Raw genomic sequence first — 115,343 nt, 5'->3', positions numbered from 1 at the left:
GCGTACTGCCAAAACTCACCGCGTTTTTAGAACGTGGCGACCGCAAAATCATTCTGCTCTACAAAGAGTGCAACACCAGTTACGTTGACTTTAGCGACTCACCAAACTGTTTCGTCAACTTGAACACTCCGGAAGAACTGGCGCAATTTGGACAATTAGAATCATGAAACACACGCTAAACATTCCTATTCTTGGTTTTGCAGCTTATTCAGGCACAGGCAAAACCACGCTACTTGAAGCCCTATTGCCAAAGCTGACCGAAGCAGGTTTACGCATTGGCATGCTAAAACATGCGCACCACAACTTCGATGTCGATAAGCCGGGTAAAGACAGCTACCGTTTACGCAAAGCTGGCGCATCTCAAATGCTGATTGCTTCTCGCAACCGTTTTGCGTTAATGACAGAAACGCCAGAAGCCGAAGCGGAGTTTGAATTCCTATTAACACGTTTTGATGAAGACATGCTTGATGTGGTTTTGGTCGAAGGCTGCAAAAACATCGCGTTTCCTAAAATCGAATTGCACCGTGAAGAAGTCGGCAAGCCTTGGCTTTATCCAAACGATGAAAACATCATCGCTATCGCTTCAGACGGCGGCGAGTTGGACTCTGAACTGCCACAAATGAACATCAATGATCTTGAAGCGATTGCTCAGTTCGTTATTCAGTATGTTCAAGAAGCGAAAGCACCAAAAAACAAAGAGAAAGAAGCCGCATGTTGCGACACACTTTCTCCTGCTTTCCTTTCTGTGGTTCAAGGCCAAGAGAAAATCCTTTCTTTGGTGAACACGGTTTCGGAAATAGAAGCATGCAAGATTGAAAACGCCTATGGCCGCGTTCTTGCGGAACATATCGTTTCACCAGTAAATGTGCCGCAATACACCAACTCCGCGATGGACGGTTATGCCATCCGCAGTGATGATGTTGACCGTGATAGCTACCAAGTGGTTGTTGAAGTGATGGCGGGTCATGCTTACGATCAACCTCTGGACGTTGGTCAAGCGGTGAAGATCATGACTGGCGCACCAACACCACGTAACGGCGACACAGTGGTCATGCGTGAGCAAGCCTCTCAAGAAGGTGACAAGGTCACCTTTAACGGTGCGAATATCAAAGCAGGCCAAAACGTTCGTCAAGCAGGTGAAGATCTCGCTATCGGCAGTGACGTCTTTACCGCAGGCACTCGCCTAGCCTCTCCAGAAATGGGCATGATCGCTTCGCTTGGTTTTGGTGAAGCGAATGTGTTCCGCAAAGTGAAAGTTGCCGTGTTCTCCACCGGTGACGAAGTACAAGCGCCGGGAACAGAGCAAAAAGCGAATTCTATCTACGATTCCAACCGTTTTACCATCATGGGCATGCTTGAAAAGCTCGGCTGCGAGATCTTGGACTTCGGTATTCTGGAAGACAACGAAAAGTTAATGATTGAAGCGTTGGAAAACGCATCGGCGCAAGCGGACGTGGTTATGACTTCTGGTGGCGTATCTGTTGGTGATGCGGATTACATCAAACTTGCCTTGGATAAACTTGGTCAAATAGATTTTTGGCGAATCAACATGCGTCCGGGACGTCCATTAGCGTTTGGTCAAATCAACAACAAGCCGTTCTTTGGTCTGCCGGGCAACCCTGTTGCCGTGATGGTTTCATTCATCAACTTTGTCGAGCCTGCACTGCGTAAGATGCAAGGCGAACAAGGCTGGAAGCCTCTGAAAGTGAATGCCATCGCGACTGAAAACCTTCGCTCTCGACAAGGTCGTACCGAGTTTAGCCGTGGCGTCTATGAACTGGATGCAACTGGCCGTTTAACCGTTCGTACAACAGGCAAGCAAGGCTCTGGTATTTTGCGCTCAATGAGTGAGGCAAACTGTTTGATCGAAATCTCCCCAGCTATTGATACAGTAAAAGCGGGAGAAAGCGTGACAATTATCCCACTTCAAGGCAGAATCTAGCTCAAACTAGAAATTCAAAGGTCAGCGAGTCTGGCCTTTTTGTTTAATACAGAAACCTTTTCAGAGAGACAGCTATGGCTCGCACCATTCTTTACACTTACAAAGACCAAGACAAAGAACTGACATTCTCATACCAGCAACACCGCAACATTCAAGAAGCAGTTGCCGAGGCAGAAGGTATCGATATCACTGAGTTCCTAAAGATGGAGCAACAAATCGAAGCAGTGTCTGACACTAAAGCAGTGCGCAACTACCGCGACAACTACTTCAGAAAATTAGGCTTTAGTAAAATCACCCTAGCTCAAAAAGAAAACCTAGGCGTAGGCAAAAAGAACAAATAAGCTTATCTGCAAACAGAAAACTCGCGATTCGTCGCGAGTTTTTTATGCATGCTATTTTTTTTTCGTGCTCTATACCCAAGCATATAGAAGTTACTTGGGTATATAAGTTACTTCGATATACAAGTAAAAGCCCCGTTTTACCTTGATGGTCTAAACGGGGCTTTAAATTTCTTCTTACTTTGTATCGAGTAAGGTTTCAGTCACTACTTGATGTTTAAGAACGCAGCGCCGCGTACACCACCTGAATCACCGTGTTTTGCTTTGATGATCTTAGGACACTTAGCTACAGACAATAAGTGTTTAGGGATGCGTTTTGGCATCTCTTCGTAAATCAATTCGAAGTTAGATAAGCCTCCACCAAGTACAACGGTGTGTGGGTCTGTTGCAGTAAACAGGTTTGCAAAGCAGATTGCTAGCAGCTCCATAAAGCGCTCGACGTGCTCTACTGCTTTCTCTTCACCCTCTGCGTGCGCTTTAATAATGTCGATCGCTTTCTTCTCTTCGCCGTAGTAATGCGCGTAAAGAAGCTCGAAACCACGACCAGATAGGTAACTATCTAAACAGCCTTTGTTGCCACAGCCACAGCCAAGTAATGGTGCGTTTTCACCCAGGTGGAACCATGCGTCGATAGGAAGACGTGTGTGACCCACCTCACCCGCTACGTGGTTGCGGCCAGAGAATACTTTACCTTCGTAGATAAAGCCACCGCCAAAACCAGTACCAAGGATCAAACCTAGTACAGATGGTTCATCTTGAAGATCTTCGTCCCACGCTTCAGAAAGCGCGAAACAGTTTGCATCGTTTTCAATTTTTACGCTGCGACCGATTTTAGCTTCCAGATCAGCACGAAGTGGTTTGCCTTTTGCCGCAGGAACGTTAACTGTTAGTACCGTTGCATCATCGGCGTCTTCCATACCTGGCAAGCCAAGACCAATCGTACCTTCGCAGCCAAACTCTGTATCGTATTTGTTCACCAATTCCGCAATGGTATCAACCAGCAGCTCGTAGTTGTCTGTTGGTGTAGGTACACGTTCCGTCGCTACACGCTCAAGCTTCTCGTTAAATGCACCAAATTCAATTTTAGTGCCACCGACATCAAAGCCGTAATACATGTATTTCTCTCCTAAAAAATGCTTCAAACGACTCTCAAAAATGGCTAGAGTCAAAAGTATAAACTGATGGCATTATCCATATCTGTACGCCTGCAAACCGTGACCGAATGCAGATTTATCCCCTCACCGAAGCCAGTTGAACAACATACCATCAACAAAAGCTCATTCCTTAGAGTCAGCTCTCGGTTTTCATCCACTCTTTGAAACGTTTCAAGTGTGGCTGGTTAGGGTCGTTTTTGACTCGAGTCTTGCTCAGCATGTAAGTTTCTCTGAAGGCTTCAAACCACAATTGAAGGCATTCCGCAGCTTTAGGCTCACCAGCTTGTTTTAAAACTAATGTCGCGACTTCGGCGGTTGAAAGATGCTGCTCATTCTCGGAGCGGCGCATGATGTATTCAGACAGAGATTCCGGCTCAATGGAAAGCACAGGCAAAGATTTAAGAAAATCAGAACGACGGAATATCTTTCGGGCCTCACGCCAGCTACCATCAATAAAGATCAGCAACCATTTTTTGTTCTCGACATCTTCTTTTACCAATCGCGCTGGCTCTAGATCTTCAATTAAACGAGAGGGATCATCCACATAGTCTGCAGGAAATACAATCACCGGTTGGTAGCTGTCATCCTGTAGTAGCGCGAGCATCTCTTCAGACGGTTCTGTTCGGTTCCATTGATACACGTAAGTCTCTTGAATCGTATCAGCGATTAGACGACCGGTATTACTTGGCTTAAACACTTCGTTTTCAGAAACAATCAACATACATGCAATATTGGCCTTGATGTTTGGCTGAAGGTCGCACAAACAGTGTTGCTCAGAAACCTGGCAATATTGGCAACGAACCACTTTACATCCACGCGCGTTGAAAGGCTTGGTTGAGATAGATTGTCGGTACTGATATAAACGGTGGAAAGCGTGAATTCTCATGGTAAGTAATGCCAAGTAAAAAGTAGAGCGCGATTCTACTGATATTATGGTTTCGCCTCAAGATAAGCCCATCAGCAGTGTGTTGAAATAATTTCACTCTTATCTCGGTCATAGATAAAGAAATAAATAAGGGAATGACAGTGACAGAAACGACATTTCAAGAACCCTCATGGCTCAGATTAGGCTTTTTCCTTGGCGTATTATTGCTTTGTGCCATTTGGGAGAACAAATTGCCTAGAAAAACACTGACCGCTTCGCGCAGGTTTCGCTGGGTCAATAACTTGTCATTGGTTGCTTTTAACAGCCTAGTTATTGCTTTAATCATGCCTATCGCCGCCTTTCAAGCTGCGGTCATAGCTCAGGAGCAACAATGGGGGCTGCTGAATATTCTGTCCCTCCCCGCTTGGTTAAATATTTTTCTAACCGTCATTTTGCTTGATTTCGTCATTTACGCTCAGCATGTTGTCTTTCATCATGTAAAACCGCTGTGGAAGATTCACCGAATGCATCACGCCGATCTCGACATAGACGTCACCACAGGCGCACGCTTTCATCCCTTCGAAATAATCATTTCAATGGGAGTAAAAATTGCAGCCGTGTTTATCTTAGGTGTTTCACCTATCGGAATTGTGGTATTTGAAATTGTGCTTAATGCGAGCGCGATGTTTAATCACAGTAATGCAAAACTGGCTTTATCTATGGACCAAAAACTGCGAAACGTCATCGTTACACCAGACATGCATCGCGTGCACCATTCAGTGATAGTAAAAGAGACCCACTCAAACTTTGGTTTTTTCCTTTCAGTTTGGGACCGCTTTTTTGGGACATACCGAGCTCAGCCTAAGTTGGGTCATGAAGATGTTGTTATTGGTGTGCCGGAAATTAGAGACGAAGAAGAGCAAAGATTAGATAAGCTGTTAACGCAGCCCTTTCGCTACAATAAAGAGAAGAAGTAATGGTTGAAAAAATATTGTTGGATGAAGTATGTCAACAAAACGAATAGACCAAGCCTAAACCCCTGTTAAACACTACTTCATCCTCATGATGTGTAAGAACAGATTAGTTTTCTGCTAGCTGACGCTTTTTGTTTAACTGAGTAATACCAACAAATAAACCAACAACACCAAGCACTGCACATGCCAAAGCATTGGTGTTCATTACTTGCTGTGCCTCCATTGAGCTGTATAGAAAAGCAAGGCTGAAGAAAGTGGTGGCAAAGCTCAAACCTGTCAGTACGCTGAAACCAGCAAAACTGGCCAAGTCTTTAAAATCGTTCATAACGAGTCCCTGTTTACAATCCTTAATCGAGTGTTGTGAAAATAATAATTAACGAAATATTTGGCGCGATTGACTATGTTTTCGCGCATTCCATAACCAGATAGATACCCCAAATGAGAACCCTAAAAACAGTGTCTTCATTTGTAGGGCGACGTTGTTATCTAATATTTCTAATGTATAGTGAGCGTGGGAACTAAAGATAACATTGGTTATAAGAATCAATAACATAACGACTAGGCCAGAGCGGCGATGCTTGACCAATAGATACGCTGCTAATAAGTCCAATAGTCCCAAAGCGCTCCAATACATATTCAACCAGCGTGGCGCAAAATCGTAAGGTAAAAAGCCACCAACAATGTTGTCATAAAGATGAACCACTCCGCCAACTGTCATAAAAAGGCATAAGAGAAACACGACGAATTTATCCATTACCGTTTCCTTATCTGAATGAATGAGCAAAGCATATAGAAGTCACTTAAACATTTGTAATCCCATCGCCATTTTTGAGATCGACAGTGCCATTATCAACACGATGAGAACAGAAACGGCTGCTCTACCTTCTTTATTTAGCATAGTGTTTGCTTTGTCATTGTCCCAAATCCGCCAATGCAACGACAGAATCCTCCTTTAAATCACGCCTTGGTTTATCAACTCTCGTACCTTTTCCAGCCCGCGCTGAAACACAGTATGTGCATTCGCGGGAAGGCCGCTCTCGACATCGTGCCAGAAGAACGCGAAATCATGTCCACCATCGTCTTGCGTATGAAACAGCCATGAATTAGCGAGGTCAGCACACTCACACAAAACAAAATGCCATACTTGATTTTGAAAGCCACTGTCCCATGAGCATAAATATCGTGCGGAACGAACATGTGTGATACCAGACTCCTCAGCGAGCTCCCGCTTGGCCGCTATGATGTAACTTTCATCAAACACTTCAACAGTGCCCTTGACGAGCTGAACACCCGCCAACGGATGTTTAAAAAGTAGGATCTCTTGATTTTGATTACGTAGAACGACGGGGCAAACTTTATCGATCACAAAACCACTCCTTATGGTTCAAGCAAAAGGCTTTAGCTTTCTCTGGATATAAAGAAATCGAGTGAAGTTGCTCTACACGCACCCACTTCAAATGGTACTGATTAACATCTGATTTTCTGATTTGCTCTGGCCCACTCCCTAGTTTCACTTTTAAGTTCCCTACATAAGAAAGAAAATAGGTTTCTAAGCGACCTTGATTTTCGAGTTCCAAAACTTTCTTAACCGAACCAAGTTCTATTGAGGTTTCTTCCCGCGCTTCTCTTTTAGCAGCTTCAACAGGTTCCTCACCTGCTTCAACACTGCCTCCAGGGAAAACCCAATACTGTCTGTCGTTTCGAACGCGATGGATAAGCAAAAGTTCTTGGTGATGATTAACTAGTATGAGGCTGGCTCTTTGTGATAACTGCATGATTCATTCCTTTGAATTCTGGCGACATTCTAGTCAACGAGTCCCTCGAACAAAGCATTAACATCACGTTGTGATAACTAAACCCTTTAGAAATGAACGAGATGAGATGTAACTCACTTTTGCAATGCAAATAGGAGCCATTAAATGAGTAGCCGTAACAAAAAAGCAGAACCGAGGTTCTGCTTTTAGTCGGTGGAAACATCTCATTTACTTAGTCTGATGAAGCTCATACTTGTGCAGCATTGCTTGCTGGTGCCCAGCAATTTCCGCCACTTGCTCAGAACTCTCAACCATAGACTCAAGCTGCAGCTTTGTGCGTTCGCCAAGATCAGAAATATGTGTGATGGATTGAGATACATCTGCCGTCGCTCGTTCTTGTTCTTCTGTAGCAACTGAGATTTGCTCAACACGTTCTTGAATGTACTTAACCGCGAGGTTGATATCAGAGAATGTCGATTTCACTTCATTGCCGGACTTTAGCGCGTGGGTCATTTCTTCTCTTGAATCATTAACTGCTTGGCGCGAACGCTCTGCGGCAGTAATAAGCTCGCTCATCATTTCTCGGATGTTCGTAGTTTGTTGAGAGGTATCACTTGCAAGTTTGCGAACTTCATCAGCGACAACCGCAAATCCACGCCCTTGCTCACCAGCACGGGCAGCCTCTATTGCTGCGTTGAGAGCAAGTAAGTTGGTGTTGTCCGCGATCCCACTGATCATATCGACCATTTCACGAATCTGTTTTACACGCTGGTCTAGCTCTAACATTGACTGTTCATTTACATCCAAAGAGCTTTCTAATGACTCCAAACGTTCGCGGTTTTGTTCCACGACTTGAACCCCTTTTTCAGTGTGCTGGGTTGCAAGGAGCGAGTCCTGTGAAGATGCATTTGTCACCATTGCTATTTCACGAATAGAGGCTTCAAGCTGCGTTATGGTCGTGATCATACTAGACAACGCTTCATTTTGTGTTGCCAACCCATCACTTGTTTGTTCGGCTGCACTGTGACTTACTTCTGCCGTCTGATAAAGCGTTTCACAATTGCGCGTCACCGTTTGAATGGAGTCGTGTGTGGAATCGATTACTTGATTCAACTTTCGTGCTACTTCTTTCAGCTCATAAGGGCCGACTTCTTCTGCCTTGTCACGAAAATCATGTTCGGTAAGTGCTGAAAGACGCGTTAGTACATTCCTTAACCCTCGGTTTGTCCATGACTTGAGACTAAACCAAGTAACCAGAATAATAAAAGAAATCACACACGCCGCAAACACGAGCACAACGCTCACCGATTCAATGGTCTCGTTGACCACCCGCTCTTTTTCATCGATCAACTGACCAGCGGTTTGGGAGATTTGATCAAGTAACCGCATGGTTTCATCCGCAAGCATCGAAGCCTGTTTAAACTCTGAACGTTGCAATTCCCCTTGTTCTAGTTTGGCGAGGATCAAACGCAGCACGCCCTTTTCACTAAAGCCTTGTTTCACCATCTCATATGGTGCGGTTAAGCTTGCATATTCACTTACTTCAGGATGAAAAGATTGGAAGTCTTCATAGGCGAGTTTAATACCTGCTATGCGATTTCGCATTTCTCGGTATTCTTTTTCGGCTTTGTTTAATTCTGAGTGCATCATCATGACTAAGAACGTACTTTCCATTGAGCTTGCAGAAGCAATGAAACGGTTAGCGGCATCGCTCGACTCAGGATTATCAGCACTAAGGAACGAACTGATTCGATTCATTTCCGGGCCGATAGAGCTAAGCCCATAGCGAAAACCACCAACAGCGGCATCAATATCCATTTGAATTTGTATCACCGAAGATTGCTTCAACAAAATGGACTGCGTGATGTTATGTAAACGCGCTAGTTTGGTGTCTAACTCCTCCGAGAGTTGCTGAGCTACACCAGACGCTTTCACAACCAAAGTTGTGCTTTGAGTTGCAAGAGAGTCGATTTGCTCTTTTATGAGAGGCAACTCTTTCGGCTCAGTAATCTGCATACCATGGTTGAGTAGCTTAACCATCTCCAATACATTCCTGGTTAACTTTGCGTTTGCCATCGCGATTGGTAATGCTTTTTGCGACAAGTCTTCAAATTGTTCCCCTACCTGTTCCATTCCTTTGAAACTTGAGACAGAAAGGGCTATAACAAGAGCAATGATAGTTAAAAATGTTGCACTGACAGCCTGAATCAGTGAAAGTGATGTGCGTGAGCGTTTTCGCTTTGCCATAATCAATTTTTATTCTTTCTTAAGGTTGAATCGGTTCTGCAGTGATTCCGTCACATTTGTGAGACAAAACCGTGATTTGCAGCCCATACTATGGATTGGTTATGACACTAATATTTCAGTTGTGAGTCATAGAGATGACAGGTGGTGATTTGCGTCGAGTATATTTTCCTTTGATAATCAGTGTGCTACTAAGCGCCTGCTCTTCTGGGCCTGAGCCTAGTGAGCAAGCACAGGTGACAGCACCTACAAATCAGCTATTGTCGGACAACCCTGACTTGTTCGACTTTTACACAGAGTGGCACGGCACGCCTTATCGCTTAGGCGGGACACAGAAATCTGGAATTGATTGCTCAGCATTTGTACAAAAAGCGTTTATTGAGGCTTATCAGCTCTCGTTACCAAGGACAACGAGGCAGCAATCAAAGCAAGGTGTGGAGTTAAGTTGGACGGATGCCAAGCAAGGGGATCTAGTGTTTTTTAAAACAAGACGTACAACTTATCATGTCGGAATTTACTTGGGTAACAAGCAGTTCATGCATGCATCGACGTCTAGAGGTGTGATTATTTCAAGAATCGACAACCCATACTGGGCATCTAAGTTTTGGCAAATAAGAAGAGTTACAATGTAACTCCTCTCACTCTTTAACCGGACATTGCTGTAAGTTAAAACAATATCAGTCGTAAGTCGCAACAGCATTATCGAACAGATTTTTGACCAGAGCGATGTATTCATCAAGGAACGTGATCTGTTCATTGGTCGCTTTTTTATGCCATACCCCAGCCAATATCTCACCAAGATCTTCAACAACTGCATCAGCCTCTTTCAACAATTTGAAGCGTACGCTCGAGTGAAGTTCTGGATTTTGCTCAAAAATCGCCATGATGTTTGAAGCCACCATATCGGTGACAACATCTTCGATGCTTTCGGATCCAGTGTCGCCAATTTCGGTCGTAAAAATATCTAGATTTAGAGACAAGTGCTCGATAAGAGCGAGATATCCATCGGTTTCTAAAACCACTGTTTTTCTCCGTTTATTGCAAGCCTTCGAAGCTGAAAGCAGAATAGTTTCAATAGTAAGACATGCCGAGAAAATTTCATTAACTTATTTCATATTAACAAACATTCACGAACCAACTGGATGATTTTCAAACAATTGAGCTTTGCTTCACTGAATTCGGATACAGGGTTTCTTCAAACCTTTTTATATTTCAGTCATTTTCATGCAAACAGGTTTGGTTACGACCATTTTCTTTTGCACGATACAGCGCAGCATCGGCACTCTTTAACCATTGAGTGTGAGTTTCAAAATAAGGCTTATACTCGCAAACACCAATACTTATCGTGTAATTAATCAAAAAATCTTCCACTTTCACGATCTCTTGCTCAATTCTTTTGCGCAAACGCTCTGCGAAATAGCAAGCTTGCTCCTGGTTTGTGTGAGGAAGTAGTACCGTAAACTCTTCACCACCAAAACGACCGCAGATGTCACTGCTTCTTGCTGTTTTTCTCAACAAGGCAGAGGTTCGACGAATGACTTCGTCCCCTGTCGGGTGACCATAAGTATCATTCACCTTCTTAAAGTGGTCGATATCGAATATTACTAATGAGCATGGTCCGTCGATAACTTTTAAGTGAGCAAACTCATCTTTCAATGATTGCTCCCAATAAGCGCGATTAAATAAACCTGTTAAACCATCTTTGCGACTGATTTCCGACAAATGTTGATTTGTTTCTTTCAAATGAATGCGATTTCTCGCAGTTTCAGAAACATCATTGACTTGAATCGCTATGTGGCTGACCTCTCCTGAAAGCCCAATTAACGGCGTGATCACGATATCTTGATACATAAAATCACTGCTGTTTGAAACCGGAGAAAAATTGTTGAACTTAAAAAGGTACGGTCGGTTTTCCCAGCTAGAAAAAGAACGAGTTTCCAGATCGGCGGCAGCTTTTATCTTGGTTTCTAGCCAAGTTCTTGGCAGCTCTTCAAAATGCTCAAATAAACATTCACCAAGAATTTCTTGTGATAGAACGCCACTGTATGACTGCATAAAACTGTTCCACACACACACTTTATACTCTTGATCCAAAACAATAAGCCCTGAATCCATCGTATCGAGAATTTGTGTGACCCAATGAAAGTCTGCTATGTCCAGCGTGATATCGGACATTAGATTAGCTCCATGATTTCATAGATAATTTCTACGGATGGCTTATCAATTAAAAACAGTACCTCGCACTCGAAATCGAGCGCTTCTGCCATGTAGGTGTATTCGATAGTAAAGAGCTCACCCAACTCGCCTTGCTCTTCACAATAAGGTGTTAAGGTATCCACAATGCCTGGCTGACGAAGTGAGAACTGCTTGTCGAGTTGATCGCCTAACGACGTGAGAAATGACGAAACCAGTAGGTTAGAGATATTCAAGATGATTTCATTATGAGGCGTAAACTCAAGGAGGTAACCTAATTTTTCCCCAATCTGATTGATATCCCTACCACGTAAGCACACCAGTGCCTCCCCGTGAATACCGCCACCGACAAACCTCTGCGCTACCGCAACGGAACTGTCACGCCCAACCACATCAACCAGTGTCATATGAAGCTCGCCGTAGGACAAAGGTCCAACATGAGGAACAGGAAGTTGGATGAACTCATGTAAATGGTCAGCCATAATCGCAGCCCCTTTACCAAGGGCAATGTTCGCAATTTCACGGAATTTGGCTAGTAAGGAAAGCTCTTCGCAACCCTGGTTTTTAGAATCAACCGAATGACTAGGTTTGAACGCATAATGCAGCCCTAATTGTTCGTATAGTGGGAGCACCTGCTCTTCTGTCAGAGGCTTAGCGATAAAAGCTTGAGCACCAAGATCGAGACAGCGCTGTTTTGCCTCTTGTTGAACATCTCCAGAAATAATGACGATTTTGGTCGGGTACTGACTAACAGGTAATGATTCGAGGACCTCAAAACCATCCATTATGGGCATCGTTAAATCGAGAAACAAAATATCGATATTTTGCTCAGCAAGAATATTAAGCGCCTCATAACCATCTTGCGCTTCAATAAGATGCAATGATGTATCTTGTACGATAGAACGCGCAATAAGCTTTCTTGCAACAGCTGAGTCATCACATATCAGTATTTTCATGCCACCAATGGAACTAACGTCAAAAAAATCATAATACCTGTTGTAAACGTTCATCTCCATATGCTAAGCCAACAAATCAGAGGCTTATAAGCGATTTGATTCACATTTATACAAATTGACTGCACTAAGAGGAAGGTTTCTTCACTAAGTATGCTCAACATAGCGCCAACTCCCTGCTATTTATCCTAAACTATTGGTGGTCAAATAGATTCGCGAGGTTTTGTATGTGGCAAGCAATATCGCAACAGCTTTCTGATACTTTATTGTTCGATTACCAGATCACGGAAAAAGTAAGGCTGTCTGGTGGGGATATCAGTGAAAGCTACATGATCAATGATGGCGAGCAACGTTATTTTGTGAAAATTAACGATCGCGAGTTTTTGTCTAAATTTGAGGTAGAAGCTGAAAGCCTGCATCTTTTGCGTGAAACATCCACCCTATTTGTACCTGAGGTGGTATTGGTTGGTAAAACCAAAAATGCCTCATTCCTAATTCTTAACTACCTTCCAACGAAACCATTAGAAGATGGTCCCAACAGCTTTAAATTTGGGCAGCAATTAGCTCACCTACACCAGTGGGGCGAGCAAAAAGAGTTTGGTTTTGATACCGACAACTATCTCGGTTCGACTCTACAGCCCAATAAATGGCACAAGAAATGGTGTGTATTCTTTGCTGAGCAACGCATAGGTTGGCAATTACAGCTCCTTAAAGAAAAAGGCGTCACCTTGGTTGATATCGATGACTTTATCGATGTCGTAAAACAGCGGCTAGCAAACCATGCTCCGGAACCTTCTTTGTTGCATGGCGATTTATGGAATGGAAATGCGGCACTCACTGCATTCGGTCCTATCTGTTACGATCCTGCGTGCTATTGGGGGGACAGGGAGTGTGATATTGCGATGACAGAGCTTTTTGGTGGATTTCAACCAGAATTTTATCAAGGCTACGAATCGGTTATGCCACTTTCTTCAAGCTATGAGGAACGTAAAGATATCTATAACCTTTACCATGTTCTCAACCATTGTAATTTGTTTGGCGGCCATTACTTGGAACAGGCTCAACTGGTTATTAATAAAATCATTTCTTATTAATTTGGAAGCCACTGCATATTTCAAGATGTAAAATCTCGAGGCACATCACTACAGAAGATCACCCTAAGCTCAAGGTTGAGTTTGGGGTCAAGTTTTGTACTTATTTCGACTCAATTAGCAACAACTCGACCTAATATCAAAGGAGACTTAACTTTGGATTGTGCCTATTTTCCTTGTAGGCAAAGTAAGTAAAGGGCTGTACTTCCTTGATGAATAGTGTGTTTAAAAGCCCTGCGAGATTAGGAGTTGTTGTATGAAAAATTATACCGAAAGGTATGTAAAGTGCCCGCATTGCGGACACTCTATCGGCATTACATTGGATGCAAGTAATGGTGACCAAGAGTTTTATGATGATTGCCCAGCTTGTTGCCACGCTATCCACCTAAATATGCGAGTGGATGAGTTACAAGATAAGGTCGAACTATTTATCGATGACAATTACGAATAACAGCTCGAGCATGTGAACATCAGAAATATAAAAACGCTTAAATGAAAAAGGAGCACTAGGCTCCTTTTTCTCATTCTAAAGCTGTTTTGCTGCAAGAACGCGCTCAACAGTATCAACAATTGCTTGAGTCTGAGGATCAAACTCAATATTAACACGCTCCCCTACTTGTCTCACTCCGAAAAGCGTTCGCTGCAAGGTTTCTGGAATTAGGTGTACTGAAAAACGACACGCTTCAACTTCACCAATAGTTAGCGAGCAGCCATCTAAACCAATGTAACCTTTCGCTAATACATATTTCATTGATTCTTGCGGCAGTTGGAACCAAATCGTGCGGTTATTGGGCGTATCGATGATATCGACAATATCTGCCGTTAAACTAATATGACCAGACATGCTATGCCCGCCTATTTCGTCACCAAACTTAGCCGCGCGCTCAATGTTTACGCTATCCCCTTCCACCAGCCGACCTAAATTAGTAAGAGCCAATGTCGCTTGCATTAAATCAAAACTGGTAAGGTTGCCTTCGATCTTAGTCACAGTTAGACAACATCCGTTGTGTGCAACGGATGCACCAATTTCTAACCCTTTACAAAGTTCATCGCTTAACTCGACAACGTGCGTTTGAAAGCGTTCTTTTTTATCAATTTTAACGACCTTCGCCGTACCCTGAACTATTCCTGTAAACATTTCTTTTTACCTATTGATTTAATACCAACTGTAGTCGAAGACTAAGCCCTAAACACTGCGCTACAGGTCGGAAATAAAGACCTCAGGCGATAAAGCCATGGCTTAATGAACACTGGTTTGTTCTCATGCATGCTTCAACATTACCATGATTCGCTGCTGTTCTCAGTAAAAGCGTATCCTTAGCGTGGAGAGCGTCCAGTCAGTGTTATCGACTATTCACTACCTAGCTATGGAATATAAACATACAATTGTTTATCATTTGCGCGGAGTTTCTCCGAGGCATTTTTTCACCTTATCGTGACTAAAATCAACCATCAGATCCGTTCACCACATCTTTTGCCCTCGAGTACTCTCATTCTTTCAACTTATTGTTCCGCTCTGGAGTATTTTTCGTGCATCGCTATAAAGAAGAAGCATCAAGTCTTATCAAATTGGCGACCCCGGTATTGATCGCATCTGTCGCTCAAACTGGTATGGGGTTTGTTGATACCGTAATGGCTGGCGGCGTTAGCGCCACCGACATGGCTGCGGTTTCTGTCGCTTCAAGTATTTGGCTACCATCCATTTTGTTTGGGGTGGGTTTATTAATGGCATTGGTCCCTGTTGTCGCACAGTTAAATGGCTCTGGTCGTCGAGTGAAAATCCCGTTTGAAATTCAGCAAGGCGTCGTTTTGGCATTGCTGATCAGTGTGCCGATAATTGCAGTCCTGCTTCAAACCCAGTTTATTCTCGGGCTGATGGATGTTGAAGCACTGATGGCTGAAAAAACGGTGGGATACATTCATGCCGTTATACTAGCAGTACCCGCTTTTTTACTTTTCCAAACGCTTAGAAGCTTTACGGATGGTATGTCATTGACGAAACCGGCAATGGTTATTGGCTTTATCGGTTTGCTGCTCAACATTCCTCTAAACTGGATTTTCGTGTACGGCAAGTTTGGTGCACCTGAATTAGGCGGTGTTGGATGTGGTGTCGCAACCACGATTGTTTACTGGGTCATGTTTGCCATGCTATTGCTGTATGTGATGACATCAGAGCGGTTGAAAAGCATCAACCTATTTGGAGAATGGCATCGCCCACAATGGAAAGCGCAAGTTCGTCTATTCAAGCTCGGCTTTCCTGTTGCAGCAGCGCTGTTTTTTGAAGTGACACTGTTTGCTGTTGTTGCACTGCTCGTTTCACCACTGGGTCCTATCATTGTGGCAGCGCATCAAGTCGCGATTAACTTCTCCTCGTTGGTATTTATGCTACCAATGAGTATTGGTGCAGCAGTAAGCATTCGTGTCGGCCATCGACTTGGTGAAGAAAACGTCGATGGCGCGCGCGTAGCGTCACGAGTCGGCATTATGGTTGGTCTAGCATTGTCCGTTCTCACAGCGATTTTAACCGTCTTGTCTCGTGAGTGGATCGCCGAGCTTTATACTAGCAACCCAGAGGTAATCACTCTAGCGATGCACCTGCTCGTGTTTGCCGCTGTTTATCAATGTACGGATGCGGTTCAAGTGATCGCAGCTGGTGCATTACGCGGCTATAAAGACATGCGAGCCATCTTCAACCGTACTTTTATTGCTTATTGGATTCTTGGCTTGCCAATTGGTTACGTCCTTGGCCGTACAGACTGGATTGTTGAGCCAATGGGAGCACAAGGCTTCTGGCTTGGTTTTATCATCGGCCTATCTTCTGCGGCCTTTATGTTAGGCGTCAGAATGCGTTGGATGCATCGCCAAGAGCCAGAAGTGCAATTGAACTTTTCAGTTCAATAAAAAGTAAAAAAAGCCAGCATCCGCTGGCTTTTTTGATCGAATAATCACACGGTTGAGTATACTTATAACAAGATTACGAAGCGGTTGATTTTGCTCTCTAGACAACGGATACGAAGTTATAAAAAAGGATATTTGTGCGGTCTATTTTATTGTTCTTAATCTTGATTCTTAATGGTTGTGATAACTGGTTCAATCCAGAGAACGCCATGTTTGATAAGTATCATCAACGTGTAGCCAATGTATTGGACGTTCCTGCTATTCCAATAGAATTACAGTCTACGGTAACGATTCCTGCGAAACGCGTTTTGTTCGAGCCATTGCCAAGGCTATCTATTGGCCTGCTAGAGAGCTATCAATTACGACAGTGCGGACTCTTCAATTTACTTGCTGAGAAAAACTCGCAACTTGGAAAGGTGCAGGATGCCTTTCATGATTTTGATTATCAAACTGCCCTTTTAAGAGTCATGCATCGATGTTTATCCGAATTTCCACTTAGCGATGAAGAACGCGCGACATTGACAGAGCTTTACTCAACCAAGTGGCAACATTTAGACATTCATCTCGACAACTTACTACTCGTAAGTGATGCCATGCAGAAGCAACTAACTGCCTCTGATTGGCTATCTCAAGACACGACGAATGATATTGCACGCATTAACGATGTCTATCGTATTTTCAGCGAAATGTATGATTTACCCCACCGCGCGGTCTCACGTCTACCCGATGTGGAAGTTACGCAATATCAAGAAGAGTTAGAGAAATCTCGTTTACTCGGACGACTTTACTATTCAATGGTAAACACATCCCTTTGGTTAAAAGCGACAACTCAGCTACTTGAGCAGAACCAGAGCAATGTATTGTGCGGGCCGAACAGAGACACCACCCAGTTCCGCTACTTAAGAAATGTCTTTCAATCCATTTACGTTGAAGAAGTGCAACCTTATTTGGCTTATTTAGACAGTACCTATCAACAACTTAATGATGGTGCCACTTTGGTGGAGAACCGTATGCAACTCCATGGTCACCAGTATGGCATAATTGAGGCACATAGGACATTTAGGCAAGAAACCCTAAACCACGTTCAGTTTTGGCAGGGTCTCTTCAAACGATGTGGCGTAACCGTTGGCAACTAGTAAGTGCAGAGCGTTCTATTCCTTCAGCCTTTCACGCAAGAATCGAGCAAAACGTGGTTTACCAGTATGTGTAAAACCGTTATATCTAAATGTAATGGTTGAACCAATTTTCGGAGGCTGGCGACGCACTTCATCGGTAAATCCGCTACCGATGTAAAACTCAATGCCATTTGGTAAGCGAACTAACATTGCTCCCATCATACCTAATAAGCGCCCTGTTCCTGGCTTATAACCCACAACTAACGCTTCATCATCTGCGTATCGTTTTAGTTTAAGCAAATCACTACCGCGTCCAGCCTGATAGCGGCTTGATACCTTCCGCAACATCACCCCTTCACCGTCGGATATTGAAATTTTATCCAACTGTGTAAACAGATGAGCTTCATTTTGAATCGCTCGATGCTCGACATATTTGATATGAGGCTGGTCGACTTCAAGCACTAAATCTTTGATGTTGTAATAACGCTTCCGATAATCACCAGCGGAATATGGCATATCAAAGATCATAAAGTCGATATGTCGCCAAGCAGACTCTACAGGAGTTTTATCTAATACCGTTTGCTGAACAAGATGGAAGTTACCTCTCCCAGCCCAAAGTTCACCGTCCAACGGATAATCAGGCAAAGGTCCTGTAAACCAATCTGGGGCGTAGATTCGATTACCATTTCTCGTCACGAGATGTTGCCCAGTCCAATAAGCGCGAACACCATCAAGTTTTTCGCTATACCAATATTCAGACACATCAATGCCATCCTGATAGCTTTGTGCAAGAGAAGCTGGTGGTGCGAGAGAAGTATCCGCTTGAAGCTGTGAAGACGCTGCCATAACAGCCAGCGCAATTAATGTCATTTTTAATGGCATAAGAAGACCTTGTACAAAAAATCGTCTTTATTGAAACGTAAGTCCTCTCGATGACCTATTTATTACTAGTTGTTCTTCGACTCATAACAATCAACATTAGTAATAATTTGCAAAGATAATCATAAACTTTAGACAGGTTTTGCATTTAGTCGTTACACGTTATTCACTTAAGGCGGATGGTTCGTCAATCGAGTTGGAATCTAATCATGACGAGATCCCCCGCTCTAATGACTTCTTTAGGTTCAACACCTCTTATAAGCAAACCATTTCTCTGTGCATTTTTGATTCTCAATTTGAGAATCAGTCCTTTCTCAAATTGAACAATATCATTAACAATATTTAACTGTTTGATTTTTCATTAATTTCAAATTGGCACGTTACCTGCTCTATATCCAATTAGAAAAACAAACGGAGACAGAGTCATGGAATTACGCAAACTAGAAATCAATCAAGACAAGTTAGCCATTGAGTTTTTTGGTGACTTAGACGCAAGTGGCTGTCGACAAGCACAACATCACATTGATGAAGTAATTCACAACAATCATCACAAAGAAGTCGAAATTAACCTACAGCACGTCCAATTTCTTGATTCTTCAGGGATTGGTGCCATTGTTTACTTATATAAGCGTCTAGTTGAACGTGAAAGAAGCATGAGTATTGAAAACGTATCAGGCCAACCTTTAGAAATCATGAGCTTGCTTCGTATCAACCATGCCATTCCCGTTAACTCAAAAGGACACTAAAAATACCGGTTTAAACGGAGGTTGGCATGGTAAATCTTATACGACGATATGCAGTAAGCGGTCTTGTTGTCGGCATGTTTGGTTGTTCGTCGTTTGACTACCCAGAACACGGGAAAGGTGGCTTGGCGGAAAGCTATCAAGATATCTCGATCGAGAATTATCAGTTTTCCCCAGTGATGCCTGACGAGCCTTTAGGTCCAGAACATGGGTTAAGGTTTGATTGGCAATTGACCAAGTTACATCTAGACGCACTAATCCAAGAGGGAGCGCGCTGGTGTTTTCCTGCGGCAGTTGTTCAGGCCCTTGAAAAACAAAATAGAATTGCGCGCGAGTTGGAAGGTGGGCTTTTACTCGACGCTGCCAACGACCTTGTGATTCAGCGTCGACGCTTAAACCAGCTCGAACAACAACTCGACTACGTACTGAGCCAAACCACTTGCACACCGCCCGATGATATTGAAGCGCTGCGTAGCGACCTAAACATAGTCTCGGATATCTATGCACTTCTTAATATCGACAACCAGTTTGCTGTCGATTCAGCTGAAATCAACCCGAAGTACATGGGACATTTGGCAGAAGCAGCCTACATTTTACGTGACCACCCTAACCTATCTCTTGTAGTAACGGGGCATGCGGATGCAACTGGAACACCCGATTACAACCAGAAACTTGCTCAAGCGCGTGCGGAACAAGTAAAGCGTTACCTAACCGTATTTGGTATCACTTCAGAGAGAGTCACTACCAAATCTGTCGGAGATAACCTGCCACTCTATGAAGGTGAAACATCCGCCGTGCGTTTAACTAATCGTCGAGTAAGCATCGAGGTTATTAGCCCTAATTCAGATAGCGATACCTCAATAAACCGCAACCCAACGGCAGGAGGCGCGCTATGAACACGATGAAACCATTTATCCTCTTAATGTTGTTGTGTCTGGTCGCGTGGGTACCTTCTTCCATAGCGGATGAGAGCAATACTGTTAAGGTCGGTGATTTAATACAGATTAACTTACCTGGAGAGGCGTCGTTAAACCAAGGGTTTCAGGTTGATCGTCGTGGACGAATTAATTTACCAGAAGTCGGCCCTGTATTAGTGGCCGGCTACAATGAACAACAACTCCAAGACGTGATTATCGACAGGCTAAAGACCGTGTATCGTGACGTTAACAACGCTCGAGTTTTTATTAAACAGCAACAGTTGTTAGTGTCCGTTCAAGGCTACGTGGTCAAACCCGGTGAATATACCTTACCTTCTGGGTCCAACATTCAAATGTTTGTGTACGAAGCTGGCGGCCTGCGCGCTGGGGCTCAGCTTGATAAAATGATCGTGAAACGTGGAAATAAAAACATTGAATTTGACTACAAACGCTTCCTTGATACGGGTGACAATAGCCAACTGCCAAAACTAGAATCACTGGATGTCTTATTTGTCCCCGCTTCCCCACTCGTAGGGAATATTGAGCAAGAGTTTGATGCAGCAAAACTCGCGAATTCAGGTGACAGCGCAGATTCCGCTCGTGCAATCAAAGTCTTTGGTGAAGTCAACGCACCTGGCTCGTTCTCATACAAGCCAAACACCACGCTAGTTGATGTCGTAATGCGAGCTGGCGGCGTGACACGATATGCCAGTGTTGAGCAAATTCGCGTGATAACAAACAATAACCCAACCATGTTTAACCTGAAAAAGTACCTTGATACTGGAGACCAAAGCCTATTGCCGGAGATCCTGCCAGGTGCCACCATCTTTGTCCCAAAACAGGAAGAAGAAATCAAAGCAGGTGCAAATGTGGTTTACGTGATGGGTGAAGTCGCCCATCCTGGGGCATACGAAGGCAAGCAAGGCGCTAGCTTCATGGATATCCTCGCCAACGCTGGCGGGCCCACTCGCTACGCAGAATCTCGCCAAATTCGCGTTATAAAAGCCGATGGCAAAGTAATCAAATTCGATCTTACCGCGCATACAGAAGGACTATCTTCAGCCAGACCACCAAATGTTGGACCGGGAGACGCGATTTTCGTACCGGAGAAAACCGATTTCAATGAGAAGTCTTGGTTAAAAGTAGCACCTAGTCGAGCGGTCGCAGTGATGGGAGAAGTTGTTCGCCCTGGACGCATCGAGTGGTCAGACGAAATGGATTTGATTGACCTGCTTGCACACGTTGGAGGCCCAACTCGACGAGCTGATACCACCAAAATTGAAGTCGCCAATAACGGTCAAATGACACAATTTGACTTAGACCAATACATTCTGGATGGCTCACCAACATCAAGCCTACCTCAAGTTTCCGCTGGTACAGTCGTAAGGGTACATGCATTGCCTGACGACCCATCCGATAATAAGTCGCAATGGGTAAGCCAAAGCTCTGACGCATCGATATACGTTTTCGGGCAAATCAATGCACCTGGGCGCTATCGTTTCACCGAAGATATGCATTTTCTGGATATTTTGTCTGCCGCCGATGGACCGACAATGGATGCAGATATTCACAACATCCGTGTCACACACCGAGGCCTAGGTTATGCCAAAGTGAGTAAATTGAATTTATCGATGTACTTTGAAACAGGCGATGAGTCAATTCTGCCCCACGTTCGTCCCGGTGATACCATTTACATTCCAGAAAAAAACAAAAACTGGTTAGATCGTTCAAAAGAGTCCACGGTACGCGTATTAGGTGAAGTAAGAGACCCAGGGCGGTACGTATTCAATGACAACATGACTGTGCTTGATCTCTTAGCGGAAGCAGGAGGACCAACTGATAATGCCTACCTTGAAAAGATCAGTGTGGTCAATATGTCTTGCTGCCAAGGCCAAGCCCGAACATTTGATTTGGTGAACTTTAGTAAAACAGCCAACATTTATGAGCTGCCAGTCATTCGCGCAGGCGACACAATTTACATTCCCCATAAAGACGAAAGCTTTGTTGAAAAAGCGAGGGCCGGACTAAGAGATATTTTACAAATCACCACAACCATCGTGTTAATAGGAGCGTTGTAATGACTATTCCTGCAACTCACGCTGAGATTGAGCAAATTTATCTTCAGAGTGAACAGAAAGGCCACAAAACGATTTGTGTTGTGGGTTGTAAATCTGAAGATGGTGTCACTTCCGTGGCTTCATCTCTTGCAGAGCGCTTGGTTTTAGCAGGCCACAATACTTTGTATGTAGACCTTAACTTATTCAAACCCGCTTATCACACTGTTCACGAATTTGATGATGACGAGAAGGTTGGCCATTTGATCACACGAGAGAATACACACCAAACTTTAGTCGGCCTCCCTGCTCCATCTCTCGCCAGTACTCAGTTAGCGTACCGAGACCCAACAACGCTGAAACAAAACATTGCACAATGGTTAACGCAGTACGAGCGCGTCGTGATAGATACATCACCACTTCTCAGTGTCAACCGAAGCAATATTGCGCCTCAAGTGATTGCTGGCGTATGTGATGCTACTTTGTTAGTAGCGCATTATGGCTCTACGACTGCAACCCAGCTCGAGCAAGCCAAAAAGCTACTCGATGCTAGCGATGCGAACTTGATTGGTTCTGTACTGAACATGAAGCACACTCCAAGCCTGAAAGATGAGTTAATCCGCCAAGTTTCCAAGCTGCGTTTCTTACCAAAAAAGTGGAAAGAAAAACTGTCTCAGCAAATTAAAAAAAGCGAACTGTTTATGTTATAGGGAGCGCTATTATGACGATAAATAACACATTGACTATCGAGCAAGAATTAGTGGATGAGCATATTCTTCAGCAAATGATCAAAGATACGTGCGCCGAAATCATCCCTACCTTGATTGATCACTATGTCGAAGAGTCACGCGATCGCATGGAGAAAATAGAGCAAGCATTAAGCACAAAAGACCTTCAAACATTAGAGTTCGAGGTTCACACACTGGGCAGTTCTGCTCTCGCTCTAGGCAATCGAACGCTTTCAAGACAAGCAAGAATGATTGAGAAGTACTGTGTCGAAGGAAAAATACCAAAAGCATTGGAGCTTTGTGAAACACTTCCTCAACTCGCCAATGAATCGTTTGATGCGTTAGAAAAGCGAAAAGCTCAAGGGTTTGAGTAGTATCAGTGTCTTACTCCCTAGCGAAGCATCGCGTTTGATAAAGCGCGATGCCGACATCATCTCAGAAATTTAGGCTCCAAATTCAGTCATCCTCGCCAAGCCACACACCTTGAAATTATTTGGGCATAACTTAATCAATTAAAAAGTATGGATTTTTCGCAAATTTCCTACCTTGTGCTAATACTTAAATAACGCTTTTCTCAAATTGAGAATTTTCAGCACTAGAGAGCTATAAACCACTCATAATGCCAAATAGTAGTGCTGACAAAAATCATAAAAAATGAAACAAACTACGTTGGGATGGGACTATGAGACCAAGGGTATTACTGGTAGAGGACTCTACTTCACTAGCCATACTTTATAAGCAGTATGTGAAAGACGAACCTTATGACATTTTTCATGTCGAGACAGGTCGCGAAGCGATTCAATTTATTGAAAGAAGCAAACCTCAGCTCATCATTCTCGATTTGAAACTGCCCGACATGTCTGGCGAAGACGTGCTGGATTGGATCAACCAGAATGACATTCCTACGTCCGTTATTATTGCTACGGCACACGGCAGCGTCGACTTAGCCGTTAATCTAATTCAAAAAGGTGCGGAAGATTTCTTAGAAAAGCCCATAAACGCTGATCGCCTAAAAACGTCAGTTGCATTGCACCTTAAACGCGCCAAATTGGAAGATTTGGTGGAAAATATTCAGTCCAAGTTTGATCGCCACAACTATCACGGATTCATCGGTTCAAGCCTCCCGATGCAGGCGGTATACAAGACCATTGATGCTGTTGCGCCAACTTCTGCCAGTGTGTTTATTGTGGGAGAAAGCGGCACAGGTAAAGAAGTTTGTGCTGAAGCTGTCCACCGCCAGAGTGACCGTAAAGACAAGCCTTTTATTGCAATTAACTGTGGGGCTATTCCACGAGATTTGATGGAAAGTGAGATTTTTGGTCACGTTAAAGGGGCCTTTACTGGAGCAACAACAGATCGAAAAGGTGCGGCGACGCTGGCACATGGTGGCACGCTTTTTCTTGATGAGCTGTGTGAAATGGAACTTGAGATGCAAAAGAAGTTGCTCCGCTTTCTACAAACGGGCACTTACACCCCTCTTGGTGGCACTCGAGAAATGAAAGTGGATGTGAGAATCATTTGTGCCACTAACCGAGATCCATTAACAGAAGTAGAAGAAGGTCGTTTTCGTGAAGACTTATACTACCGTGTGCACGTTATACCTATCGATATGCCCCCATTACGTGAACGAGGAAGTGACATCGTCACGCTTGCCAAGCACTTCTTGACCACTTACGCCAAACAGGACAAAAAGAAATTCTCAACAATCGACAGTGAAGCTCAACATATCATCAAGCATTACGAATGGCCGGGTAATGTAAGGCAACTACAAAACATCATACGTAACATTGTGGTGCTTAATAACGACGAAAAAGTCACGGTGAGCCACCTACCCGCTCAACTCACTAAAAAGTCAAAAGTTACGAAAACAACGACACCTGCGCATGTTGCTCAAGAGTCAGCAAACATTGCACCAATCACACCACCACCTGTTTATACTGAGGAACCTTCACCTTCTGCGGTCGAACCGTCGATTACCGCAGCGGAGCTGCCTGGTACACCGTCCTCTGCTGCTACCTCACCGTACTTTAACTCTGATGGAACCATTCGCCCTATGTGGCAAGTAGAGCGTGAAGCAATTCAAAACGCAATTGCGTACTGTGATGGCAACGTCCTCAACGCCGCTGTCATGCTGGAGTTAAGCCCATCTACGGTTTACCGAAAAAAACAAGCGTGGGAAGCGGATGAAATTAATCTCGAACAATCTTGATAAACCTGCCATTGGTGAAATTTGGATCTTGCTTGATAGCCGTCTATTCGGTGGCATTGAAAGTCACGTTATCGAGCTAGCTCGGGGATTAATAGCCTTTGGACACAAAGCTCGAGTTGTGCTAACCACTGAGTATTCACCAGCTGCTCAGATTGTACAGAAGGCAAAAGAAGCCGCGATCCCTGTGAGTTACTTAAACTATTTGTCTGGCGAGCCCAATAAAGCTTTAAAAATTAAACACCTAACAAGCGCCGTCGCCAATCACCAACCCTCAGTGGTTCACTCCCATGGTTATAAAGCGTCGATTTTGTCGCGCTGCGCCAAACTGCTCACCCGTACGTTTCCTCGTTTGATTTCAACTTATCATGCTGGTGAATCGTCCTCAGGGAAGCTATGGCTATACGATTGGCTTGATAGAAGCTCAGGCAGCCTATCTGACTATTGCTTTGCTGTCAGTCCAAGTATTCAGCGCAAAGTTTTTTGTTCTTCAGAACTGCTGAATAACTTTGTTTCGATTCCCAACAGTCAACTCAACTATCAGGAGATCGCTTTTGTCGGCCGATTGAGTCAGGAAAAAGGCGCCGATCAATTTATTGAGGTAGCGAGGCTCTGTCCAACATTACAGTTTAGTGTGTACGGTGATGGCCCAGAAAAAGAATCGCTTAATCAAACTGCCCCTCCAAATGTGACTTTCTTCGGCCATCAAACCGATATGGAAGGTGTTTGGGAAAATATCAGCGTACTTATCATCTCTTCTCGTTATGAGGGTCTTCCAATGGCGGCGCTTGAAGCCATGTCGAGAGGCATTGCCGTGATGAGCTTACGTGTAGGTCGTCTTCCAGATATTATCCAAACGGGTAAAAATGGTTTTATCGTCGAAGACATTCCCTCTCTTGCTAAATGTCTTCATGACTGGATGTCGATTGGTGAAGCGCTACAATCACTCATTCGCCAGAATGCTCGACAAACCATCATTGATGATTTCTCAGCGCAAAGTGTGATTCCCGTATTGCTACAAAAATATCAAATTGAAACGGATCACTAATCCATATTGGTTCTCAATATGAGAATGATGAGTTCCAAACATAAATATCATATAAGATTCAATCACATAAACTAATGGCATATTTTGGCATCTCTATTGCAGCTCAGCAGTTAACGCAGATTAATGATGAGACAGAGGTGACTTATGACTACGCCAAAACGCATTCTATATGTTCATTATGGTGATAATTGGATTCGCGGCAGTGAAGTGGTGCTTCTGGATCTCATTTCAGGAATCGACCGCGATAAGTTTGAGCCATTCGTATGGTCCAACTGCCAACCATTAATCGATAAGTGCCAATCGCTCGGAATTGAAGCGGAACATTCAGCCTTCAATTTGGTGGGTGGTTGGAGCGCTCCGCGCTGGGATATTAGCGGTTGGAATAGCCTTATCAAACAAGGCTCAGATTTGATCGAAAAGCACAACATCGACTTGGTACACGTCAATAGCGGCGGCCCTTGTCAATGGATGTGTTTGGCTGCTCGCATGAATCATATACCACTTGTCACGCAACTTCATTGCCATTATACATTGCGCGATCGCTTCTCTCTCGGACTTCACCTCTCTCCAAAATTGATTTGCGTTAGCAAAGATGTTGGACGCGAAATTCTTCAGGACGGCTACCCACAAAACCAACTTCATGTCGTACACAACGGCGTGTCACTTCAAGGCGTGGATACACCCATAGACATTAAAGATCGCCTCGGAATCCCATCACAGGCCTTTACCTTTCTGTCGGTGGGTTCGCTGATTAAGCGCAAAGGGTTTGACCGCCTTATTCGGGCAATGCGCATGCACAACTACCACCACCACAACCCTCACCTTGTTATTGTTGGTGACGGCGAAGAAAGAGAAGCACTGCAACAGCTTGCCGCAGATCTTGGTATCCAAGAACGAGTGCACTTTGTCGGAGAGCAACACAATGCCGGAGCGTGGATGTGTGGTAATGCAGACGCTTTTATTAGCGGCGCCTATGAAGAGGCTTTTGGTCTCGTGCTCGGGGAAGCGGCTTTAGCTCAACTGCCTATCGTGGCTCCTAAAACGGGAGGCATTCCTGAGTTGTTCGAGCATAATCACTCTGCATTGCTGTACCAGAACAGTGGAATGGCGAGCCTGTTAAACGCGATTCAACAAGTCATGCAAGACGCGGCATTAAGAAACAAGCTGGCGGAAAACGCTTACCTACATGCTAGCCAGCACTTAACGACGACTGCATCTATCAACGCTATTGAACGTATTTACGAAGGTGAACTTAATAACAACGCCATTACACCAATGCCAATGACTCACTGCATGAAGCCTCTTTCACGCTGGTTGAGCATCAATTGAGGAGCCCGGTCATGAAACGTGTATTGATGTTCGACGCCATCCCAATGCAAGGTGGATCCAAAATCGCGAATGCAGAGCTCCTTAAGCAGTGCGATAAGCTGAGCGTGATTGGTTACCTACTCACTACAAATCCAGAGCATTGGGCGTCACTGCTTAGTGATACACCGCGTGTGCAAGTTATAAAAATAAAACCGTCACCATTTAACTCGACTCATGGCCTGACCTACTGGTTGATGAACGCTTACTACTTTCTCCAACTTCTCTACGCGTGCATGAAGCTTCCAAAGATAGATAGCTTTTTGGGCCTATCTTGCCCAAGTAATGATATGCCTTTGTACTTACTACGATTAATTAGCAAAAAGCCTGTGGTACAGATGGTTCATGGCCCTATTGGACGATCGAGATCTGCTGGCTACTGCTTAGTAAAAGCATCGGCAATTTACTACTTGGCAAACACCCGCGAATCAATGGTAGAAGCATTACAGGCCTACCTCAAAACAGAGAAGCCAGCCACCGAACGCTATTGGTGTGGTTTGAATACATCTACGTTTGTTAATGGATTATCGAAAGATCGCTGGCCAAAACAAGCGAATCCGATTTCAAGCCGCGTTTTCTGGGCAGCTAGCTTACTAAAATGGAAGAACATCGATCTTTTGCTTGATGCTTTAACACTTGATGAGTCGAAAAAGATCAAATCCACCGTGTGTTACATCAAACCTAACGTGGCAGGTGTGGAATATTCAACACCGGACTTCAACACACAAGGTGTTGAATGGCATGAATGCCCAAACAACTTAGATGAATTGCGTTCACAGTGTGGTGTGTTTGTTTCCACCAGTCTCAACGAACCTTTTGGGTTATCTATTTTGGAGGCTCTCGCTGCAGGTATGTGTGTCGTCATTCCACATGATGATAGTTATTGGGACCGCGTGTTAACTCACGGCCGAAATTGTATTAAATACACGCCTAACAATGTGGCTTCGCTACACAACGCAATTCGCCTTTTGAATGAATCGCCGTGGATGAAAGTAACGATGGGTATCGAAGCACTCAATGTTTCTCAACTATACACAGCCGAACGTTGTTATTTGCCAATCGCCCAGCACCTTGCTGCCGAAATTGCTACCAACAATGATTGCACACTCAAGACACCGCGAGACATCAAAGGATATGATCATGTCTAAAGCAATGACCAACATGACGCTATTTGCTATCGCCTTAGTGATCAATAAAAGCATCAGCCTAATCATGCTGCCTGTATTGCCCCACTTTCTCTCACCAGAACAAATGGGCAAGCTTGAGCTTCTAACAACCTTTGGTGTTGTTACGACCTTGTTTGTCAGTTTCGCTTTGCATGAAGCGCTTTATCGATTCGTCGGCGTTGAAAAGGATCAAAATACGCGCACAAGCCTACTAAACCAGCTGTACTCACTTGCTTTACTCATCGCTGGCGTCGTCGCTCTTAGCTTGCTCACTATCATTTTAATCGCCCCCATTCCCGCGCCTTTTACGCGAGTCGAATTTGCTATTGTTATGTTTGCCATCGTTCTAGAAGGCAGTATTGCAATCGGCACTGCCTGGTTAAGAACACAAGACGACAAAGCAAGAACACTGCTTAACGTCATGGTCACTACCACCATTTTTCAGGTCATTTTTATCGTCGCGGCGCTGTCTGTTCATCCCCATGTTATTTCTGTTTTGTGGGGGGGCTTGTTGGCTGCTATTACTCAATTTGTTTGGCTGCACATCGTTAACCGTTACAATGTCACCCTTCCTAAGCTGACATTGGCAAAACAATACCTAAACTACTGCCTACCAATGATGATGGCCGGTTTAGTAGCATTTTGTCTCAATGGCGCTGAACGCTGGTTCATTGGTGCCAACACTTCTCTTGCGACGTTAGGGATTTACGCGATAGCGGTAAAATTTGCAGTGGGCATGTGTATTTTAGTGCAGCCGTTTGGCATGTGGTGGATGCCACGTCGATTTAACTACTTAGAAGGGCGCAAGAGCACTGAAGCAGTGCGCATCACACACTTAGGTATGATTTACATTACAGGTTTGAGTGTAGTGGTCGGCACATTAGCAATGGTGATGATCACCTACTTACTGCCAGAAACCTATCATGAGGCGGTACTATTCAGCTTATTCTTGCTACCTATCGCCATGTTAAAAGAATGGAGTGAGTTGATTAACATCTCCATTTTGTACAAGCGTCGTACTCGCTGGCTACTGGGTATAAATGTCGTCTCTGCGTGCGTTGCGATTGCTTTGCTGTTTGGCTTATCTTCTCTGGGTATTTATGGGGTGTTCATTGCGCTTTATTACGCACAACTGTGTAAGTTGGGCCTGACTTATGTAGTAGGCCAACAATGTATGACGTTGCCTTTTCACCTCAGTCTGATGGTTTTATTACAGATTATATCCGGTGTGGCACTGTTCCTGCTTCACTCTTCACAATCAATAGGAATCGCCATCGCAATTTGCATTTTGACATGCAGTTTGCTGGCAGGGATAGCCACTCGCTACATGAGTAAAGAGACGCTCAATGCTCTCACTCGATACATAGTGAAACGGCGTGGACAGGTGAAGAGATACTCGTTATGAATGAAACCAAGGTGAGAACAAAACAGTCCATCGCAGCACTGACGATTACAGTCTGTATCGGCCTGCTTTGGATTGTTATGCCTCATCCCATTTTGATTGTTGCGTTGTGTTTCGCACCACTCGCGTTACTGTTTGTTCTCAATCAAACGTTTTGGCTTGTCACACTGTTCGTTATTTTTTCATTCTTTCGTATTCACGAAGCCTTTCCTGTTATCTATAACTTCAAGATCCCATTACTCTTATCACTGGGGGCACTCGCCGCACTCTCTTTTCACCTTCTTATAAGCCGCCAGATTACAGCTTTTTGGCACCCTTCATTAAAGTGGCTGTGTATATTTTGGGGTCTGGTGATCATCGGAATCATATTCGCTTCCAGTCGTGATATCGCAATAACGGTGTTCAAAAACACCTATTGGAAAATCATCATTATGACGTTGGCCATCACCTGGCTTATTACTAAACCTTCACAGCTCGCTCAGATGTCAAAAGCAATTATTTTCGCCGGATTATTGATTGGTCTAGTGGCATTACAAAACGCAGCGAATGGCATTGATTTAGTCGAAGGAACGCGCGTGTCGATAGGACGATCCATAGGTTCCGTACTTGGCGATCCTAACGATTTGGCACTAGTGCTGATGTTTCCCCTTGCCTTTACCGTTAGTCAATTGATGGAGAAGCATTCCCCCAAGCATCTCAGGCTCTTTGCCCTTATCACCTGTTTGGTTTTGTTCTTTGCGATCATTGAGACGCAGAGCCGCGGTGGGTTACTAGGTTCACTGTCTGTATTTGCCTACTTTGCTTTTAAACACATCAAAAGCAAAACATTAGTCTTGGTACTAGGCGCCATCGCAGCGATCGTACTCTACGCATTCGCTGGTATTTCAGGACGAGAATCGGGGGGAGCCGCTGAGGATGGTATAGATGCCTCTGCGATGGGGCGACTTTATGCGTGGGAAGCGGCATTTAAAATGGCACTGCATCACCCGTTGACTGGCGTAGGTCTAGATAACTTCTACTTTAATTACTATTTCTACAGCCCACACTGGGATGGTATCAACCACGCCGTCCATAGTACTTGGTTTGGCGTGTTAGCAGAAACGGGTTTTGTCGGGCTCGCGGTGTTCATTACTTTAATTGTGTCATTGATCCGCACCTCTTTGCATTCCATCTCATTGCTGACACCAAAATCAGATTACACCCTCTCTGTAGGAGCAAACGCCGTGTTAAGTGGGCTTATCGGTACCATCGTATCAGGCACGTTTCTGACTCAAGGTTTCACTTGGCCAATTTACATTCTAGCGGCATTAACAGTTGTCGTTAGCCGAATTGTTCAAAGTGACTGTCAAAATGAGAAATCCTAGTTTCAAACATAAACAAAACCCATAAATCACTGTTTTAAAATGGCTAATTCCTTGGCACGCATTGTGATTACTCACTTAATTAGTAATCAAATAACCAAGACTCAAGGAGAGCCACATGACGGACATCGTAGTATTTGGAGAAGATTTTGGTGGGTTACCCTCTTCCACTCAGCATATTGTCAAGCGACTAGCAGCGAACCATCGAATCCTTTGGGTTAACTCCATTGGCCTTCGTCAACCTAAGCTGGATTCTAAAGACATACAGCGTGCGTTAAACAAACTCACTCGTGTATTTCATAACGTAGGCTCACACAAGCCAACATTGGACTCTGAAACAAACCCAAACATTCACATCATCAACTTGCTCACCATTCCTGCCCCTAATTCTGCATTAGCAAGAAAAGTGGCCGCTAAGATGATGAAACACCAACTCAACAAACAATTACAAGCTCTTGGTTTTGATAAGCCTGTATTTTGGACGTCGCTCCCGACTGCTGCCGATGTTTGTGCAGAAATGAACCCACGTGGACTGATTTACTATTGTGGCGATGACTTTAGCGCTTTAGCTGGTGTTGACCACGACACGGTAACAAAGCACGAACGTACTCTTGTTAATGCGGCCAACGTTATCTTTACGGCAAGCGAAACACTCTCCACCAAGTTTCCATCACATAAAACCGTCACTTTGCCTCATGGTGTCAACGTTAGTCTGTTTTCTGAGCCAGCACCGAAGGCCAAAGACTTGCCTGACAACGGCCGCAAAGTGCTGGGCTTTTATGGTAGTTTGTCTGAATGGTTAGATTACGACTTAATTGCCCAAGTCGCAGACCAAGCGCCTGACTGGGATCTCGTGTTCATCGGCCCCAACGAGTTCAGTGACAATCCACTTCCACAAAGAAGCAACATATACTACCTGGGCCCGAGAGCGCATCACACTCTGCCACGTTACTCTCAACACTGGGATGCCAGTTGGTTGCCCTTTGTTGATAACGCTCAAATCAAAGCGTGTAATCCGCTTAAACTTCTTGAGTACTTGGCAACAGGAACCCCCGTTATTAGCACGTCGTTTCCTGCATTAATGCCGTACAAGCATATGCTCCACATAGTTCAAAATGTCGAAGATGTATGCGCCAGTCTCGATCACCTGATCCCACCCCCGGCAAACTCAAAGCAATATGTTCAACAGCAAAGCTGGGAAGCAAGAGCCAACCAAGTTGATAAATTAGTGAGGGCGCTATGAACGATTTAAGAGAAAACCTCAGCGTACTGTTACATGGAGCTTGGAGACGTCGCTACATGATCGTTATTCCTATGCTTGTCTTGCCGGTGCTGGGTTTCATCGTAAGTAAACTGGTTCCGACGACTTATGTTGCTCATACCAGCATGCTTATTCAAGAGACAGCGAAAATGAACCCGTTCCTTCAAGACCTTGCCGTCTCAACAATGCTGAAAGACCGATTGAGCGCACTCAGTACTCTGCTAAAAAGCCGACACGTTTTGTATTCAGTCGCAAAAGAACAATCGTTGATCAATGACGAGATGAGTGCAAAAGAGCAAGAGTTCATCATAAAAGATCTCGCGTCGCGCCTGTCTGTTCAGCCACTCGGTAAAGACTTCATTCAAATTCAATTGCAAAGTGGTAAATCAGAAGGAATGGAGTCGATGCTGCTGTCTGTCAGAGAGCATTTTGTCGAACAGCTTTTGGCTCCTGAGCGTTCTTCGATTAAAGATTCGAGCCATTTTTTGACTATCCATATCAACAAACGCAGGGAAGAACTAGACAAGGCTGAACAAGCCTTTGCAGAATATAAAAATACTTACTCAGACGCGACGCCCGAAATGCAAGCTCAAAGCCTTACTCGCCTTGCTAGCCTCAAACAAACGTTAGCCGAAAAGGAGGCGGAGCTTGCTGGTGTTTCACGAAGTCTAGGCAGTTTGGATCAACAACTATCCAAAACGAACCCGGTTATCGGTAAACTGGAAGAGCAAATCATCGACATTCGTAGTGAACTTACCCTGCTTCGCGCTAAATACACAGAGGCGCATAGTTTGGTGCAAGGTAAGTTGCGAGAATTAAACCGGTTGGAGCAGGAACGCTCGGTACTCTTGAACTCTAAACAACCAGAACTAAACAGTGCTCAACTATGGGATATCGCGAGCAATACCACAGTAAACAGTCTTGGCGAAGCACAGCCTCTACTTGTCTCCCAACTACATCAATTACAAATGATGCGCGGACGTTTTGAAGCACTTACGGAAGAAACCAACAGCTTGCGAGACATGATCCAAGAATTAGAGCGAAATGCGCACCAATTTGGGAGCACAGCAACAGAAATCAACCGCTTAGCTCGTGACGTCGCAGTGAAGAGAGAAATGTATGATGAACTCGTCGAACGCTATGAGATGGCCCAACTAACGGGTTCTTTGGGAGAGTTTGAAGAGAATAAGCGCGTAAAAATCATTGATGAACCGTTCACGCCAACGATTCCAACTAACTTACCTAGTTTTGTATTTGTCATTTTAGGATTTATTGGTGGCGCTGGTTTAGGCATTGGATTAGCGACGATACTAGAGTTAGCCGATAACTCTATCCGCTCTAAAAGAGCATTAGAAAAACACCTTGGTGTTCCTGTCATCACCACTTTACCTAACGTAGTGTACGGAAACTAACCGCCATAAGAACTCATTTACAAGCACTCGGTCGGCGAGTGCTTTTCTTTTACTACTGCCTTATACAGCCTCATAGCATGTCCACTAATATGAATCTCAAATTGAGAATAAACATAAAGCCTCACAAACATCAATATTAACTTATTGTTTTTAAATGATTAATTTTTTGGCACGCAGTCTGCAATTCCTAAATAAACAAAGAACTCAACGAGGGTTTGAAAATGGAATTCAGACAAAAACACAATAACACTAAGCACAGCAAAAAAGTGATATTACACGTCGTGCAACACTTAGCTCCTGGTGGTTTAGAAACGCTCGTACTAGAAATGCTTCGTTTTGCGCAGCCCAACCATTCCGTTTTTGTCGTGAGCTTAGAAGGAAGCAAAGAACATGCACTACAAGGCTGGCAAAAACTATTGCCCTACCAAGGCCAACTGCACTTTCTTAATAAGAAACCTGGATTCAGCGGAAAAACCATCAGTACGCTGACTTCCATGCTCAAAGGACTTAAGCCTGACGTGGTCCACACCCATCATATCGGCCCACTTCTGTATGGTGGTATTGCTGCACGTTTAGCGCACGTACCTGTAGTGATTCATACCGAGCACGACGCATGGCACCTTAATAACAAAAAATCAGCTCGACTACAGTCCCTTTTGCTAACGATGATTCGCCCGCAAGTAGTTGCGGATGCTAACTTTGTCGCCCATCAAATACAGACTAAGTTAAAGTATCGCAAAATTTGTACTATCCATAACGGGATTGACTGTCAGAAGTTTAAAAGCGGTGACCAAACGGCAACAAGACACTTGTTTGAACTTCCAACCGACAAAATCGTGATTGGCGTTGCCGGGCGTCTAGAAGCAGTTAAAGGCCATAAAGTGCTTATCGAAGCATTCTCTCATCTTACGCCAAACACACACCTAGCCATTGCTGGAGATGGTTCTCAGCGAGTTCAATTGGAAGCACAAGTTAGAACGTTAAAACTTGAAGATCGAGTAACCTTTTTAGGCTTGGTCGACGATATGCCCAGCTTTTACCAAAGCCTAGACTTGTTTTGCTTACCATCACTTCAAGAGGGATTTCCTCTCTCAACCCTCGAGGCTCAAGCATGTGACATTCCTTGCGTCGCGACGGATGTTGGCGGCGTGAAAGAGACGCTCTGTCCGAACAACAGCACACTGGTTGAAGCAAATCGCGTGTTTTCGTTGGCCGAAGCGTTATCACAGCAACTGGAATCATCACACCATTCTCCTCGAACTTTTATTCTCAAACACTTTGATATCAGAGACATGGTGAGTCGCTACTCACGTTTGGCCAAGGAGGCTAGTTATGAATGATTTACTTTGGATTATAGGGTTTGGTTTATCCGCGTTTTTGATTGTCTATCATCACGTTGGGTACCCACTGCTCCTTAAGTGGCTTCCTTTAAAACAGCAAGACGAAGCCAAAGCACCATTTGTAGAGCGAGCTTACAAAGCCTCCAAAACAGACAGCCAGCTACCCTCTATTACTGTCATCGTGCCCGCCTACAATGAAGAACAATGGATAGCAGAGAAGATCCGTAACCTTGCGAGCCTAGACTACCCGAGGGATAAATTAAGAGTAGTGATCGCATGTGATGGCTGCACAGATAACACAGCCGAGATTGCTCAAGCGACAATTCAAGAAGCAATCTGCTCTGATACTCTGTTCATTATTAATGATCACCAAGTCAATCGTGGTAAAGTTGCCCTACTCAACGAAGAAATGCGTCATGTTAGCTCGGACATTACCGCACTGAGTGACACGTCGGCATTGATTTCTTGCGATTCTCTATTGCTAGCTAGTCAGCATTATCAAAATGAGAACGTTGGAGTGGTTAACGCAACATATCAAATAATGAGCACTGATAACCAAGGTGAAGCGGCGTATTGGCAATACCAGTCTCGAGTAAAGCACCAAGAATCTTTGTTAGGTTCAACGATTGGTTCCCACGGTGCGTTTTACACTTTCAGAACTCACTTATTTGAACCACTGGAAGTTAGCACCATTAATGACGACTTTATTCTCCCTATGAGAATCGTTTTGCGAGGCTATAGCGCTATTTACGAGCCAAACATGCTGGCTCTTGAACTAGAACAGAGCTCAGACAACGCAGATTTCAAGCGGCGCCTAAGAATTTCAGCGGGTAACATGCAGCAGCTCATGCAATTAAAGAAATTACTGCTACCTCGTTATCGTGGCACTGCCTTTGCATTTCTATCGGGAAAGGTTCTGCGCTTAGCAACACCCTATTTGATGATTGTTTGCTTTATTTGCTCACTACTACTGGCACACAATCCGCTGTTTCAAGTAATGCTGTCCGCACAAGTTGGTATTTATAGCATCGCGCTTATCACTTACTTGATGCCAGCACTTAACACAATTAAACCTTTTAAGCTGATTAGCTACATCGTCATTGGTCATCTCGCCAACTTTATCGGCGGTATGAAGTATTTACTCGGAATGGAAAATGGACGTTGGAAACGCGTCAACCAATAAGGAAAGCATCATGAAAAACTCACGCTACGATTCAAATGTATGCCACGCGAAAAGAACGTTTGATGTACTGGTTGCAATGCTTATTTTGGTCGTCACTGCACCGCTATTCCCATTTATCGCGCTAGCTATAAAAATCACATCGAAAGGCCCAGTGATCTATCGTCAACTGCGTGTTGGGCGCTGTACACCAGAAAAAATGGATCTTTTTCAAATCATGAAGTTTCGCACCATGTATATTGATGCAGAGCAACGCTCTGGCGCAGTATGGGCAACTGAAAATGATCCCCGCATCACGCCAGTAGGACGCTTTTTACGCAAAACGCGTTTAGATGAACTACCTCAACTGTTTAATGTGTTGAGAGGTGAAATGTCGATGATTGGGCCGCGCCCAGAACGCCCAGCTTTCTACCAGAAATTGGAAGATGAAATCCCCTATTTTGTAGAGCGCACATATGGCGTGTTACCAGGTATCACAGGCTTAGCTCAGGTTAACCAAGGCTATGATGCATGCATTGAAGATGTAAGACGCAAAGTTGGGTTTGACCACAGTTACGCACTAAGCTTAGGTTCGTTTTACTCTTGGATTTCAATGGACCTTTCAATCATGAGCAAAACATTCGTTGTGATGATTGACGGACGAGGTCAATAACTTCCGGTTCTGGTAACGGTCATTCTTGCCACTGGCGTCGCATCTTTTCTATCGTCGCTGGTGGTACATCATGAATGCTTTGATACGCTCCGTGGCACACTTTAATTTCCACCTCGATGCGCTTCTTCATGCAGTAGTCCATGTAACGCTTCATCTCCCAATGTCGAACAAACGTATTGCTCACAATCACGACTCTCCCTTTGTTCAACCACTTTCTAGTTTGCTGAAAACACCACTCATGCGCTTGAGGTAATTGAACTGGTTCAAAGTGATAATCACCTTCATCATTTTCAAAATACATGTCAGCTTCAAAATGCTTAGCACCAAGCTCTATCGCTAGTTGTTTTGCTAAGGTTGTTTTACCTGAACCCGGAAGTCCACGAATAAGAATGAGTTTAGCCAGTGACATAATGCAGTTTAATGAGGTGGGAATAAGCCTAAACTGTAACGAAATTATTGGAAAAGAAAAGTAGAAATAAAAAATGCCGAGCACATTAGGCTCGGCATTTAAACTCAATCATGGATCGTGTTGTATTTATTTGTAAGCTGGCAGTTCTGTTCTTAACCCTTTCACCAAACTTACGCACATCAACAGCAGAACAAAAGTAAACGGTAATCCTGTTGCAACAACACCTGATTGCAATGCTTGCAGGGCTTCTTTACCACCAACCCAAAGCATTACGGCTGCAATTGCACCTTCAATACACGCCCAGAAAATGCGTTGCGGTACTGGTGCATCAATCTTACCACCGGCGGTAATACTATCGATAACCAGTGAGCCAGAGTCTGACGATGTAATAAAGAATACCAGAATCAGCACGATAGAAAGCATTGAAATCACTGAGCTATACGGAAGCGCATCGTAAACATGGAACAGAGTCAATGAAATATCAGTTAGGCCATTTGCACCTAGCTCACCAACTTTATTCACCACTTGGTCAAGCGCGATACCACCAAACACAGACATCCAAATCAAAGTAACAACTGTAGGAATAACGATGACTGCGAATAAGAATTCTCGAACCGTACGACCTTTAGACACACGCGCGATAAACATACCAACAAACGGTGACCAAGATACCCACCAAGCCCAGTAGAATACCGTCCAGCCGTGCATCCAAGTTTCATCTTCACGACCGTGAGGGTTACTCAATGGAATAATATTTTCAATGTAAGCCATTGTTGTGTCGCGTAGCGAGCTCCACGCCGTATCAAACGTGATGAAGGTAATGAAAATAAGCAGCGCAAACGCAACCACCATATTGACGTTACTCAGTAGCTTAACACCACCATCAATACCACGAATCACTGATAGCACCGCGATAAAGGTAACGAAGGTGATCACAATCATTTGTGTACCAATGCCGCCTTCTAGACCAAAGACATGGTTAATACCACTGGTCGCCTGCTGAGCACCCAGACCTAGCGACGTTGCAAGACCAAATAGCGTCGACAAAACGGCAAGGATATCAATAACGTGACCTAACCAGCCCCATGCACGGTCACCAAAAATTGGATAGAACGCCGCGCGCAATGAAAGTGGTAAACCTTTGTTAAATGCAAAAAACGCTAATGCTAGTGCAACGAGTGCGTAAATACTCCAACCATGCACACCCCAGTGGAACATAGTGGCACCCATCGCGAGGGATTTTGCTTCTTCGGTGTATGGTACTGCGTTCAGTGGCATTCCCCACCAATCAGTGAAATACGCGGTCGGCTCAGCCACACTCCAGAACAGAAGACCAATACCCATACCCGCGGCGAAAAGCATCGACAACCAAGAAACGGTTGAGTGATCCGGCGTTGCTTCTTTGCCACCTAAGCGGATTTTACCTAGCGGAGAAAAAAGAAGAGCAACGGCGAACAATAAGAAGAAGTTTGTCGACCACATAAAAAACGCATCAAACTGTTCGATAATTCCGTTTTTTAGACCGTTTAATACGTCTCGAGCAGTGGTTGGCTCAACAAGAAGAAGTGAAATCAGACAGAAAACAACGAGCCCCGCACTAATGCCAAAAACCGGGTTATGTATATCGAATCCCCACTTTTGAACGTTATCCTGTCCAACCTGATAATCGGTTGTATCAATACTATATTTTTTAAATGCATTATCCATAAATACAAATTTAACGTGAATTTGAAACGCCCCTCAGGTGAGAAGAACTCCAATACCGCCCTCCATTAATTTGAACTCTAAAGTTTTAAAGCGGGAAGAATTTTAGCAGCAATCACATATTTTTGCAAAAAGTCGTGATTTATTGCATTTTAAGCTCAATTCGAGACAGATGAAGGGGAAATAATATCAACACAAAAATTATGAGGTCTAACGATTGATTTTGTCGTAGGTTGTAGACTAGAAAAGACACAAGAAATACTTAAGTTCATAGCCAGTCACTGCGCAAATAGAGAAGACCTGCGCTGATTTGGTTTCACAATTAACGACGAAACCAAATCAGCAAACCTTTCATCCAGCGAGCGTTATAAGAAATGGAAGGTGATGTTCCCTGTTACGCTGCTAACGGTATCGCTATCGCCTTCAATATCCACGCCAAACGCTTGATAACTCGCGCCCACAGACACATTGTCAAGCAAGAAGTATTCGGCACCAACACCATACATATAAGAGACGCCATCATCTTTGTCTAAGTTTCTCAGTCCACCGTCATAATCAACGTTGAATGCATTGATGCCGCCTTTTGCGTAAACGTGTAACGGGCCGAAGTCGATACTAGGTTTCGCCGCTAAATAGAATGAATCAAAATCAGCGCTACCCCTGCTGCCACTCAAAGATAAATCCACTTTGCCGTGGTTAAAGTAGCCTGCCTCAATGCCAATGAATGGCAAAATACCAGTACCGACATGAATACCATAAGTTGTATCATTTTCGCTGTCGATATCGGACTGACCAATTTGGCCACCAGCGTAAATCCAAGAGTCAGCCATTGCTGACGTTGAGCACAACGTTAGAGCGAATAACGAGAGTGTTTTTTTCATACTATCCCTTCCTGATCGATTCCTAAGCGAAACATTACGCAAATATGCGCATTTAATCGCCACTATATATTGGAAAGCATAGGCATTTTAAGACTCTAAAAGTGAATAATTTATGTTCAACTTTTGTTTTGTGACTTCCAGACAAAAAAACACCGACATAAAGCCGGTGTGTTTCATATGGTGTTAGAAAGCTTGACGCTTATAGGAAATGTAGTGTTGCGTTAACAGAGAACGTGCTGATATCGTCTTTACCAGCAGTGTAGTTCATGTAGCTAGCACCAACAGACATTGGGCCAAAAATGAAGTACTCAGCACCCACACCGTACATTAGGTCCAAATCGTCATCGTCTTTGCCACCTTTCACTTTTTTGTCCCACTGATGGAAACCACCTTTTGCGTACACGTGTAGCGGACCGAAGTCGATACTTGGCTTAAGTGCTGCGTAGTAAGAAGTTAGCTTAGTGTCTTGACCATTTACGTTGAACTCACCGTGCTGTGTTACACCAGCTTCAACACCAATGATAGGTAGAATGCCTGTACCAACGTGAACAGAGTATGATGTGTCCGTATCACCTTTGTAGTCAGACTGACCTACTGTTGCACCACCGTAAATCCAAGAATCCGCCATTGCCGCAGAAGATGCGCCAAGTAGCGCCACTGCTAATAGAGTTTTTTTCATCATCTACCTTTACTCTTTATTATTCCCACGTCTGCATAACTCAGTCGTTGGTACTACAAATAAAGGGAGGCGAACTATTGCCTCCCAGAACTAAAAAATAATGCTTATTGAGTTACTAGCAATTAGTGTACCAGCAACTTCTTAAGCGATAATTACAAATCTGACACTATTTTACTGGTTGATTAGCAAGCATCAATCGCGTTTTTGACTCGTTTATCAGAAACAGGATAAGGAGTGCCTAATTGTTGAGCAAAGTAACTCACGCGAAGTTCTTCAATCATCCAACGCACTTCTTTTACATTTTCAGGAATGGCCACACCTTTCGGGATCTTGTTCAGCAACTCTTTATAGTCTTGAGTCACAGATTCAATCTTCAGCATATGTAAACGATCTTTGTTTGGATCGATTGGCAACTTCTCCATACGGCGCTCTATCGCGCGCATGTAGCGAAGAATATCCGGCAAGCGCTTCCAGCCACATTCCGTTGCAAAGCCTTTGAAGATCAAGCCTTCAATTTGTGCTTTGATATCGGACAGAGCAAACGCCATTGTGAAGTCGATCTTGCCTTTTAGCTTCTTATTGATGCTAAACGCCGTGGTCAGAATAGTCTCAACCTGTTGAGCAATCTCTACAACGGTGTCACCCAATTCAGCACGAACGTGTTCTTTCAACGCTTCGAACTTCTCTGGCTCCCAAACTAAACCACCCTGCTCTTCAATAAGCTTATCGACACCACAGGCAATGCAGTCATCTATCAGATCAAGCACTTTGCCGTATGGATTAAAGTACAGACCCAGCTTCGATTTGTTCGGTAAGTTGGCGTGCAAATATTTAATTGGCGACGGCACATTCAATAAAATTAGGCGACGCTGACCAGCACGCATTGCCGTTATCTGCTCGTACTCTGTTTCGTAGAGTTTGATTTCAACGCTGTCTTTGCTATCAACAAGTGCCGGATACGCTTTTACATCGTAGCCGCCACGTTTTTGTTGATACACTTTCGGCAATTCGCCAAAACTCCACGTATGCAGACCTTGCTGTTCGATATCGTCATCCGCAACTTTGGAAAGCGTTTCTTGAACTTTGTCTTTCAAACTTTCTTTCAGTTCATGAAGGTCTTTATGTTCCTTCAGTTTACGATTTCGATGATCAACCGCGCGGAACGTGACTTTCAAGTGCTCAGGTACTTGTTCCAAGTTCCAGTCTTCACGCAGTACCTCTACGCCCGTCATGCGTCGCAACTCTTTCTCTAATGAATCTAGCAGCGGCGCTTCCATTGGCGTGACACGTGCTAAGAATGCATCGGCATAGTTTGGCGCAGGCACAAAGTTCTTACGAATTGTCTTTGGCAACGATTTAATCAAGCTAACCACAAGCTCATGGCGTAAACCTGGGATCTGCCAATCAAAACCCGCTGGTTCAACTTGGTTTAAAATCGGCAACGGCAAATGTACTGTGACACCGTCACTATCATCGCCTGGTTCAAATTGGTAACTCAATTTGAGCTTCAAACCATTTTGATGCCAGAAGTTCGGGTAATCCAAATCGGTCACATGGCTAGCATCACCCTTGAACAGCATCTCTTTTTCAAAGTTCAGCAGTTCCGGATTTTCTTTAGATGCCTTTTTCCACCACGTATCGAAGTGTTTGCCAGAAACGACTTCAGTACCAACACGTTGGTCATAGAAATCAAACAGCTCATCATCATCCACTAAGATGTCTCGACGACGAGATTTATGCTCAAGCTCTTCCACTTCTTGCAGAAGCTTACGGTTTTGCTTAAAGAACGCGTGTTTGGTTTCCCATTCACCCTCAACCAATGCACTACGAATGAAGATTTCGCGACTTACGGTCGAATCGATACTGCCGTAGTTGACCAAGCGTTTCGGTACGATTGGTACGCCGTAAAGCATCACTTTTTCGTGCGCCATCACCGCAGCGCGTTTCTTCGACCAATGTGGTTCGCTGTAACTACGTTTAATAAGGTGTTTAGCTAACGGTTCAATCCATTCTGGCTGAATCTTTGCGATGATACGACCCCAAAGTTTTGAGGTTTCCACCAACTCAGCAGACATGATCCACTTAGGCTGTTTCTTGAATAGACCTGATGCAGGGAAGATATGGAAACGAGCATTACGCGCGCCTTGATATTCATTCTTTTCTTGGTCTTTCATGCCGATGTGCGACAGCAAACCAACCAAAATGGCACTGTGTACGCCATGGTAAGAAGCGGGCTCGTCGTTAAGCTTGAATTCCATCTCACGCATCGACTGATGAATTTGTAAGTACACATCTTGCCACTCGCGAACGCGCAAGTAGTTCAAATAGTCTTGCTTACACTGTTTGCGGAACTGATTGCTAGACAAGGCTTTTTGCTGCTTTTGGATGTATTCCCACAAATTCACAAATGTCAGGAAGTCCGACTCTTCATGGAAGAAGCGACGATGTTTATCGTCTGACGATTGTTGTTTGTCTGAAGGACGTTCGCGTGGATCTTGAATCGACAAGGCAGCTGCGATGATCATCACTTCTTTAAGCGCACCATATTTTGGCGCTTCCAATACCATACGCGCCAAGCGCGGATCGATTGGCAAACGCGCTAATTGGCGACCAATGGAAGTCAGGCGTTTTTTCGGATCTTTTACCTCAGAGTTAATCGCACCAAGCTCTTCCAGCAAACGCACGCCGTCTTGGATGTTACGTTTATCCGGTGCTTCCACAAACGGAAACGCTTGAATATCACCCAAACCAAGTGCCGTCATTTGCAAGATAACCGACGCTAGATTGGTACGCAGGATTTCAGGATCAGTAAACTCTGGGCGTGACTCAAAATCTTCCTCTGAGTACAGACGAATGCAAATACCCTCTTCCACACGACCACAACGACCTTTACGCTGGTTCGCACTCGCCTGAGAAACTGGCTCAATTGGAAGACGCTGAACCTTAGTACGGTAACTGTATCGACTGATACGCGCCGTACCCGGGTCGATAACGTACTTAATACCCGGAACAGTTAGCGAGGTTTCTGCCACGTTGGTTGCCAGTACAATTCGGCGACCAGTATGAGGTTGGAAAATCTTATTCTGCTCACCTGCCGACAAACGCGCGTAAAGCGGCACAATTTCCGTGCTCTTCAGATTACGTTTGGACAATGCATCTGCGGTATCACGGATTTCACGTTCACCATTCATGAAAATCAGGATGTCACCTAAACCTTCATCGCACAGTTCATCTACCGCTTCGAAGATGCCTTCAAGCTGGTCACGATCATTGTCGTCATCACCGCTTAGTGGGCGGTAACGTGTTTCTACCGGGTAAGTACGACCCGATACTTCAATGATTGGTGCATTGTTGAAGTGTTTTGAGAAGCGTTCTGGGTCGATGGTTGCCGACGTGATGATCACTTTCAAATCAGGACGACGTGGCAGCAACTCTTTCAAGTAACCCAAGATGAAATCGATGTTGAGGCTGCGCTCGTGCGCTTCATCGATAATGATGGTGTCGTATTGATTCAAGAAACGGTCATGCTGAATTTCAGCCAACAAGATACCGTCCGTCATCAATTTGATTTGGGTATTTTCAGAGATCTGATCGTTGAATCGAACCTTGTAACCAACAAACTCACCAAGCTTGGTTTCCATCTCTTCGGCAATACGGTTAGCAACCGAACGCGCTGCAAGACGACGAGGCTGAGTATGACCAATCAGACCAAATTTACCGCGACCAAGCTCAGCACAGATTTTTGGTAGCTGAGTGGTTTTACCAGAACCGGTTTCACCCGCGACGATAACCACTTGGTTTTCTTCGATCGCTTTCGCAATATCGTCACGTTTTTGGCTTACAGGCAGGATTTCTGGGTACTCAATCGTTGGTTTGTAGTTGCTGCGCTGCTCTGCAACCATCATGGATTTTGCGATGTCTAATGCGATTTCGTCGAACACAGCATTACGCGCTGCGTCCTTCTTAATTTTGCTTGCACCAGAAATACGTTTACTCAAGCGGAAACGGTCGCGCATCATGCACTGATTCAGCGCTTTACGCAGAGATGCAGCACTATTCACTTGAGCCTGAGGTGTTTGAGCTTGTTTCGCTGTCGCTTTTTGCGCACCATTTGACGGTGTCGCTTGCTCTTCAGCTAGATTCTTTTTTGGGGGCTGTGACGAAGTCAAAGCGTTTCCTATTCTTTTCATTACAAAAACTGCGCGGATTGTATCACACAAGATCTGTAACAAGATAACCGAAAGCTCATTCAATTTTTTCGAACATGTTCAGCGAATCGCTAGGCTTTTGAACTCACTTACGTTGCTTATAATGGCTCCCATAGTCGAAAGCACTTATTTAAGGAATAACCATTATGTCTCGTGTACTAGCTCTAAAATCAAGCATCCTTGGCGATTACTCTCAATCAAACAAATTGGTTGAAGACTTCATCAAAAATGTAGACCAAGACAAGCTTACTGTTCGTGATTTGGCTGCAAACCCGCTACCTGTTTTGGACTTCGCCGTTGCGACTGCACTGCGCGCTACGGAAGATCTTTCACAAGAACAGCAAGCGGTAGTCGACTTGTCTGACACCCTTATTGAAGAAGTAAAGGCCGCAGACACTTTGGTTATTGCCGCTCCAATGTACAACTTCACCATCCCGACTCAGCTTAAAAACTGGATTGATTTGATTGCTCGTGCAGGCGTGACATTCAAATACACAGAAAACGGTGTTCAAGGTTTGATTGAAGGTAAAAAGGCGATTGTAGTAACGACTCGTGGTGGTATTCATAAAGATTCACCAACTGACAACGTTACGCCGTACCTACGCACTGTACTGGGTTTTGTAGGAATCACTGATGTGGAATTTGTTTACGCAGAAGCGCTAAACATGGGTGAAGATGCAGCTGCAAAAGGCATTTCAGAAGCGCAAAGCCAACTTGCAACAATGGCGTAAGTTAGAATAAACCAGAATACAAAAGGGATTGGTTCGCGCCAATCCCTTTTTGGATCCTGATGCCTTGATCGTATTTATAGGGTCTCTTACATCGTCAAAAACGATTCACTTTCTCCAAGTTGCGTATTGCATCGAGGTAGACTTTTTCTAAAGACCGCTCAGCTTCGCTTATCATATTCTCGATCATCGCATTAAACGCGACATCGCTACGGATTTCTATATTGTCTCCCGCCTTAACGTCAAGAGAGTTGACGTACAACACCAACCATTCATCGCCCTCCAAGTGCCCTTCTCCGTGAATGGCAAAAAAGCGTTTGGCAAATTCAGCGTTGGTACAATTTATCGCTTCAATTTGAAGATTGAATGAGGAGTCGATACTCATGGTGCTCATCCCATCCGATTCATCAGATGCATCACAAACAGCCTTAACTCTGGCACGATATACGAAATTTCTCGTTGAAAGCAGCATAGTATTATTCATCATTACTCATAATGGGCGATAAATAAGTCAGTTGCAAATCCGACTTATATGCATCTCGCGATGCGCTAAAACTCGAACTGGAAATAAATAGTATTGTAGTTACTCCCACCTTTAATTCGCCCAAACTGGGAAGCGCTTTCAAAAATCGCCGAGCGGTGATGCAATGAATAGCCCACCCACATATTGTTCCAGCTCTTTTGGTTGAAGAGATCGCCTACATTGACATCAAACGAGAAATCTAAGTAGTTGAGCAACTTGCTTGGTGTATAACCCTTGTCTTCCATTTCTGTGCCTTCAATATAGGTAATGCTATCAATGTATGACACACCTTCCGCTACACCAAATCGCCAAGTCGTAGGCCAATTAACCGTACAATAAGCCTTAATCGCCATGACGTATTCTGTGCTCGCAGACTGAACACTGGACGACCAGTGATGAACCAACCCTGGCGTTAAATAAATATCAAGAGGAAAACCAAACAGCTCATCCGTTAATGGATGCCCATAAAACAATGAAGTAAGTTGATTGTCGTATGGGTCTTTTTCTCTCTCAAAGCTAAATATTTCACCGATGTTCGAAGGCGTCGCCCAACCATGCGCAATACGTAGATATGCTTTATTGCTCAGTGTCGGTTTCGGAGCTTTGCTTTTATCGTTGAAAAAGCCAAAACCGACAAACACTTCTCCCTGATATCGATCTTCTACAAGCTGACTGTTGTAGGCGTTATCATCTAAGCGAGTAACACTCGTCTCACCCAATAAATACAAATTTGAAGTTACATGGTAACGAGCTTTAATACCAAGATTGGTGTCAAGTCCAGCTCCAATTCTCTCGCCAGTAATATCCTTAAAGGAATAGTATTCACTATTGAAATCAGCGTCTTTGTATCGAATCGTAATCGATGGCTCTAATTCCCAATCACCAAATACATAATTGGCAGCAAGGCGGTAATTAGAGTGAAACTGGAGTTCGTCGTCCGTCATCAACTCTACTTCTGCGCGCCAATTGTCGTTAATGCTATAACGCACTTGCCCACCGAAATCGACTCTGTCCCCTTCATTAGCATTTTGTAGCGACATGGGAATATCGACAAATCTCAATCGCATGAGTGCGCTCGCGCGCCAGTCGGAATCACTCTCGTTATACAAAAAAGCGCCACCTTCAATGCCATTGATATACACATGTTGGTTTTCAAAGAACATCATTGGTACAAATGTACTCACCGTAGAGTCATTATCGGCGGTATAAAACGGAATCGATGCTGTGCGATACATCGCAGCAATCCCCCACGTTTGTTCTTCTGAACCATGCGCAGAAGAAACTGCCGCAGCTAAAGGTAAAGCGAGTGTTGTTAGAATTAATCTCTTCATGAGTTCGAAAAATGTTGGTTGAGAAGCAGGCAAACATCAATGATTTGCCATTAAAAGCTTATGTTCTGCTGATGATAGCCGTTACAATGGCAAATGTTGTCATCCTCGTGACAGTTTGAGTCCCAAGATCATATTAATATTGCACGACTAGGTGAGCTTGTTTGCGAATATTTTACCATCACAACAAGCGCTTAAACTCTAGCTTAGTTCTAAATCAAACATAATGAAGTAAAAAGTGAAAGCATCAGAACTCATCTCTACCTTGAATCATTTACCCGCAGATACAGACCCAGACATTGTGATGGGAGAAGCATGGCTGCCAGAGAGGTTGATAGGGACTCAACTCGATGGTGACATGTTGTTTTTGCACTTTGATAATGCACCAGAAGATGGTCAAGGTGACGAAGAAGGGCGTGGCTTCGTCGAACACGAAATCGACCTAATTAGAACTCGGCTTCAGCAAATTTTGGATGAAGACAGTGATAACGCGTCAAAAGCCGATGCGATGCTTGGTTTGTTCCTTATGGGACATGAACTTAGTAGCTCGCAAGTTATCGAAATATTAGAAGAAGAAGCTGACACATAAGGAGCCGTTTTGCCAGCATTGATGAACACGACTGAAATTTCTTCACTTCCTCTTGTCGTTGCAGGTCCGATCCTACGTAAAGTGACCGCAACTGAAATCAATATTTGGCTAGTCACCACCCAACGCTTGGAGGGTATGGTGCAAATTACGGATGAAAATGCCTCCATCCTTTATCAAGCCCCTTTAAGTGAACAAAAAGAACAGCTTCAAATCGGCCTCAATGCGTGGTGTTGCTTACTTAAATTAGAAGGCGAGTTTCCAACCCATCAAGCGTTACGCTATCAAATAAAAACGCAATATGGCTTAGTGACGGAACTGCTCCCTCACCTAACTTATGAGCGAGATAATACGCCAAACTTGGGTATTGAGTTCCTCGTTAGTGAAAAAGCGGATTATCTCTTACATGGCTCTTGCCGTAATCCCCATCACTTCAGTGATGATACATTGGTCGCTGCGGATCATAAAATCGCGTCTCAATCCATTGAAGAAAGACCAGATATGCTCATCATGAGTGGTGATCAAATCTATGCAGACCATGTTGCAGGCCCCACTCTCGATGCCATTGAGCAAGTCATAGCTTTATTGGGTTTGCCAGGCGAAGAATTCGATCAAGCTCCGATAAAAAATACCAATGACCTCTACCAACACCCTGCTTGCTATTATGGTCGAGATAAATTGTTGCCTCATTATGTGAGTGATGACAGTTTACTAAGTAAGTTTTTTCCACACCGAGGGACACCAATATTCAGCGCCAAAGAGTGTGAGAATCACCTAATAAGCTTTGCTGAGTGCTTTGCAATGTACTTATTGGTTTGGTCTCCGACCTTGTGGAAGCTTGTTCGAACGGATCGTTTATTAGAAAACGAATTTACTGTCGGCGGAGAAGTTCTTGAACCGAAATGGCAGCAGCAATGGCGCGAAGAAAAAAAACAAATTGATAAATTCGTCGCAGGTCTGGACAAGGTTCAACGCTTACTCGCTCACATTCCAACCTATATGATCTTTGATGATCACGATGTCACCGACGATTGGAATCTCACCATAGGCTGGGAACAAGCCGCATACAGCAACACGTTTGCAAAACGCATTATCGGTAATAGCTTGATTGCTTACTGGCTTTGCCAAGGTTGGGGAAATGCGCCAGAAAAATTCAATGATGAATTTATGAGCCTCGCTCAACGCTTTATCGATGAGCGAACCTCGCAAACCCAAGATGCATTTATTCAATATTTATATCGCTTTGAGAATTGGCACTACACCATTCCTACGACACCAAAAGTTGTCGTGCTAGATACACGAACCAGACGCTGGCGTTCTGAGTCTAAAATGAACAAACCTTCTGGCTTAATGGACTGGGAAGCGATGATTGAGTTCCACCAAGAACTCGTGCACCAAGACAAAGTTGTTATTGTTTCTGCCGCGCCAATGTTTGGTGTGAAATTTATCGAAGCACTACAACGTGTGGTGACCATGCTTGGTAAACCATTGATGGTTGATGCTGAAAACTGGATGGCTCACCCCGGAAGTGCGAATACTCTTATTAGTATTTTCACACACACAAAGACACCAACTAACTTTGTTATTCTCTCTGGCGACGTACACTACTCTTTTGCATACGATATTAAGCTCCGCTATCGAAAAAACAGTCCGAATATCTATCAAATCACCTGTAGTGGAATTAAAAATCAGTTCCCTACACAACTGCTCAATATTTGTGATGGCCTAGATAGACTGCTATACAGCCCTCGCTCACCTTTAAACTGGTTCACAAAACGTAAACGACTCAAGATTTACAAACGCGCACCAAGTACGCACAACTTTTATCGCTTGGTTAACCATAGTGCCATTGGTGAGCTACGCCTTGATGATGAAGGCAAACCAAGTCAAATTAGTATTCTGACGAGTGATGGTGACGAAGTTCATTTTCCACCGACACGTGCTGAAAGCTGAGTATCAATCCCCAAATGACTTGCCCTTTGTAAGAGGCAAGTCACCTTGAACTAACTCAGGAGTTTAGGTTTTTTGGGGAGAAAGTGGCCGTTCTTAAATGTCAACGGCGTGCTAAATTTGGTATCGCACCTTGAGATCTTCCGTATTTATTACCATGTTAACCAAATAAACAATAGCTCGGTGTTCATTATGTTTAATTCTCTCACATCATTATTTAAACAACTCATTGATGGCTCTGATTTAAGCCAAACCAACACACTTTCCCCTAACATGGCTATCGCGTGTTTGCTTTGTGAAGTTTCTGGCGCAGACCATAGTGTCGATGATAGAGAACAAGAAACAAAGCGCTCTTTATTGATGAAACTGCTTTCGTTAAATGAAGAAGAATCATATACTTTGTTAGAGCAAGCGCAACAGAAAATAAAAGATTCCGCTTCGCTGTACGACTTTACCTCTCAACTAAGAGAACTGACTCAAGAAACTCGTTACAACTTAATCAAAAGCATGTGGGAAGTCGCTTACGCAGACGGCGAAATTGACCCGCTAGAAGACGCGGTGATCCGTAAAACAGCAGAGCTACTCTATGTTGATCACAGCGAGTTCATTCGAGCGAAGTTACAGTCTCAGTAAAGTGACGAGATGAGTATATAAGTCGCTGGCTAACTCTAAGCTACCCCTAGAATGACAACAGATATCGCTTCTGTAGCCATAAAAAAACGCGCACTCTGCGCGTTTTTCAATAAGCCAACGACATTGTTATTAAAATACTGGTCAAGGTATGTGTTTAGCTCTTTCCACACTAAACAGACTGCATGACAAAACAACAATGGTTGGATGATTATTTAATTACAAGCTAGCTAGGTTCGAATAACTAAAACATGGTCAAAGCAAGCTTAGCTAAGTTGTATGCATCTACATAGCCAGAGTGTTGACGCCCTTCCCAGTCTATTCCTTTTGCTTCTTGAGCGGCTCGATGGCCTATACGTTTATCTTTAAGACGATTTTGAATACGGTAGAGTGTCGCTAAGTTGATGAACTCTGTGAACGGTGCTTCAATACCTTTTTGCTTACACTCTTCTAGAAGAATGAGGTCATCTCGCCCCCAAGATGCAAAGATTTTGTTGCGACCACCGAAGTTCTTAACCATGGATTTAAGCACTTCTTCTAGTGGGCGTCCTTGTTTTTCAATCTTACGTGGTGTGATGCCCGTTAACTCAGCGCAAAACAGAGACACTTCATCGTGTTCTGGTTTCACGTAGTATTGAGCACGCTTGACTATCTCACCTTTAGACAAATCTATTTCAGCTAACCCCACTTCGATAATTTCACCCGTGCTGCCGACGCCATTTTCGTTCCAGCAACACATTTCTAAATCGAAGCATACAATACGGTTATGGTTCATAGTTTGCCTTGGTTCCTAACATAAAAATTTAAAGCGTGCGATTCTATCGTAACACGGCGTAAAACTCGAATTTGTGCGCCCATTTAATCGCCGATCGACACATTATTACGGCCGTTTTTTTTACTCAAATAGAGTTGACTGTCCATTTTGTGATACAAGCTCTCAGGATCTTCTTCTTTATGGATAACCGCACCGATACTCAACGTACAGATGATTGACGCATCACCATAATCAAAAGCCGTACTTGCCACAACACTCCGTAACTTTTCTAGGTAAGCTTCTAGCACTGCTCTATCAATGACTTTAGAAATAATACAAAACTCGTCACCACCAGCGCGGTAAAACTTATCTCCCGGTTTTAAATTAGCACTGACCAGCTTAGTGACATGTTGCAACGCTTCATCTCCACCTAAATGGCCGTGTTTGTCATTAATCACTTTGAAGTGGTCGATATCAAAACCAACCAAGGCGAAGTTAACACCTTTGTTTATCTGATTAAGCAAGTGATCGTTGAATGCTCGGCGATTCAGTAGTTGAGTTAGAGGGTCTCGCTCTGCCATTCTTTTTAATTCAACGGTTTTGAGCTCCAACATGACCGCTAAGCGCTCTTTTTCTCGAGACTGTAAATTCACAATCCAACTGATCAAAAAGGCGATTACCAATCCGGCTAGCGTCGTGCCCGCTAAAATAGAACGCTCCCAAGCTGAGACTGCGTCAGAAAGTTTAAAGTCAATACGCCATTCACGGTTAGGCAGTTGAATGGTTCGGCTTATAACGGTTCCTCGAATGTTATCCCAGCTAGCACTTTGAAAGAGAACAGGGTCATCTGCTGCGTCGAATCCCAAATCTTCTACGCGCACCGACATATCGAGCTCCGTCGCGGTTTTCGTAATCAAATCCTCAAAGTAAACCGTACTTCGGATAACACCGGTCACTACTCCTAATAAATATTTGTTCTCGAAGTCGAACACTGGATGGAACACCAGCAACCCAGTCTTAGGTATGGACTTGTCATAACCATCTTGCAGTAAGCGAACTTTATCCGAGACATTCGCTCGCCCATTTTCGGAAATATCATCCAAGATTAAATCGAAGCGTTTGCGCGAAAAATAGAAACCCAATAGAGAAAGGTTTTCCGGTGTTCTTGGGTAGATATCCGACGCGATAAAAATTGGCTCATTGTGTTCAAAAATGTACCCGTAGGTTTTGGGACCATCTTTAGGAACGGTAAACGGTTGGAAGTTTGGAAATTTTTGACGGGTCTTTAAAATATGTTCATCAAGATCTTCGAATTCGACCTTTTGCATCCATTGAAGTCCAATGAGACTTCGCGAGCTGTTAATCACTTGTTCCGCATACATGGGAAACGATGGCCAATAGCTTCGCTCAATCGAATGGAAAAAGTTTGCGCCCGCACCAATGAACTTTAGATCATTCTCGACGTTTGCTTTAAGTGATTCTGCTTGTCGGTCGGCTAAAGTATCAAACGTCGTCTGTGTATACCGTTGCTGCATTGTATAAGCAGCACCAACTACACCAGCAGTGACACATAAAGTCGCCAAAAAAGCTAAGATAGAGTCTGAATGTCGTTTTATAAAGCTCTTATGAGCGGTGCTTTGTGTCATATCGTAATTTTTGATACTTCCGTAAGTTAAACTTCGGGATCTATTGAAATACTGCGTTAGCAATGCACAAACATCAAGCAACAACCTATATTGGGGAGTCTGATCGTCGATTTTTCACGCTGTTCGTACGGTATAGTCACGAATTATTACAGCCTTAAGCCTTGAATATGCTACCATCCGTCATCATTTTAATGTCTAAACTTGGTGCAAGATCGCAAAGACGATCGTTTTAGTGAACAAATATGAGCCAATACTGAGCACCAATAAATCAATAGAAAGAGAAAAAACGTCATGAACATTGATTTGAACCTAATTCCTCAAACGTTCGATATGCTTCACGCTGGCCTAACCGCATCGAGCGTTTTGCTTCTTCTAGTTGCAGTGTCGCGCAAATCAAAAGTGGTCGAGAAAGTGGTAGAAAAACCAGTCGAGAAAATCGTCGAGGTTGAGAAACCAGTTGAGAAGATCGTTGAAGTAGAAAAAGTAGTGGAAGTAGAGAAAGTCGTAGAGCGTGTTGTAGAAGTTGAATCAAAACTTGCAACCGCATCAACGGACTCTGCAATGCAGCTGCTTTCTATCATGCAACAAGAAGCTCGTCTGATTGACTTCCTAAAAGAAGACCTAACGTCATTCTCTGATGAAGAAGTAGGCGCAGCTGCTCGCGTAATCCACACTGGCGGTCAGAAAGTACTGAACGACTACGTGACGCTAGCGCACGTTCGTAACGAAGACGAAGAAACTCGCATTACGGTTGAAGAAGGCTTCAACCCACAAGAAATCCGCCTAACTGGCAACGTAACAGGCAGCGCGCCATTTAACGGCACGCTAGTTCACAAAGGTTGGAAGGCAACATCAATGACGTTGCCTAAACTGGCTGAGAACTACGACGCATCTGTGATCGCTCCAGCTGAGGTTGAGCTGTAATGGAACACATGAACCAAGAAAACCATTCTCAAGAAGCGTCTGTTGAAACTCAACAGACGCCTAAATTCAGTGTTGGTATCGACTTAGGTACAACACACTGTGTGATGTCTTTTGTTGATACTCACGACGAAGACGCTCGCGTTGAAGTGATGCCTATCCCGCAGTTGACTGCGCCGGGTACGGTAGAGACTCGCAGCCAATTAGGCTCTTTCCTTTACCAGCCGCACGAACACGAAATGAACCCGCAATCACGCGTTCTTCCGTGGTCGAGCGAGCCAAAAGCTCTAGTTGGTGCAATTGCACGTAACCTAGGTTCAAAAACACCGATTCGCCTTGTTGCAAGTGCGAAATCTTGGCTTTGCCACGCAGGTGTGAATCGTCGTGATGCTTTCCTACCAGCAGGTAGCCCAGAAGAAGTGGAAAAAGTATCCCCTCTTCGTGCGACAGAGCTTTACCTAGAGCACCTAAAAGATGCTTGGAATCACACCAATCCAAATCACAACCTTGCCGATCAAGACGTGACTATCACGGTACCTGCTTCTTTTGATCCTGCTGCTCGCGATCTAACTGCAGAAGCAGCACGCAACGTTGGCTTTGTGCACCTAACGCTTCTAGAAGAGCCACAAGCTGCACTTTACAACTGGATCGATAACAGCAACGACAAATGGCGCGACGAAGTTGAAGTTGGCGACATCGTACTTGTGGTCGATATCGGTGGTGGTACAACCGACCTTTCTTTGGTTGAAGTAACTGAAGACGACGGCAACCTAACTCTGAACCGTATCGCGGTAGGTGAACACATCCTACTTGGCGGTGACAACATGGATCTTGCACTTGCGTACCGCTTGAAGATGAAGCTAGCCCAAGAAGGTAAAGAGCTACAGCCATGGCAAGTTCAGGCAATGACACACGCATGTCGCGACGCGAAAGAAGCGCTATTGAACGACAGCGAACTTCAGTCAGTGCCAATCGTAGTACCAAGCCGTGGTTCTAAACTGCTTGGCGCAACGCTGAAAACAGAACTGACTCAAGAAGAAGTACAACAAACACTGGTTGATGGCTTCTTCCCTCAAGTTACAATTACTGACCATCCTGTTCAACGTAACCGTGGTGCACTAACGCAAATGGGTCTGCCTTACGCACAAGATGCAGGCATTACTCGTCACATTGCAGCGTTCTTGTCTAAGCAAGCCAATGCTCTTTCTGCTTCAGGAAATGGCGCAGAAGCAGCAGCTCAAGATTTCAACCCATTCGCTAACATGCCTGGTATGCCAGGTTCGGATGCAGCGCAATCGGATGACTTCATCAAGCCAACGGCAATCCTATTCAACGGTGGTGTTCTGAAATCGAAACTTCTAGCAACTCGTCTAGAAGACACGATCAACGAATGGTTAATTGAAGCAGATGCAGAAATGGCGAAGCGCCTAACAGGTGTGGATCTAGACCTTGCGGTTGCTAGCGGTGCGGCTTACTACGGCTCTGTACGTCGTGGTCAAGGCGTTCGTATCCGTGGTGGTATTGCTTCGGCGTACTACGTGGGTATCGAAAGTGCGATGCCTGCGATTCCTGGCATGGCGCCTCCAATGGAAGCACTTTGCGTTGCACCATTTGGTATGGAAGAAGGTTCCAGCGTTGACGTACCAAGCCAAGAGTTTGGTTTGATCATCGGTCAGCCGGTTAACTTCCAATTCTTTGGCTCAACGGTTCGTCGTGATGACCTAGCAGGTACTCACCTAGACTACTGGGCACCAGAAGAGCTTGAAGAGCTTCCAGAAATCCAAGTAACGCTACCTGTATCTGAAGGTCGTCGTGAAGGTGAAGTGGTTCCGGTAACCCTAGCCTCTCGCGTCACAGAGCTTGGTACGCTTTACTTAGAAGCCATTGCCGCTGATAACGGTCAAAAATGGCATGTTGAGTTCGATGTGCGCGAAGACGCGAAAAGCAACTCAAACGAAGAAGAATAAATAGAAATCAAACGGCATCCAATCGGGTGCCGTTTTTAAATACACGAAGGTTTGTATGGCATCTCCTCGTTTTCTTGTTGGTATTGACCTTGGCACCACAAACACTGTGGTGGCGTATTGTGAAATCACCGACAACCTTGAACAATCCGAAGTATCCCTATTTGACATCGACCAACTGATTGGTCCCGGTGAAGTGGTTCGTAAACCCTTACTGCCCTCTTTCCGCTATCACCCTGCGGTTGGTCAAATCTCCCCTTCTGACCTAACACTCCCTTGGGAAAACGAACCTGTCTCTGGCGACATTAGTAATGTGATCGTGGGTGAATGGGCTCGTGAATTAGGCGCTAAGGTGGAAGGACGTCAGGTATCCAGTGCTAAAAGCTGGCTATCGCACCAAGCAGTGGATCGTAGTTCAGACATTCTTCCTTGGGCCGGTGCGCAAGACGTAGATAAAGTCTCACCCGTTATTGCCAGCGCAAGCTACCTCAACCACATTCGTCAAGCATGGAACTACCGTCATCCTAGCAATAAGTTAGAAGACCAAGATGTGGTTGTGACCGTTCCAGCTTCGTTCGATGAAACCGCTCGTAAGCTCACGCTTGAAGCTGCACAGCTGGCAGGTTTAAAGAAAATCGTCCTGCTCGAAGAGCCACAAGCCGTATGTTACGACTGGTACGCACGCCACCAGCAGACCGCTGCTGATGAACTCAAAGAGTTGCCGCTGATTCTGGTGTGTGATGTGGGCGGTGGTACTACCGACTTGAGCTTGATTGAAGCCAGTTTCTCTTCTCAAGATGAGCTAGCCCTTGACCGCATTGGCGTTGGCGAACACTTAATGCTGGGCGGTGACAACCTCGACTTAGCATTAGCGCACCTTGCGGAGAGCCGCCTTTCTCAAAATAAAGGGGAACAAAGTAAGAAGCTCACTGCCGCAAGCCTGACTAAGTTGATTCAGCAAACTCGCAAGGCGAAAGAAAACCTACTTTCATCGAGCGCACCTGAAGAAGTAAAAATCACCATGCTGGGCAGCGGCTCGAAACTTCTTGGCGGAACAAAGAGTATTGGGCTGAGCAAACAAGAAGTGCACCAAATCGCTTTAGATGGCTTCTTCCCGCTTTCTGATTTCAGTGAAGTGCCGGACAAACGCCGCAGCGCGGTTGTCGAGTTTGGTCTTCCATACGTTGCTGACCCAGCGGTGAGCAAACACGTTGCCGAGTTCTTAACTCAGCACCAACAAGTTGCTCGTGCCGCTCTTCGCATTGAAGACGACAAACAAAATGCAATTCCAGTCGGTTTGCTACTTAACGGTGGTGTGTTCAACAGTGAACTTGTGATTGAGCGAGTCACTACCCTACTGTCCGATTGGCGCGGCGCTCCGGTTACGGTATTAGATAACCCACATCCAGATTGGTCTGTTGCACTAGGTGCTGTTGCGTTTGGTAAAGCACGTCGTGGTGCACAGCTAAAAATTGGTGGTGGTGCAGCGCGTTCTTACTTCTTGCATCTTCAAGAAAAGAACAAGATGGGCAAAGCGCTCTGTTTGCTTGCAAAAGGGACAGAAGAAGGTCACGAGATCCGCTTAAGTGGTCGTCGTTTCTCGCTTACCTTGGGTGAACCCGTTCGCTTTAACCTGCTGACTTCTACCCACGACACCTTAACCAATAACACCGCCATTCAAAACGGTGTAATGGTTGACGTTGATCCGGACTTGTTTGCTCCCCTGCCGCCTTATATCACCACCCTTGAAGGTGAAGGTGCCGAACTGCAAGCCAACCAGAAAGAGCGCGTAGAAGTGCAACTGGCGTGTCAGTTGACTGAAGTCGGCACGCTTAAGATGGAATGTGTCAGCGCAGAAGACGACAACAAACGTTGGGAGCTAGAATTCGAAGTTCGTAACAAGCAAACCGATGACAGCGAGCAAGTTAAACTTCACCCTAAGTTGAACGAATGTAAGGAGCTGATCGCTCGCCTTTACAGCGGTAATAAGAAAAGCGCGGAAAGCAAAGAGATCAAAACCTTAGCCAAAGATCTTGAGAAGAAACTTGGCAAACGCGATGAATGGGATTTCACGACCCTACGTCAACTGTTCGATACCTTTGCACAAGGTCGTAAGCGTCGCCGCCGTTCAGAACAACACGAGAAAAACTGGCTTCGTTTGGCTGGCTTTGCACTGCGTCCGGGCTTTGGCGATCCAACCGACTCATGGCGTATTGAGCAAGTTTGGGGTCTCTACCAACAAAACATTCAGTTTAAGAACCATCAAGGTTGGACCGACTGGTGGGTGTTCTGGCGTCGTATTGCCGGTGGTTTAAGCCAAGAGCAACAAGAGACCATCTTGGCGGACATCGCGAAATACCTACATCCTGGTGCGATGAAAAACCCACAATCCGCCAAAGCGGCACAAGATATGGGTTACGAGTCGATGGTGCGCTTGTCTGCCTCTCTGGAGCATTTAGAAGTCGAAGACAAAGTTCTATTGGCAACGTGGTTCTTGAGCAAAGCCATCAACCATAACCAGTTCGAACAAGCACACTGGTGGGCAATGGGTCGCTTGGCATCACGTACGCCTTTATATGGCAGTCAGCATAACGTCGTTCCTCGTGAACAAGCGGAACAGTGGTTGCCTAAGCTGCTAGAGCAGAACTGGCAGAAAGAGCCAATGATCGCTTTCGCAGCCGTAATGATTTGTCGTAAGACGGGCGACCGCCTATTCGATATCTCAGACGACTACCGTGAGCAGGTACTGGCTAAGTTGAAGCAAAGCAAGGTACCTGAATCTTGGGTATCACTGGTTGAAGAAGTCAAAGAGCTATCTGAGAGCGAATCGAAACGTATCTTCGGTGATGCACTGCCAAGCGGTCTGACACTGGTAAATAACTAGGCTCTCACGCTTATAAACGCAACAAAGCCCTTCTCGTGAAGGGCTTTGTTTTATCTGATTCTAATAGCTGACGAAAAACGACTCGTTAGTTCATTTCCGTATTGATCACCACATCACGCGTTTCATTATCCATATCACTAATGCCGACAACTGAGATTTCACGGTCAGATAAATTCTCAATCATGCTGTCTTCTAACCCACCGTCCGTCATCCACGCATAGAATTTTTCTGCAATACGATCCGAACCTTCCCCGACAAACGTTAATGTGACCTTCTTCATTTGTGACACTCCATCAATTTACGATTCAGCCACTTAAGCGTAGTATGTTTCACAAATATCGACATAAACTAGGACTAACTTCTTTTATGAGTATCGAAAAATTTGACGCGATTTATCAGCGCGCTGCCGAGCGTAAAGGTGGTGAAGATCAACTTGAAGCGCTTTTGTCTCATCCACTAAGCAAAGAAGAATTGGCAGCGATTCCCGACGACCGTTGGCTAGCCGCTTTTTCGATGAAGGTATTCCAAAGTGGGATTTCGTGGAGCGTGGTTCGCAACAAGTGGCCGAACTTCGAAGAAGTGTTCTTTGGGTTTAAGATTGAGCCGCTATTGATGCTGTCAGATGAGCAATGGGAAACCAAAGCAACCGACAAACGCATCATTCGCCACCTCACTAAAGTCATGTCGATTCCTGCCAACGCTCGTATGATCCACGAAGCAAAAATCGAATATGGCTCGTTTGGCAAAATGGTTGCCGATTGGCCGCAAGAGAAAATCACCGACCTATGGGCGTATTTGAAGAAACGCGGCAATCGCCTAGGCGGAAATACTGGCCCTTACACACTTCGTCAAATGGGCGTTGATACCTTTATCTTGTCTAGCGACGTGGAAGCTTACCTGCGTAATTGCAAGATCATTGAAGGTGGCAAAGATACGAAAAAATCGCTCGATGCAACCAACAAAGCGTTTGTTCAATGGCAGCAAGAAAGTGGCAGAAGCCTGTCTGAAATCAGCCAAATCATTGCGTTCAGTACCGGCGATAATCGCATTTAATCCAGACTGAACCCAAAATACAAACGGCGCACTGATCATTGGATTTAGTGCACCGTTTTTATGTTCATTGGTTCAAGTACACACTTACTTTGAAGCCAGTGATTCCCACTCAGTCAGTAGCTGCATAATACGGTGAGAGTCTTCCCATGTTGCACAAGGGTTTTCTAACGAGGTACGCCCCTCTTCAACCGCTTGGCGAATATTGCGCACTTGATAGAAGAAAGCGTCCCCAGTTGCCGGTACAGACACTTCCCGCTTCGACGTCTCGTAAATTTCCACACTAAACTGGTTATCTTGCGTTGGTAGCCATGGATTCGAGTCTAAGGTAATACAGCCTTTGCTACCCAGAATGGTGAACTGGTGTTTCAATCCATGATCTTCGGCAGTATGTACGCTCACCGTTTGTTGCTCACCAAATTGCATCATCAAGCTCGACTCGCAGATATTCCCATCATTACCTCGTCGGCCAATCGCTTTCATTGAACGGTTCTCAAAGGTTTGTTCACCCAACATGGTTTTAACCACCAAATGCACTAATGACATTGGATAGCAACCTAAGTTATACAAAGCACCTTTGCTGTCTGGATTAACAAACTGCGCAATCGACGCAATATAAGACGTATGGATGGAGCGAAGTTCACCAATCTCTCCCGATTTAAGCACCGAAACCAACTCACTGATCAATGGGTGATGCAAGTACATTAAGCCTTCAGCAAAGAATACCTTGTGCGCTTCTACGGCTTGAAGTGCCAGCTCGGTTTTTTCCATATCTACCGACAGTGACTTTTCACACAGGATCGCTTTGCCCTGCTCAGCCGCTTTGACGATAAAGTCATGATGAAGGTGATTTGGCAATGCGATATAAATAATGTCGACTTGCTCATCAGCAATCAACGCATCGTAATCGTTGAACGTATTCTCGATGCCATATTGCTCAGCAAATGCCTTTAAGTTTTGTTTCGAACGCCCAGCAACCGCGTACAGTTCACTCTTGTCATCGCCTTGGATTGCCTCAGCCATGACACCTGAGATAAAGCTTGTGCCTAAAATGCCCCATTTCATGTTCGCCTCTCCTATTGAGCTTGGGTTTCGAATGCTTGAACTAACTCTGCCATTTCAGCCGCAATAAACGCTTGTGTATGCGGCATAGCAAAATGCGCTTCAATCGCGGCGCGGTTTTCATATCGCTCCCAAAGAATCACACGTTGTGGATCTTTAGAATCGTAGGTCGCATTCGCTTGCAAGCACCCCGCTTCGCTTTGCATATCAAGGCAAAATTGTTCAATGGCTTCAACTACTTGTTGTCTTGGCTTATCGGCATTCATTTTCAGTTCGGCGGTAACAAAAATCGTCTCATTCATGATGGATCTCTTTCTCCATTCTTAATCATACGCCCACTGTAATTAACCTCGTTTGATTGATAAACTCTGCTTTAGTTATTTCTTTATCAACTCTGGGTGTGCAATGGATAAATTAACAAGCATGAAAGTTTTCGCTTACGTGGTCGAACACGGCAGCTTTCGTAATGCTGCACACCACTTTGATATTTCACCGACCATGGTTGGCAAGCACATGAGCTTTCTTGAGCAAAGCTTAGGTACGCAGTTGATTCATCGCACCACGCGCAAACAGTCCTTGACCGAAGCTGGCAGACTCTACTATCAAGAGTGCCACCGCATTATTGAAGACATCACCAACGCAGAGAACCTAATCCAGACGCTGATCAACCGCCCAACTGGAACAGTAAAAGTTAACTGCCCAGTTACCTATGGTAAAAAGGTGATTGCGCCCATCGTGGCTGACTTCTTAGCAGAATTTCCCGAACTGAACGTTGAGTTAATGTTGGATAACAGTTTGATTGACCCATATCGAAGCGAAGCAGACGTGATTATTCGTATTGGTGAGTTGGTCGATTCATCGTTAGTTGCAAGAAAACTCGGGCAATACGACATGACTTACTGCGCCTCACCCTCTTATCTTGAACAACATGCCCCTATCCAATCGCTTGATGACCTTGAACATCATCATTGTTTGGGATTTCAGTACCACCAAGGGGAAAGCCAACAGGTGGTGAACATGCCATCTAATACCTTTGGAAACAGCAACACCCGATTAACGTCTAATAATGGTGATGTGCTTAAGTTAGCCGCGTTAAAAGGCTCTGGTGTTCTTCTTCAACCAAAGATCTTAGTTGAACAGGAAATTCAATCTGGTGCCTTGGTAGAAATTCTCCAGCAACATACTCCCAAGCCAAAACCGATCCACCTGCTTTACCGTTCAAAACAGCTTTCCCTTAAAAACCGCACCTTGGTTGATTTTGTTCTTTCGCATGTGAATCCGTAACACCACCTCATAAAGCGGCGACAATTTAACCACTCAATCAACTTTTATTGTCGATATGACAAATATTATTTCTTGTTAATTGTCTTTATTTTTCAGGCCGTTAGTATAGAACGCTCATTTAGTGAACACTATTTGTTGATTCCCATCAATTGCATTGCTCTGACAAAGTGACTAGGATTGCCGCCTTTCCTGAGTGAACTATCAAAAAATATCGAGAAATTTAATCTAATTTCTCTTCCTGTTCGTGTGCAATCACAACATTTACACTCATTTCAAATTGCATAAGCACATTCCTTTGCTTATGAAAACGACATTGATTTCTCAACGCTTTTAGTCACGTATGTGACTTTTTGGCTTGAGAGAGATTTTTATTCAAGGTAGGTCACAAGGACGCTCCCCCTTGACTGCATTTACTGGAGGATAAGATGCCTAAAGGTCTAATGCTGACTGACTTAGCCATCGCTGGCTTACTATTGATTTTGGCAAAAGTCATTCGCGTTCACGCGCCATTACTACAGCGTATGTACATTCCATCGGCGGTTCTCGCGGGATTATTCGGTCTAATTTTTGGACCAGCCCTGCTAGACGTACTGCCTTGGACCGATACCTTTACCGCTAACGCAAGCCTGTTAACTGCTGCACTTTTTTCTGCGTTAGGTCTGGCAACGGATGTTCCATCACCTAAAACCGTAGCACAGCGCGCTGGCTCATTGTGGGCATTCAACCAAATCGCTTCTGTTTCACAGTGGTTGTTTGCAGCAATGTTTGGTCTCGCGATCACTACCTTCTTCTGGCCAGAGATTAATCCCGGCTTTGGTGTGACAATGTCTGCGGGTTTTATGGGCGGACATGGCTCTGCATCTGTTGTTGGTGAAATCTTCACGGGGCTTGGCTGGGAAGATGGCTTCACACTTGGCTTAACGTTCGCAACCGTGGGTATTTTCATTTCAATTTCTGTCGGCATGCTCATGCTGCAATTCGCATTGAAGATGGGTTGGATTCGTAGCTTTACGACCTTCGACAGCATGGATGAACACGAACGCAAAGGCCTTGTTAAGCCTGTTGATCAAGAACCGGTAATGAAAGACACCATGTCTTCCCTGTCAGTCGATTCTTTCGCGATTCACGCGGCGTTGGTTGTAGTGGTAACGGCTTTCTCGTATGTAGCGGCTAACTACTTATCTTCTTTCCACGATAAGGTACAAATTCCTACGTTCGTAACTGGCTTCCTTGGCGGCATGCTCGTGCGAATCGTCGCGAAACAAACGAAAGCTTCACGCTATCTTTGTGACGGTGCATTCAAACATGCTGCGGGCATCAGTACCGATTATTTGATTATCTTTGGTATCTCAGCCATCAAGATTACCGTCTTAGCCCAGTATTTAATGCCGATGGTAGTGCTTGCAATCGGCGGTATCGCCTTCACACTATGGCTAATCTTCTGGGTTGCCCCACGTATCATGGGAGAAGATTGGTTCGAGAAAGGCATTTTCTCTTGGGGTTGGTTAACCGGTACAGTTGCCATGGGTATTGCGTTGCTTCGCATTGTTGATCCAAAAATGCGTAGCAAGGTGCTTGATGATTACGCCATCGCTTATGTCCCTGGCTCAATCACTGACATCTTCATCATCTCTTTGATGCCAATCGCGATGTATAACGGCATGCACTGGCAAGCGCTTGGTGTAGGATTAGGTTACATCGCAATTGTCTTATTTATTTGGCGATTCATTTTTAAACGTAACAGCAGTGCTCTGACACACGAATCATAGTCGCTTTACTCGGGAGGATTTTGTCCTCTCGAGTTCATTCCTTGGTTTTTCTCAAAATCACTCCCTACCTCAAAAATAAGCAACTTGTTTTATATTTGAGATTTGCAATCCCGATCTCTTACTATCATTCTTTTTTAATACTTGACCTGAAAGTTTCTATATCAGAATAGCCGCCTATTCGTTTCTAAAACATGGAGAAAGGCTGTGCGTCGCTCTCAAGGATTTACTCTTATTGAACTCATTGTGTGCATCATCATTCTTGGTATTGTAAGCGTCGTTGCATTTCCTAAATTTCTTGGCTTACAAAAAGATGCCAGGGTGTCGGTTCTATATGGAGCCAGAGAAGCACTCATGACCGCCAACAACTTTGTCTACACCAAAGCAGTGATTCAATCTCAAGAGACAGTAGATGGCGGCATACAATATAACATTGATCTAGATAATGACGGCCATAACGACCTAATTGGTTACTTTGGATTTATCAAAAATGTTATTCCAGCAAAAGAGCTAGCAGGCTTTGATCCGCAACTCACTATCAACACTTGGTATGGGGTAGACAGCCCAGACGAGCCCTACTTCCTTATTGGTTTTGCAAACAAGCCTGTTGGTCCAGAACATATGTGTTATGTCGAAGTTTACTACCCAGAAACTCCTGGTGGCCAAGTGAAATACAAAATACAAACTGACGATTGCTAATTCCCATAGAGAGTGGCAGTAACACTTTTACTTTTGGTGTCTTCATCGTTATTGCAAGGTAATGGCTCCAAAACCATCATTAACAACTATTTCACATAATGTCGTCGCACAATGAGCTCATAGAGATAAACCCAGTAATTTGCGCCGACACATGGCTATAATTGAAACAATCTATCGTTTTTAAACCCGCCTATAAGTTGTGCTTGTAAACTCATCATTTCGCTCAATAATAGTTCTATAACAAATTCAATAATTTAAAGCGGGAGGCGTAATGAGAATATTCTGGCAGCTACGTTGGTATTTCCAACAAAAGTGGAGGCACTATGTCGGATCCATTCTGCTTTTCGCTGTGATATCAGCACTACAGCTTGTTCCGCCCAAAGCAGTTGGCATCATAGTTGACGGCGTCGTAGACAACACTTTAGATACAAATACGCTGATTCTATGGCTCTCAGGGTTAACTGTACTGATCTTTACTATTTATGGGTGTCGCATCTTATGGCGAATTTGGCTTTTCGGCGCAAGCTGGGAGCTCGGGACCATTCTACGTAACCGTCTATATAGGCATTTATCGACACAGCCACCTCGTTTTTTTGAACGTTACAAGACGGGGGATCTGATGGCTCGTGGCACTAATGATGTGCGTAATATCGTTATGACAGCCGGCGAAGGGGTTTTAACCGCCGCAGACTCTTTGATCACTGGTATTGCGGTTTTAATCATTATGGTAACGCAAGTAAGCTGGAAGCTCACCGTAATGGCGCTTCTTCCAATGCCATTTCTTGCCATCATCATCTTCTTTATTGTGCGTATCCTACATCAACGCTTTCGTGTCGCTCAGGAAGCCTTTTCTACCATGTCAGACATGACACAAGAGTCACTTAATGGCGTGCGAATGCTGCGTGCTTTCGGATTAGAAAACCAAGAGCAGCAACGTTTTGAAGAGGTTGTGGATGATACTGGCGAAAAGAACATCGCTGTCGCAAGAGTCGATGCTAGATTTGACCCGGCAATTCAGTTAACCATCGGTCTTTCTTTCCTTCTTAGTGTCGCTGCTGGTGCTTACCTTGTTGATAAAGGTGAGATCACGCTTGGTGATCTGACCGCATTTACGATGTATTTAGGGTTGATGATATGGCCGATGTTGGCATTCGCATTCCTATTTAACATTTTAGAAAGAGGCTCTGCTGCATGGAACCGATTACAAGAGATCTTTGATGAAAAGCCAGAAATTATCAGTGGCAATAAGCCAATAGAAAATAAACCACTTCCGTTAAAAATTGATATCGACGATTTCCATTGGTCTAGTGATTTACCGCCCGCTTTGACGGAAGTAAACATCGAACTGGAACCCGGAAAAATGTTGGGAGTTGCAGGGCCGGTAGGAAGCGGAAAATCGACCCTGTTAACACTACTTTTGCGTCAACATGATTTAGAAAACGGCTCAATTAAATTCGGTGATGTCAAGATCAAGGATGCCCTACTTCCACAGTGGCGCAACCGTTTTGCTGTCGTTAACCAAAGTCCGTTTCTATTCTCCAAATCTATCTTCGACAATATTGCCTTAGGCAACCCTAATGCAGAGAAAGAAGAAGTCTATAGAGCAGCAAAGTTAGCCTGTATACATGACGATATTGAAAAGTTTCCTGAAGGCTACCAAACAGAAGTTGGTGAAAAAGGCATTACACTCTCCGGCGGGCAAAAACAACGTATTGCGATAGCACGCGCTATGCTGCTGAATGCCCAAGTGTTGGTTTTGGACGATGCACTTTCCGCTGTTGATGGACGGACCGAACATCAAATCCTTAAGAATTTGGAAACACACTACCGTGATCAAGCCCTAATCGTTATTGCGCACCGCCTCACCGCATTGGAAGCAGCAGACGAGATCATTGTCTTGAATCACGGCCACATTACTGAACGTGGGCAACATAGCGCTTTATTAGCGCATCAGGGATGGTACGCCGAAATGTTCGAGTACCAAAAACTAGAACAGGCGATGGAGGAATAATGAATGAACCAGACCAGCACGTTTAAACGGTTAATGTCTTACCCATTATCTCAACCAAAGCCAATGATTAAAGGACTCGCCTTGCTGTTTATTGCAGCGTTAGCTAGCGCCGGCGGCCCTTGGTTGATTCAATATTTCATTGATGAGCACATCGCTAAAGGTGACTATTCACAAAATGTTCTGATTTCGCTAGCAGTAGGTTATATCGCTCTTCAGATCGTATCGGCAACATTCCAGTATTTTCAGTCATTGCAATTTAGCATTGTCGCGGCTAACACGATCAAAGCGATTCGTAAGCAAGTATTTTCTGGCGTGATTAAGCAGCCGTTATCTGCGTTTGATTACACTCCTGCTGGAAAATTGGTGTCGCGAATCACCAACGATACGGAATCTTTACAGCAATTTTATGAGCTTTTGATCGCGACCGTGGTGAAAAACGTGGTCATGATTGTCGTAATGCTTGGCGTTATGTTTTTCATGAGTTGGAAGCTCACACTCGTTGTGCTTGTATTGCTGCCGATCGTCATCGGCTTTATGTACTTGTTTAAGCAGCTAAGTACAGAAAGCTACCGAAAGATGCGTGACCTATTGACCGATATAAATGCGAATCTGAGTGAATCCATTCAAGGGATGAGTGTCATTCAATTAATGCAACAAGAAGAGCGTTTTAATAAACAGTTCAACGAGCTAACCGCAGAGCATCTGGTGGCATCTAAACGAGTGATTCGGCTAAACGGCTATCTGCTAAGACCATTAATGGACTTACTCGCTGGTCTTGCGTTGCTTTGCTTGGTTGCGATCTTTGGTTTTAATGGTATTGAGTTGATTGGTGTGGGGGTACTGTATGCATTTATCAGTTATCTTGCGCGAGTTACTGAACCACTAATTGAGATGACTCAGCAACTTGCTCTACTTCAGCAGGCGTTAGTATCAAGCGAACGTGTTTTTGAATTAATTGACGCGAAAGAACAAACTTACGGGGACAATCATCAACCATTAAGGTCAGGTGCTATCGAACTTAGAGATCTCACATTTAGCTACGATGGTAAACAGGACGTCCTAAAAGACATTTCGTTGAAGGCCAACCACCAAGACTTTATCGCGCTTGTCGGGCATACAGGAAGCGGTAAAAGCACATTAGCGTCACTGTTAATGGGCTTTTATCCAACGCAATGTGGCGAACTGCTCATAGATGGTCGTCCACTTAAAACATTAGGGAAAGACGTACTTCGCAAAGATGTGGCAATGGTCCAACAAGATCCACATATTCTCCCTGCTTCAGTCAGAGAAAACATCTCTCTCAGTCGGGCGGTTGATGACAATCAAATATGGGATGCGTTAGACAAGGTAGGTTTGGCAGAACAAATTCATCGTTACCCTAACGGGCTAGACACGCAGTTAGGTCAAGGCGAAACTAATTTATCTGCGGGTCAGAAACAGCTTTTGGCGTTAGCACGTGTGCTTGTGGTAAAACCTAAGATATTGATATTAGATGAAGCAACCGCAAATATTGACTCAGGAACAGAGGCTTTAATCCAAAAGAGCTTGGCGGTACTCAGACAAGACATGACGCTCGTTGTTATTGCTCATCGGCTGTCAACTATCCTAGATGCAGACCAAATCATTGTTCTTCATCATGGGGAGTTAGTCGAGAAAGGCACACACAAAGCACTCTTAACGCAAAATGGTCGTTATGCTCAAATGTATCAGTTACAGCAAGCAAACCGACACCTACAACAGATTGAAGAAGACACCAAGCAACTCGAAGAAGCGGTGTGATTTTATGCCCGTGCCCTCTTTTATTTAGTCGGCATGGGCATAATTGGTGTAACTTCAAAATTTAGCCTTGTAAGCTTCCAATTTCTTCATAATGTGAACTAATTTTCTATTTCTTACCTATTATTGACATAACCCCTCGCTATATCACGCAAGGTCGTTGTAAAATCGTACGGTACTTAAGTCTACTGCCTGTGGCATTGGGCTGAATTCCGCTTTCTAATTATGCACATTAATCTCATGACACAAGTCCATGGACAAAGATAAGTTTACTAACATCTATCGCTTGCCTGGTTCGATTCAAATTCGTATCGGTAAATGGCAAAAGACGTTCCGCGGCACCTCTGATTTAGTTTTACATCAGGCGCTAATGGAGCGTAATAAGCAATTTAAGAAGCCAGACTTTTTACCTAAAGGCTGGTGTGTCACTCCTGTTGATGAAAACGACATTACCATTACGCATCACGGTAAATATATCCAAACCGTTATGCGCACAATGCTGGACAGAAAGGTCTCATACAAGCGACTGTTCCTATCTCGAATGAGTCTCGAAGATGGTGAAAAAGTGCTCCACAATTACAAGCTGGAGTGGGTAAGAAAACATAACCAGATCGCCAAAAAGTACAATCAAATTAAAAAGAAACAATATATGAACTTTGCAAGAGAAGAAGAGGAAACCCTCTACCCTTCGATTCCAAAGGGTGAGTTTGACAAAACATTATGGAACAAACTTGTCGTATCATCGTTTGGTCCGCAGAAAAAGTACAAAAACCCGCACTTTGTCCGTAAAGCCGATTTCTAAATAAACACCCCTAAAGTTAGGGGTGTTTATTTATACGTTAACTCACCAGTCGTAAGTTAAACTTGCAATAACATTTTGTCGGTCGCCATACCAACAAAAACCATCACATGTCGCTATGTACTTTTTATCCGCGATGTTTTTAGCTGCGACTTGTAGCTTGTAATCGCCGATTCGATAACTGACCGTCGCATCCATTAAGAAATAACTTGGTACTTTTAGTCTCTCTTCATTGTCTCCGTATGACTCACCTGTATAGCGCGCGCCTAAGCCAACAGCAAAGCCATCAAGAGGTCCATCAAAGAAACGATAATGTGCCCAAGCTGATGATACGGTATTCGCCACTTGGGAAGGTGTTTTGCCAACCCATGCCTTATTGATGTCTTCTTTTATCTCTGCATCAACGTACGCAATGTTCCCGATCAATGTTAAGGATGGTGTCACATTAGCTACAGCTTCAAACTCAACGCCGTTATTTTCTATTTTTCCTATTTGCGTTAATTCACTCAAGTAGATACGAGCCAAGTTTTCTTTTGTTGCCCGATACGTTGCAATATTGAAATAGCCATCAAATGAATCCGGTTGGTATTTCATACCGATTTCAAATTGATCACCGCTTTCAGGCTTCGCTGGCTTACCATTGCTGTCTTCTTGAATAATTGGATCAAAGTACTGAGAGTAACTAAAGTATGGCGTGAAGCCAGAATTAGAAATATAAGCCGTTCCCACGCTAAACGTCCACTCTCCATGATCGACTTTCGTGCGAGCACCCGTGGTAACATTATGTACTTCATTACTTGTATCGTCGTAACGTGCGCCCAATAACATCGCCCATTTATCGTTGATCAGCATATGATCTTGAAAGTAGACGCCGAGCTGCTGATTATCGATTTTCGTTCTTTGTTTATCGGTTTCGCTCAATGGTTGTAGCGTATTCGGATCGAGTAACATTATGTTATCCGAATAAGTAGGATTAAATACATTAAACCTAGGATCGGGCAAAGCTCCCATTGGTGTGTTTAATAATGCATTACCATTAGCAACGATAGGGTCATTGGCAAAATCTTTACCATCGATACTGATCATTTGAAAATCTATGCCCAACATCAAGTTATGCTCAACACTTCGCCAATTTACTTGGTGCATCAAACGATTATCGATATTAAAAGCATCAGATGACCCATCTTCTGTTGAAGCACCCCGAAGTATGGTTTTGCGTTCATTTGATGGGTCCAAAACCGGCCCCAACGCAGGCACGTCAGCCGAGTAAACGTACGAATACATTTGTCTTAGCTTAACATCCATTTCGCTGTAACGAGCTGCTTGAGCAAATGAAGTGGTATCATTAAATGCATGAGAAAACTCATAGCCTAAAGACACCTGCTCACGCTCAAACGTCTCCCAGTTAGGATTGCCTATCGCTAAACTATCACTGATCTTTCCATTTTTGTTTGGCGTTAACGTTCCTTCAACTGGCAAAAATTGCAGATAAGGATCTGAGTCGTCTTTTTGATAGCTCGTTAGAAAGGTAATTTCAGACGTCTCATTAAATTTGTACGTCATCGATGGAGAGAGAAGAATGCGCTCTGCTTCTACCCCACTAATTCTCGTCCCATTTTTTCTCGCTAACCCTTGAAAGCGGAAAGCTAGCTGCTCACTCACCTCAGAGTTTACGTCAAGAGAAAGTTGTTTACGGTCTTCAGAACCGTACTCCAAAGATACAAGTCCTGACCCCCCATCAAATTGAGGTCGCTTACTGACAACATTGATAACCCCACCTGGAGGGTTTTGCCCATAAAGAACAGACGCTGCACCACGTAAAACTTCAACCCTCTCTAACGCAAACGGATCTATTTGCCAACTATAGAAGCCAGAAGAATATAAACGGGTACCATCTTGATACAACCCGCTGTTCGCCTGTTTAAAACCACGAATAATAAACCAATCTTGCTTGTTATCTTCGCCAAAATAGTTAGTTTGAATGCTTGGTGTGTACTGTAGCGCGTCAGAAATGCTAATAGAGGCACGATCATCCATTTGCTCTCGCGTAACAACAGACACCGCTCTTGGAGTCTCATTGATGGCAATATCAGTTTTCGTCGCTGCCCGACTCTTCGCTCCAAGATAACTAAAATCAGGACCAACTGCACTGTCTTGCTGCTGTCCAATCACAACTATATTTTCATCTTCCTGAGCCAAGACATTTGGCGTTGATAAAGCTAATACAACCGCCATCGACGTTGGTGTCAGCATAAACTGCCGAGTCATATTCTTCTCCTTTTTGTCGGCAGCCAAACCAACCCTTCATGACTTCAGCGACCGCTGAAAGAAAAGCGAGTTACGGCATCGCCAGTTGTTTCCGTAAAAGACAAACCAGAGGTTTTGCATAAAGCACTCGCATAGGTTACGAATGCCACTACGAGTGCTTATTTGTATAAGTACTTTCTTGGTTGAGGCTTAGCTCATTTCTATAAGCGGCGTAAACCCCACATTAAATACAAACCGCCAATGAGAGACGCCATAAGCCCTGTTGGTATTTCTTGCGGGTAAAGGACCTGTCGTCCCAACCAGTCAGCCAACAACATCACCCCTGCCCCCAGTATCGCGGCGCATAACATGTGTTGTGACGCTTTGTTAAAACCAAATAAGCGAGCTAAATGCGGAGCCAACAACCCAACAAAGCTAATCGGGCCAACAACCAATGTCGCACTGACCGTGAGACAAGCAACTAAAAGAAGCAGTATTGCGCGTGAACGATCAACTCGAATTCCAAGTGCTTTAGAGGAAGCGGCACCGACAGGAAGAATATCTAGCCATCTTACGCAGAGAAAACTCAACCCTTTAAAGACAAGCGCAGATAAAGACAATGGGAGTAACGTTTCAACCGAGACATAGTAGGTAGACCCAGACAACCAAGCCAATGCTTGATAACTTCTTGGGTCACCAGTGGCTAGAATAAAGCTCTGTATTGCATTCATCAGTGCGGTTATCGCAATACCAGTCAACAAAATACGCTCCGGCTGAAAGCCTGACTTACGGTTTAGCAGCACAATGACTAATACCGTCGCTAATGCGCCTACGAGCCCGCCTAGAGAAAGAGTGAAAATTGACGAACCAAACCCAGTAAACATCGCGATGATCAATCCCATCGCTGTCCCTGAACTGATACCGATCACTTCAGGACTTGCCATTGGGTTTCCACTTAGGCGTTGAATCATGGTTCCAGCAATCGCCAACATTGCCCCCGCAATTGCTGCTGCAAATAATCTAGGTGCGCGCCATTCCAAAAAAATCCAATTTTGGCTAGCAAATAAGTTTGTCCACCCTTCATTTTGCACAGCAACCGTGGCAAAAAGGACAACGGAAATTAACGTACCGATCAACGCCAATGAGATCGCTTTAGGGTTTAGCTTGTAAACATGTTGACGGTGTCGAGTTAACACTGTTTGAGTATGGCCCTGCGTCTTTTGTGATAAACGAGGTAACAGCCATAACAGTAACGGAGCGCCCAATGCAGCCGTTGCTGCTCCCGTTGGTATAAAACTCGCCATTAGCCCTGGCAGTTGCTGAATAACCAAATCGGTTAAAGTCAATAACATGGCACCAATCAGCATTGATACCCAAAGCTTATGCTGGATTTTATTGATACCTATCAATCGAGTAATCGCTGGCGCCGCTAACCCGATGAAACCGATGATTCCTACGGCAGAAACCACCCAAGAAGTGATTAACACCGCAAGCCCAAGACAGACAAAACGCAACTTAGCTAACGAGACACCTAAACTCTTGGCACCTTGCTCGGAGAGTTCCAACAGACTTAACGGCTTTGCAATCACAAATGCAACGACCGTAGCAAGTGCGATTCGAGGTGCAAGATACGAGAAATCTCCCCATCCACTCTGAACAAGCGAACCGGCTCCCCATATCATTAACCCATTCAGCTTTTCGGTATTCATCATCAGAATAACCGTACTTAATGATGCAAAGTACAGGTTTATCACTAACCCAGAAACGACGACAACCGTTGGAGATAACGCTCGTCGCCATGACAACAGCATCACCAACCCCATCGATATCACACCGCCGATGAGAGCAACCAAATTAGGCGCGATATCCAACATCCAAGGTGCGAATAGCGTAGCTAACATCAAAGCAAAACTTGAACCACTCGCCACACCAAGTGTCGTGGGTGAAGCGAGAGGGTTACGCAGCACTTGCTGCATCAATACCCCAGCAACCGCTAATCCAGCACCAGATATAATCGTGGTGAAGACTCGAGGCCACCAGCTAAAGTGAAGTAAAACAGAATCGATAGATTGAAAGTTAGGCTCCCATAAACTGCTTAGAGCTAACGAAAATGAGCTTACTTGGTACAATTGGAAAGCACCAATAGAAAAGGTAAATGCCGAAAGTAACACCACAAAGCTTAAAGGCATCGTTTTCATTGTGTTAACTCCTCGACCTTACTCGCCGTAACTAACTCTGCGAAACGGAGGGCTGAAGGCATAGAACCAAAACTCCAAACGGGCGCGACTTGCATGACCTTTTCACCAGATTGTTGAACAACATATTGCCAAAATGGGTCTTGAGAGAGCTGCTCCGCTCCACCATAAGGTAATGGCTCTACGATAACGATTTGAGCTTTTATGCCAGCTAACTTGTCGATGCCAACTAGGCTGAAGCCCCAGCTATTCGTCTTTTCATTCCATGCATTACTCAGCCCAATCTTTTCGATAGCCTGGGAGTAAAGACTATTTTGACCAAAAACACGTACGTGCTTTGTATCCATAAACTGAATCATTAGAAGTGGCGGCTGGCCTTTATTTATACGCTGTTTTAATAAAGACAAACGTTTTTCATATTGTTGGATAAGCGCCTCTGCTTCCGCCTCTCTTCCCAGCTCTTCACCAAACCTCCGAGTGAAACTGGTAAGTACCGACCAATCCGTAATCCCGCTTTCATATAAGTCAATGGTGGTAACCGGGGCGATATCAACTAAGCGATGCTTCATTGAGGAGAAGTACGGGGCAATAAAAATACGATCAGGTCTGAGCTCGTAAATGCGCTCTATATTGGGTTGAGTTCTTAACCCTACATCCTTCGTTTGAGGTGGTAACGGTGGCGATTTTACCCAAGCATCGTAATCTTGCCCTTGAGCAACGCCTACAGGTACGACCCCTAAAGCCAACATCGTTTCAGTTTGTGTCCAATCAACCGACATCACCCGAGGTGATGCGTCAGCTAGTGCTTGAAAAGAACTGACCAAAAGCGCACTAAGTGAGAGAGCGAAAGAGAAATGTTTAAGTCGAGTGTTTGTACTGCTCATTATTCCAACCTTTAGCTTGGCATCGCCACCGGATAACCCGCAGGGTGGTCAGAGATCATCATCTCTATCCCATATATGTCCCTCAACTTAGGTTCAGTAAACACCTGTTCAACATTGCCTTGTGCAATCAAATCACCTTGATGTAATGCAACGATGTAGTCGCAAAATCGTGCAGCCAAGTTGATATCGTGTAATACGATAATAACGCCCAAACCCAGTTCTTGACTGAGTTTAGAGATAAGCTTCAACATATCTACTTGATGGCTGATATCTAGCGCAGACAAAGGCTCATCAAGAAGCATATACTCGGTTTTTTGGGCTAACAGCATAGCTAGCCACACACGTTGACGCTCTCCTCCAGATAACGTGTCCACTAAGCGATCTGCGTATTTTAGTGTGCCTGTCATCGCCATTGCTTCTTCAACAATGTCGTGATCTTTCTTACTCAAACGTCCAAGTAAACCATGCCATGGATAACGACCAAAACCGACTAAATCTCGACCTAAAATACTGTCGGTCACCGGAAGATGCTGAGGCAAGTAGGCAATATGTTGGGCGAATTTTTTCGCTGAGAGATCGTTAATGCTCGTTCCATGCAGAACCACGTCACCAGCTGTGTATTGCTGTTGCTGTGCCAGCAACTTTAACAATGTGGATTTTCCTGAACCATTGTGTCCAACAAGGGCGTATGTTTTTCCGGGTTCAAATGTCACATCAAACGCTTTTAGCAATGACTTGCCTTCAATCTCAAACTGGAGTGCTTTAGCTTCCAACATCCCTACTTCACCTAATAGCCATTTACGAATAACAGTTATTCAAAGCTCTCATTCGTTGATCACGTTTGCCGTTCTTATTCAACAGAACGATTAATAAGGGAGGTTTTATATAACAACAAAGATACAAATGCAAACCGTTGTCATTATCATTACATAAACAAGATCATTGAGAGAATTGCTAAGTGTTAGTGATAATTTGCTCTGCTGAACTTCATTAGTAAATTATAGGCAGGTCAACGAGAGCAGCGGTCTCCCACTGCTCTCGCATAAATTTGAACGAATACTGCAGCGTATGAAGAAATGAAAAATGCCGCAGTGAATACATTAATGACGAGCGTCAGCGCCAAACTCTACTTCTTTATAGATATCGGCCAGCGACTTTTTACCTTGTTTGTCTTTGGCTGAACGCTTTTTCTTAGTTTGATAATGGTATTCTTGCTCCTGAAGTGCTTGTTCGTGCTCTTTTGCTGACTCAACAAACTCAGGATTTGCAAGTGCTTGTTGGCGTAAGCGGTTTACTCTTTCAAGGGTTTCCCACAACATACTTCACCTCCAAACTTATTACTGTATATAAAAACAGTATTGTTTAAATATTCCTCCTCGTCAACATTTCAACTTTGTTACTGCTCTTCACATTAACCCCAAGCCTGTATAGTGCTCGGGATATTTGTGGATGATTTGCTTTATATAACCTTGATGCTCTCGCAGAGCATCAACACATTCTCGAGATAACCATCCCTGATATACCCATTTTTCAAGTTCTAACAATGCGTATGGGATGGACCACGCTTGTCTATACGGATGGTGCGTTGTCATAAAATCAAAGGCATTTGCGGCAGCCGTAATTTGGGCGGCTATTGGTATATCATCACTGGTTAAACCATACGGATAACCAGTGCCATTTAAATTTTCGTACTGATAAATAATCATCTGCAAAAACAAAGTCACACTCGGGTGAACCGGATTTCCGATACGGGCAACTATGTCATCCGCTGAATCGATACAACGCTCAATATGTTGAATCAATATCGCCTCTTGTTCTTGAGAGTAATTTGTTCGGCGGCTAGCAATTTCAACTGGCAGCTGACTATCACCGAGCGCATGGAACTGAGCAAAAATACCAATATCTTCGACCATTTCGTCATTCAGGTGATAACGATCCGCTAACTGCGTTGCGATAATTTGACTGTAGTACTTCATGCGTTTGGTATGCGCGTAATACTCAGGTGAATAGCCTGGCATCATACATTGCATTCGGTTAGCTAGCGTTTCTATCGCATTGACTACTTGAGTTTCTGATTCAACCGCAAATCGAATCATTTCGAAATAAGGTTTAAGACCATTCAGCGCTTCTAAACTAAACGCATCACGTTGAGTGGAGTTCAAAAATACAAAACCAGTAAAAGCTTTATTGTCATAACAAGGAATAGCAGCCGACGACTGATATCCGTGTTTGAGTAAAATTTGAACCCGAGGACAGTGCTTAACATCATGAAGGTCTTCGACGATACGAGGAACCGCGTTTTTAGAGGCAATATTGAGGTGGTGGAGTTTACGGAATGCTGATTCGTGATGGGCTAAACACCAAGTGTCGAACTCACTTTCTGCAAATGATTTGAGCACATCTTGGTCTGGGTGATATTTTGCAAATGACACCCTATCAATACATGGCAAGTGCGCCTGCATCCTGCCTTTTAGCGTTTGCAGTTGCTCGTTAAGCGGTTTTGCAAACGGGTAAAAACTCCGGTGCGCCATGCTTCACCTCCACACCAAAGCAGAGAAACAAGAAAAGCTCATTGTGTTGCAAATTCAATGGTATTTTGAGCGGTTTTCTCCACTTAAATTATCGATATACCACAACTTAAGTGTACGAAATAAAAGCACATTTCTACCAATTTTTTCACCGGATATCTTACGGTAATTTGATCCAGATTAAAAAAGCCAACGAGCGAAACTCGTTGGCCTAACAATACTGATTGATTACGATGGATTCAGTAACTAGAAGTTATTCAAAGAACGTTCTAAACAACTAGCCTAGAGCAGGAAGCACACCCAGCGTAATTAACACCTGAGCGAATACGATGCCAGTGCCAGCGATGCCCGTTATCACTAACGCACCTTGACCACCTGCGACGCGGTACTCCCCAGTAAAATCATCCGATTTACGAACCTTGATCACCATAACCAAAGGCAAAAAGATGGCTAAAATCGCTAAGGCAATCGCTGCATAGCCCAAAGCCATAATAAAGCCTTGAGGATAGAAAAGTGCGAAGCCTAGCGGTGGAGTAAACGTCACTAGTGCCGCAATCAAACGATTAGGCTTATCGTTACTTCCTTTGATGGTATCACCCAAAAATTCGAATAGACCCAAACTCACGCCAAGGAACGATGTCAACAATGCCAAGTCAGCAAACACACCAACAATGCTACCCAAATTTGATTGGTGTACTGTCTGAGATAGTTGACCAATCAGTGCGCTCAACCCTCCGTTCTCAACAAGCGTACTTTGGCTAACCACACCCAACGTCACGATTTGCCAAAAGATATAAATAACGAGTGGAATCGTCGAACCAATAATAACGGCTTTGCGTAAAGAAGAAGTGTCACCGTCTAAGTAATTCACAATTGCAGGTATACTTCCGTGGAAACCAAACGAAGTAAAGATCACCGGAATCGCCGCTACAACAAGGCCTTGTTCGATTGGCATACTTAACAAGTAAGATTCCGTAACGTTTGGAGCAAGAAAAGAAAGCACCGCAACCATCGCAATGAGCTTCATCGCGAACAGAACTCGGTTTACTTTATCGACCGTACCGGTACCCACTGTCACAACTAAAGTCACAATCAAGGTAAAGATTATCGTTGATGTAGGCCCTGAAATATCGAGGTCAAACCATTGTGCAAGGCGGTCTCCGAACTGAGCACCACCGCCAGCGATATACGCTGCACATAATGAGTAGAAAAGAAACAACATCGCAAAACTTGCCACCCACTTGCCTTTTTGACCTAGGATCTGTTTCGCCAAAGTATGAAGTGTAGCACTACTCTCCGCATGTTGATGGAGCTCAAGCATAAGCAAGGCAGTGAAAGCCATCAGAGCCCATAAGCCTAGCATGATGATAATAGAAGTTGAAAAACCAATGCCGGCAGAGGCAAGTGGAAGCGCTAGCATACCAGCGCCTATTGTAGTGCCCGCAATAATTAGCGTACTACCGAATACTTTAGAACGACTCATTGTATATTAATCTTTACACTTTATTAGAAATTATCAGTATTAGATCGGGCAACGGCGGACCGAAACCAACACCATATTTGTATTGCCGTCGATATTGTAGGATCTTTAGCAGAAGATCAAGCAAAGTGTAAGGATAAAAAACCACACATGTAAACTATAATTTACACCTTACTGATATTTAACAATAACTGTGTGCATTCTTCCCTGTTCATGAACTTGGGAACAGGGTAATTCCAGTGCGCCTCTTTCAGAATTAAATCAACAAGCGCATCAGCATCTTCACGTTGAATGAGCGCACTGGTTTGCTCAATATCAATAGTTGAAAACAAGGACTCCAGATTCGCCAAAAAATGCTGAGCACTTGCGTTACCTAACTGCCCCTCGGCCGTCAACTCATCGAGCTTTCTTAGTTGAGGCTCAATCTCTGATAATGAAAAGCGCAGCACAGGCAACAAGGCTAATCCGTTTGCCATACCATGAGGTATTCCATATCTCGCACCGAATGTGTGAGCAAAGGCATGAACATAACCCAAACTCGCTTTGGTAAATGCTAAACCCGCGTAATAGGATGCCATAGCCATTTTATGACGAGCTTCGACATCATCCCCTTGCATCACAGCCCTAGGAAGATATTTAAAAATGAGTTTAATAGCGGCAACCGAATAAGCCATCGTTTCTTGAGTAGCGTTTTTCGATACATAGGCCTCAATAGCGTGGGTTAATGCATCAACGCCAGTATCAGCCGTGATCTTAGGAGGTAAACCAATCATTAAATTCGCATCTAAAGCTGCCATTAGTGGCACCAACTTTGGATCCATTAAAGGGGTTTTAATGTGTGAGGAGGGATCTGACACGACCGCAGCGATAGTAACTTCACTTCCGGTTCCAGCCGTTGTTGGAATAGCAAAAAGCGGTGCTGGCATTCGCCATACCTTCAATAGTCCAGCTAATTTTTTTATTGGCCGTTTATTGGTAACTTTCGCAGCAATAACTTTTGCACAATCCATTGCAGAGCCGCCACCCAAAGCTAATATGCCCTCACAATGAAAACGATGATAAGCCTCTAGACCGCTCTCAACCTGATCATAGGTAGGATCGGGCTTAACTTGCGAGAAAACATCTAACTGTAAATCGAGTTGTGCTGCTGCCTCAAGCACCTTATCTACAATACCGACTTGGACTAACCCTTCGTCGGTTACTAACAAAACGCGTTTAAATCCCAGCTCGGCCATCGATTCTAATAGCTCATTCATCGAACCAGGGCCGGAAAACAAGGTTGGTCTCGGCATAGGAAGGATAAGGGCTGCTATTTTTAACCCTGCGGTGTAAGTCCGATATAAACGATGCTTCAACATACGAAATCCTTTTCATTTAGAGCTATCATTCTAGCTACTTTTACCACCTATGCTTACTTTGCAATCACACATTTTCAATAAACTTATCTCACCAAAAAGGCTAACATCGCTGGGAAGCCGTACCATTTTATTATCTTTCCTCAACAACATGAGCTACAGAGAAAATATTTTCAACGACGCTCTATTGTCATGTTGTTAACAAGCTGCTTTACCTAATACTCTGTTAGTTACAGAGCAAGCCTCGAAGAAGTCTTCTTATTTTTTGCCTTCAAGAACAACAATATAAATTCTGTTAATCACACATCAATACCGTGTGTCTCTGGTTGAGCCCGAACACGATTTACAAAAATAAAAATAAAAATAAGAATGCGTTACATCATGATTTATTGTCGTTTTCAAATAAGTCAACAAGAGCAACAATAATCTTTCAAAACTTATACTTAGTTCAAATATCTGACTCTTAACCATGAGCTTCAGGTGATATTATTATGCAACTAGGATTATTATCCCGCCCATAATCAAAACTATGTCTAAACGCCCACCTTTTTGGGGTCTATTCGCTGTCGTACCCAATCTTTCCTATCACCTTCTGATTTGGGTTTAGCGTGGGCTAATTAGCAATGTCGGTATAAACCATGAATCATTCTTGCCATTCCCATACGGACATGGGCTTTGAAGTCGATCTGAAACAAGCACTTATCTGGGTTGCTCGAGCACTCGACTATGTCGGTGTTGATGATACGCACCATAGCCATCGTGTCGCTTACATCGCTTACCAATGTGCTCGGGTCATGAACTGGGAACCAGAAAAAGCGGAGTTTTGCTACTTCGCAGGGATGATCCACGATTGTGGGGTCTCCGAAACACAAGAACATAAAATGTTACTTGAGGAGTTGGTGCCACAAGATGTAAAAACACATTGCTTAAGAGGATACCGAAGCCTCAAGCAGTGTCGTTTGTTGCGTCAGTTTGCTACACCTGTTCTTTACCACCATACACATTGGAGTGAACTAAAATATCTTGATTTACCGCCTTTTGAAAAAGAGGTCGCTGCCCTACTCTATTTAGCCGACCGTCTCGATTTTATGCGTTCCAAATACGTCATGAACTGCCACTGTGACATTGTCACTCTTCATGAAGAACTAATTGCAGAGTGCATCATGGCAAACGCTGGAACTTTGTTTAATCCAGACATGGCTAAGGCAATGGTTAAGCTCGTTATGACCGACGCATTTTGGTTCGCGATGGAGTCTGAAAATATAGAAACCATCGGATTAAACTTTAAAAGCATTGATTGGCTTCAAAAACAGCTCACCATCCAAGATATGAATAGTTTGGGAATGTTTATCGCTCGAATTGTTGACGCAAAAAGCCCATTTACTTATCAACATTCGCAAAAAGTGGCGGAGTTATCTCGGTATCTAGCCATCAAGCTTGGGTTTTGTGAGCACGACCAAGAGATGTTATTTATTGCTGGGTTGGTGCATGATATCGGAAAGTTAAAAACACCAGATGAGATTCTTCATAAAGAAGGCTCTCTTAATAAACAAGAGTATACGCGTATTAAACGCCATACAATTGATACTCAGCTCGCATTACACAAAGTGTTTCCCAACGCTAAAATAGCGGAGTGGGCCTCTAATCATCACGAGCGTTTGGACGGTTCTGGCTATCCTTATCATAAAACAGGAGACGAACTCGATGTACCATCGCGTATTGTCGCGGTTGCCGATGTTTTTCAAGCTCTGTCTCAGGACCGGCCCTACCGAGGACGAATGGCTCAAGCACAAATCGCCGCGATTATGGGTGAGCAAGTCGCTAAACAAGAACTTTGTTCTGACGTCTATGCAGTGCTAGAGCGAAACATGACCGAGTGTTACGAGCTATCAACTAATGTTTAATCGATAAAGGGCGTATCTACGCCCTTTGCTGATTTTATGCTGGTTGCAAACCAATCATTTTGCAATATCAAGTACATTGTCTCGCACACCATTGATTCTGAACCAACCTGCAATACTGAAACGCTCAGCATTGGTCGGTAAAACCTCATGCGGGAATTGCTCAGATAAGAATAAAAGTAAGCGTCCCGATTGAGGAGGGATGGTTGCTATCTTATTATCATTTAGATCGTAAACCACCAATTCACCTGCATCCTTTTCCGTCCAAGATTCGTTCATGTAAAAAACGGTTGTCAATCGACGGTTTTCATTGCCCTTAAAACAATCTAGATGCTTTTGGTAGAAATCCCCTTCCTCGTACTTGGCAAAGTGAGCTTCATACTCAAAAAGCCCCAGAAACAAGTGACGGTTCACTTCTTGGCGTATTTCTTCCATCTTATCTAAGTAAGAAGTAACCGCGTGCCCCATATTGGGCGATAACCATTGAATTTTGTCACTTCGAATTGACTCAATACGAGTCACATCGTCATTACGACCAATACGCGCTTTTTTCCAGTTACTTGGAATGCAGTCTCGTAATTGAGCCACTTCTTGTTCAGAAAGAAAATCATCCCAGATGTAGTAGCCATGGGTTGCTAACGCATCGATCATTTTATCCATTATTGTCGTTCACTCATATTAGTTGGGCGGTCTATATAAAAAATCTTCAACCTCACAACAAATGCGATTTTTTGTCGAAACGACAACAAAATAAAAAGAGAGCAAAAATAGGTGATGACGAATATAAAAATGCCGCTCATATGAGCGGCAATATCTTTTATTATTGACGAGCTTCTAATCTCGTTGGATGAACTCGCAACGGACTAAGACGTTTAATAGTCGGGCGTTGTTTGTTTTTTAACTGGATATGACAAAGTTCCAGAATTAAGCCGAATGCCATCGCAAAATACACATAACCTTTGTTGATATGAATTTCGAAGCCTTCTGCCATCAATAAACCACCTAACAAAACGAGGAATAACAAAGCAAGTGTCTTAAAACCAGGGTAACACGACACCAGGTTATTGATTTTTTCTGCTGTCATGACCATCACGATAGCAGAAGAAACAATCGCTGCGACCATAAGTGGGACATCACTTGTCAAACCAACGGCGGTTATCACCGAGTCCATCGAGAATACAGCATCCACGGCAACAATCTGCAACAGAACTACCGCTAAACCAGTACGGGCGTGAGTTGAGTGAGCAGACTCGTTGTGATTTAACCAACTCCACAACTCTTTCAGGCTTTTAGCCAAGAGGAATGCACCACCCGCAATCATGATGACGTCTCTTCCGGTAAACGCTTGGTTCGCCAAAGAAAATAGCGGTTGAGTCAATTGCATGATCCAAGAGATTGAAAACACTAAACCAATACGAGCAATAACAGCAAGACCAATACCAAGGTTTCTTGCCAGTTTACGTTGGTGCAGCGGCAGTCTTTCACATAAGACAGAGATAAAAACGACGTTATCAACGCCTAAGACAACTTCAAGCGCAAACAAAGTGGCGAAAATAGCCCAAGCTTCTGGTTGCATAAAAAGTTCTAGCATGAGCATGTCTCCAATAATAAGAAGACATATGGTGAAGGGTTTTGTCGACTAAAGGGGTCGTCCATTAATTATTTATACCTTTGTTACTGAGGGATCATGAGTAAATCACCAAACAATCAACAAAACAATATCTATTTTAATTAACAAGGAACAAGTTTAATTCGTGTACAAATCAATCAACTCCTCCAAATTGATTAAAATTACATAGAAGCTTTAGAATTGAATAAATGAAAGCATTAAAGTCCAACAAAACTAAGATAAATTTCTAGACTTATAAGCACCATCAACCCTTATGCAACCCATTAAATGCATTGAGCTCAAAGAGAAACAGGCGTGTTTCCGAGATAAACAATAGTAAAAATTTGTTTCATGCTGATATACTGCCAAAAATCATAAGAAACCATGCTATTTATGGACTACATTGCTCTTTCGCGTATAAGCCTTAAACATCTAACTGTTTTACATATGTTGTTAACCACTCACAGCGTCACACTTGCGGCAGAACGCTTGTGTGTAACACCATCGAGCGTCAGTAAAACGCTCGGACAGTTGCGCGAAACGCTAAAGGATGACCTTTTTTACCGTGATGGCACTCGCTTAGTGCCGACAGCATTTGCGCTGCATATAGGCCCATCAATCCATGGCATACTCTCCAGTATGAATGGATTATTACATCAAGGCTCTTTCAATCCGGCTTACTATCAAGGTAGTTTTTCATTAGCAATGCGTGAAAGTTCATTTGAGCTCTTTGCGCCAGTTCTACAGCACTTGTCCCAACAACTGAGCAACCACGCGCACTTGAATGTCCATGCGAAAGAGGAAATGAGCTTCGATGCATTAGCAAGAGGTCAAGTGGATTTTTTGTTGCTTCCTCACGATCTCAGCCAACCACCCACACAAAATAAAGACTTGGTCTGGAAAACCATTTTGAAAGACGAAATGGTTTGCTTAATGAGAGCATCGAACCCACTCGCTGAGCAACCCTTATCTGTTGAAAGTTACCTTTGTGCAAGACACATCGGTATTCATGATAAAGATCTGTCACAACCTTATTTTGAGCAAAATCTCACCCAAAGGCATTCAAAGCGAAACTTGGCCATGCGTGTAGCCGACTTTGGTTCAGCTGCGGTGATGTGTCAGCACTCGGATTACTTGTTCACATGCTCCAAGCTTTGGGCAAGAGCGGCAATGCAAGCAAAAGGTTTGGTTGAACAAGCTCTTCCATTCGATTACGGACAGGTAGCCTACAGCCTCGTTTGGAACAAAGCGAGCTTAAACGATCCCGCTTTAAAATGGTTGCAGCAACAATTACTCGACGCCTGCGCCATGTTAGATGCCTGTGATGCGTAAGCATAGATAAACAACGGTACTACGTGAGTACTGTCGGCACTGTGATAGGGTTACTCACGTAGCATCGAAGCTCTGATTTTAAGCGTTCGATATCATGATGAGAGCACATATCCCAAGTTAACGCCTCCCCCACTACTCCGTGATGCTGAAAGGCATTTAAACGTATAATCACCGATTCAGGAAGAGTACTCAAGTAACGTCCAATTGCTACGATTTCTATATCTAAATCACTTTTTTGGGGAATATGCAGTAAGCGGACCTCGTACAATTTTTCGTGCTCAACAAGGTACTGAAGGGTTTTAAATACACGATGATTATCACGCCCAGTTAGCCACTGATGCGTCTCCGTCTGCCACGCTTTCAAATCGATCATTGCGCCATCCAGAAAAGGTAGAATACGCTGCCAACCAGCAACCGCTAAAGAACCGTTACTGTCGATGAAACAAGAGAGGTGCCGTAATTCAGGATCTTGTTTTATCCCTTTAAACAGCTCAATAATGAAAGGAAGTTGTAAGGTAGATTCCCCACCGGATACAGTAACACCACTGATGAAAAAGCGATGTTTGCGTATCAAATCGAGCATTGTTACTACAGAGTAGTCAGTAATTTTTGGATTAGATTGGTTCTGACATATCTCTATACAATGATCGCAGTGGGTGCACTCCTCTTTAAGCCAAACAACGTTGTTGTTTTCGTCGAACTTCAATGCGCCTGCTGAACATTCACTCACACACTCACCACAATGATTACAATGGTTTATCGTGTGAGGATTGTGGCAGTTCAAACACTGATAGTTACAACCCTGTAGAAAGATGACTAGACGATTTCCTGGCCCATCAACACAAGAGAAAGGAAGGATACGAGTGACTTTTGCCAAAAGGCTTCCACTTCGTCTAGACATCTTGTTCTTTCCTAAACCGAACTTATGCCTGCGTGTAAGTCGGTGTTACTTCATGACTCACCACACGTGGCGAGCGTTCTAAAATTTTGGTATTTTTTGCTGCTTCTGCACCTAGAAACGTCGTGTTGGTTCTCGAACCTTCTTTATCATATTTCGCGACATCTGAAAGTTTGATCATGTAGCCTGTCACGCGAATTAAGTCATTTGAAGTGACATTCGCGGTAAACTCACGATAACCAGCATTTAGTGCCCCTTTACATAAATTGAACATCGCTTCTGGGTTAGATTTCACCGTTTCATCAATCGTCAAAATATCGCTGATACCCGCACGATAATACTGATGATGCTTCGCCGTTGCTTGTACATAAGTGACAGGGTCTGGCTCTGCACCATAAGGCAGACGTACACCTGGCGTAACATCATGATCTAAGCTAATGCCGCCTTGTGCATGTAAGAGCGCTTTGCCATCTAAACCATATTTCACCGGGGTTGAGTCCACCAGTTTAGCCAGTGTTGCTGAAACATCATGAGCAAAAGTATTTGCTCGATCATTTTTTCCGTATCGCCCTATTTGCCCTTCTTTTTCAAATAGAAGGTTTACCGCTTCGGCCATGCCGTAAACGCCATACATTGGCGCGAAATAGGACTCTTTTATCAACCCTTCTTGCGTCAAAAAGCCTTGAAAGAAGTTCGATTTTTCATGCAAGTGCGTGCTTCTTGCGTTTATGAGCTCGACCATTAATCGATGGTAAGAAGGCAACGCACTGTTTAAGAAGTCGTTACAGTCTGATGCTCGTTTTGCAACTTCTTTTAAATTCATTCGCACCAATGTGTTCGAGCCACCTGCTAATGGAAGCGAGTTGTAGCAACTTACAATACCAAAGCGTGAGCCGTTGTAGGCTTTCGTGTGCATTGGGTAATTGGCGATATGCGGTTTACTGCATTCACAAATGTTCTGTGTCGCTTGACGAAGTAAATCATCAGGTGTAACTGTCTCGTCGTACATAAAGGTGAGATTCGGTGCGATCTGCTTGAGCTCCGCATCTACTTTTAAAACAGTGCGACAAATAATGTTGTCTGTCGGTCCGACATTCACATGCATAAACGCATCTGGCAATGTGCGATCCAGCATGATCCAAAAATGTTTTAACTTTTTGTAAATCTGGCTCTCTGTTAGGTCGCCTATGTAAGGCAACAAGACATCATCTAACTGGCCTAAGTAAACCGGAATGTTCGTTACCGAAGGAACATGATGGTAAATGATGGTCAGCATGTTCAACGCATCATCGAAATCATCAGCCGGAGACAACTCTAAATAGTCTGAGCCTTGCGATAGAAATTTAGCGTAATCAGGCAACACATAGCGAGGTTTAAACGGTGCATGACCTTCAAACATATCGCAGATGATGCCTTCATCCATTGCTTGTCTCAGTGATGGAGATACGGTCATGTAAGGAATGCACGCTTCAGCCTCTAAAGCTAAAAAACTCGACTTCTGTTTTGGAGAAAGACGGACGTCGGTCGCGATATCTAGAAAACGTTGTTGTAGTTTAGAAAGGCTTGTCATCTAAGATATTCCTACAAAGTAACCACAAGCCCACAAGACAAAATACGAGCTCTACCCCTAAAGAGTAACGTGATTTTACTCCTGCTTGGCTGTTGCCACTAATGAAAATAAACAAAACGTCTATTTCCATTCTGGAAATAAGACAAAGCTAAATTAGCGCATTCCAACTTACTATATGGGAAAACCTAACTGCGTACCGAAGTCTGTCTTATTTATCGGTTTGCCGTCGACAACATCACGCCTGCACCAATAAATACTCCCCCAGTCAAACGATTAAACAACTTCGCTCTTCCAGCGACAAACAACCAATCGGAGGCTTTTACCCCTAACAATGCATAAAATGTTAGCCAGCTAAGCTCAAAAACCACAAATGTAGACGCGAAAATCGCGTATTGAGACAGTAGCGGTGCGGAAGGTTCTATGAATTGAGGAAACAAAGCGGTGAAAAAGACTATCGCTTTGGGATTACTAGCGCCAACAATGAAACCACTAGTGAACGCGCTAAACGCTGTCGCGGAACTTTGAGTCGTTGCCGTTTTATTAAAATCTGTCTGAGATGAGCGCAACGCTTGAATACCTAACCAGATTAAATAAGCGGCGCCACACCATTTGATAATATTAAAAACTAACTCAGATGAAGCAATGACAACTCCCAGCCCGGTAAATGAGAGCGTAAGGATGATCGTAATCGCAGACAAACTGCCAAGCGCAGTCATGAAAGCAATACGAAACCCACTACTCACTCCTTTACTTAAACACAACAGTGAGCTTGGTCCTGGTGAAGCTGTGAGCACGAGAATAGCAAGAGTGTAAAAAATCCATGTATCTATTTGCATTGGCATCCCTTCCAGCAAAATGAGGTTTATAGCCCATTGTGTATAGAACTATTTTATCGCCCGGTTTCTATCCATGAAGCCGAGGTCTTAATAACCATCTTGCATCTAAATAACTTAGAAAAAATTAATAGATAGTTATGCAAATAAAATACGATCTACATGCAAGGATGTAAAGCCTGTTGTATAAGCTTATCTATTTCTCTTAATCATAAAAAGGCTTAGGATCGATCTCTAACGATGAAGGCGCGATCGCTCTTTCAATTTTGTACGCACTCGTTTTTAAGTCCACCATCGTGACATCAATGTATCGTTTATACTTGCGGGAGTAGAAACATTTCACTTCTGGCTTTAATGCTTGAGATTCATTTGAAGACCAAACAATACCAACACGCCCATCGTTCAACTCGACAATGGAGCCTACGGGGTACATCCCAATGCAATTAATGAATTTGTAAACTAAGTCTGCGTCTAAATGAAATGGCGTTAGACTCAACAAGATTTTAAACGCTTCCGCAGAACTCATGCCTTTTTTGTAACAGCGATCAGCCGTTAGCGCATCGTAGATATCTACAATACAGCTCATACGGCCGTGAATTGGAATCTCCTCCCCCTTCAAGCCTCTAGGATAACCATTGCCATCTAACTTCTCGTGGTGCATCAAACAAACATCACGGCTTACGTCACTAAGTCCTTTTACGTGAAGGATAATCTCACCTGCGAACACTTGATGTAGCTTCATATGTTCAAATTCTTCAGGCGTTAGCTTCGCTGGCTTGTGCAAGATCTTATCATCGACTTTAATTTTACCTACATCATGAATAATGCCACCTACAGCAAGCTGTTTTAGCGTTGGTTTATCTAAGCCCAAGTACTTACCGAATGACACTAAAAGACAAGCGACATTGACGGAGTGTTCCAATAAGTAAGAGTCTTTTTTTCGGAGCGCAGAGACACACTGCAACGCATCTGAGTCAATCAAAACACTTTCAATGACATCGTCAGCCCAAGCTTCTACTTCATCAACTTCAATGATTTTTCCTTCAAAAGTTTGATTCAATAGTTTCTGCGCCAAATCTTTTGCTTCGGCGATCAGCTTTTTGGCTCGCTTGTGTTGGATGTCTCTCGAACGATAAGTTCGTTGACCCCTCTTAAAATCTGATTGTTTCTGCTCTCTCGTCTCTTTAGTGGCATCAGTTGATTCATCTACAGGCTTGAAGACACACTGCTGCGAAGATAATGTTTGATCTACCCAAACATACTTTACGCCACTTGTAGCAAGCTTCTTAATGCCTTCAGGGCTAGATATTCGCCCCGCATTGGCTAAATTGACGCGCTTGTTGTGCTCTATCGCGGTGACAAACATACCAACGCCGATATCAGCGAGCGCAATTTTGATTGAATTTTTCGGATCGTACTGCATATAAAGAAGGCTTACTCGATATTAACGTCCGCATTATAAGAGATTTGATTACTTGGCGTGATAATAAATTTGAATTGATTACAATTAATGAGCATCCTGTCAATTAATAATCGGTCGCGCTCATTAAGTCCTTTTTGTTATTATGGTTTTATCCAAGATAACATATATACAAATGACGTTAGAAAACCGCATATTGATACCGACACAACTGAAAATAACTTTAGGATAATTATTCATAAATATTTATAGATTGCGGACGGCATCAATAACTGTATTTTATAAATGATTTTTACTGTTGACTATTTTTTATAAATGTCGATGATTAGCCGCCTAATCTTAGTATGTTATTAACCTAGTAGCGCATAAAATGATAGCCAAACAATTTGAACTGACACTTTTGTGATTGTAATGTACGCCAGCAGATCAACTCTATGTTATCAACCCCAACACTCATCTCTGATGCTAAAAGGCTCGAGGAGGAAATATCTTGACCACCATATTTGACCAACAAGTCTCAGATAGTGACCGAGAGTTCCTAAAAATCGTCGAAGAACGATTCATTCATATCTTCGATGTATTTAACGAAGGCCTCTTTTACATGGATGAGTTTGGCACCATGGTATTTTATAACAAGGGCTTTTATGAGCAGCTTGGTATCAACGCTGGTCGAATCAGCTTAGAGCAATGGTTAGACCTTGTTCACCCTCTCGATCGAGAAAGACTCTCCACTCGGGTCGATGCTCACATCATTACCAACAACACGAGGGTTACAACGACCTACCGCGTGCGTAAACCCAATGGACAGTACGTCTGGATTGAAGGCGTAGCCATGACCAAAGAAACAGAACATGGTCATTATATGGTTGGTAGCCACCGTGATATTTCTGAACGCAAGCTGATGGAAAGCTACATTCATCAAGTCGCATTTCATGACAATGCGTCAGGTATGGCTAATCGCGCCCATCTCTTGCTGGATATTGAAGATAGCGTGCGAGCCACTGATTCTTGTGCATCTATCTGTTACATTCAGATAGAAGAGATTAAATCTTACTTAAATCAATATGGCAGCGAGTTGGTCGATGGGTTAGTGGAAAAATTGCTACAAACTCTCAGTCACCTACCTTCTCCAAATAGTTCTGTATATCGCGTACATGATGATGACTTTGCGATTTTGATTCACGATGAATGCTCGGTAGAAACGCTGCAAAGTTACGCCGAAAGTTTAAAGGAAACCTACCACGAGGCAGTGATTGAAGAGGGCCAATACTTAGGAAGTAACATTAGTATTGGTTTGTATCCTTGCATAGATCCAAGTCACTCAGCAGAGGAAATATTGCGTAAAGCAGCACGAACTTGTCAGTACGCAAGCGAGCAGAATAAAGACCGTGTTGCGGTTTACAGTGAGAAAACTCAGCATGCCGTAGACCGTTATTTCTTTATTGAACAAGGTCTAAAAAGTGCACTAGAAAAACAGACATTAAGCGTTAAGTTTCAGCCAATTATTGACGCCAAAAGCTCAAAAGTAGTGAGCTTCGAATCTCTGGTTCGCTGGCGTAGCAAAGAGTTTGGCGAAATTTATCCAGACGAATTCATCCCCGTGGCAGAGAACAAAGGTTTGATTGTCGAACTCGGATATCAAGTCTTTGCCAAAGCGTGTGAATTTATCAAAAACTACCGTGAGCGTTACCAAAACCAAGTTCGTGTAAACGTGAATGTTTCTGTACTTCAGTTAATGAATAGTGAATTCCCTGCGCGAATTAAAGCCATGGCGGATGAGGTTGGTGTCGATCCTGAGTCTATTGTGTTGGAACTAACAGAAACGTTTATTTTGGATAATAATCAGACAGCCATTGCCCCTCTGAATACCCTCAGGGAACTAGGATTTGCACTCTCTCTGGATGACTTTGGATCCGGTTACAGTTCATTAAATAGCTTCTTCGACCTCCCGATGACACAAATCAAAATTGATAGGTCGATGGCGTGGAAAACACTAACCAACCGCTCTTCACAAGAATATCTGAAGTTTCTTATCACTATGTGCCAGGAAAATAATATTGAAGTAGTGATTGAGGGAATTGAAGACGCCAAAATGTGTGAATTTTTTACCGAAATGGGCGTCGATTATCTGCAAGGTTATTGGTTCTCTAAGCCACTTTCTGTTGCCAGTGCAAGCCGCTATTCGTTGAGTTAAGCATACTAGAGCAATATTCCGCACGGCCACGTTAAACATGCTGAACTATTCACTATAGATTTCAGACACTAACTGGCCGTGACGAAAACAAAGCTTAATGCCCCCTATTAACGTAGGCGTTCAAACACCACACTCTGATCTAAATGTTCGTGATACTGAGTGTAATCTAAGCCCACATCAAAGATATATTGGGTCACCAGGTTTCTAACGCACTCTATTAATTGGCTTGCTTGCCATGGTTTTTCAAAGTAGCGGTCAATGCCTGCGGAGTTGATCGCATTAATCGTATCGGTGTGCGTCGCTTGCCCGGTAAGAAGCACTTTCCTCGTAAAGCCAAAACGACCGTCTTTTGATACATCGGTCAGCAGTTCTACTCCCGTTTTACCTGGCATCACATGATCGGAAATAATCAATGCGATCATCTCGCCTTCTGCATCAAATTCATCCATCAGTTCTAGAGCCTCACCTGCTGATTCGCAGTCTTCGACATTCAACCATTGATTTAACGGCTCTAAATCTTGTAGAACCGCGCTTAGTACCTCTCGTTGGTCATCAACGCAAATTACATTAAGCTTCTCCATGTTCACCCTCTACTGGTAACTTGATTCTAAAAATCGTTTTTTCACTGTCGCTCTTTACCACAATAGAGCCGTTATATCCGGCGATAATGCGCTTCACAATCGACAGACCTAACCCTAAACCAAACGACAATCCCCCCTTTTTAGTGGTGAAGTTTGGCCGGAAAATTTTTCTACGTGTCGCTTCATCAATTTCTGGTCCATTGTTAGCAATCGTGACCAAAATTTTACCCTTACTCCCCCGAGTATGTATTTCGATACCGGGTTTCTCCGTTTCACCAAGTGCATCGCACGCATTCTTTAATATATTTACCCAAACTTGGACGAGTTCGGTTTGAGAACCAATAAAAGCAGGTAAATCCGCAGGGCTAAAACGAACACTCACTCGTCTTAAGTCACTTTGCAATAGAGCCAAGGCGCGATTGATTGAATCATTGATGTTAATCGCTTCATCCAAGTCGATATCCGTGCGCCCCAATTGTTTTACGGATCGCACAATGCCAACGGTATGTTTAGAGGCGATGCGTAAGTCATGGAGATCTCGCCCCATTTGCCAGAAACGTATCGCTTCTTCTGGTCTTTTTAGCCAATGTTCCGAAAGGAAATTATTTGGAACGGCTCGCGCAAGATCACGAGCAACCTCCTTGGTTAAACCGTAGTATTTTTCGAAGTGGCGCCCCCGCTTTCTCGCTTCGCTAGAAGAGACTTTCTGCCCTTGCATTAAACCAAAATCAAAAAATTGACTCGCTTCCGGATGAACTTCTTCAAGCAGTTCCATGATAACTGTCTCTAGCCGTTCTGATTTACTGCTTACAACGCCTATCGCATTGTTCAACTCATGAGCAATACCCGCTGCAAGCTGCCCCAACGTTGTCATTTGCTCTGCGGTATGAAGCTTTTGTAGCGCTTTTTCTTTAGCTAATGCCTCTTGCATTGCACGCCGTTGACGACGAGATAATTCGTTAACCATCACAGGCATAAATTGTGTCGTCAATGGTCCGTATGTCGCCTCTTCCACGGCGGGCGTATCACGCTGTATCCAAGCCAATTCAACATCGGTTTGAGCAATCACTGTCGAAGAGGCAGTCCACGTACCAGAAAAGAAACTATGTACGCCAATAAACGCACCTTGAGACGCAGAAAATACCTGAATCGGTTTCTTGTCATCTTCCGCGTAATAGCCCGCCAGTTCTCCCGACAGCACATAGTACAAGCGATCATTGTAGCCAGCTTGCTCAATAAGCACCGACCCGGATAAAACCGTTAATCGGCGTTCAAGGTGATTAAAGTAGCGTTGTACTAACGCGTCTAACTTCGTTTCGTACATGGGTTATCCAATATGCCCAACAGTATGTAAAATCCACACCATCACAAAGCTGAGTAATACGCCAATCACGCCTAGCACGGCACCGATACGAGCCATTTGGCCGCTCTCGACATGCCCTGTTGCATGAGCTAACGCGTTTGGTGGCGTACTGATTGGTAACGACATACCGAGTGAAGCAGCAAATGTCACGACTAAGATCAGAGTAACTTCACCGCCGAGAGGCGTTAACGAAGCCATAGAGGTACCTAACGCAGCCATAATCGGCATCAGCAAGTTTGCGGTGGCAGTATGCGACATAAAGTTTGCCATTAACAAGCACAAGAAAGCCGCACCAAACAAGACAACATATGGCGAGAACTGATCAAACGGAATGCTGTGTACCACCAGCTTCGCAAGCCCGGTTTTATCTAGAGCAAGGCCCAGAGCAATACCGCCTGACACCAACCAAAGCACATCCCAAGAGATTTTCTTCAAGTCTTCTTTGTTGATGATGCCCGTCAATGAGAACACTGCCACCGGAATTAATGCTACTGTGTAAGAATTCATTCCATGTGCAGAACCCATCAACCAAAGAATAATCGTGCCGGCAAAGGTGACGTAAACCATTATTGCTTTGGGTGTTTTCAAAAACTTGCTTTTAATGTTCAGATCGATGGTGGTTTGTTCGGCTTTATACAAAAAGCCAATCAGAAACCAGGCTAACGCCATCATCACAATAACGAATGGCACACCAAATACCATCCATTCACCAAACGTAATTAAGTTGTCACCAACCAAATATTTTAGGGCGATGGCATTCGGTGGCGTGCCGATTGGAGTACCAATGCCACCAATGTTGGCTGCAACAGGAATACACAAGGCGAATGCAATTCGACCTGGGTCTTTAGGCCCGAAAACCGCTATCACAGGGGTTAAAATGGACAACATCATCGCTGTTGTTGCGGTGTTTGACATAAACATAGAAAAAACAGCGGTGATCAGCATCAACCCCAGCATAACGAACTTTGGTTTTTGTCCAAATGGTTTGAGTAACACTCGGGCTAAGTTGACATCTAACCTGTACTTTGTCGCCGCCATAGCCAAAAAGAAACCGCCGAGGAAGAGCATGATAATCGGACTAGCGAAGGTCGCCATTATCTCGTTGTATTGTAATAGCTCACCAAAATGTGGCTGCCCTTCTTGCAAACGAAAGAGCACAATACCTTTATTTGATACAAGCAATAGCTCTAGGACAATGATCACAACCGAAGTGGCGTAGATTGGAATTGGCTCGAATACCCAGCAAAGTGCGGCAAGCAAGAAGATTGCAATCACTCTTTGCTGGACGATAGTAATGCCATCAAATGGGAACGCAGAGAGAGGCATCAACCAAACAAGCAATGGTATCAATGTTGGAACAACGTATTTGAGATAAGGGCGCATAGTACTACTTCTCTTCCTGAGATGGTTAGCCAGACACATTTGGCGTTTGGAACGCTATTACCCGCCGCAAAACCAAAACTTTCAGACTGTTTTTAAGCCTTCAGAGACGAAATGCGGTAATGGCGTTCCAGAGAAGATTATGTACACTGTTTTCAAACAAAACGTTGGTGCGAGATCAATGAACTCGTTTTCACATTGGAAAACATTTTATATCTGTGTTCAAGCTCACTAAATGCTCACTATTTAAGTTAAATATACTTTTCCATCATAAAGTTAGTTAAGGTTTCTCCCCTAACCTCAACATGTTGTCGAGACTTAACTGTGAAACCCATTTTCTCGTAAAAAGGTCGGGCGGTAATACTCACTTCAGAATACAGTCGTTTTATCCCCTGTACTTTCGCCTGTGAAAAAAGAAAAGACATCAAATCACGACCAACACCTTGTCCTTGGTATTCATGATGGCAAAAGAAATGATCAATCAAGCCGTCACCTTGCAAATCACAATAGCCAACGACCTGCCCTTCTATCTCCGCGACGTATGGTTGAATATCGTCCATTTTTCGTTGCCACACATCGAGGTCAAAATCTGATGGTGCCCAAGCGGAAACTTGTGATTCCGTATAATCGCGACGATTAATGATTCGCACAGTATGGTAAAAGAGTGCCCACAGTGTTGGGGCATCCTCGGTGCGATAGCAGCGTATTGAGAGCATCAATTTCCTCATTCCTATTCAATAAATACTAAGCATTAACGCAAAGTGATACTAGTGAACTCATCATTTTCAATGCCAATCACTAAAGGCTTCCCAATCTGATCACTGTTCATCAGTACGGTTGTATTCAGCTCTCGGCTTGATCTGCGTATTTTGCTTTTTCTTATGATATGAACATTCACAATATAATCGGAATACTCCTTTATGATTCCGCCGGAAAATTCTACGTGCTCACTTTCATTGTCTCGGACAACATGAAATTTTCGATTGGCTTGAATATCAGTACTGATGGAGGAGTCACCATAGTTCAGCACAACGGACGTTGGTTCGCTATCTTGATTGGCAAAACAGCCAAATGCGAACATGCTTAATGCGAGTATACTTTTTGATTTAAACATTAATTATTCTATTTCTAGTTATTTTTCTGCTATTTGCATGACCAAACAGCACTTGTTCTGTGAGCGCCTATTGTGCCATAGCTGAACGCTGACTCTAAACGCGCAAAAAGATGAGCGATGAAAATTCCGCCCAAAACAAGCAAATGTGAGACAATGTGAGAGTCCCAAACTCACTCAATCAGTCAAAATCCACTGTAAATCTCTGTTTTTTTAATGTTTTTAATTCATGTGGCCGTGTAAGGAATACATACAACCTCTTACTTTTTCATACGCAACTAGACGAATCGTTCGAGAAATACGGCATCGTCTATGCCACATGTTACAAATCGGCTTACCTTATTATTACGTATGAACTGGAATTATGGCACTAACTTCCCTCTCTCTTTTAATAAGGAGAGGATTTCAACTATCAGACTTGCCACGTTTTTATAGCTAAAATCAATAGAGCGTTACCAGCATCGGTTGGTCTAGGAGCAATAAATGAAAGACCCTCTCAACTTTACTCACCTTGTAAAAATTTGGCTCATGTCAATCGCGGTTATGCTGGGTGGATGCACTCAAGGAGATTGGCGTACCGCAAGCAGAGAACCTGCGGGTATCGCACCCGATCCTTCCAATGTCAAGCATGCTGTGATTGAGTTTTACGCCGCAGACGCGTTTGGTTGGCGAGGCTGGTTTGCCGTTCATACATGGTTTGCAATAAAGCCTGAAAATGCGAACGAATATACAGTGTATGAAGTAGTCGGCTGGAGAGTGAATCGCGGACAACCCGCTCTATATCAGTACCAAACTGGGACGCCAGATCGATATTGGTATGGTGCAAAACCAGAAAAGATCCTCTCCATACAAGGTGAAAAGGCCCGCCAGCTTATCCCTAAAATACAAAGTGTTATTAGCCAATACCCTTGGGCTGAAGAATATACGCTGTTTCCAGGGCCAAATAGCAATACATTCCCGGCTTGGGTGGGTAAACAAATTCCAGAATTAGAGCTGAACTTGCCGTTTCGCGCAATTGGTAGCGGTTACGCCAGCGATTAACAGCAAAGATTAGTCACTGGCTCGTTTTATGTTCAGCATAAAGCGCAATATCTATTGTGCGTCGTCACCCAACTCCGTTCTATTTCTTCCATTATGTTTCGCTTTATACAGTGCATTATCGGCGTCTTTCATTACCGCTTCAATTGGTGTGTCATTGCCTTTCCAGTGAGAAACGCCCAACGAAACCGTGACCTTACCAACGACTTGGAAGTCATGTTTTTCCACGTTGTGTCTAATACGCTCTGCAACATCCATAGCGTGGTTTACGTCTGTTTTTTCCAAAAACATCATAAACTCTTCACCGCCAGAACGACACAGGTGATCATTAGAGCGAGCTTGGTCTTTCATTAACTGCGCAAACTCTCTAAGTAAATTGTCACCCACGTCATGGCCATAGTTATCGTTTACGCTCTTAAAGTGGTCAATATCTAGCGCCAAAACAGAGAACGCGGTATTTTCCTGCTTAAACAAACCAAGCACTTTATCTAATCCACGTCGATTCAATAATCCAGTCATCGAATCTGTTAATGTATCCAGTTGCAGCTTATCAATGGTTTTTGACACGATACCAAATGCTTTAAGAAAGCTAAGCTTCAAATGTGAGACCTCAAAATACCAAGACTTAACCAGTTTGAGATCATCGATAGATGATGAATGTTCTTCGACACCTCGCACAGCACCCGCTAACTGCCAAAGTGGTCTAGAAATAAGAAGGGACAAGAACCAAATTAGCAACAAAGTTAATAAACCAATTGGAATCGACTTAAGGAAAACATTCCACATCTGTTCATCTAGCACAGATAACGTCATCGATTTCGGGCGCTGAGCAACAATTCCCCATCCTGATGACTTTACTGGTGCATAACCAGCAAGCATTTCGACGCCGCGAGAGTTAACAATTTCTTTGTTACCGCTCTGCCCCATCGTCACCGCTTTGATTGCCTCATTATCGTCGATTACTTCACCAACTCTCGATTGATCTGGGTGATAAATCAGAGTGTTACTCTCATCGACAACGTAAAGGAAAGAACCATCTTTGTATGCGTGCTGGCTGAGTAACTCTGCGAGAATATTTTCTTTTTCTAGATAAATAGTGCCGCCGATATAACCTAAATATTCATTAGATTGAGAAAATATAGGATATGAGATGGTTAACAAGTAATTTCCAGCGGGCGATATAAATGGTTCAGTAACAACTGGTGCTTGAGCGTTTAAAGATTGGCGTTTTCTTTCACCCACTAACCTTACACCTTTCACCTGAAGTGTTTCAGGGGATACAGAAATAATAACCCCTTTTGCATCAACGACAACCACAGAGTTAAATGATTTGGTTTGCGTTCTTAATCTCTCAGCCTCTTTATCAAGAAGCTGAGCGTCATGCATCTTGTCTTTTAGCACGTTCGCACTGTATTTTAGCTGCGACATTGAGCTTTCTATGAAAGAGTCTGTCATTTCAGACATTTTTTGGGCGTAAACACGGTTTGATTCTAACGTGTTATTGATGATGAGATCCCTTTGAACACGATAAATCGAGTAGAATGCGTTGATCAAAGTGACAAGCACACTGAACACACATAGGGTGACAATAAGATTTCTAAGATTGAGTTTTTCTTTTCTTCTAAAAGACATTGCCAATGGCCAACTTTGAAGGCTTTCTATATGAATGAGCGTATAGGTTATATGAAATTGATTTGATTTTCAGGTAGTAAGTTGGGATCAATGTTAATATTTGCTCACATTAAAGAACACTTTATGAGCTAAAAAGAGAATTCAGTAGCACGATAAAGAAACCGTGCTACTTTCATATTTGGCGTTTAAGAGGGTTTGGTCTCTGTCATCGTTTTTAATATATCCACAACTAGCTGATGATCATCTAACTGCGGTAAACCCGATACCGTCACAACCCCAACCAAACCAGACCCAGAAAGCCGAATTGGGAACGCGCCACCATGAGCGCAGTACTCACGAGCATCGAGATGAGGCTGATTTTCGAAATCACGTTGCTTTTGCTTGTTGTACAGAGAAAGATAGTAAGAGCTGTGGCCATACCTCAATACTGAGTTTCGCTTCCTACGGACCCAATCTACATGATCAGCGCAGGTTCCTGCCATCGCGTATTGAAATAGCGTTTGTCCAAAGCCGTAAACCTCAATAGCAACAGCCGCGCCGCGAGCTTCAGCCTCTTCTTTTAGAGCGAGGCCGATAGACCACGCAATATGGTGATTAAATTCCGCCAACTGAAGTTCATGCTCTTGCAGGGCCACGAGTTCAAGCGTCAAACTCATGGTTTCACCTGAATCGTTTTACCCGTTTTACTGCTTTCCAATGCCATCTCAATCAGAGCGATATTCTGTACTGCTTGAGCGGCAGGAACCGGGTTATCAGTGCCCAAACGAATGGCGTCTGCCACACCAACAAAGTAAGCTTGGTACGCGCCTCTCTCCGTTTTGATAGTTTGCGCACCGTCTTCGTCGTAACGGACGCCGTATAACGCCTCATCTTCTTCCGACCAAGCATCGTTTTCCGGCAAACGGCCTTCTTTTAAGTAGCCCTCTTGAGGATCTAATCCGAACTTTTCATATTTAGCTTCCGTACCCAATACTTTGTAGCGGAGATTCGGCTCTGGGCTATACAAGTTTGAATGCAAGTGCACAATATGCTCAGGGTAATGAAGTATCAAGTTGTAATAATCAATCGTTGTCGCACCCGGGCGCATCATTCGACATTGTGCGTCTATCGCATCTGGCAAGCCAAACAACACCAATGCTTGATCGAGAAGATGAGGAGCAAGGTCGAATAGAATACCACCACCATCTTGGGCTAGCTCTCGCCAGCGTTGACGAACTTCAGGGCGGTAACGGTCAAAGTGTGACTCGAATAGCTTTATATCACCTAACTTACCTTGTTCGATAAGAGATTTAACCGTGAGAAAATCTCCATCCCAACGTCTATTGTGAAAAACGCTCAGCACCAGACCTTTCTCTTCCGCCAAGGCGATAAGTTCATTACCGTCTTCTATACGAGTAACAAACGGTTTCTCGACGATGACGTGTTTCCCATTGTTCAACGCACGCTTTGCAAGTTCGTAATGTACGTCATTTGGCGCAGTAATGATTACAAGCTCTGCATCACTATCATCGAGTAAAGTATTCGCATCAGAAAACCACTTAGCATCTGGCCAATCATTCTGAACCGCCTCCTGTTGACGAGAGCTTATCGCGCTCAGCGTTAAATTTGGTAGCGCTTTAATGAAGGGTAAATGAAACGTTTTTGCTGAATATCCGTAACCAATCACAGCGGTTTTTACGGGATCGTAAGCCATTGTAAGATTCCTTATTTCGGTGATACAACAATACATTCAATATCATTGTGATCGAGGAGTTGTTGAAAATCTGATTGAGGGGGATGGTCTGTAATAATGATGTCGATCTTTGACAAATCACATACGTGGTGGAAATTGTCGCTACCAATTTTTCGGGATTCACAAACGACGATGACCTGCTGAGCTTGAGCAATCATCGCTTGTTTCATTGTTGCTTCTAACAAACTATTTGTTGTCAGCCCTCGGGATGACAATGCACACACGCCAATGAACGCTTTGTTCACGTGATAATGCTGCATTTGCTGCTCTGCTTGCGCCCCTAAAACTGCTCTGGCATAAGGGTCAAAGTGTCCGCCTAAGAAATAAACGTCCATTGTGTCGTTTGTCTCAGCAGCGGTCAGCACATCAATGCTGTTAGTAACGACGTTGAGCTTGTTTTCTCCACAACGCGCTTTTCCTGCATAGAGTGGGAGCAGAGATAAAATGGTGCTGGTATCAATAACAAGATGGTCGCGCTCATCCAACAACGCTGCGGCAGATTGAGCCAGTCGATGTTTAACGTCACTCACGGGTCGACTCGCGTATGCCTCGGTATGGGAAGAGATCGGCGCAAGCATGACACCACCTCGTATTCTTTGTAACCCAGGTTGCTGACTCAACTTAACTAAGTCTCGACGAGCTGAATCTCGCGAGATACCAAAGTACTCACAAACTTCAGACAACGTTACTTTATTTTGCTGATCCAGCTTCGCTCTGAGCGCTACGAGTCTTTCTTCTTGTGTCATGACTTAAATTTACTTAAGTGGTTTTAAGCAAACTTGCCACAATAATAGAAAAATTACCAACAAAACCACTTACAACCAACTCAATTGACCAAAGGTTAACCAAAGATAAATGAGCAGCAAGGCAAAACTTCCTAGGACGGTACGTTCACTCAAGCCCACATAGTTAGGCGTATGAAGTTTATTTATACCCGTTTAAAACAACTGGCTCATCTAGCCCTAACTTCACTCTATTTCTTTTAATAAGCGCTTTTGGTAGTGGAATAAACCCAGCATTTCGTACCTGTTGTGTATTGTGGTCGGTTGTAAGGAGTTCAAATAGCTTTGATTTTTTGATCTTCTGATTAGTGTCGAATTGTTTATTTATATAAACGTAATAGACCACGGAAAATGGATAGCGAAGAGAATAGATGCAATCTGTGCTCAAAGAGCATGAGTCATCGTTATGATGAACAGAGAGAGCCTTGTAGCTCGACCACTGTTCTGAGTATTTAAAATCGGAGTATCGCATATAAGCTTTGGCTGAAAAGTCGTCGCTTAAAGCCCGTTTCAATCGGTCTTCATCAAGCATTTGAATCGATGATTGACAACCATTAGAGCTCACATCTGGGTTACTTAAACGCATCTCCCCGAAAGCATACGTATTTGCATCACAGCGTTTCAATTCACTAACGGAAACACTATCTACCGTACTCTTTTGACTATTGATTACGACAATAGCGTTTGCCATTAAAAACAAACGTGTAGGCCTGTGGCCTCTTTCTCGTTGAAATCGGGAGATGTTTTCATCTGACCATTTCTTAGATGTGATTGCAATAGAGGCTCCGTCATTTAGCATGTCGTTAAAACCACCAGACTGAGATGCAAGCGCTACATTTACACTTGGCTCATCTATCAATGTTTCTATCGTTTCTAATATTTCTGGTTCGACAAAAATCGATGTTCGAGCCTCAGAGTCAGCAAATGCCAGCGGTGAAATCAAACATGAAGCTAGAGCAAAGAAAGGCAATACTTTAATTTTCATAATTCAACTCCAACTTCGAATTAGGTGTCAACTCGCTGTCCGAACTAAATATAGTCCACGCTTGTTCAGTACTTTCAGCTTTCGTGTTTACAACAGCAATTGTGCGCCTTTCCCGTTTTTTTAGTTGTACCGTCAATGCCGTATTCTGATAAAACTCTTGCTCTTCAATTCGATTATCTTGAATGCCGTTTCTCACTAGCAATTCTCGTATAGCTGCCGTCCTTTTCTTTGCCAACGCTTTGTTGTATTCGAGTGACGCTTCAGGGCTTGTGTCTCCTATCAGTATGACTTGCGCATTTGGGTTACTCTGAAGCAGTGCTTTCAACTCGCTTAGCGGCATATCATGAGATGGCGTTACCTGATGCTCATCCATCGCAAAGAAAAAGCTGATCAGGTGTGTCTGCGAGTCGTTGACCCAATTCGCACAGCCTTCACTGTCAACAACCACACCTTTTGGCGTATCTGCGCAGTTATCTCGTTGGTTTATCACGCCATCACTATCATTGTCTTTAAGGTCGTTGTACTGGTAAGTGGTCAACGTCGTATTCGGTGATTCAGCACAGCCTGCTAACATGAAAACTAGAAGACTCGTCACTGCGAATTTATCCATTATTGTTCTCCTTCCAGTTCTCTGGATACTCAACTCGCAACGCATAAGTCAGAATCCCCATCGAGTTGAATAAACGGTAAGTGGCAACCAAATGATCGTACTTTGTTCGGGTGTAGTTCCGTCTCGCAACAAACGTTTCAACTTTGGCATCTAATACATCTAACAAACTGCGTCGCCCTACATTGAACTGCTGGATGTACCCTAATTCAGTTACTTTCGCCGCATCAACGTTGACTTTTAAAAACTCCATTTGCTGTTGAAGCAATGTATGTGCGTCCCATGCCAGCCTTACACCTTCATTCGCATCTAGTTCTGCATTTGCTCGAATAGCCCTCGCCTCCTCTACTCGCCAGGCAGATGACTCCACTCGGGAGTCTGTAGAAAAGCCGTTAAAAAGATCGTAGTTGACCGTCAGCATAACCTTTGCATCTTCGTTAATGCCTTCAATATTATCCACGTTGTCTGTTTTGTTGGCTGACAGCTCAAGCTTGAGCTCTGGGTAGTAATCCCCCTTTTCTCTTTTTACTTCATGTCGAGCCGCCTCTAAATCTTTCATCGCCGACTGTATGGATGGGTGCAACCTAACCGCTTGTTTGAGTGCTTCGTCAAGCTTATTCGGAAGCAATTCCTGCGGGTAAACAGGCTCAACTAAGTTTTGCGGCGCTCGACCAACCAAACGTACAAATCTTGTTCTAGCATCGGAAAGATTGTTTTGGGCGGCAATCAATGAGGACTGTGTTGTCGCGACACGCGAAGAAACCTGCGCTAAGTCGGAGTTGCTGGTTAAACCTTTTTCTTTTTTATCTAGAATGAAACGGTAGATCTCTTGGTGTTCATTTAGGTTTCTTTCTGTCAGTTTCATCAACTCTCGGGCATGTAAAACATCCACATACGCTCTAACAGTATCTAATGCAACATTTTCCGCAGATGCCAATAAGTCCAAGCGTTCAGCTTCAGCCTCGTAAGATAGGCGATCAACATCAGCACTTGTTTTAAATCCATCAAATAACAGTTGGGAGATTCTTACGCCCATCTCCGTTCTTTCTAATGTTCTATCTTCACTGTCGATGTAGTTTCCGTTGTTATATCGAGTACCTTCGTACCCTGCTGCTGCATACAAATTAACCTGAGGAAGAAATGAACCATTTATGGCATTTCGGTCTCGTACCATCGACTCATAGCGAGAATAGCGAGCAAGCAAACTGGGGGAGCTATCGAGAGATAACGTAACTGACTCTTCTAAAGTCAAAGCGTTTGGCGACGATGATACTGCAAACAAGACCAATAACGTTGATTTAAGCCGCATCTTATATCCTTATGTCTATCTTTCTCTGAGCGAATTCTCTTTCGCACGTAATATAGGTTTTAACCAATAATTCAGTACTGTTTTTTCTCCTGTAAGAATGTCTACCACAACCTGCATTCCCGGGATGATCGTAAACTTATCATCAACCTTGAAAGTAACGTTGGCACGGTAGTAGGCATTGCCCTCTTCATTTTGAAGTGCATCGGCGCTTACGTAGGTCACTTCTCCTTCTAGGCCTCCGTAAATGACAAAGTCATAGGCAGACAACTTTACCGTTGCCGGCAGGCCAGGCCTTATGAAGGCGATATTCTGAGGAGAAATTCTCGCTTCAACGATTAACGTGCTATTACGAGGGACTATTTCTAAAATAGGCTCACCCGGCTTAACCACACCTCCGATGGTTCTGACAAAAACATCTTTGATGGTTCCATCGACCGGAGAAAGTAACTGCGTTCGATTCAACTGATCCGCAATCGCCTGACGACTTTCATTGAGCTGCGCTAGTTGCGTCACAACTTCATTGAGCTGCCCTTGTGCCTCTGCCCTAAAAGCAAGCGCTGTACCACGATAATCTGCGATGGATTCAGAATACACAGCCCTTTGCTTTTGGGCAGCAGCTTGTGAACTCGCGATGTCTCCTTTGAGCTTTATAACGTCTCTATTCAGTTTTAATAATTCCACTTCAGCTACCGCGCCACTAGAAACCACCTCTCTCAGCATATCTCGCTCTTTCGAGACAATAACCAGACTGCTTTTTAGTGTTTGAATGGTATTCAAGGTATCTAGATAAGCTTGCGATTGTTGCTCAATTCGCAATTTAGCCTCCTCCAGCTCAGACTCCAGTTGGCTCAACCGCTCAAGATAGTTTGCTTTGGCATTCAGATAGGCAGAGTGGCCGGTCATCGAAATATCAAATGTCTGAGGCTCGATACTCACTTGTTGTTTCCAATCCAGTTGGAGGCTATTCACTTTTACCGTTTCTAATTCAATTTGAAGCCTCTGCTTTCTGGCGAGCAAAGATTCAACTTGTTCAGAGGTCTCCGAATAGGTCGACTTAAACCTTGTATCATCCAGAATAGCGATGGTTTGCCCCTTAGTGACGCTTTCACCAGGCATGACAAGTAACTCCTTTAGAATGCCTCCCTCTAAGCTCTGAATCGTCTGAACAGACAAAGTAGGAACAACCTTTCCTTCGCCGACAACCACTTCGTCTAACCTCGCCCACGAGGCCCAAATAATCACACTTAGCACTAACGCGGCAGACAACCAAATCAACGTTCTCGAACGGTTTGCTAAATGAGCATTACTCCAACGAACTGTGCTCATCATTGACCTCCTTCGCGTACAATTGATACTGCGCGTACTCTGTTCGTCTTCGCGTTAGACTGTTGTTTAGCAAAAATTTCTTGGGGCGCTCCTTCCCTCAAAATTGTGCCTTTATCAAGCACAACAATTCGATCACAAAGCGATAATAAGGAATGTTTATGAGAGCTAATAATCATCGTCGTCGAGTGCGGCAACGATTTAAGAGCATTAAACAATGCATTCTCAGCAGGCTGGTCTAAGGAACTGGTTGGCTCGTCTAAAATTAATGCTGCTGGGTTTCCATAAAAAGCTCTTGAAATCGCTACAGCTTGCCTTTGCCCCCCCGACAAATAACGCCCTCCTTCTCCGACTTGCGTTTCTAGACCATGAGGAAGGCGACTCATGTACTGGTTCAAACCCGATAATTCTATCGCACGGCGTAAACGTTCTTGATCAATAACATGATGTCCTAATACTATGTTTTCCATAATGCTGCCGTATATAAGATGCGAATCTTGGCCAACCCAACCCGTTTTCTCTCTTATCAATTCGGCGGGCCAAAGCTGACTGTCAATGTCATCAAAATAAACGCTACCCTGTAAGACACTGAGTTGATTGGTAATAATAGAAAGGAGTGTAGACTTTCCTGCTCCTGCACTACCAATAACGCCAACGCGTTCGCCTTGCTTGATAGTAAGATTAATATCTCTCAAACATGGCATATCAACATCTGGGTATTGGAAGCTCACGTTTTCTAAACGTATATTCCCTGTAAATTCGGCAGACGTAATGACCTGACTGCGTTGCGCCTCCTGAGGTAAAGACATGATAGAATTTAAGCCTTCAACCGCTGTTTTTGTCTGTTGATAGCGAAGTAACAGCATAGCTAACTGGTTAATCGCCCCTGCAGCACGACCGCTAAGCATGACAATAGCAATGAGCCCCCCCATGCTGAGCAATCCCTCAGAAATTCTGTACACGCCTGTTACAAGTAACATTACGGTAATTATCTGCTGGCTAGATTGAATGGAGTAAGCAACGATATTCGAATAGTTTCGCGATTGATTTTGCCAATCAGAAAGCATGGATACCGTTTGCTCCCAACGCTTTTGTGCTTCTCCCGTAGCGTTATTTTGCTTAATCTCTTTTAAAGAGGACAATGAATCAAACAAGTGAGCTTGTCGCTTCATGGATAGTGCAGCACTTTCCGTATGTGATTGTTCTATTTTTGCTTTTACCGCAAAGCCAAGGATCAGCAGGGTAAACATGACGGCAATAGGTATGAACATCATTGCCCCACCTAGCCAACCTATTAAGACTAAAAATAACAACGTAAATGGGAGATCAACTAAGGTCACAAGAGATGCAGAAGTAAAAAAATCGCGAACACTATCAAAACCTTGTAGTTGTCGAGCGAATGCACCGACTGATGCAGGACGGTGTTCAAGTTTCATCCCCATAACTTTAGAAAAAAGTATCGAAGAAAGCTTGTTATCGATGTACTTACCCGCGGTATCAGTGACAACTCCCCTTGCTTTACGCAATAGCCAATCAAAAATAATGATGACGGAGACACCAGCGACCAAAACCCATAATGTACTGAAAGCTTGATTAGGCACTACACGATCGTAAACGTTCATAGTGAAAAGCGGAATAACTAGCGCTAGCGTATTGATAAGGAAAGAGGCAATCAAAAGATCTCGATACCACGGAGACATTTCTTTCACTACGGCGAAAAGCCAATGTTCATTATAATCCGCTTGAATAGAACTTATCCGTTTGTCCAGCTCTGGACGCATAGAAACTTGCCATGCTTGAGGCTGGAATTGATTATGCAGTTCCTCGATCGTGACGTATTGCGTTTCACCTTGATCTTCACTAAATAACGTGACTTGATAATCGCTGTTATGTCGCTCAGATATAATAGCGGGTTGTAACGTCTTCCTATTGATTACCACCAATGGAAAGCTCAACATTGCGGTGGATTTTAAATCGATTAATGTGAGTTCAAGATCGGCTCGCTCAGCGGCTCTGATGAATAAGTCACTATCCAATCTACCCTCAACAAGAGGTAATCCAGAAAGCACCTTTTTTGTATGGTGTCTAACCTCAAAATAGCGCATCAACCAAGTTAACGATTGCCCCCAAGGATCGTTAGTCAGCTCACTTGATGAGGATGAGTGATGCTTCATGACATACCACCTACTAGCAAGTTGTTGTCATCAATCATCTTCTGTAAGACATTTTCTTCGGCTACGCCAGTCGAGTCACCTTTGTAAAGCTGATCGAGAGTGACGCCCTGCATAAGAATCTGTTGTTTTGTCCCCGTCTCTTCTGGTTTTATGTGAAGCGTTACGCCATCATCATTCTCTGTTAAATCGAGCTTATTATCGACTTCTGTTATCGAGGTAGCGGTGATTATCGAGGCGATGTCAATTGTGTCATTATCATCACCAATAACGGATATTTGGAAATCGTTGATCACATCGTACGAGGGCTTTAACTCGTTACCGAGCCCTGAACTGTCAAACTGGAATACATCGCTGCCACTTCCTCCAATAAGCAAATCATTAGCATCTGTCGCAAGTAATGTTTGGCCCCCTTCTTCCACTAAGGTAACATTGACTGTCTGAGCAGCACCTTCTGCGACTGTAGCACCCAGTGTTGCAATCGGTTTTATCGACAACGTAAAATCACTTGCACCGCTAAACCCGCCAACGATGGAAAGATCAGCGACATCCTCTTGATCAACAGTATAAATGCCGTTCAATCTTTCACCATGACTCAACTCTAGATCTGTTGGTAATCCGCGAATCTCCACACTTCCAAACTCTTCGGGTGCAGGATTGACTAAATTCATGCTCAACCCCAAAGGAATACTCCCAGACGCTTCAGACACAATAGACTGATAATCGGCCGTTAGTGTTGGCTCATCAGTTTCAGGGGTAACAACAATGGTTAGATCGGTAGTTTGCACATCTCCAAAATCGGTTTCGAGTGTCTCTGACACTATCGCTTGATCAAACGTTCTAACATTGAGAGCAACATCCATCGTTCCAAATGCATCCTTCGGAATGAACTCCAAACCTGACACTTCATTTGCTCGCACTAATACCGTCGCCACGGCATTGCCCGCGTCATCGAAGGTAAAGGATGAGAATTGAGTTCCAATACGAATCCTACCTAAGCCTTCCAATGCAGAGGGTTCAGAGCTTGCTTTGATCAACATTGACACTTCTATATATTCGTTGCTATTTGTTTCAAAACCGCTCGCTAAAAAGTCAATCGAAATGGAATCACCTTCATCTCCAGTGAACGTGTTAGAGGTTGTATTCAACGATACATCATCGCCAATCGGTTTTACGCCGACGTTGAACTGAGAAGTGGTATAGTTATAGTCGTTTGATCCAGACTCTTGGGTAATAGCTTGCAGTGTTAATGAAATATCCCCACTAAAATCTAGTGGCGGTAGAAAGTAAACCTTATCAAGTTGTGCTTGAGTTAGCTGCCACTCCTTGCTCTCACCATCCGTTGAACCGTTATCAGGGAGTAATTCGAACGTCCCATTACTGTCCCAAACCAACACGGCTCCGTCTGGCACTCCTGTCATGACCAAAGACATCGACTCAGAACCATCTTGATCGATTAATGATGCAGATAAGTTTCCTAAATAAATATAATTATCTTCATCACCAACTACGTCTTCTGTTTCCAGAACCGCTTTATCAACCACTGGGGCAATGGTAACGGTAACTTCTGTTGATTTAGTTTGAGTATCTTTCGCACTGTCAGTACTTAAACAACTTCCCGTGACTTCATCAGTAATGTTTGCGTCAACGGAAATAACAAGCTCTCCACTGTAGTTTTCAGGTGGGATTAACTGAATTTCGTTTAGACGCGTAACATCTGTCACTACCCATGTTCCATCACCGTTGTCAATGAGTAGGCTCGGGTCCACGGCAGTAAACCGCGCATTCTCGTCAGACACCGATAAAGAAACCCAATTGACACTTTCAAGGCCAGTCGCTGCGTCACCTTCTCCAGTAATGGACTGCATTGGTCCTTCACTATCGCCCAATACAAGAGCAAGATTCAGGTTGGTTATAGTATCTTCTTGAACCGTAACTTGGCTTGGTGCTATCGCGATATCATCGACAACAGGAGAGATTTGTACCGTAATGGTCTGAGCGGTTGTTTTCGAGTCACCATCGCATGGGGCCGTTTCTGTCACTTCTAAATTGAAAGTAATGCAACCAGCAAAGTCCTCATCCACGCCAGTAAGCGTCAAGGAAGACAATCCAGCGCTAGAAATTGAATAACCCAACAGATTGCCCGCATTATCATAAGCAGGTATCACACCTTCGCCAGTAAGCTCGACTCCTTCAGGTAAAGAATCTGCGGCGACAAAGAAGGAAACTAAGTTACCATCACTACTCGCTACATCAGGGTTTAAAAACGCCCCAATTGAGACATCTTCACCTTCTTTACCTACAATATCCCCACTTTGAACGCTTCCTGGTTCACCAGGATCAGCACACTGGTCTCCATCTCCTTCATGGCCAGTAATTTGAATTTGGAACTGACCTGTGATGTATTGAGCATCCGTTCCATCTCGAACATACGCTAACACATTCACATCAAGTATCTCTGTATTAGATGGGCTATAAATCGATGCGCTAGCAAGCAAATCTTGAGCGGTTTCCAACACGCTATCACTTGTGATTCCTTCCATTGGAATCAGCCAGTTCCCATCGGCATCTTGAGAAGCACCATTCGGATCAGTAACAATGAGGTCTTGACCCTGCGGTATCTGTAAAACGATGTAATCGAGATACTCTGAACCATCAATATCCGCTTCTGTAAATGTAATGCCTCCACTCACGTCAACAGCAGACCCATCCGTACTTGTGAATACTTCAGTCGCGCCTTCTAAACGTGTTTTGTCAATATCTTCATTACCAATATCCACTTTTCCAGAAACCACGACGCTCAAAGAGCCATTGATTGCCTTTACATCAGTCTCCATCGTAGGAGACGTGTCTGTCACTTCGTACTGAACTTCCAGGCTAAACGTCCCACTTAGGTCTTCATTAGCTTTTACAGTGATTCGTCCACTGTTTAACAACTCAGATAATGTTGCCGAGCTACCATCAAGTAGTTCATTGAGTTCTAACGTTAAGTTACTTTCCTCTACTGCATTACCATCAAAGTAAAGCGTTAAGCCATCTGGAATGGATACAATGGTGTATCCTGTCAAGGACTCACTAGAATCTATATCTTGATTAACGACAGGCTCAAGATTTAGTGTGATGAAATTGTCCTCAATACCATTGCTTTGTAATTCTTGGCCGTCAGTTTGATCAACAATAGGTGAGATTTCCATTTCCACTTTAAGAGGGGTTTCAGCAGAATCACCATCCGGCTCTGTTGAAACGACGATAACATCCATGCTCAGTGTTCCACTAAAATCTTGCTCTGTTTTGAGGTAAGTGTTTTCAAGAACAGCGTTTGAGACCTGATAAACTGGCCCCGTTATTGGGTCCACGTAAGCAATTGGAAGAACAATAGGGTCACCATTTACATCTGTCAGTTGTGTTCCCAAAGGGATGTTCTGAAGCAAGATATTAATTTCTTCTGATAGATCGTCGTCTGATGTCTGGATGATAAAATCCAGTTGTATCAGGTTATCTTCGTCTAACGTAGAGAGATTACTAATTACTTTAGTCGCTTGATCATATTGCCAATTCCCCTGTCCACCATCTAGGACAATTGGTTCATCGACCACGCCTTTTAGCTTAATGTCAATGGTTGCAAATTGGCTCTCGGCGGTTTCATTAAGAGGTGCTAAGCCATCAATAGTCGACTCTGTTGAAATGGCGGTTACTTGAAGGGATAGAGATTCAGTAAATGAGCTGATATCCGATTTTGGTTGAAGTAACGCCTCTGAATTGGCTAGAGCATTGGAGGTCACTAGGTAGGTATTAATACCGATAAGCGTAATCCCAGCTCCGACAGGCAATGTCCAACCATCTTGAACTTCTATGCGATAAGACAGAGACTCCGAGCCATCTGTGTCAGTGAGCCGCCCTAAGATGTACTCTTTTAAGTCAATCGCTTGGTCTTCAAGCCCCTGAATGTTTTTAACGGTCAGCGTAGGCACATCGGCATCTGGAGATATATCGATAACAACTTGCTCAGTAATCTCCGCTGTTTTATCTTGCTCATCGGCAAACACACTACCCGACTCAGTCGTTACTGCCGTTACATCAAAAGTAAATCTTCCGGCTAAGTTTTCGTTAGATGTGATTTCAATTTGATCTAACTCGGATTGGCTATACGCTTTCCCTTCCTCAATAGCACTTCCGTTAAGTGTTAATATAAGTCCATCTGGAATATTCGAAATTTGGTAGTGGAGCGTTTCAGAACCGTCTTGGTCAAACTTTTCAGCGACAATATTGAGTGAAAGTGATTCAGCGGAATCTTCAACACTTTGATAAGAAAAGTCCGAATCATTAGACCACTCTGGCAAATCTGCAACCGGTAAAACGTTAACATTTAACGTATTATTGCCTTGTAATACAAAACCATCCGGTTCGACATCAGATACGATTAATGCAGACACTGCTAACGAAACTTTGATAGTGTTGCCCGACAGGTTTAGTGCTGGTTGATAAGTGAGATCACCATTTGGAACAGTGAATATACCCACCCCCATTAGCTCTGTACCAGAAAGACTAATAAATCCGTCATTATCATCATCTTCAAGGCGCGCTCCGTCTAAAAACAGAGCCCCTCCTTGTAGAGATTCAACAGAGATCCTTATCGCTTCAACACGCTCATTATTCTCCGTATCCCCAGGAGAAACTCTAATCGGTAACGCGACTGGCGTAGGGTCTCCACTGTTATTCGCGCCATTATCTTCTAACGTATCTACATTAACGGTTCGAATAAAGCCCCTGGCATCATCAAGAATTAATTGAGCTTCACTGCTTGCTTGGTCACCGTCTGCATCCGTCACAGTTATCGTTAGATCATCAAGCAAACCACCTACAGGCGTATTAACAATAAGCTCGGTAGTTAGCGTAAATGTCCCATCTTGAGCAATAGTCAGCGTTCCATATTTTAAGTTACCATCACTACTATTGATTAAATCGATGGTCCAAGCATCATTGCTAAATACCGAACTCGCCGTATCGTATGTTTCACCTGCATAGGTCAAACTTGAAATCAACGTGCCATCTGAACTGATTAAGTCGGCATTATTGCTAAACCAGTTTCCCGAAAACTCATCCCCCTCGGTAAGTTCAATTTCTATTGGTGAGCTTGTGTCTTCAGGGATATCATCCACTACACTAACGGTATATGTCTCAGCTTCAGACTGGTCGCCATCCTTATCAACGGCATAAATTGAAAAACTGAGTTCTAATGTGTTCTCGTCCGCTGGAACACCGTCAGGTTCATCGTGTTCAAGTGCACGGTATAGATCAAACTCGACAGTCCCATCGGTATTAAATCTAATTCTAAAGACGTCTTGCTCGCTTTCATCTCTTGCATATAACCAACCATTCGAGTCCGGTGAATCAAGCGAAACCAGGCTACCACTACTTGTTTTATAGCCGAGCGCATTGAACATATCGATATTCACGCTCACACTGGCGATAGAGTCTGAACCTTGTAATAGCGTAATGGATGGTGACGAGCCCTCGATGCCAGAATCAAGCGAATCATCATTCAACCCGCTTTCATTGACTGTGATTCCCTCTGTAATTACTAGTTCCGGAAACAAGCCATCATAGACCAGTATGTTGGACTCCGTAGAGATCTCGCTTCCATCAGAATCTCTCGCCACGATGGGCATAGAGATCGACAATTGCGTCCCATCACCTAAAACATGGTCAAGCGAGTGATAAAGCTCTACAGTTACATTAACAGTAGACGTATCATTTGATGGCAAAGAGAAGTCACTAGGTAACGTGACCCTAAATACAACGTCTCCAGTGTCTGAAATTGCGTCAAAGCTTCCATCATTGTTATCGTACCAAGTGACAGCCTCTCCGTTATAAGTAACAGCATCACCAAGCGTAGTTTTGACAGTATCTCCATCATTTATGTCAACACCCAGATACACAATCGGATCGAATGATGACGTAACTATCACATCCGTATTCGCTATGGCTGAAACCCCATCAGGAGCAATGTTTGTATCGACAGGTGTTTCGGTTAACTCGACATTGCCACTATTGATTAGCGCTTGTCCATTGTCGTTATCTATCACATTAATGTCTAAAACGACCGACGTGTTATCTTGGTCTGAGTCCATTGCAGTAACAACGAGAGGTACGTTTGGATCAGTATTTTCTTGTTGGTCGAGAGCCTGAAAAAGCTCAAAGGAGTAGGTAATGTCGCTATTTGCATCAATAGGTAATGAAGCATTGAGGGTAGCTTGAAAGATGGGAATCTGAGTTTGCCCATCTTCGTCAAGAATATAACCATCAAGTGTTTTGCCATCCGCAGAGACTTGATAAAGCACAACTTGTTCACCACTCGTCAACAAGGGTTGTTCAGAGACGATGAACGACAAAGATTCGAGGTAATCACTGCCAACCTCAACTTGAAAATTCCCTGAGCTCAACACACTTCCATTTGCGAGATCAGATTCTTTTACTTCTACCCCATTCAAATTATTTAAAGTTGGGTCTGCACCATCCTTTAGAACATAATCAATTTCATTCTCTACAAGCGGTGTGGCATCTAAATCTACGCCGCCAATGGTCAACGGGAAAGTGACCGTATCACTGCTATTGAATTGATCGATAGGATGCTCAAGAGTAAGCGAAATTGAAGCTAATACATCATCACCCGATTCAACGCCACTCAATGTTAACGTAAATACAGTGACACCATTGGCAAATGCTGTGATTTGCTTTCCACTGGAGCTTAACGTGTAGCTAAGCTCATTATCAGAGACTGAGCTTGTAAGCCCTAATGCTTCTAACTTAGTAATAGATGACCCACCGAAATACAAACTACTCGGATCCGGATTGTCAGATCCCGCGACAATATTAACAGTTCCTTCAGAGTTCAGTATCGGGCCATCCAAAGGGACTTCTGTTACGTCTATAGTCGCATTGCCTACGTAACCTGCTTGTCCATCAGTAATGTCAATGGTCGCGTTAGCCAAGCCATAGTCTTGGGAGTCATCTGCAGCTAAATAGCTGAAAGAAACACTTTGCTCGACCGAATGATCTAGGTTTCGATCTGCATCAAACTGCCAAGAGCCATCAGAAAATACGGTTAATTCGCCTTTTTCTAAACTAAAACTTACGGATCCCCCCTCTAGAATTGACTTCTGCTCCCCGCCAGCCTCTACAAATTTCACATAAAGTGTTCCATCAAGATCAATATCATTTTCAAGTAGATTGCCCGTAATTGTTTGATCTTCTACGACTGAGTATGTGTCATCTCTAATCACCGGATCAGAGTCATAAATAGTAATCGTTAACGGTGCCACAACCGTCTCTTGTGTACCATCAGCATCACTTTGAGTGCTTTCAACCAATACGTTAGTCACCAGCTCATCTTGACCTACACCATG

96 protein-coding genes (1 of these 96 running past the window's edge) are annotated in these 115,343 nt (G+C 43.8%); 43 read left to right on the top strand and 53 right to left on the bottom strand.

Annotation, left to right across the window (positions count from 1 at the left end; translation table 11 throughout):
- The 3 genes from mobA to R8N46_RS16365 all read left to right on the top strand — a co-directional run.
- Positions 1-167: the end of a molybdenum cofactor guanylyltransferase MobA gene (gene mobA / locus R8N46_RS16375; protein WP_005377572.1), read on the top strand. Its footprint begins 421 nt before the window's first position; the window shows 167 of its 588 coding nt (coding positions 422-588); the start codon falls outside the window, past its left edge; its stop codon occupies positions 165-167.
- Positions 164-1,942, top strand: coding sequence for a bifunctional molybdopterin-guanine dinucleotide biosynthesis adaptor protein MobB/molybdopterin molybdotransferase MoeA (locus R8N46_RS16370; RefSeq protein WP_053303075.1), 1,779 nt, complete (start codon positions 164-166; stop codon positions 1,940-1,942). The genes mobA and R8N46_RS16370 overlap by 4 nt, the downstream gene beginning before the upstream one ends.
- A 74-nt stretch (positions 1,943-2,016) precedes the next feature.
- Positions 2,017-2,283 carry a DUF2960 domain-containing protein gene (locus R8N46_RS16365; RefSeq protein WP_005377584.1) on the top strand — a complete coding sequence of 89 codons (267 nt, stop codon included), beginning with the start codon at positions 2,017-2,019 and terminating at the stop codon, positions 2,281-2,283.
- Positions 2,284-2,486: 203 nt separating this feature from the next.
- Here the strand turns inward: R8N46_RS16365 and nagK are convergent, their stop codons facing one another.
- Both nagK and R8N46_RS16355 read right to left on the bottom strand, forming a co-directional pair.
- On the bottom strand, positions 2,487-3,395 hold the full coding sequence (gene nagK / locus R8N46_RS16360) for an N-acetylglucosamine kinase (RefSeq protein WP_005377586.1): 909 nt from the start codon (positions 3,393-3,395) through the stop codon (positions 2,487-2,489).
- 175 nt (positions 3,396-3,570) lie between these two features.
- Entirely contained in the window at positions 3,571-4,320 is a 750-nt protein-coding gene (locus tag R8N46_RS16355) for a tRNA-uridine aminocarboxypropyltransferase (RefSeq protein WP_137281986.1), read from the bottom strand.
- Positions 4,321-4,460: 140 nt separating this feature from the next.
- Here R8N46_RS16355 and R8N46_RS16350 point away from each other — a divergent pair, with 140 nt between their 5' ends.
- Positions 4,461-5,276, top strand: coding sequence for a sterol desaturase family protein (locus R8N46_RS16350; RefSeq protein ID WP_031777247.1), 816 nt, complete (start codon positions 4,461-4,463; stop codon positions 5,274-5,276).
- Between the two features lie 103 nt (positions 5,277-5,379).
- Here the strand turns inward: R8N46_RS16350 and R8N46_RS16345 are convergent, their stop codons facing one another.
- From R8N46_RS16345 to R8N46_RS16325, 5 genes are all read right to left on the bottom strand, one after another.
- On the bottom strand, positions 5,380-5,598 hold the full coding sequence (locus tag R8N46_RS16345; RefSeq protein WP_054579285.1) for a hypothetical protein: 219 nt from the start codon (positions 5,596-5,598) through the stop codon (positions 5,380-5,382).
- A 48-nt stretch (positions 5,599-5,646) separates the two neighbouring features.
- Positions 5,647-6,027 carry a hypothetical protein gene (locus R8N46_RS16340; RefSeq protein WP_005377611.1) on the bottom strand — a complete coding sequence of 127 codons (381 nt, stop codon included), beginning with the start codon at positions 6,025-6,027 and terminating at the stop codon, positions 5,647-5,649.
- A gap of 198 nt (positions 6,028-6,225) precedes the next feature.
- Positions 6,226-6,639: an NUDIX hydrolase gene (locus R8N46_RS16335; RefSeq protein WP_053307087.1), complete on the bottom strand. Its 414-nt coding sequence runs from the start codon at positions 6,637-6,639 to the stop codon at positions 6,226-6,228.
- Entirely contained in the window at positions 6,629-7,048 is a 420-nt protein-coding gene (locus tag R8N46_RS16330) for an NUDIX domain-containing protein (RefSeq protein ID WP_054574143.1), read from the bottom strand. Before R8N46_RS16330 ends, R8N46_RS16335 begins: the two co-directional genes overlap by 11 nt.
- Before the next feature lie 207 nt (positions 7,049-7,255).
- Positions 7,256-9,274 carry a methyl-accepting chemotaxis protein gene (locus R8N46_RS16325; protein WP_213972493.1) on the bottom strand — a complete coding sequence of 673 codons (2,019 nt, stop codon included), beginning with the start codon at positions 9,272-9,274 and terminating at the stop codon, positions 7,256-7,258.
- Between the two features lie 134 nt (positions 9,275-9,408).
- On the opposite strand from R8N46_RS16325, the gene R8N46_RS16320 reads away from it, so the two are divergent.
- Positions 9,409-9,903, top strand: coding sequence for an NlpC/P60 family protein (locus R8N46_RS16320; RefSeq protein WP_025766665.1), 495 nt, complete (start codon positions 9,409-9,411; stop codon positions 9,901-9,903).
- A 45-nt stretch (positions 9,904-9,948) separates the two neighbouring features.
- Here R8N46_RS16320 and R8N46_RS16315 read toward each other — a convergent pair whose 3' ends face one another.
- The 3 genes from R8N46_RS16315 to R8N46_RS16305 all read right to left on the bottom strand — a co-directional run bounded on the left by R8N46_RS16315 (position 9,949) and on the right by R8N46_RS16305 (position 12,420).
- On the bottom strand, positions 9,949-10,293 hold the full coding sequence (locus R8N46_RS16315; RefSeq protein ID WP_005377620.1) for a DUF3802 family protein: 345 nt from the start codon (positions 10,291-10,293) through the stop codon (positions 9,949-9,951).
- Positions 10,294-10,483: 190 nt separating this feature from the next.
- Positions 10,484-11,446 (bottom strand): GGDEF domain-containing protein, encoded by a 963-nt coding sequence (locus tag R8N46_RS16310; protein WP_025766666.1) that lies wholly within the window; start codon positions 11,444-11,446, stop codon positions 10,484-10,486.
- The gene (locus tag R8N46_RS16305) at positions 11,446-12,420 is read right to left on the bottom strand and encodes a response regulator (protein WP_021033872.1); all 975 of its coding nucleotides are present in this window, start codon (positions 12,418-12,420) and stop codon (positions 11,446-11,448) included. The genes R8N46_RS16310 and R8N46_RS16305 overlap by 1 nt, the downstream gene beginning before the upstream one ends.
- A gap of 224 nt (positions 12,421-12,644) precedes the next feature.
- Between R8N46_RS16305 and R8N46_RS16300 the strand changes: the two genes are divergently transcribed.
- Positions 12,645-13,511, top strand: coding sequence for a fructosamine kinase family protein (locus R8N46_RS16300; RefSeq protein WP_005377623.1), 867 nt, complete (start codon positions 12,645-12,647; stop codon positions 13,509-13,511).
- 253 nt (positions 13,512-13,764) lie between these two features.
- A complete protein-coding gene (locus R8N46_RS16295; protein ID WP_017634925.1) occupies positions 13,765-13,959 on the top strand; it encodes a CPXCG motif-containing cysteine-rich protein in 195 nt (64 codons plus the stop codon).
- A gap of 75 nt (positions 13,960-14,034) precedes the next feature.
- On the opposite strand, the gene R8N46_RS16290 is transcribed toward R8N46_RS16295, so the two are convergent.
- Positions 14,035-14,646 (bottom strand): riboflavin synthase, encoded by a 612-nt coding sequence (locus R8N46_RS16290; RefSeq protein ID WP_053303079.1) that lies wholly within the window; start codon positions 14,644-14,646, stop codon positions 14,035-14,037.
- 392 nt (positions 14,647-15,038) lie between these two features.
- On the opposite strand from R8N46_RS16290, the gene R8N46_RS16285 reads away from it, so the two are divergent.
- Both R8N46_RS16285 and R8N46_RS16280 read left to right on the top strand, forming a co-directional pair.
- Complete coding sequence (locus R8N46_RS16285) at positions 15,039-16,409, top strand: MATE family efflux transporter (protein WP_005377626.1); 1,371 nt, start codon at positions 15,039-15,041, stop codon at positions 16,407-16,409.
- Positions 16,410-16,543: 134 nt separating this feature from the next.
- Entirely contained in the window at positions 16,544-17,542 is a 999-nt protein-coding gene (locus R8N46_RS16280) for a DUF3080 domain-containing protein (RefSeq protein WP_213972491.1), read from the top strand.
- 15 nt (positions 17,543-17,557) lie between these two features.
- Here R8N46_RS16280 and R8N46_RS16275 read toward each other — a convergent pair whose 3' ends face one another.
- Positions 17,558-18,403 carry a DNA ligase gene (locus R8N46_RS16275; RefSeq protein WP_213972490.1) on the bottom strand — a complete coding sequence of 282 codons (846 nt, stop codon included), beginning with the start codon at positions 18,401-18,403 and terminating at the stop codon, positions 17,558-17,560.
- A 422-nt stretch (positions 18,404-18,825) separates the two neighbouring features.
- On the opposite strand from R8N46_RS16275, the gene R8N46_RS16270 reads away from it, so the two are divergent.
- The 16 genes from R8N46_RS16270 to R8N46_RS16195 all read left to right on the top strand — a co-directional run bounded on the left by R8N46_RS16270 (position 18,826) and on the right by R8N46_RS16195 (position 37,235).
- Positions 18,826-19,146, top strand: coding sequence for an STAS domain-containing protein (locus tag R8N46_RS16270; RefSeq protein ID WP_017634929.1), 321 nt, complete (start codon positions 18,826-18,828; stop codon positions 19,144-19,146).
- 26 nt (positions 19,147-19,172) lie between these two features.
- Positions 19,173-20,039: an OmpA family protein gene (locus R8N46_RS16265; RefSeq protein WP_005377631.1), complete on the top strand. Its 867-nt coding sequence runs from the start codon at positions 19,173-19,175 to the stop codon at positions 20,037-20,039.
- Positions 20,036-22,138: an SLBB domain-containing protein gene (locus tag R8N46_RS16260; RefSeq protein ID WP_017820662.1), complete on the top strand. Its 2,103-nt coding sequence runs from the start codon at positions 20,036-20,038 to the stop codon at positions 22,136-22,138. Before R8N46_RS16265 ends, R8N46_RS16260 begins: the two co-directional genes overlap by 4 nt.
- Positions 22,138-22,824, top strand: a complete 687-nt coding sequence (locus tag R8N46_RS16255; RefSeq protein ID WP_005377635.1) for an AAA family ATPase — start codon at positions 22,138-22,140, stop codon at positions 22,822-22,824. The genes R8N46_RS16260 and R8N46_RS16255 overlap by 1 nt, the downstream gene beginning before the upstream one ends.
- Before the next feature lie 11 nt (positions 22,825-22,835).
- Positions 22,836-23,216 carry an Hpt domain-containing protein gene (locus R8N46_RS16250; protein ID WP_005377636.1) on the top strand — a complete coding sequence of 127 codons (381 nt, stop codon included), beginning with the start codon at positions 22,836-22,838 and terminating at the stop codon, positions 23,214-23,216.
- A 308-nt stretch (positions 23,217-23,524) separates the two neighbouring features.
- Positions 23,525-25,051: a sigma-54-dependent transcriptional regulator gene (locus R8N46_RS16245; RefSeq protein WP_085569876.1), complete on the top strand. Its 1,527-nt coding sequence runs from the start codon at positions 23,525-23,527 to the stop codon at positions 25,049-25,051.
- Positions 25,026-26,096, top strand: coding sequence for a glycosyltransferase family 4 protein (locus R8N46_RS16240; RefSeq protein ID WP_213972489.1), 1,071 nt, complete (start codon positions 25,026-25,028; stop codon positions 26,094-26,096). The genes R8N46_RS16245 and R8N46_RS16240 overlap by 26 nt, the downstream gene beginning before the upstream one ends.
- 144 nt (positions 26,097-26,240) lie before the next feature.
- Entirely contained in the window at positions 26,241-27,425 is a 1,185-nt protein-coding gene (locus R8N46_RS16235; protein ID WP_086046751.1) for a glycosyltransferase, read from the top strand.
- Positions 27,426-27,436: 11 nt separating this feature from the next.
- The gene (locus R8N46_RS16230; RefSeq protein WP_104979163.1) at positions 27,437-28,609 is read left to right on the top strand and encodes a glycosyltransferase; all 1,173 of its coding nucleotides are present in this window, start codon (positions 27,437-27,439) and stop codon (positions 28,607-28,609) included.
- Entirely contained in the window at positions 28,602-30,032 is a 1,431-nt protein-coding gene (locus tag R8N46_RS16225) for a lipopolysaccharide biosynthesis protein (protein WP_017820656.1), read from the top strand. The genes R8N46_RS16230 and R8N46_RS16225 overlap by 8 nt, the downstream gene beginning before the upstream one ends.
- Complete coding sequence (locus tag R8N46_RS16220; RefSeq protein ID WP_192947917.1) at positions 30,029-31,393, top strand: O-antigen ligase family protein; 1,365 nt, start codon at positions 30,029-30,031, stop codon at positions 31,391-31,393. The genes R8N46_RS16225 and R8N46_RS16220 overlap by 4 nt, the downstream gene beginning before the upstream one ends.
- 115 nt (positions 31,394-31,508) lie before the next feature.
- Positions 31,509-32,633 carry a glycosyltransferase gene (locus R8N46_RS16215; RefSeq protein WP_054730653.1) on the top strand — a complete coding sequence of 375 codons (1,125 nt, stop codon included), beginning with the start codon at positions 31,509-31,511 and terminating at the stop codon, positions 32,631-32,633.
- A complete protein-coding gene (locus R8N46_RS16210) occupies positions 32,630-34,063 on the top strand; it encodes a GumC family protein (RefSeq protein WP_005377649.1) in 1,434 nt (477 codons plus the stop codon). The genes R8N46_RS16215 and R8N46_RS16210 overlap by 4 nt, the downstream gene beginning before the upstream one ends.
- Positions 34,064-34,284: 221 nt before the next feature.
- Positions 34,285-35,403 carry a glycosyltransferase gene (locus R8N46_RS16205; protein WP_054730656.1) on the top strand — a complete coding sequence of 373 codons (1,119 nt, stop codon included), beginning with the start codon at positions 34,285-34,287 and terminating at the stop codon, positions 35,401-35,403.
- Positions 35,396-36,586, top strand: a complete 1,191-nt coding sequence (locus R8N46_RS16200; protein ID WP_064353899.1) for a glycosyltransferase family 2 protein — start codon at positions 35,396-35,398, stop codon at positions 36,584-36,586. Before R8N46_RS16205 ends, R8N46_RS16200 begins: the two co-directional genes overlap by 8 nt.
- A 10-nt stretch (positions 36,587-36,596) precedes the next feature.
- Complete coding sequence (locus tag R8N46_RS16195) at positions 36,597-37,235, top strand: sugar transferase (protein ID WP_054576904.1); 639 nt, start codon at positions 36,597-36,599, stop codon at positions 37,233-37,235.
- A gap of 19 nt (positions 37,236-37,254) precedes the next feature.
- On the opposite strand, the gene R8N46_RS16190 is transcribed toward R8N46_RS16195, so the two are convergent.
- The 5 genes from R8N46_RS16190 to hrpA all read right to left on the bottom strand — a co-directional run bounded on the left by R8N46_RS16190 (position 37,255) and on the right by hrpA (position 45,077).
- Positions 37,255-37,644 (bottom strand): ATP-binding protein, encoded by a 390-nt coding sequence (locus R8N46_RS16190; RefSeq protein WP_005377656.1) that lies wholly within the window; start codon positions 37,642-37,644, stop codon positions 37,255-37,257.
- A gap of 126 nt (positions 37,645-37,770) precedes the next feature.
- The gene (locus R8N46_RS16185; protein ID WP_005377659.1) at positions 37,771-39,351 is read right to left on the bottom strand and encodes a BCCT family transporter; all 1,581 of its coding nucleotides are present in this window, start codon (positions 39,349-39,351) and stop codon (positions 37,771-37,773) included.
- Positions 39,352-39,713: 362 nt separating this feature from the next.
- Positions 39,714-40,229 carry an outer membrane beta-barrel protein gene (locus tag R8N46_RS16180; protein WP_005377661.1) on the bottom strand — a complete coding sequence of 172 codons (516 nt, stop codon included), beginning with the start codon at positions 40,227-40,229 and terminating at the stop codon, positions 39,714-39,716.
- 199 nt (positions 40,230-40,428) lie between these two features.
- On the bottom strand, positions 40,429-40,908 hold the full coding sequence (locus R8N46_RS16175) for an outer membrane beta-barrel protein (RefSeq protein ID WP_213972505.1): 480 nt from the start codon (positions 40,906-40,908) through the stop codon (positions 40,429-40,431).
- 182 nt (positions 40,909-41,090) lie between these two features.
- Entirely contained in the window at positions 41,091-45,077 is a 3,987-nt protein-coding gene (gene hrpA / locus R8N46_RS16170) for an ATP-dependent RNA helicase HrpA (RefSeq protein WP_318098480.1), read from the bottom strand.
- 185 nt (positions 45,078-45,262) lie between these two features.
- Here hrpA and R8N46_RS16165 point away from each other — a divergent pair, with 185 nt between their 5' ends.
- Positions 45,263-45,847 carry an FMN-dependent NADH-azoreductase gene (locus R8N46_RS16165; RefSeq protein WP_005377667.1) on the top strand — a complete coding sequence of 195 codons (585 nt, stop codon included), beginning with the start codon at positions 45,263-45,265 and terminating at the stop codon, positions 45,845-45,847.
- 94 nt (positions 45,848-45,941) lie between these two features.
- Here R8N46_RS16165 and R8N46_RS16160 read toward each other — a convergent pair whose 3' ends face one another.
- Both R8N46_RS16160 and R8N46_RS16155 read right to left on the bottom strand, forming a co-directional pair.
- Complete coding sequence (locus tag R8N46_RS16160; RefSeq protein WP_005389458.1) at positions 45,942-46,229, bottom strand: hypothetical protein; 288 nt, start codon at positions 46,227-46,229, stop codon at positions 45,942-45,944.
- Between the two features lie 164 nt (positions 46,230-46,393).
- Positions 46,394-47,698, bottom strand: coding sequence for a MipA/OmpV family protein (locus R8N46_RS16155; RefSeq protein WP_161445195.1), 1,305 nt, complete (start codon positions 47,696-47,698; stop codon positions 46,394-46,396).
- A gap of 235 nt (positions 47,699-47,933) precedes the next feature.
- Between R8N46_RS16155 and R8N46_RS16150 the strand changes: the two genes are divergently transcribed.
- From R8N46_RS16150 to R8N46_RS16140, 3 genes are all read left to right on the top strand, one after another.
- Positions 47,934-48,284 (top strand): hypothetical protein, encoded by a 351-nt coding sequence (locus tag R8N46_RS16150; protein WP_005377676.1) that lies wholly within the window; start codon positions 47,934-47,936, stop codon positions 48,282-48,284.
- Positions 48,285-48,293: 9 nt separating this feature from the next.
- Positions 48,294-50,234 (top strand): alkaline phosphatase D family protein, encoded by a 1,941-nt coding sequence (locus tag R8N46_RS16145; protein ID WP_017634943.1) that lies wholly within the window; start codon positions 48,294-48,296, stop codon positions 50,232-50,234.
- A gap of 189 nt (positions 50,235-50,423) precedes the next feature.
- Positions 50,424-50,864 carry a TerB family tellurite resistance protein gene (locus R8N46_RS16140; protein WP_115385962.1) on the top strand — a complete coding sequence of 147 codons (441 nt, stop codon included), beginning with the start codon at positions 50,424-50,426 and terminating at the stop codon, positions 50,862-50,864.
- Positions 50,865-51,105: 241 nt separating this feature from the next.
- On the opposite strand, the gene R8N46_RS16135 is transcribed toward R8N46_RS16140, so the two are convergent.
- Positions 51,106-51,636, bottom strand: a complete 531-nt coding sequence (locus R8N46_RS16135) for a 3'-5' exonuclease (protein WP_005377684.1) — start codon at positions 51,634-51,636, stop codon at positions 51,106-51,108.
- Between the two features lie 83 nt (positions 51,637-51,719).
- Positions 51,720-53,261 (bottom strand): sensor domain-containing diguanylate cyclase, encoded by a 1,542-nt coding sequence (locus R8N46_RS16130; protein WP_005377686.1) that lies wholly within the window; start codon positions 53,259-53,261, stop codon positions 51,720-51,722.
- 291 nt (positions 53,262-53,552) lie between these two features.
- Here R8N46_RS16130 and R8N46_RS16125 point away from each other — a divergent pair, with 291 nt between their 5' ends.
- From R8N46_RS16125 to R8N46_RS16115, 3 genes are read left to right on the top strand one after another with little or no spacing between them, the layout of a single operon-like run.
- Entirely contained in the window at positions 53,553-54,185 is a 633-nt protein-coding gene (locus R8N46_RS16125) for a DUF2760 domain-containing protein (protein WP_017634945.1), read from the top strand.
- The gene (locus tag R8N46_RS16120; RefSeq protein ID WP_147289562.1) at positions 54,185-56,149 is read left to right on the top strand and encodes an Hsp70 family protein; all 1,965 of its coding nucleotides are present in this window, start codon (positions 54,185-54,187) and stop codon (positions 56,147-56,149) included. The genes R8N46_RS16125 and R8N46_RS16120 overlap by 1 nt, the downstream gene beginning before the upstream one ends.
- Before the next feature lie 55 nt (positions 56,150-56,204).
- The gene (locus R8N46_RS16115; RefSeq protein WP_213972487.1) at positions 56,205-59,030 is read left to right on the top strand and encodes an Hsp70 family protein; all 2,826 of its coding nucleotides are present in this window, start codon (positions 56,205-56,207) and stop codon (positions 59,028-59,030) included.
- An 85-nt stretch (positions 59,031-59,115) separates the two neighbouring features.
- On the opposite strand, the gene R8N46_RS16110 is transcribed toward R8N46_RS16115, so the two are convergent.
- Positions 59,116-59,310 carry a hypothetical protein gene (locus R8N46_RS16110; RefSeq protein WP_005377692.1) on the bottom strand — a complete coding sequence of 65 codons (195 nt, stop codon included), beginning with the start codon at positions 59,308-59,310 and terminating at the stop codon, positions 59,116-59,118.
- 86 nt (positions 59,311-59,396) lie between these two features.
- On the opposite strand from R8N46_RS16110, the gene R8N46_RS16105 reads away from it, so the two are divergent.
- Positions 59,397-60,083, top strand: coding sequence for a DNA-3-methyladenine glycosylase I (locus R8N46_RS16105; RefSeq protein ID WP_005377694.1), 687 nt, complete (start codon positions 59,397-59,399; stop codon positions 60,081-60,083).
- 84 nt (positions 60,084-60,167) lie between these two features.
- Here R8N46_RS16105 and R8N46_RS16100 read toward each other — a convergent pair whose 3' ends face one another.
- Positions 60,168-61,145 (bottom strand): Gfo/Idh/MocA family protein, encoded by a 978-nt coding sequence (locus tag R8N46_RS16100; protein WP_115385960.1) that lies wholly within the window; start codon positions 61,143-61,145, stop codon positions 60,168-60,170.
- A gap of 11 nt (positions 61,146-61,156) precedes the next feature.
- Complete coding sequence (locus tag R8N46_RS16095) at positions 61,157-61,444, bottom strand: putative quinol monooxygenase (protein ID WP_213972486.1); 288 nt, start codon at positions 61,442-61,444, stop codon at positions 61,157-61,159.
- 103 nt (positions 61,445-61,547) lie between these two features.
- Between R8N46_RS16095 and R8N46_RS16090 the strand changes: the two genes are divergently transcribed.
- The 6 genes from R8N46_RS16090 to R8N46_RS16065 all read left to right on the top strand — a co-directional run bounded on the left by R8N46_RS16090 (position 61,548) and on the right by R8N46_RS16065 (position 69,480).
- Positions 61,548-62,426 carry a LysR family transcriptional regulator gene (locus tag R8N46_RS16090; protein WP_213972485.1) on the top strand — a complete coding sequence of 293 codons (879 nt, stop codon included), beginning with the start codon at positions 61,548-61,550 and terminating at the stop codon, positions 62,424-62,426.
- 425 nt (positions 62,427-62,851) lie between these two features.
- Complete coding sequence (locus R8N46_RS16085) at positions 62,852-64,195, top strand: sodium/glutamate symporter (RefSeq protein WP_115385957.1); 1,344 nt, start codon at positions 62,852-62,854, stop codon at positions 64,193-64,195.
- A gap of 204 nt (positions 64,196-64,399) precedes the next feature.
- Positions 64,400-64,891, top strand: a complete 492-nt coding sequence (locus tag R8N46_RS16080) for a prepilin-type N-terminal cleavage/methylation domain-containing protein (protein WP_104979150.1) — start codon at positions 64,400-64,402, stop codon at positions 64,889-64,891.
- Positions 64,892-65,162: 271 nt separating this feature from the next.
- Positions 65,163-66,902 carry an ABC transporter transmembrane domain-containing protein gene (locus tag R8N46_RS16075; RefSeq protein WP_115385956.1) on the top strand — a complete coding sequence of 580 codons (1,740 nt, stop codon included), beginning with the start codon at positions 65,163-65,165 and terminating at the stop codon, positions 66,900-66,902.
- 3 nt (positions 66,903-66,905) lie between these two features.
- Positions 66,906-68,681, top strand: a complete 1,776-nt coding sequence (locus tag R8N46_RS16070) for an ABC transporter transmembrane domain-containing protein (protein ID WP_042522895.1) — start codon at positions 66,906-66,908, stop codon at positions 68,679-68,681.
- A gap of 250 nt (positions 68,682-68,931) precedes the next feature.
- Entirely contained in the window at positions 68,932-69,480 is a 549-nt protein-coding gene (locus R8N46_RS16065; protein WP_017820633.1) for a hypothetical protein, read from the top strand.
- A 42-nt stretch (positions 69,481-69,522) separates the two neighbouring features.
- Here R8N46_RS16065 and R8N46_RS16060 read toward each other — a convergent pair whose 3' ends face one another.
- The 8 genes from R8N46_RS16060 to R8N46_RS16025 all read right to left on the bottom strand — a co-directional run bounded on the left by R8N46_RS16060 (position 69,523) and on the right by R8N46_RS16025 (position 80,169).
- Positions 69,523-71,745, bottom strand: a complete 2,223-nt coding sequence (locus tag R8N46_RS16060) for a TonB-dependent siderophore receptor (RefSeq protein ID WP_115385955.1) — start codon at positions 71,743-71,745, stop codon at positions 69,523-69,525.
- A gap of 200 nt (positions 71,746-71,945) precedes the next feature.
- Positions 71,946-73,922, bottom strand: a complete 1,977-nt coding sequence (gene fhuB / locus R8N46_RS16055; protein WP_115385954.1) for a Fe(3+)-hydroxamate ABC transporter permease FhuB — start codon at positions 73,920-73,922, stop codon at positions 71,946-71,948.
- Entirely contained in the window at positions 73,919-74,803 is an 885-nt protein-coding gene (locus R8N46_RS16050) for an iron-siderophore ABC transporter substrate-binding protein (RefSeq protein ID WP_005377718.1), read from the bottom strand. The genes fhuB and R8N46_RS16050 overlap by 4 nt, the downstream gene beginning before the upstream one ends.
- Positions 74,804-74,814: 11 nt before the next feature.
- Positions 74,815-75,579 (bottom strand): ABC transporter ATP-binding protein, encoded by a 765-nt coding sequence (locus R8N46_RS16045; protein ID WP_115385953.1) that lies wholly within the window; start codon positions 75,577-75,579, stop codon positions 74,815-74,817.
- A 324-nt stretch (positions 75,580-75,903) separates the two neighbouring features.
- The gene (locus tag R8N46_RS16040) at positions 75,904-76,122 is read right to left on the bottom strand and encodes a hypothetical protein (RefSeq protein WP_005377723.1); all 219 of its coding nucleotides are present in this window, start codon (positions 76,120-76,122) and stop codon (positions 75,904-75,906) included.
- A gap of 87 nt (positions 76,123-76,209) precedes the next feature.
- Positions 76,210-77,334 (bottom strand): HD-GYP domain-containing protein, encoded by a 1,125-nt coding sequence (locus R8N46_RS16035; protein WP_213972484.1) that lies wholly within the window; start codon positions 77,332-77,334, stop codon positions 76,210-76,212.
- 274 nt (positions 77,335-77,608) lie between these two features.
- A complete protein-coding gene (locus R8N46_RS16030) occupies positions 77,609-78,814 on the bottom strand; it encodes an aromatic amino acid transport family protein (protein ID WP_033905238.1) in 1,206 nt (401 codons plus the stop codon).
- A gap of 161 nt (positions 78,815-78,975) precedes the next feature.
- Positions 78,976-80,169 carry an iron-containing alcohol dehydrogenase gene (locus R8N46_RS16025; RefSeq protein WP_054574120.1) on the bottom strand — a complete coding sequence of 398 codons (1,194 nt, stop codon included), beginning with the start codon at positions 80,167-80,169 and terminating at the stop codon, positions 78,976-78,978.
- A gap of 635 nt (positions 80,170-80,804) precedes the next feature.
- On the opposite strand from R8N46_RS16025, the gene R8N46_RS16020 reads away from it, so the two are divergent.
- Positions 80,805-82,070 carry an HD domain-containing phosphohydrolase gene (locus R8N46_RS16020; RefSeq protein ID WP_025766702.1) on the top strand — a complete coding sequence of 422 codons (1,266 nt, stop codon included), beginning with the start codon at positions 80,805-80,807 and terminating at the stop codon, positions 82,068-82,070.
- Between the two features lie 54 nt (positions 82,071-82,124).
- On the opposite strand, the gene R8N46_RS16015 is transcribed toward R8N46_RS16020, so the two are convergent.
- Complete coding sequence (locus tag R8N46_RS16015) at positions 82,125-82,727, bottom strand: 2OG-Fe(II) oxygenase (RefSeq protein WP_005377733.1); 603 nt, start codon at positions 82,725-82,727, stop codon at positions 82,125-82,127.
- A gap of 160 nt (positions 82,728-82,887) precedes the next feature.
- Positions 82,888-83,658: a TerC family protein gene (locus R8N46_RS16010; RefSeq protein WP_005377734.1), complete on the bottom strand. Its 771-nt coding sequence runs from the start codon at positions 83,656-83,658 to the stop codon at positions 82,888-82,890.
- A gap of 411 nt (positions 83,659-84,069) precedes the next feature.
- Between R8N46_RS16010 and R8N46_RS16005 the strand changes: the two genes are divergently transcribed.
- A complete protein-coding gene (locus tag R8N46_RS16005) occupies positions 84,070-85,008 on the top strand; it encodes a LysR family transcriptional regulator (RefSeq protein ID WP_005377737.1) in 939 nt (312 codons plus the stop codon).
- 19 nt (positions 85,009-85,027) lie between these two features.
- On the opposite strand, the gene R8N46_RS16000 is transcribed toward R8N46_RS16005, so the two are convergent.
- The 4 genes from R8N46_RS16000 to R8N46_RS15985 form a co-directional block, all read right to left on the bottom strand.
- Complete coding sequence (locus R8N46_RS16000; RefSeq protein ID WP_031778972.1) at positions 85,028-85,909, bottom strand: YjjW family glycine radical enzyme activase; 882 nt, start codon at positions 85,907-85,909, stop codon at positions 85,028-85,030.
- A 22-nt stretch (positions 85,910-85,931) separates the two neighbouring features.
- Positions 85,932-87,476, bottom strand: coding sequence for a YjjI family glycine radical enzyme (locus R8N46_RS15995; RefSeq protein ID WP_053350580.1), 1,545 nt, complete (start codon positions 87,474-87,476; stop codon positions 85,932-85,934).
- A 212-nt stretch (positions 87,477-87,688) separates the two neighbouring features.
- Positions 87,689-88,312: a LysE family translocator gene (locus tag R8N46_RS15990; protein ID WP_025766704.1), complete on the bottom strand. Its 624-nt coding sequence runs from the start codon at positions 88,310-88,312 to the stop codon at positions 87,689-87,691.
- Between the two features lie 202 nt (positions 88,313-88,514).
- Positions 88,515-89,732, bottom strand: coding sequence for an HD-GYP domain-containing protein (locus R8N46_RS15985; RefSeq protein ID WP_213972483.1), 1,218 nt, complete (start codon positions 89,730-89,732; stop codon positions 88,515-88,517).
- Between the two features lie 487 nt (positions 89,733-90,219).
- Between R8N46_RS15985 and R8N46_RS15980 the strand changes: the two genes are divergently transcribed.
- A complete protein-coding gene (locus R8N46_RS15980; RefSeq protein WP_005377743.1) occupies positions 90,220-91,923 on the top strand; it encodes a putative bifunctional diguanylate cyclase/phosphodiesterase in 1,704 nt (567 codons plus the stop codon).
- A 107-nt stretch (positions 91,924-92,030) separates the two neighbouring features.
- Here the strand turns inward: R8N46_RS15980 and R8N46_RS15975 are convergent, their stop codons facing one another.
- From R8N46_RS15975 to R8N46_RS15955, 5 genes are all read right to left on the bottom strand, one after another.
- A complete protein-coding gene (locus R8N46_RS15975) occupies positions 92,031-92,504 on the bottom strand; it encodes a response regulator (protein ID WP_005377744.1) in 474 nt (157 codons plus the stop codon).
- Complete coding sequence (locus R8N46_RS15970; protein WP_213972482.1) at positions 92,491-93,828, bottom strand: ATP-binding protein; 1,338 nt, start codon at positions 93,826-93,828, stop codon at positions 92,491-92,493. Before R8N46_RS15970 ends, R8N46_RS15975 begins: the two co-directional genes overlap by 14 nt.
- Before the next feature lie 3 nt (positions 93,829-93,831).
- Entirely contained in the window at positions 93,832-95,250 is a 1,419-nt protein-coding gene (locus tag R8N46_RS15965) for an SLC13 family permease (protein ID WP_017634015.1), read from the bottom strand.
- A 248-nt stretch (positions 95,251-95,498) separates the two neighbouring features.
- Complete coding sequence (locus R8N46_RS15960; protein ID WP_005389117.1) at positions 95,499-95,963, bottom strand: GNAT family N-acetyltransferase; 465 nt, start codon at positions 95,961-95,963, stop codon at positions 95,499-95,501.
- A 35-nt stretch (positions 95,964-95,998) separates the two neighbouring features.
- On the bottom strand, positions 95,999-96,361 hold the full coding sequence (locus R8N46_RS15955) for a hypothetical protein (protein WP_025766707.1): 363 nt from the start codon (positions 96,359-96,361) through the stop codon (positions 95,999-96,001).
- A gap of 480 nt (positions 96,362-96,841) precedes the next feature.
- Between R8N46_RS15955 and R8N46_RS15950 the strand changes: the two genes are divergently transcribed.
- Positions 96,842-97,399 (top strand): DUF3750 domain-containing protein, encoded by a 558-nt coding sequence (locus R8N46_RS15950; RefSeq protein WP_213893819.1) that lies wholly within the window; start codon positions 96,842-96,844, stop codon positions 97,397-97,399.
- 51 nt (positions 97,400-97,450) lie between these two features.
- Here the strand turns inward: R8N46_RS15950 and R8N46_RS15945 are convergent, their stop codons facing one another.
- The 10 genes from R8N46_RS15945 to R8N46_RS15900 all read right to left on the bottom strand — a co-directional run.
- Positions 97,451-99,028, bottom strand: coding sequence for a sensor domain-containing diguanylate cyclase (locus R8N46_RS15945; RefSeq protein ID WP_213972481.1), 1,578 nt, complete (start codon positions 99,026-99,028; stop codon positions 97,451-97,453).
- Between the two features lie 185 nt (positions 99,029-99,213).
- The gene (locus R8N46_RS15940; RefSeq protein WP_053306491.1) at positions 99,214-99,684 is read right to left on the bottom strand and encodes a heme-degrading domain-containing protein; all 471 of its coding nucleotides are present in this window, start codon (positions 99,682-99,684) and stop codon (positions 99,214-99,216) included.
- On the bottom strand, positions 99,681-100,721 hold the full coding sequence (locus R8N46_RS15935) for an oxidoreductase (RefSeq protein WP_005377752.1): 1,041 nt from the start codon (positions 100,719-100,721) through the stop codon (positions 99,681-99,683). The genes R8N46_RS15940 and R8N46_RS15935 overlap by 4 nt, the downstream gene beginning before the upstream one ends.
- Positions 100,722-100,732: 11 nt before the next feature.
- A complete protein-coding gene (locus R8N46_RS15930) occupies positions 100,733-101,506 on the bottom strand; it encodes a DeoR/GlpR family DNA-binding transcription regulator (RefSeq protein ID WP_167415180.1) in 774 nt (257 codons plus the stop codon).
- A gap of 178 nt (positions 101,507-101,684) precedes the next feature.
- Positions 101,685-102,527 carry a hypothetical protein gene (locus R8N46_RS15925; protein ID WP_005390219.1) on the bottom strand — a complete coding sequence of 281 codons (843 nt, stop codon included), beginning with the start codon at positions 102,525-102,527 and terminating at the stop codon, positions 101,685-101,687.
- A complete protein-coding gene (locus R8N46_RS15920) occupies positions 102,517-103,137 on the bottom strand; it encodes an OmpA family protein (RefSeq protein WP_053303115.1) in 621 nt (206 codons plus the stop codon). Before R8N46_RS15920 ends, R8N46_RS15925 begins: the two co-directional genes overlap by 11 nt.
- Positions 103,130-104,443 (bottom strand): TolC family outer membrane protein, encoded by a 1,314-nt coding sequence (locus tag R8N46_RS15915; RefSeq protein WP_005377756.1) that lies wholly within the window; start codon positions 104,441-104,443, stop codon positions 103,130-103,132. The genes R8N46_RS15920 and R8N46_RS15915 overlap by 8 nt, the downstream gene beginning before the upstream one ends.
- Before the next feature lie 15 nt (positions 104,444-104,458).
- On the bottom strand, positions 104,459-105,772 hold the full coding sequence (locus R8N46_RS15910; RefSeq protein ID WP_047102180.1) for an HlyD family type I secretion periplasmic adaptor subunit: 1,314 nt from the start codon (positions 105,770-105,772) through the stop codon (positions 104,459-104,461).
- Positions 105,769-107,940, bottom strand: a complete 2,172-nt coding sequence (locus tag R8N46_RS15905) for a type I secretion system permease/ATPase (RefSeq protein WP_213972480.1) — start codon at positions 107,938-107,940, stop codon at positions 105,769-105,771. Before R8N46_RS15905 ends, R8N46_RS15910 begins: the two co-directional genes overlap by 4 nt.
- Positions 107,937-115,343, bottom strand: a 7,407-nt coding sequence (locus R8N46_RS15900; protein ID WP_412034986.1) for an Ig-like domain-containing protein, incomplete at its 5' end; no start/stop codon positions are given. The genes R8N46_RS15900 and R8N46_RS15905, both read right to left, overlap by 4 nt.

Source organism: Vibrio sp. 1874 (assembly GCF_033344395.1).
Classification (GTDB): Bacteria; Pseudomonadota; Gammaproteobacteria; order Enterobacterales; family Vibrionaceae; genus Vibrio; species Vibrio alginolyticus.
This window is presented reverse-complemented; position numbering and strand designations above follow the sequence as displayed.

Excerpts from the sequence above, each read along its gene's own strand:
- R8N46_RS16370 (WP_053303075.1), top strand. The coding sequence starts at position 164 with ATGAAACACACGCTAAACATTCCTATTCTTGGTTTTGCAGCTTATTCA.
- R8N46_RS16365 (WP_005377584.1), top strand. The coding sequence starts at position 2,017 with ATGGCTCGCACCATTCTTTACACTTACAAAGACCAAGACAAAGAACTG.
- nagK (WP_005377586.1), bottom strand. The coding sequence starts at position 3,395 with ATGTATTACGGCTTTGATGTCGGTGGCACTAAAATTGAATTTGGTGCA.
- R8N46_RS16355 (WP_137281986.1), bottom strand. The coding sequence starts at position 4,320 with ATGAGAATTCACGCTTTCCACCGTTTATATCAGTACCGACAATCTATC.
- R8N46_RS16345 (WP_054579285.1), bottom strand. The coding sequence starts at position 5,598 with ATGAACGATTTTAAAGACTTGGCCAGTTTTGCTGGTTTCAGCGTACTG.
- R8N46_RS16340 (WP_005377611.1), bottom strand. The coding sequence starts at position 6,027 with ATGGATAAATTCGTCGTGTTTCTCTTATGCCTTTTTATGACAGTTGGC.
- R8N46_RS16330 (WP_054574143.1), bottom strand. The coding sequence starts at position 7,048 with ATGCAGTTATCACAAAGAGCCAGCCTCATACTAGTTAATCATCACCAA.
- R8N46_RS16325 (WP_213972493.1), bottom strand. The coding sequence starts at position 9,274 with ATGGCAAAGCGAAAACGCTCACGCACATCACTTTCACTGATTCAGGCT.
- R8N46_RS16320 (WP_025766665.1), top strand. The coding sequence starts at position 9,409 with ATGACAGGTGGTGATTTGCGTCGAGTATATTTTCCTTTGATAATCAGT.
- R8N46_RS16310 (WP_025766666.1), bottom strand. The coding sequence starts at position 11,446 with ATGTCCGATATCACGCTGGACATAGCAGACTTTCATTGGGTCACACAA.
- R8N46_RS16305 (WP_021033872.1), bottom strand. The coding sequence starts at position 12,420 with ATGAAAATACTGATATGTGATGACTCAGCTGTTGCAAGAAAGCTTATT.
- R8N46_RS16300 (WP_005377623.1), top strand. The coding sequence starts at position 12,645 with ATGTGGCAAGCAATATCGCAACAGCTTTCTGATACTTTATTGTTCGAT.
- R8N46_RS16295 (WP_017634925.1), top strand. The coding sequence starts at position 13,765 with ATGAAAAATTATACCGAAAGGTATGTAAAGTGCCCGCATTGCGGACAC.
- R8N46_RS16290 (WP_053303079.1), bottom strand. The coding sequence starts at position 14,646 with ATGTTTACAGGAATAGTTCAGGGTACGGCGAAGGTCGTTAAAATTGAT.
- R8N46_RS16275 (WP_213972490.1), bottom strand. The coding sequence starts at position 18,403 with ATGCCATTAAAAATGACATTAATTGCGCTGGCTGTTATGGCAGCGTCT.
- R8N46_RS16270 (WP_017634929.1), top strand. The coding sequence starts at position 18,826 with ATGGAATTACGCAAACTAGAAATCAATCAAGACAAGTTAGCCATTGAG.
- R8N46_RS16265 (WP_005377631.1), top strand. The coding sequence starts at position 19,173 with ATGGTAAATCTTATACGACGATATGCAGTAAGCGGTCTTGTTGTCGGC.
- R8N46_RS16260 (WP_017820662.1), top strand. The coding sequence starts at position 20,036 with ATGAACACGATGAAACCATTTATCCTCTTAATGTTGTTGTGTCTGGTC.
- R8N46_RS16255 (WP_005377635.1), top strand. The coding sequence starts at position 22,138 with ATGACTATTCCTGCAACTCACGCTGAGATTGAGCAAATTTATCTTCAG.
- R8N46_RS16250 (WP_005377636.1), top strand. The coding sequence starts at position 22,836 with ATGACGATAAATAACACATTGACTATCGAGCAAGAATTAGTGGATGAG.
- R8N46_RS16245 (WP_085569876.1), top strand. The coding sequence starts at position 23,525 with ATGAGACCAAGGGTATTACTGGTAGAGGACTCTACTTCACTAGCCATA.
- R8N46_RS16240 (WP_213972489.1), top strand. The coding sequence starts at position 25,026 with ATGAAATTAATCTCGAACAATCTTGATAAACCTGCCATTGGTGAAATT.
- R8N46_RS16235 (WP_086046751.1), top strand. The coding sequence starts at position 26,241 with ATGACTACGCCAAAACGCATTCTATATGTTCATTATGGTGATAATTGG.
- R8N46_RS16230 (WP_104979163.1), top strand. The coding sequence starts at position 27,437 with ATGAAACGTGTATTGATGTTCGACGCCATCCCAATGCAAGGTGGATCC.
- R8N46_RS16225 (WP_017820656.1), top strand. The coding sequence starts at position 28,602 with ATGTCTAAAGCAATGACCAACATGACGCTATTTGCTATCGCCTTAGTG.
- R8N46_RS16220 (WP_192947917.1), top strand. The coding sequence starts at position 30,029 with ATGAATGAAACCAAGGTGAGAACAAAACAGTCCATCGCAGCACTGACG.
- R8N46_RS16215 (WP_054730653.1), top strand. The coding sequence starts at position 31,509 with ATGACGGACATCGTAGTATTTGGAGAAGATTTTGGTGGGTTACCCTCT.
- R8N46_RS16210 (WP_005377649.1), top strand. The coding sequence starts at position 32,630 with ATGAACGATTTAAGAGAAAACCTCAGCGTACTGTTACATGGAGCTTGG.
- R8N46_RS16205 (WP_054730656.1), top strand. The coding sequence starts at position 34,285 with ATGGAATTCAGACAAAAACACAATAACACTAAGCACAGCAAAAAAGTG.
- R8N46_RS16200 (WP_064353899.1), top strand. The coding sequence starts at position 35,396 with ATGAATGATTTACTTTGGATTATAGGGTTTGGTTTATCCGCGTTTTTG.
- R8N46_RS16195 (WP_054576904.1), top strand. The coding sequence starts at position 36,597 with ATGAAAAACTCACGCTACGATTCAAATGTATGCCACGCGAAAAGAACG.
- R8N46_RS16190 (WP_005377656.1), bottom strand. The coding sequence starts at position 37,644 with ATGTCACTGGCTAAACTCATTCTTATTCGTGGACTTCCGGGTTCAGGT.
- R8N46_RS16185 (WP_005377659.1), bottom strand. The coding sequence starts at position 39,351 with ATGGATAATGCATTTAAAAAATATAGTATTGATACAACCGATTATCAG.
- R8N46_RS16180 (WP_005377661.1), bottom strand. The coding sequence starts at position 40,229 with ATGAAAAAAACACTCTCGTTATTCGCTCTAACGTTGTGCTCAACGTCA.
- R8N46_RS16175 (WP_213972505.1), bottom strand. The coding sequence starts at position 40,908 with ATGAAAAAAACTCTATTAGCAGTGGCGCTACTTGGCGCATCTTCTGCG.
- R8N46_RS16165 (WP_005377667.1), top strand. The coding sequence starts at position 45,263 with ATGTCTCGTGTACTAGCTCTAAAATCAAGCATCCTTGGCGATTACTCT.
- R8N46_RS16160 (WP_005389458.1), bottom strand. The coding sequence starts at position 46,229 with ATGAGTATCGACTCCTCATTCAATCTTCAAATTGAAGCGATAAATTGT.
- R8N46_RS16155 (WP_161445195.1), bottom strand. The coding sequence starts at position 47,698 with ATGAAGAGATTAATTCTAACAACACTCGCTTTACCTTTAGCTGCGGCA.
- R8N46_RS16140 (WP_115385962.1), top strand. The coding sequence starts at position 50,424 with ATGTTTAATTCTCTCACATCATTATTTAAACAACTCATTGATGGCTCT.
- R8N46_RS16135 (WP_005377684.1), bottom strand. The coding sequence starts at position 51,636 with ATGAACCATAACCGTATTGTATGCTTCGATTTAGAAATGTGTTGCTGG.
- R8N46_RS16130 (WP_005377686.1), bottom strand. The coding sequence starts at position 53,261 with ATGACACAAAGCACCGCTCATAAGAGCTTTATAAAACGACATTCAGAC.
- R8N46_RS16125 (WP_017634945.1), top strand. The coding sequence starts at position 53,553 with ATGAACATTGATTTGAACCTAATTCCTCAAACGTTCGATATGCTTCAC.
- R8N46_RS16120 (WP_147289562.1), top strand. The coding sequence starts at position 54,185 with ATGGAACACATGAACCAAGAAAACCATTCTCAAGAAGCGTCTGTTGAA.
- R8N46_RS16115 (WP_213972487.1), top strand. The coding sequence starts at position 56,205 with ATGGCATCTCCTCGTTTTCTTGTTGGTATTGACCTTGGCACCACAAAC.
- R8N46_RS16110 (WP_005377692.1), bottom strand. The coding sequence starts at position 59,310 with ATGAAGAAGGTCACATTAACGTTTGTCGGGGAAGGTTCGGATCGTATT.
- R8N46_RS16105 (WP_005377694.1), top strand. The coding sequence starts at position 59,397 with ATGAGTATCGAAAAATTTGACGCGATTTATCAGCGCGCTGCCGAGCGT.
- R8N46_RS16100 (WP_115385960.1), bottom strand. The coding sequence starts at position 61,145 with ATGAAATGGGGCATTTTAGGCACAAGCTTTATCTCAGGTGTCATGGCT.
- R8N46_RS16095 (WP_213972486.1), bottom strand. The coding sequence starts at position 61,444 with ATGAATGAGACGATTTTTGTTACCGCCGAACTGAAAATGAATGCCGAT.
- R8N46_RS16090 (WP_213972485.1), top strand. The coding sequence starts at position 61,548 with ATGGATAAATTAACAAGCATGAAAGTTTTCGCTTACGTGGTCGAACAC.
- R8N46_RS16085 (WP_115385957.1), top strand. The coding sequence starts at position 62,852 with ATGCCTAAAGGTCTAATGCTGACTGACTTAGCCATCGCTGGCTTACTA.
- R8N46_RS16075 (WP_115385956.1), top strand. The coding sequence starts at position 65,163 with ATGAGAATATTCTGGCAGCTACGTTGGTATTTCCAACAAAAGTGGAGG.
- R8N46_RS16070 (WP_042522895.1), top strand. The coding sequence starts at position 66,906 with ATGAACCAGACCAGCACGTTTAAACGGTTAATGTCTTACCCATTATCT.
- R8N46_RS16065 (WP_017820633.1), top strand. The coding sequence starts at position 68,932 with ATGGACAAAGATAAGTTTACTAACATCTATCGCTTGCCTGGTTCGATT.
- R8N46_RS16060 (WP_115385955.1), bottom strand. The coding sequence starts at position 71,745 with ATGACTCGGCAGTTTATGCTGACACCAACGTCGATGGCGGTTGTATTA.
- fhuB (WP_115385954.1), bottom strand. The coding sequence starts at position 73,922 with ATGAAAACGATGCCTTTAAGCTTTGTGGTGTTACTTTCGGCATTTACC.
- R8N46_RS16050 (WP_005377718.1), bottom strand. The coding sequence starts at position 74,803 with ATGAGCAGTACAAACACTCGACTTAAACATTTCTCTTTCGCTCTCTCA.
- R8N46_RS16045 (WP_115385953.1), bottom strand. The coding sequence starts at position 75,579 with ATGTTGGAAGCTAAAGCACTCCAGTTTGAGATTGAAGGCAAGTCATTG.
- R8N46_RS16040 (WP_005377723.1), bottom strand. The coding sequence starts at position 76,122 with ATGTTGTGGGAAACCCTTGAAAGAGTAAACCGCTTACGCCAACAAGCA.
- R8N46_RS16035 (WP_213972484.1), bottom strand. The coding sequence starts at position 77,334 with ATGGCGCACCGGAGTTTTTACCCGTTTGCAAAACCGCTTAACGAGCAA.
- R8N46_RS16030 (WP_033905238.1), bottom strand. The coding sequence starts at position 78,814 with ATGAGTCGTTCTAAAGTATTCGGTAGTACGCTAATTATTGCGGGCACT.
- R8N46_RS16025 (WP_054574120.1), bottom strand. The coding sequence starts at position 80,169 with ATGTTGAAGCATCGTTTATATCGGACTTACACCGCAGGGTTAAAAATA.
- R8N46_RS16020 (WP_025766702.1), top strand. The coding sequence starts at position 80,805 with ATGAATCATTCTTGCCATTCCCATACGGACATGGGCTTTGAAGTCGAT.
- R8N46_RS16015 (WP_005377733.1), bottom strand. The coding sequence starts at position 82,727 with ATGGATAAAATGATCGATGCGTTAGCAACCCATGGCTACTACATCTGG.
- R8N46_RS16010 (WP_005377734.1), bottom strand. The coding sequence starts at position 83,658 with ATGCTAGAACTTTTTATGCAACCAGAAGCTTGGGCTATTTTCGCCACT.
- R8N46_RS16005 (WP_005377737.1), top strand. The coding sequence starts at position 84,070 with ATGGACTACATTGCTCTTTCGCGTATAAGCCTTAAACATCTAACTGTT.
- R8N46_RS16000 (WP_031778972.1), bottom strand. The coding sequence starts at position 85,909 with ATGTCTAGACGAAGTGGAAGCCTTTTGGCAAAAGTCACTCGTATCCTT.
- R8N46_RS15995 (WP_053350580.1), bottom strand. The coding sequence starts at position 87,476 with ATGACAAGCCTTTCTAAACTACAACAACGTTTTCTAGATATCGCGACC.
- R8N46_RS15990 (WP_025766704.1), bottom strand. The coding sequence starts at position 88,312 with ATGCAAATAGATACATGGATTTTTTACACTCTTGCTATTCTCGTGCTC.
- R8N46_RS15985 (WP_213972483.1), bottom strand. The coding sequence starts at position 89,732 with ATGCAGTACGATCCGAAAAATTCAATCAAAATTGCGCTCGCTGATATC.
- R8N46_RS15975 (WP_005377744.1), bottom strand. The coding sequence starts at position 92,504 with ATGGAGAAGCTTAATGTAATTTGCGTTGATGACCAACGAGAGGTACTA.
- R8N46_RS15970 (WP_213972482.1), bottom strand. The coding sequence starts at position 93,828 with ATGTACGAAACGAAGTTAGACGCGTTAGTACAACGCTACTTTAATCAC.
- R8N46_RS15965 (WP_017634015.1), bottom strand. The coding sequence starts at position 95,250 with ATGCGCCCTTATCTCAAATACGTTGTTCCAACATTGATACCATTGCTT.
- R8N46_RS15960 (WP_005389117.1), bottom strand. The coding sequence starts at position 95,963 with ATGCTCTCAATACGCTGCTATCGCACCGAGGATGCCCCAACACTGTGG.
- R8N46_RS15955 (WP_025766707.1), bottom strand. The coding sequence starts at position 96,361 with ATGTTTAAATCAAAAAGTATACTCGCATTAAGCATGTTCGCATTTGGC.
- R8N46_RS15950 (WP_213893819.1), top strand. The coding sequence starts at position 96,842 with ATGAAAGACCCTCTCAACTTTACTCACCTTGTAAAAATTTGGCTCATG.
- R8N46_RS15945 (WP_213972481.1), bottom strand. The coding sequence starts at position 99,028 with ATGTCTTTTAGAAGAAAAGAAAAACTCAATCTTAGAAATCTTATTGTC.
- R8N46_RS15940 (WP_053306491.1), bottom strand. The coding sequence starts at position 99,684 with ATGAGTTTGACGCTTGAACTCGTGGCCCTGCAAGAGCATGAACTTCAG.
- R8N46_RS15935 (WP_005377752.1), bottom strand. The coding sequence starts at position 100,721 with ATGGCTTACGATCCCGTAAAAACCGCTGTGATTGGTTACGGATATTCA.
- R8N46_RS15930 (WP_167415180.1), bottom strand. The coding sequence starts at position 101,506 with ATGACACAAGAAGAAAGACTCGTAGCGCTCAGAGCGAAGCTGGATCAG.
- R8N46_RS15925 (WP_005390219.1), bottom strand. The coding sequence starts at position 102,527 with ATGAAAATTAAAGTATTGCCTTTCTTTGCTCTAGCTTCATGTTTGATT.
- R8N46_RS15920 (WP_053303115.1), bottom strand. The coding sequence starts at position 103,137 with ATGGATAAATTCGCAGTGACGAGTCTTCTAGTTTTCATGTTAGCAGGC.
- R8N46_RS15915 (WP_005377756.1), bottom strand. The coding sequence starts at position 104,443 with ATGCGGCTTAAATCAACGTTATTGGTCTTGTTTGCAGTATCATCGTCG.
- R8N46_RS15910 (WP_047102180.1), bottom strand. The coding sequence starts at position 105,772 with ATGATGAGCACAGTTCGTTGGAGTAATGCTCATTTAGCAAACCGTTCG.
- R8N46_RS15905 (WP_213972480.1), bottom strand. The coding sequence starts at position 107,940 with ATGAAGCATCACTCATCCTCATCAAGTGAGCTGACTAACGATCCTTGG.